This window comes from Segniliparus sp. (assembly GCF_051660745.1).
Lineage (GTDB): Bacteria > Actinomycetota > Actinomycetes > Mycobacteriales > Mycobacteriaceae > Segniliparus.
Genome location: NZ_JBOFQF010000003.1, coordinates 166641 through 275270 on the forward strand (window position 1 = coordinate 166641; position 108630 = coordinate 275270).

At 69.7% G+C, this 108630-nt stretch carries 119 protein-coding genes and 1 tRNA gene (2 of these 120 running past the window's edge); 80 read left to right on the forward strand and 40 right to left on the reverse strand.

Annotation, left to right across the window (positions count from 1 at the left end; genetic code table 11):
- The 3 genes from ACRC20_RS01165 to ACRC20_RS01175 all read left to right on the forward strand — a co-directional run.
- Positions 1-529, forward strand: the end of a protein-coding gene (locus ACRC20_RS01165; protein ID WP_438684483.1) for a hemolysin family protein. Its footprint begins 860 nt before the window's first position; only the last 529 of its 1389 coding nucleotides appear in the window; its start codon lies off the left edge, out of view; the stop codon is at positions 527-529.
- The gene (era, locus tag ACRC20_RS01170; protein ID WP_438684484.1) at positions 526-1464 is read left to right on the forward strand and encodes a GTPase Era; all 939 of its coding nucleotides are present in this window, start codon (positions 526-528) and stop codon (positions 1462-1464) included. The genes ACRC20_RS01165 and era overlap by 4 nt, the downstream gene beginning before the upstream one ends.
- A gap of 236 nt (positions 1465-1700) precedes the next feature.
- Positions 1701-2486: an RDD family protein gene (locus ACRC20_RS01175; protein ID WP_438684485.1), complete on the forward strand. Its 786-nt coding sequence runs from the start codon at positions 1701-1703 to the stop codon at positions 2484-2486.
- A 42-nt stretch (positions 2487-2528) separates the two neighbouring features.
- Here ACRC20_RS01175 and ACRC20_RS01180 read toward each other — a convergent pair whose 3' ends face one another.
- Positions 2529-3872 (reverse strand): nicotinate phosphoribosyltransferase, encoded by a 1344-nt coding sequence (locus ACRC20_RS01180; protein WP_438684486.1) that lies wholly within the window; start codon positions 3870-3872, stop codon positions 2529-2531.
- Between the two features lie 19 nt (positions 3873-3891).
- On the opposite strand from ACRC20_RS01180, the gene clpS reads away from it, so the two are divergent.
- The 7 genes from clpS (at position 3892) to rdgB (ending at position 9182) form a co-directional block, all read left to right on the forward strand.
- Positions 3892-4215, forward strand: coding sequence for an ATP-dependent Clp protease adapter ClpS (gene clpS, locus ACRC20_RS01185; protein WP_438684487.1), 324 nt, complete (start codon positions 3892-3894; stop codon positions 4213-4215).
- Between the two features lie 145 nt (positions 4216-4360).
- Positions 4361-4951: a DUF2017 domain-containing protein gene (locus tag ACRC20_RS01190; RefSeq protein ID WP_438684488.1), complete on the forward strand. Its 591-nt coding sequence runs from the start codon at positions 4361-4363 to the stop codon at positions 4949-4951.
- Positions 4952-4971: 20 nt separating this feature from the next.
- Positions 4972-6021 (forward strand): P1 family peptidase, encoded by a 1050-nt coding sequence (locus tag ACRC20_RS01195; protein ID WP_438684489.1) that lies wholly within the window; start codon positions 4972-4974, stop codon positions 6019-6021.
- Between the two features lie 49 nt (positions 6022-6070).
- Entirely contained in the window at positions 6071-6958 is an 888-nt protein-coding gene (gene murI / locus ACRC20_RS01200; RefSeq protein WP_438684490.1) for a glutamate racemase, read from the forward strand.
- 18 nt (positions 6959-6976) lie between these two features.
- Positions 6977-7774 carry a cyclic nucleotide-degrading phosphodiesterase gene (locus tag ACRC20_RS01205; protein ID WP_438684491.1) on the forward strand — a complete coding sequence of 266 codons (798 nt, stop codon included), beginning with the start codon at positions 6977-6979 and terminating at the stop codon, positions 7772-7774.
- A gap of 24 nt (positions 7775-7798) precedes the next feature.
- A complete protein-coding gene (gene rph / locus ACRC20_RS01210; protein ID WP_438684492.1) occupies positions 7799-8584 on the forward strand; it encodes a ribonuclease PH in 786 nt (261 codons plus the stop codon).
- The gene (gene rdgB, locus ACRC20_RS01215) at positions 8577-9182 is read left to right on the forward strand and encodes an RdgB/HAM1 family non-canonical purine NTP pyrophosphatase (protein ID WP_438684493.1); all 606 of its coding nucleotides are present in this window, start codon (positions 8577-8579) and stop codon (positions 9180-9182) included. The genes rph and rdgB overlap by 8 nt, the downstream gene beginning before the upstream one ends.
- A gap of 9 nt (positions 9183-9191) precedes the next feature.
- Here the strand turns inward: rdgB and ACRC20_RS01220 are convergent, their stop codons facing one another.
- The 5 genes from ACRC20_RS01220 to ACRC20_RS01240 all read right to left on the reverse strand — a co-directional run bounded on the left by ACRC20_RS01220 (position 9192) and on the right by ACRC20_RS01240 (position 11259).
- Positions 9192-9860 carry an LpqN/LpqT family lipoprotein gene (locus ACRC20_RS01220; protein ID WP_438684494.1) on the reverse strand — a complete coding sequence of 223 codons (669 nt, stop codon included), beginning with the start codon at positions 9858-9860 and terminating at the stop codon, positions 9192-9194.
- Between the two features lie 99 nt (positions 9861-9959).
- On the reverse strand, positions 9960-10331 hold the full coding sequence (locus tag ACRC20_RS01225; RefSeq protein WP_438684495.1) for a DUF3817 domain-containing protein: 372 nt from the start codon (positions 10329-10331) through the stop codon (positions 9960-9962).
- Positions 10328-10738, reverse strand: coding sequence for an acetolactate synthase (locus ACRC20_RS01230; RefSeq protein ID WP_438684496.1), 411 nt, complete (start codon positions 10736-10738; stop codon positions 10328-10330). The genes ACRC20_RS01225 and ACRC20_RS01230 overlap by 4 nt, the downstream gene beginning before the upstream one ends.
- Before the next feature lie 42 nt (positions 10739-10780).
- Positions 10781-10861 (reverse strand) — tRNA-Leu (locus tag ACRC20_RS01235).
- A gap of 35 nt (positions 10862-10896) precedes the next feature.
- Positions 10897-11259 carry an STAS/SEC14 domain-containing protein gene (locus ACRC20_RS01240; protein WP_438684497.1) on the reverse strand — a complete coding sequence of 121 codons (363 nt, stop codon included), beginning with the start codon at positions 11257-11259 and terminating at the stop codon, positions 10897-10899.
- 114 nt (positions 11260-11373) lie between these two features.
- On the opposite strand from ACRC20_RS01240, the gene ACRC20_RS01245 reads away from it, so the two are divergent.
- Positions 11374-12111, forward strand: coding sequence for an aspartate/glutamate racemase family protein (locus tag ACRC20_RS01245; RefSeq protein WP_438684498.1), 738 nt, complete (start codon positions 11374-11376; stop codon positions 12109-12111).
- On the opposite strand, the gene ACRC20_RS01250 is transcribed toward ACRC20_RS01245, so the two are convergent.
- Genes ACRC20_RS01250 through ACRC20_RS01265 form a run of 4 tightly spaced genes read right to left on the reverse strand, consistent with a single transcriptional unit; the run spans position 12077 to position 18038 of the window.
- On the reverse strand, positions 12077-13285 hold the full coding sequence (locus ACRC20_RS01250) for a cytochrome P450 family protein (RefSeq protein WP_438684499.1): 1209 nt from the start codon (positions 13283-13285) through the stop codon (positions 12077-12079). The two genes, ACRC20_RS01245 and ACRC20_RS01250, sit on opposite strands and share 35 nt — an antisense overlap.
- 31 nt (positions 13286-13316) lie before the next feature.
- Complete coding sequence (gene xdhC, locus ACRC20_RS01255; protein WP_438684500.1) at positions 13317-14195, reverse strand: xanthine dehydrogenase accessory protein XdhC; 879 nt, start codon at positions 14193-14195, stop codon at positions 13317-13319.
- Complete coding sequence (xdhB, locus tag ACRC20_RS01260) at positions 14188-16563, reverse strand: xanthine dehydrogenase molybdopterin binding subunit (RefSeq protein ID WP_438684501.1); 2376 nt, start codon at positions 16561-16563, stop codon at positions 14188-14190. The genes xdhC and xdhB overlap by 8 nt, the downstream gene beginning before the upstream one ends.
- Entirely contained in the window at positions 16560-18038 is a 1479-nt protein-coding gene (locus tag ACRC20_RS01265; RefSeq protein ID WP_438684502.1) for a xanthine dehydrogenase small subunit, read from the reverse strand. The genes xdhB and ACRC20_RS01265 overlap by 4 nt, the downstream gene beginning before the upstream one ends.
- Positions 18039-18286: 248 nt before the next feature.
- Between ACRC20_RS01265 and ACRC20_RS01270 the strand changes: the two genes are divergently transcribed.
- Positions 18287-18997, forward strand: a complete 711-nt coding sequence (locus tag ACRC20_RS01270) for a hypothetical protein (protein WP_438684503.1) — start codon at positions 18287-18289, stop codon at positions 18995-18997.
- 57 nt (positions 18998-19054) lie between these two features.
- Here ACRC20_RS01270 and ACRC20_RS01275 read toward each other — a convergent pair whose 3' ends face one another.
- Complete coding sequence (locus ACRC20_RS01275; RefSeq protein WP_438684504.1) at positions 19055-19771, reverse strand: haloacid dehalogenase type II; 717 nt, start codon at positions 19769-19771, stop codon at positions 19055-19057.
- 68 nt (positions 19772-19839) lie between these two features.
- Here ACRC20_RS01275 and ACRC20_RS01280 point away from each other — a divergent pair, with 68 nt between their 5' ends.
- From ACRC20_RS01280 to ACRC20_RS01295, 4 genes are all read left to right on the forward strand, one after another.
- The gene (locus ACRC20_RS01280) at positions 19840-20367 is read left to right on the forward strand and encodes a mycothiol transferase (protein ID WP_438684505.1); all 528 of its coding nucleotides are present in this window, start codon (positions 19840-19842) and stop codon (positions 20365-20367) included.
- 77 nt (positions 20368-20444) lie between these two features.
- Entirely contained in the window at positions 20445-22412 is a 1968-nt protein-coding gene (locus ACRC20_RS01285; protein WP_438684506.1) for an ArnT family glycosyltransferase, read from the forward strand.
- A gap of 9 nt (positions 22413-22421) precedes the next feature.
- Entirely contained in the window at positions 22422-23093 is a 672-nt protein-coding gene (locus ACRC20_RS01290; protein ID WP_438684507.1) for a nitroreductase family protein, read from the forward strand.
- A 64-nt stretch (positions 23094-23157) separates the two neighbouring features.
- The gene (locus tag ACRC20_RS01295; RefSeq protein ID WP_438684508.1) at positions 23158-23853 is read left to right on the forward strand and encodes an acetoacetate decarboxylase family protein; all 696 of its coding nucleotides are present in this window, start codon (positions 23158-23160) and stop codon (positions 23851-23853) included.
- Positions 23854-23869: 16 nt separating this feature from the next.
- On the opposite strand, the gene ACRC20_RS01300 is transcribed toward ACRC20_RS01295, so the two are convergent.
- Positions 23870-24109, reverse strand: coding sequence for a hypothetical protein (locus tag ACRC20_RS01300; RefSeq protein WP_438684509.1), 240 nt, complete (start codon positions 24107-24109; stop codon positions 23870-23872).
- A gap of 365 nt (positions 24110-24474) precedes the next feature.
- On the opposite strand from ACRC20_RS01300, the gene ACRC20_RS01305 reads away from it, so the two are divergent.
- Genes ACRC20_RS01305 through truB form a run of 4 tightly spaced genes read left to right on the forward strand, consistent with a single transcriptional unit; the run spans position 24475 to position 27879 of the window.
- On the forward strand, positions 24475-25317 hold the full coding sequence (locus ACRC20_RS01305; RefSeq protein WP_438684510.1) for an isocitrate lyase/PEP mutase family protein: 843 nt from the start codon (positions 24475-24477) through the stop codon (positions 25315-25317).
- 19 nt (positions 25318-25336) lie between these two features.
- On the forward strand, positions 25337-26263 hold the full coding sequence (locus ACRC20_RS01310; RefSeq protein ID WP_438684656.1) for a metallophosphoesterase family protein: 927 nt from the start codon (positions 25337-25339) through the stop codon (positions 26261-26263).
- A 34-nt stretch (positions 26264-26297) separates the two neighbouring features.
- Complete coding sequence (locus ACRC20_RS01315) at positions 26298-26975, forward strand: 4'-phosphopantetheinyl transferase family protein (protein WP_438684511.1); 678 nt, start codon at positions 26298-26300, stop codon at positions 26973-26975.
- Entirely contained in the window at positions 26965-27879 is a 915-nt protein-coding gene (truB, locus tag ACRC20_RS01320) for a tRNA pseudouridine(55) synthase TruB (protein ID WP_438684512.1), read from the forward strand. Before ACRC20_RS01315 ends, truB begins: the two co-directional genes overlap by 11 nt.
- A 10-nt stretch (positions 27880-27889) precedes the next feature.
- On the opposite strand, the gene ACRC20_RS01325 is transcribed toward truB, so the two are convergent.
- The gene (locus ACRC20_RS01325; protein WP_438684513.1) at positions 27890-28597 is read right to left on the reverse strand and encodes a metal-dependent transcriptional regulator; all 708 of its coding nucleotides are present in this window, start codon (positions 28595-28597) and stop codon (positions 27890-27892) included.
- Positions 28598-29152: 555 nt separating this feature from the next.
- Between ACRC20_RS01325 and ACRC20_RS01330 the strand changes: the two genes are divergently transcribed.
- From ACRC20_RS01330 to ACRC20_RS01395, 14 genes are all read left to right on the forward strand, one after another.
- On the forward strand, positions 29153-30040 hold the full coding sequence (locus tag ACRC20_RS01330) for an MspA family porin (protein ID WP_438684514.1): 888 nt from the start codon (positions 29153-29155) through the stop codon (positions 30038-30040).
- A gap of 54 nt (positions 30041-30094) precedes the next feature.
- Positions 30095-30694 (forward strand): hypothetical protein, encoded by a 600-nt coding sequence (locus ACRC20_RS01335; protein WP_438684515.1) that lies wholly within the window; start codon positions 30095-30097, stop codon positions 30692-30694.
- Positions 30691-31290: a hypothetical protein gene (locus ACRC20_RS01340; protein WP_438684516.1), complete on the forward strand. Its 600-nt coding sequence runs from the start codon at positions 30691-30693 to the stop codon at positions 31288-31290. Before ACRC20_RS01335 ends, ACRC20_RS01340 begins: the two co-directional genes overlap by 4 nt.
- 141 nt (positions 31291-31431) lie before the next feature.
- Complete coding sequence (locus ACRC20_RS01345) at positions 31432-31800, forward strand: transposase (RefSeq protein ID WP_438684517.1); 369 nt, start codon at positions 31432-31434, stop codon at positions 31798-31800.
- A 66-nt stretch (positions 31801-31866) separates the two neighbouring features.
- Positions 31867-32841 (forward strand): ornithine carbamoyltransferase, encoded by a 975-nt coding sequence (gene argF / locus ACRC20_RS01350; protein WP_438684518.1) that lies wholly within the window; start codon positions 31867-31869, stop codon positions 32839-32841.
- A complete protein-coding gene (gene argR, locus ACRC20_RS01355; protein ID WP_438684519.1) occupies positions 32834-33346 on the forward strand; it encodes an arginine repressor in 513 nt (170 codons plus the stop codon). The genes argF and argR overlap by 8 nt, the downstream gene beginning before the upstream one ends.
- Positions 33346-34551, forward strand: a complete 1206-nt coding sequence (locus ACRC20_RS01360; protein ID WP_438684520.1) for an argininosuccinate synthase — start codon at positions 33346-33348, stop codon at positions 34549-34551. Before argR ends, ACRC20_RS01360 begins: the two co-directional genes overlap by 1 nt.
- Complete coding sequence (gene argH / locus ACRC20_RS01365; protein ID WP_438684521.1) at positions 34548-35957, forward strand: argininosuccinate lyase; 1410 nt, start codon at positions 34548-34550, stop codon at positions 35955-35957. The genes ACRC20_RS01360 and argH overlap by 4 nt, the downstream gene beginning before the upstream one ends.
- A gap of 13 nt (positions 35958-35970) precedes the next feature.
- Positions 35971-36522: a hypothetical protein gene (locus tag ACRC20_RS01370; protein ID WP_438684522.1), complete on the forward strand. Its 552-nt coding sequence runs from the start codon at positions 35971-35973 to the stop codon at positions 36520-36522.
- 150 nt (positions 36523-36672) lie between these two features.
- Positions 36673-37155, forward strand: a complete 483-nt coding sequence (locus ACRC20_RS01375) for a hypothetical protein (protein ID WP_438684523.1) — start codon at positions 36673-36675, stop codon at positions 37153-37155.
- A 1-nt stretch (position 37156) separates the two neighbouring features.
- A complete protein-coding gene (locus ACRC20_RS01380) occupies positions 37157-37648 on the forward strand; it encodes a hypothetical protein (RefSeq protein WP_438684524.1) in 492 nt (163 codons plus the stop codon).
- 115 nt (positions 37649-37763) lie between these two features.
- Positions 37764-40742, forward strand: a complete 2979-nt coding sequence (locus ACRC20_RS01385; protein ID WP_438684525.1) for an AMP-binding protein — start codon at positions 37764-37766, stop codon at positions 40740-40742.
- A gap of 11 nt (positions 40743-40753) precedes the next feature.
- Positions 40754-40960 (forward strand): Trm112 family protein, encoded by a 207-nt coding sequence (locus tag ACRC20_RS01390; RefSeq protein ID WP_438684526.1) that lies wholly within the window; start codon positions 40754-40756, stop codon positions 40958-40960.
- A gap of 44 nt (positions 40961-41004) precedes the next feature.
- Entirely contained in the window at positions 41005-41895 is an 891-nt protein-coding gene (locus tag ACRC20_RS01395) for a DMT family transporter (protein WP_438684527.1), read from the forward strand.
- Between the two features lie 27 nt (positions 41896-41922).
- Here ACRC20_RS01395 and prpF read toward each other — a convergent pair whose 3' ends face one another.
- Entirely contained in the window at positions 41923-43092 is a 1170-nt protein-coding gene (gene prpF / locus ACRC20_RS01400; RefSeq protein WP_438684528.1) for a 2-methylaconitate cis-trans isomerase PrpF, read from the reverse strand.
- Between the two features lie 135 nt (positions 43093-43227).
- Here prpF and ACRC20_RS01405 point away from each other — a divergent pair, with 135 nt between their 5' ends.
- The 11 genes from ACRC20_RS01405 to ACRC20_RS01455 all read left to right on the forward strand — a co-directional run bounded on the left by ACRC20_RS01405 (position 43228) and on the right by ACRC20_RS01455 (position 52004).
- A complete protein-coding gene (locus tag ACRC20_RS01405) occupies positions 43228-43425 on the forward strand; it encodes a hypothetical protein (protein WP_438684529.1) in 198 nt (65 codons plus the stop codon).
- Positions 43426-43457: 32 nt separating this feature from the next.
- On the forward strand, positions 43458-44108 hold the full coding sequence (locus ACRC20_RS01410; RefSeq protein WP_438684530.1) for a DNA-3-methyladenine glycosylase: 651 nt from the start codon (positions 43458-43460) through the stop codon (positions 44106-44108).
- Positions 44105-45391, forward strand: a complete 1287-nt coding sequence (tyrS, locus tag ACRC20_RS01415; protein WP_438684531.1) for a tyrosine--tRNA ligase — start codon at positions 44105-44107, stop codon at positions 45389-45391. The genes ACRC20_RS01410 and tyrS overlap by 4 nt, the downstream gene beginning before the upstream one ends.
- A gap of 67 nt (positions 45392-45458) precedes the next feature.
- A complete protein-coding gene (locus ACRC20_RS01420) occupies positions 45459-46451 on the forward strand; it encodes a hypothetical protein (protein WP_438684532.1) in 993 nt (330 codons plus the stop codon).
- A gap of 8 nt (positions 46452-46459) precedes the next feature.
- Positions 46460-47059 (forward strand): hypothetical protein, encoded by a 600-nt coding sequence (locus tag ACRC20_RS01425; protein ID WP_438684533.1) that lies wholly within the window; start codon positions 46460-46462, stop codon positions 47057-47059.
- On the forward strand, positions 47056-47931 hold the full coding sequence (locus ACRC20_RS01430) for an HAD-IIA family hydrolase (RefSeq protein ID WP_438684534.1): 876 nt from the start codon (positions 47056-47058) through the stop codon (positions 47929-47931). Before ACRC20_RS01425 ends, ACRC20_RS01430 begins: the two co-directional genes overlap by 4 nt.
- A gap of 10 nt (positions 47932-47941) precedes the next feature.
- Complete coding sequence (locus ACRC20_RS01435; RefSeq protein WP_438684535.1) at positions 47942-48106, forward strand: phosphoketolase; 165 nt, start codon at positions 47942-47944, stop codon at positions 48104-48106.
- Positions 48099-48908 (forward strand): TlyA family RNA methyltransferase, encoded by an 810-nt coding sequence (locus ACRC20_RS01440; RefSeq protein ID WP_438684536.1) that lies wholly within the window; start codon positions 48099-48101, stop codon positions 48906-48908. Before ACRC20_RS01435 ends, ACRC20_RS01440 begins: the two co-directional genes overlap by 8 nt.
- Entirely contained in the window at positions 48898-49863 is a 966-nt protein-coding gene (locus ACRC20_RS01445) for an NAD kinase (RefSeq protein ID WP_438684537.1), read from the forward strand. The genes ACRC20_RS01440 and ACRC20_RS01445 overlap by 11 nt, the downstream gene beginning before the upstream one ends.
- On the forward strand, positions 49853-51595 hold the full coding sequence (recN, locus tag ACRC20_RS01450) for a DNA repair protein RecN (protein ID WP_438684538.1): 1743 nt from the start codon (positions 49853-49855) through the stop codon (positions 51593-51595). Before ACRC20_RS01445 ends, recN begins: the two co-directional genes overlap by 11 nt.
- A 28-nt stretch (positions 51596-51623) precedes the next feature.
- The gene (locus tag ACRC20_RS01455; protein WP_438684539.1) at positions 51624-52004 is read left to right on the forward strand and encodes a hypothetical protein; all 381 of its coding nucleotides are present in this window, start codon (positions 51624-51626) and stop codon (positions 52002-52004) included.
- Positions 52005-52086: 82 nt separating this feature from the next.
- On the opposite strand, the gene ACRC20_RS01460 is transcribed toward ACRC20_RS01455, so the two are convergent.
- Entirely contained in the window at positions 52087-52293 is a 207-nt protein-coding gene (locus ACRC20_RS01460; RefSeq protein WP_438684540.1) for a hypothetical protein, read from the reverse strand.
- Positions 52294-52408: 115 nt separating this feature from the next.
- A complete protein-coding gene (locus tag ACRC20_RS01465; RefSeq protein ID WP_438684541.1) occupies positions 52409-52702 on the reverse strand; it encodes a DUF1330 domain-containing protein in 294 nt (97 codons plus the stop codon).
- 121 nt (positions 52703-52823) lie between these two features.
- Here ACRC20_RS01465 and ACRC20_RS01470 point away from each other — a divergent pair, with 121 nt between their 5' ends.
- From ACRC20_RS01470 to ACRC20_RS01500, 7 genes are all read left to right on the forward strand, one after another.
- Positions 52824-53753, forward strand: a complete 930-nt coding sequence (locus tag ACRC20_RS01470) for a GNAT family N-acetyltransferase (RefSeq protein WP_438684542.1) — start codon at positions 52824-52826, stop codon at positions 53751-53753.
- On the forward strand, positions 53750-54679 hold the full coding sequence (locus tag ACRC20_RS01475; protein WP_438684543.1) for a lysophospholipid acyltransferase family protein: 930 nt from the start codon (positions 53750-53752) through the stop codon (positions 54677-54679). Before ACRC20_RS01470 ends, ACRC20_RS01475 begins: the two co-directional genes overlap by 4 nt.
- On the forward strand, positions 54663-55919 hold the full coding sequence (locus ACRC20_RS01480; RefSeq protein ID WP_438684544.1) for a cysteine desulfurase family protein: 1257 nt from the start codon (positions 54663-54665) through the stop codon (positions 55917-55919). Before ACRC20_RS01475 ends, ACRC20_RS01480 begins: the two co-directional genes overlap by 17 nt.
- 36 nt (positions 55920-55955) lie before the next feature.
- The gene (gene mnmA / locus ACRC20_RS01485; protein ID WP_438684545.1) at positions 55956-57089 is read left to right on the forward strand and encodes a tRNA 2-thiouridine(34) synthase MnmA; all 1134 of its coding nucleotides are present in this window, start codon (positions 55956-55958) and stop codon (positions 57087-57089) included.
- The gene (locus ACRC20_RS01490; protein WP_438684546.1) at positions 57086-58102 is read left to right on the forward strand and encodes a methionine synthase; all 1017 of its coding nucleotides are present in this window, start codon (positions 57086-57088) and stop codon (positions 58100-58102) included. Before mnmA ends, ACRC20_RS01490 begins: the two co-directional genes overlap by 4 nt.
- A 158-nt stretch (positions 58103-58260) precedes the next feature.
- Positions 58261-58854, forward strand: a complete 594-nt coding sequence (locus tag ACRC20_RS01495) for a peroxiredoxin (protein ID WP_438684547.1) — start codon at positions 58261-58263, stop codon at positions 58852-58854.
- Complete coding sequence (locus tag ACRC20_RS01500; RefSeq protein WP_438684548.1) at positions 58851-59375, forward strand: carboxymuconolactone decarboxylase family protein; 525 nt, start codon at positions 58851-58853, stop codon at positions 59373-59375. The genes ACRC20_RS01495 and ACRC20_RS01500 overlap by 4 nt, the downstream gene beginning before the upstream one ends.
- Positions 59376-59457: 82 nt before the next feature.
- Here the strand turns inward: ACRC20_RS01500 and ACRC20_RS01505 are convergent, their stop codons facing one another.
- Entirely contained in the window at positions 59458-60234 is a 777-nt protein-coding gene (locus ACRC20_RS01505) for an SDR family oxidoreductase (protein ID WP_438684549.1), read from the reverse strand.
- A gap of 96 nt (positions 60235-60330) precedes the next feature.
- Here ACRC20_RS01505 and ligA point away from each other — a divergent pair, with 96 nt between their 5' ends.
- From ligA to ACRC20_RS01525, 4 genes are read left to right on the forward strand one after another with little or no spacing between them, the layout of a single operon-like run.
- Positions 60331-62469 carry an NAD-dependent DNA ligase LigA gene (gene ligA, locus ACRC20_RS01510; RefSeq protein WP_438684550.1) on the forward strand — a complete coding sequence of 713 codons (2139 nt, stop codon included), beginning with the start codon at positions 60331-60333 and terminating at the stop codon, positions 62467-62469.
- Positions 62466-63884 (forward strand): dihydropyrimidinase, encoded by a 1419-nt coding sequence (gene hydA, locus ACRC20_RS01515; RefSeq protein ID WP_438684551.1) that lies wholly within the window; start codon positions 62466-62468, stop codon positions 63882-63884. Before ligA ends, hydA begins: the two co-directional genes overlap by 4 nt.
- A 21-nt stretch (positions 63885-63905) precedes the next feature.
- Positions 63906-64934: a TIGR03842 family LLM class F420-dependent oxidoreductase gene (locus ACRC20_RS01520; RefSeq protein WP_438684552.1), complete on the forward strand. Its 1029-nt coding sequence runs from the start codon at positions 63906-63908 to the stop codon at positions 64932-64934.
- On the forward strand, positions 64931-65389 hold the full coding sequence (locus ACRC20_RS01525; RefSeq protein WP_438684553.1) for a DoxX family protein: 459 nt from the start codon (positions 64931-64933) through the stop codon (positions 65387-65389). The genes ACRC20_RS01520 and ACRC20_RS01525 overlap by 4 nt, the downstream gene beginning before the upstream one ends.
- Here the strand turns inward: ACRC20_RS01525 and ACRC20_RS01530 are convergent.
- The gene (locus ACRC20_RS01530) at positions 65349-66758 is read right to left on the reverse strand and encodes an alpha/beta hydrolase family protein (protein ID WP_438684554.1); all 1410 of its coding nucleotides are present in this window, start codon (positions 66756-66758) and stop codon (positions 65349-65351) included. The genes ACRC20_RS01525 and ACRC20_RS01530 overlap by 41 nt on opposite strands.
- A gap of 62 nt (positions 66759-66820) precedes the next feature.
- On the reverse strand, positions 66821-67789 hold the full coding sequence (locus tag ACRC20_RS01535; protein ID WP_438684555.1) for a zinc-binding dehydrogenase: 969 nt from the start codon (positions 67787-67789) through the stop codon (positions 66821-66823).
- A 142-nt stretch (positions 67790-67931) separates the two neighbouring features.
- Here ACRC20_RS01535 and ACRC20_RS01540 point away from each other — a divergent pair, with 142 nt between their 5' ends.
- Positions 67932-68567: a TetR/AcrR family transcriptional regulator C-terminal domain-containing protein gene (locus tag ACRC20_RS01540; protein WP_438684556.1), complete on the forward strand. Its 636-nt coding sequence runs from the start codon at positions 67932-67934 to the stop codon at positions 68565-68567.
- A gap of 21 nt (positions 68568-68588) precedes the next feature.
- Here ACRC20_RS01540 and ACRC20_RS01545 read toward each other — a convergent pair whose 3' ends face one another.
- The 3 genes from ACRC20_RS01545 to ACRC20_RS01555 all read right to left on the reverse strand — a co-directional run bounded on the left by ACRC20_RS01545 (position 68589) and on the right by ACRC20_RS01555 (position 70785).
- A complete protein-coding gene (locus ACRC20_RS01545) occupies positions 68589-69305 on the reverse strand; it encodes a YoaK family protein (RefSeq protein ID WP_438684557.1) in 717 nt (238 codons plus the stop codon).
- Positions 69306-69441: 136 nt separating this feature from the next.
- Entirely contained in the window at positions 69442-70284 is an 843-nt protein-coding gene (locus ACRC20_RS01550; protein ID WP_438684558.1) for an LLM class F420-dependent oxidoreductase, read from the reverse strand.
- 42 nt (positions 70285-70326) lie between these two features.
- Positions 70327-70785 carry a carboxymuconolactone decarboxylase family protein gene (locus tag ACRC20_RS01555; RefSeq protein WP_438684559.1) on the reverse strand — a complete coding sequence of 153 codons (459 nt, stop codon included), beginning with the start codon at positions 70783-70785 and terminating at the stop codon, positions 70327-70329.
- 146 nt (positions 70786-70931) lie between these two features.
- Between ACRC20_RS01555 and ACRC20_RS01560 the strand changes: the two genes are divergently transcribed.
- Together ACRC20_RS01560 and ACRC20_RS01565 are read left to right on the forward strand one after the other, a co-directional pair.
- Entirely contained in the window at positions 70932-72041 is a 1110-nt protein-coding gene (locus tag ACRC20_RS01560) for a hypothetical protein (protein WP_438684560.1), read from the forward strand.
- A gap of 53 nt (positions 72042-72094) precedes the next feature.
- Positions 72095-73429, forward strand: a complete 1335-nt coding sequence (locus ACRC20_RS01565) for an aspartate aminotransferase family protein (RefSeq protein WP_438684561.1) — start codon at positions 72095-72097, stop codon at positions 73427-73429.
- On the opposite strand, the gene ACRC20_RS01570 is transcribed toward ACRC20_RS01565, so the two are convergent.
- The 3 genes from ACRC20_RS01570 to dapD all read right to left on the reverse strand — a co-directional run bounded on the left by ACRC20_RS01570 (position 73426) and on the right by dapD (position 75432).
- Positions 73426-73854 carry a DUF5313 family protein gene (locus ACRC20_RS01570; RefSeq protein WP_438684562.1) on the reverse strand — a complete coding sequence of 143 codons (429 nt, stop codon included), beginning with the start codon at positions 73852-73854 and terminating at the stop codon, positions 73426-73428. The two genes, ACRC20_RS01565 and ACRC20_RS01570, sit on opposite strands and share 4 nt — an antisense overlap.
- A complete protein-coding gene (locus tag ACRC20_RS01575) occupies positions 73851-74312 on the reverse strand; it encodes a MarR family winged helix-turn-helix transcriptional regulator (RefSeq protein ID WP_438684563.1) in 462 nt (153 codons plus the stop codon). The genes ACRC20_RS01570 and ACRC20_RS01575 overlap by 4 nt, the downstream gene beginning before the upstream one ends.
- A gap of 142 nt (positions 74313-74454) precedes the next feature.
- Positions 74455-75432: a 2,3,4,5-tetrahydropyridine-2,6-dicarboxylate N-succinyltransferase gene (gene dapD, locus ACRC20_RS01580; RefSeq protein WP_438684564.1), complete on the reverse strand. Its 978-nt coding sequence runs from the start codon at positions 75430-75432 to the stop codon at positions 74455-74457.
- Positions 75433-75515: 83 nt separating this feature from the next.
- Between dapD and dapE the strand changes: the two genes are divergently transcribed.
- From dapE to ACRC20_RS01605, 5 genes are all read left to right on the forward strand, one after another.
- Positions 75516-76610: a succinyl-diaminopimelate desuccinylase gene (dapE, locus tag ACRC20_RS01585; RefSeq protein WP_438684565.1), complete on the forward strand. Its 1095-nt coding sequence runs from the start codon at positions 75516-75518 to the stop codon at positions 76608-76610.
- 33 nt (positions 76611-76643) lie between these two features.
- Positions 76644-77561 (forward strand): glucosyl-3-phosphoglycerate synthase, encoded by a 918-nt coding sequence (locus tag ACRC20_RS01590; protein WP_438684566.1) that lies wholly within the window; start codon positions 76644-76646, stop codon positions 77559-77561.
- Positions 77562-77595: 34 nt separating this feature from the next.
- Positions 77596-77913, forward strand: a complete 318-nt coding sequence (locus tag ACRC20_RS01595; protein ID WP_438684567.1) for a DivIVA domain-containing protein — start codon at positions 77596-77598, stop codon at positions 77911-77913.
- Positions 77914-77986: 73 nt separating this feature from the next.
- Positions 77987-78589, forward strand: coding sequence for a DNA-3-methyladenine glycosylase I (locus ACRC20_RS01600; protein WP_438684568.1), 603 nt, complete (start codon positions 77987-77989; stop codon positions 78587-78589).
- Positions 78590-78674: 85 nt separating this feature from the next.
- Entirely contained in the window at positions 78675-78857 is a 183-nt protein-coding gene (locus ACRC20_RS01605; RefSeq protein ID WP_438684569.1) for a DUF3117 domain-containing protein, read from the forward strand.
- 22 nt (positions 78858-78879) lie between these two features.
- Here the strand turns inward: ACRC20_RS01605 and glgA are convergent, their stop codons facing one another.
- Positions 78880-80037 (reverse strand): glycogen synthase, encoded by a 1158-nt coding sequence (gene glgA / locus ACRC20_RS01610; RefSeq protein WP_438684570.1) that lies wholly within the window; start codon positions 80035-80037, stop codon positions 78880-78882.
- Between the two features lie 283 nt (positions 80038-80320).
- On the opposite strand from glgA, the gene glgC reads away from it, so the two are divergent.
- Positions 80321-81535: a glucose-1-phosphate adenylyltransferase gene (gene glgC / locus ACRC20_RS01615; protein WP_438684571.1), complete on the forward strand. Its 1215-nt coding sequence runs from the start codon at positions 80321-80323 to the stop codon at positions 81533-81535.
- A 21-nt stretch (positions 81536-81556) separates the two neighbouring features.
- Here glgC and ACRC20_RS01620 read toward each other — a convergent pair whose 3' ends face one another.
- Positions 81557-82387, reverse strand: coding sequence for a PhzF family phenazine biosynthesis protein (locus ACRC20_RS01620; protein WP_438684572.1), 831 nt, complete (start codon positions 82385-82387; stop codon positions 81557-81559).
- 97 nt (positions 82388-82484) lie between these two features.
- On the opposite strand from ACRC20_RS01620, the gene ACRC20_RS01625 reads away from it, so the two are divergent.
- Positions 82485-83528 (forward strand): zinc-binding metallopeptidase family protein, encoded by a 1044-nt coding sequence (locus tag ACRC20_RS01625; RefSeq protein ID WP_438684573.1) that lies wholly within the window; start codon positions 82485-82487, stop codon positions 83526-83528.
- 10 nt (positions 83529-83538) lie between these two features.
- Here the strand turns inward: ACRC20_RS01625 and ACRC20_RS01630 are convergent, their stop codons facing one another.
- A complete protein-coding gene (locus ACRC20_RS01630; protein WP_438684574.1) occupies positions 83539-83973 on the reverse strand; it encodes a hypothetical protein in 435 nt (144 codons plus the stop codon).
- A 154-nt stretch (positions 83974-84127) separates the two neighbouring features.
- On the opposite strand from ACRC20_RS01630, the gene ACRC20_RS01635 reads away from it, so the two are divergent.
- A complete protein-coding gene (locus ACRC20_RS01635; protein WP_438684575.1) occupies positions 84128-84631 on the forward strand; it encodes a hypothetical protein in 504 nt (167 codons plus the stop codon).
- A gap of 25 nt (positions 84632-84656) precedes the next feature.
- The gene (dop, locus tag ACRC20_RS01640; RefSeq protein WP_438684576.1) at positions 84657-86153 is read left to right on the forward strand and encodes a depupylase/deamidase Dop; all 1497 of its coding nucleotides are present in this window, start codon (positions 84657-84659) and stop codon (positions 86151-86153) included.
- Here dop and ACRC20_RS01645 read toward each other — a convergent pair.
- Positions 86143-86379, reverse strand: coding sequence for a hypothetical protein (locus ACRC20_RS01645; protein WP_438684577.1), 237 nt, complete (start codon positions 86377-86379; stop codon positions 86143-86145). The two genes, dop and ACRC20_RS01645, sit on opposite strands and share 11 nt — an antisense overlap.
- A gap of 108 nt (positions 86380-86487) precedes the next feature.
- On the opposite strand from ACRC20_RS01645, the gene ACRC20_RS01650 reads away from it, so the two are divergent.
- The 4 genes from ACRC20_RS01650 to pafA all read left to right on the forward strand — a co-directional run bounded on the left by ACRC20_RS01650 (position 86488) and on the right by pafA (position 90098).
- Positions 86488-86685, forward strand: a complete 198-nt coding sequence (locus tag ACRC20_RS01650; RefSeq protein ID WP_438684578.1) for a ubiquitin-like protein Pup — start codon at positions 86488-86490, stop codon at positions 86683-86685.
- Positions 86682-87521: a proteasome subunit beta gene (prcB, locus tag ACRC20_RS01655; RefSeq protein ID WP_438684579.1), complete on the forward strand. Its 840-nt coding sequence runs from the start codon at positions 86682-86684 to the stop codon at positions 87519-87521. The genes ACRC20_RS01650 and prcB overlap by 4 nt, the downstream gene beginning before the upstream one ends.
- 156 nt (positions 87522-87677) lie before the next feature.
- Complete coding sequence (gene prcA / locus ACRC20_RS01660) at positions 87678-88481, forward strand: proteasome subunit alpha (RefSeq protein WP_438684580.1); 804 nt, start codon at positions 87678-87680, stop codon at positions 88479-88481.
- Positions 88482-88694: 213 nt separating this feature from the next.
- Positions 88695-90098 (forward strand): Pup--protein ligase, encoded by a 1404-nt coding sequence (gene pafA, locus ACRC20_RS01665; RefSeq protein WP_438684581.1) that lies wholly within the window; start codon positions 88695-88697, stop codon positions 90096-90098.
- Between the two features lie 18 nt (positions 90099-90116).
- On the opposite strand, the gene ACRC20_RS01670 is transcribed toward pafA, so the two are convergent.
- The 5 genes from ACRC20_RS01670 to ACRC20_RS01690 all read right to left on the reverse strand — a co-directional run bounded on the left by ACRC20_RS01670 (position 90117) and on the right by ACRC20_RS01690 (position 94182).
- The gene (locus ACRC20_RS01670; protein ID WP_438684582.1) at positions 90117-90554 is read right to left on the reverse strand and encodes a MarR family winged helix-turn-helix transcriptional regulator; all 438 of its coding nucleotides are present in this window, start codon (positions 90552-90554) and stop codon (positions 90117-90119) included.
- A gap of 68 nt (positions 90555-90622) precedes the next feature.
- A complete protein-coding gene (locus ACRC20_RS01675; protein WP_438684583.1) occupies positions 90623-91189 on the reverse strand; it encodes a hypothetical protein in 567 nt (188 codons plus the stop codon).
- Positions 91190-91205: 16 nt separating this feature from the next.
- Positions 91206-91868, reverse strand: coding sequence for an MspA family porin (locus tag ACRC20_RS01680; RefSeq protein WP_438684584.1), 663 nt, complete (start codon positions 91866-91868; stop codon positions 91206-91208).
- Positions 91869-92028: 160 nt separating this feature from the next.
- A complete protein-coding gene (locus tag ACRC20_RS01685) occupies positions 92029-92532 on the reverse strand; it encodes a hypothetical protein (RefSeq protein WP_438684585.1) in 504 nt (167 codons plus the stop codon).
- Between the two features lie 528 nt (positions 92533-93060).
- The gene (locus ACRC20_RS01690) at positions 93061-94182 is read right to left on the reverse strand and encodes an FAD-binding oxidoreductase (protein WP_438684586.1); all 1122 of its coding nucleotides are present in this window, start codon (positions 94180-94182) and stop codon (positions 93061-93063) included.
- 166 nt (positions 94183-94348) lie between these two features.
- Here ACRC20_RS01690 and clpB point away from each other — a divergent pair, with 166 nt between their 5' ends.
- The 4 genes from clpB to ACRC20_RS01710 all read left to right on the forward strand — a co-directional run bounded on the left by clpB (position 94349) and on the right by ACRC20_RS01710 (position 99473).
- Complete coding sequence (gene clpB, locus ACRC20_RS01695) at positions 94349-96898, forward strand: ATP-dependent chaperone ClpB (protein WP_438684587.1); 2550 nt, start codon at positions 94349-94351, stop codon at positions 96896-96898.
- Between the two features lie 116 nt (positions 96899-97014).
- Positions 97015-98151, forward strand: coding sequence for a hypothetical protein (locus ACRC20_RS01700; protein ID WP_438684588.1), 1137 nt, complete (start codon positions 97015-97017; stop codon positions 98149-98151).
- Positions 98152-98265: 114 nt separating this feature from the next.
- A complete protein-coding gene (gene pyrE, locus ACRC20_RS01705; RefSeq protein ID WP_438684589.1) occupies positions 98266-98811 on the forward strand; it encodes an orotate phosphoribosyltransferase in 546 nt (181 codons plus the stop codon).
- A complete protein-coding gene (locus ACRC20_RS01710) occupies positions 98808-99473 on the forward strand; it encodes a TrmH family RNA methyltransferase (RefSeq protein ID WP_438684590.1) in 666 nt (221 codons plus the stop codon). The genes pyrE and ACRC20_RS01710 overlap by 4 nt, the downstream gene beginning before the upstream one ends.
- A gap of 12 nt (positions 99474-99485) precedes the next feature.
- Here the strand turns inward: ACRC20_RS01710 and ACRC20_RS01715 are convergent, their stop codons facing one another.
- The gene (locus ACRC20_RS01715) at positions 99486-101363 is read right to left on the reverse strand and encodes an ArnT family glycosyltransferase (RefSeq protein WP_438684591.1); all 1878 of its coding nucleotides are present in this window, start codon (positions 101361-101363) and stop codon (positions 99486-99488) included.
- A gap of 87 nt (positions 101364-101450) precedes the next feature.
- Complete coding sequence (locus ACRC20_RS01720) at positions 101451-102233, reverse strand: DedA family protein (protein WP_438684592.1); 783 nt, start codon at positions 102231-102233, stop codon at positions 101451-101453.
- Positions 102234-102446: 213 nt separating this feature from the next.
- Between ACRC20_RS01720 and fbaA the strand changes: the two genes are divergently transcribed.
- A complete protein-coding gene (gene fbaA, locus ACRC20_RS01725) occupies positions 102447-103481 on the forward strand; it encodes a class II fructose-bisphosphate aldolase (RefSeq protein WP_438684593.1) in 1035 nt (344 codons plus the stop codon).
- Here fbaA and ACRC20_RS01730 read toward each other — a convergent pair.
- Positions 103468-103977: an Rv0361 family membrane protein gene (locus ACRC20_RS01730; protein ID WP_438684594.1), complete on the reverse strand. Its 510-nt coding sequence runs from the start codon at positions 103975-103977 to the stop codon at positions 103468-103470. The genes fbaA and ACRC20_RS01730 overlap by 14 nt on opposite strands.
- A gap of 60 nt (positions 103978-104037) precedes the next feature.
- Here ACRC20_RS01730 and ACRC20_RS01735 point away from each other — a divergent pair, with 60 nt between their 5' ends.
- The gene (locus tag ACRC20_RS01735; protein ID WP_438684595.1) at positions 104038-104454 is read left to right on the forward strand and encodes a DUF3151 domain-containing protein; all 417 of its coding nucleotides are present in this window, start codon (positions 104038-104040) and stop codon (positions 104452-104454) included.
- A 33-nt stretch (positions 104455-104487) separates the two neighbouring features.
- On the opposite strand, the gene ACRC20_RS01740 is transcribed toward ACRC20_RS01735, so the two are convergent.
- The 3 genes from ACRC20_RS01740 to ACRC20_RS01750 all read right to left on the reverse strand — a co-directional run bounded on the left by ACRC20_RS01740 (position 104488) and on the right by ACRC20_RS01750 (position 106524).
- The gene (locus ACRC20_RS01740; protein ID WP_438684596.1) at positions 104488-105063 is read right to left on the reverse strand and encodes a hypothetical protein; all 576 of its coding nucleotides are present in this window, start codon (positions 105061-105063) and stop codon (positions 104488-104490) included.
- Positions 105064-105099: 36 nt separating this feature from the next.
- A complete protein-coding gene (locus ACRC20_RS01745) occupies positions 105100-105696 on the reverse strand; it encodes a hypothetical protein (RefSeq protein ID WP_438684597.1) in 597 nt (198 codons plus the stop codon).
- A gap of 141 nt (positions 105697-105837) precedes the next feature.
- Complete coding sequence (locus ACRC20_RS01750; protein WP_438684598.1) at positions 105838-106524, reverse strand: hypothetical protein; 687 nt, start codon at positions 106522-106524, stop codon at positions 105838-105840.
- A gap of 87 nt (positions 106525-106611) precedes the next feature.
- On the opposite strand from ACRC20_RS01750, the gene ACRC20_RS01755 reads away from it, so the two are divergent.
- Both ACRC20_RS01755 and ACRC20_RS01760 read left to right on the forward strand, forming a co-directional pair.
- Positions 106612-107901, forward strand: coding sequence for an adenylosuccinate synthase (locus ACRC20_RS01755; RefSeq protein ID WP_438684599.1), 1290 nt, complete (start codon positions 106612-106614; stop codon positions 107899-107901).
- On the forward strand, positions 107885-108630 hold the 5' portion of the coding sequence (locus ACRC20_RS01760) for an ADP-ribosylglycohydrolase family protein (protein ID WP_438684600.1). The gene runs 367 nt beyond the window's last position; only the first 746 of its 1113 coding nucleotides appear in the window; it begins with the start codon at positions 107885-107887; the stop codon falls past the right edge of the window. Before ACRC20_RS01755 ends, ACRC20_RS01760 begins: the two co-directional genes overlap by 17 nt.

The following is a 108630-nucleotide window of genomic DNA, read 5'->3' on the forward strand; positions in this document are numbered from 1 at the left end:
TCCCGCAGCCTTCGTCCCGGACTCCAAGCCGCTCGACAAGCTTTTGGAGGAGATGCAGCGCACCCGCAACCACATGGCGCTCTTGGTGGACGAGTACGGCGGCATCGCCGGGCTCGTCACGATCGAGGACGTGCTCGAAGAGATCGTGGGCGAGATCGTGGACGAGTACGACGAGAACGAGGTCGCGCCGGTCGACCAGATCGGCGACGACGAGTACCGGGTGTCCGCGCGGGTGCACCTGGAGGACCTCGGGGAGCTCGTCGGCGTGGAGCTGGACGAGGAAGAGGTGGACACCGTCGGCGGGCTGCTCGCGCTGCGGCTCGGCCGGGTGCCGCTGCCGGGCGCGACAGTGCGGACGGACGGCCTGGAGCTGGTCGCCGAAGGCGGCCCCGACGCCCGGGGCAGGCTGCGGATCACCACAATCTTGGTGCGCAAGCTCGACGTCGCGGCTCCTGACCAGGAGCACAAGGACAGCGAACACAAGGACAGCGAACACAAGGAAAGAGCGCAGAAGGAGGCCATCGCGTGACGGCTGGACCTGTCAGTTTCGACGGCGCGGCGAGACGGGGAGGCCCGGACGGGTTCCGCTCGGGCTTCGTCTGCTTCGCGGGAAGGCCCAACGTCGGCAAGTCCTCGCTCATCAACGCGCTCGTCGGCGAGGAGGTGATGATCACCTCCGCCCATCCGCAGACCACCCGTCGCGCCGTGCGGGCGATCTTGAACGCCCCCGAGCACCAGCTCGTCATTGTCGACACCCCCGGCGTGCACCGGCCGCGCACCGCGTTGTCCGAGCGTCTCAACGACACGGCGGCGGCGGCGTTCGCGGAGGTGGACGTGGTCGGGTTCTGCGTCCCAGCGGACGAGGACATCGGGCCGGGGGACCGGTTCATCCTCGACCAGGTGCGCCGCGAGGCCCCGAAGGCGAAGGTCGTCGGGATCGTCACCAAGATCGACAAACGCGGCAGGGAGCGGACGGCGGAGCAGCTTTTGCAGCTCTCGGAGCTGCTGGGCCCAGGCCACGAGGTTGTGCCGGTCTCCCGGCAGTCGCCCGAGCAACTGGCGGCGCTCGCGGAGCTGCTCGTCGGCCTCGTGCCCGAGGGGCCGCCGTGGTATCCGACGGACCAGGTGGTCGACGACTCGGACGAGGCAAGGGTGGCGGAGCTGATCCGGGAGGCGGCGCTGGGCAGGCTGCGCGAGGAGCTGCCGCACTCGGTCATGGTGGTCGTCGAGGAGACCGAGCGCAAGAAAGACCTCTGGGTCGTGTACGCGTCCGTGTTCGTGGAGCGCTCCAGCCAGAAAGCGATCGTGATCGGCGCGAGGGGCTCTGTGCTCCGGGAGATCGGCATCGCGGCGCGCTCGCGCGTCGAAGCAGCTTTCGGGACGCGCGTCCATTTGGACTTGCGGGTGAAGGTGGCCAAAGACTGGCAGCGCGACCCCAAACAGCTCGACCGCTTCGGTTTTTGATTCCCGGGGTCGGCGCAGTGATCCGCTGCGTTGTCGGCTCCTCGTGTACGCGCTCGTTCCTCGCTATCTCGGCACTCCCCCGCAAGCGGGAGGTACCCCCAGTCGTCGCCTGCCGCCTTGCGCCTCATCTACGCCGGACTCCCCGGGAACTGCCGACCTCGTTCTGGTGCGACCGGTTTGATACAGTTCTGGTGATATCGGGCGGACAGGCCCAGGAGGCGTAGGAGGTCAAGCGCGTGAGCGACCCGTTCGAGCAGATGCGGATCCCGCGAGAGCAGGGCGCGACTCCCTCGACGGCCCCTGCCAGGCCTCCCGCGCCGCCGCAGCAGGCCCCGGTCCAGCCCGCGCCGCCGCAAGGCCGCAGGCTCGCCGAGTCCGCCCCGCCCGCCCCGTTGCCCGGTCCTTCGGACGACCCGTTCGAGCAGATGCGGATCCGCCCCGAGGCCATGCAGCCGCAGCAACCAGTGCGGCGGGCCGCCGAGTCCGCGCCGCACGGCGGGGCGCCTGCGGGAGCCCCGCCGCAGGAGAAATCGAAGACCCTCCTTGCCGACGTGCCGCATCTGCGCACCTACTCCGGCTCCGCCACGCTCGGAGTCCGGCTCCTCGCGCGCGCCATCGACGTCGTTTTCGTGGCGGCGATCGCGGTCGGGATCTGGTTCCTGGCCGCGTATCTCCTCGAAGGAAAGCTCGTCCTGGATTTCAGCGTGCCGGGCTATCTCGCGTTCGCGCTCGTCTTCGTCGCGTTGAACCTGTTGTACGAGGCCGCGTGCTCGCAGTTCGGCGGCAGCACGATCGGCCGCGCGATCTTCAAGCTCCATGTGGTGCAGTACAACACCGGCGAGCTGATGGACACGAACACCTCCCTCGTCCGGCAGGTGCTGCCGTCGTTGGCGCTGCTGGTCCCGTACGCGGGAGCGCTGCTCGCCCCGCTCACCTATCTCTCCGCGCTCTGGGACCCCACCCGCCTCAAGCGCGACTGGACCGACCGGCTCACCGAGACCACCTGGGTCCGCCGGGTCTAGCGTCCGAAGCCGCCGGGACAGGGATGCTGTTTCGGCGCAGGCTCACCGCACGTGGCGCACGGTGAGCGCAGGGTCGCCGGGGGAGAGCGAGAGGCCTTCCCACGGGAGCCGCACGAGCCCCTCCGCGACGCGGGCGCGGGCTTGGCCGAGCTCTTCGAGCGAGACCACTTCGCCATCGCGCACGAGGGGGACCTGCAACGGCTCGACGGTCAGCCCGGCCTCGTCCGCCTGCGGAGCATCGCGGGACGCGCTGGTGAGCTCTTCGACGTAGACGCCGGAGGGCCGGGAGACCCGCCAGGCGGTCTTGGCGCCGCCGACGGTCTGCTTGCTGGCCGAGCGTTTCGCCACGGGCACGTCCTCGACTTCGACCAGCTTGTACACCATCCCCGCCGTTGGCGCGCCGGACCCTGCGACGAGGGAGGTGCCGACCCCGAAGACGTCGATGGGCTCGGCCCGCAGGGCGGCGATGAGGTATTCGTCGAGATCGCCGGAGACGACGATCTTCGCCCCGGGCGCGCCGAGCGAGTCCAGCTGCGCGCGGACTTTTCGAGCCATGACGCCGAGGTCTCCGGAGTCGATCCGCACCGCGCCTAGCGCCGGGCCTGCGGCGGCGACGGCGTTCTCCACCCCGGTCGCGATGTCGTAGGTGTCCACGAGGAGCGTCGTGCCCGGGCCGAGGGCGGCGACTTGTGCTTTGAAGGCTCCCAGCTCGTCCGGCCCCGCGCCCGTGGTGTGCAGGAGGGTGAAGGCGTGCGCGGAGGTGCCGGTCGTCGGGATGCCGTACCGGCGGGCGGCGGAGAGGTTCGACGTCGCGGCGAAACCGGCGATCCAGGCCGCTCGGGCGCTCGCAACGGCAGCCTGCTCGTGCGTGCGCCGCGAGCCCATCTCCACGAGGGTCCGGTCTCCGCTCGCGCCCGCCATCCTCGCGGCCGCGGCGGCGATGGCGCTGTCGTGGTTGAACACGGAGAGGACCAGTGTCTCCAGGATGACGCATTCGGCGAAACTGCCCCGGACCGTGAGGACCGGCGAATTCGGGAAGTACAGCTCGCCTTCGGGGTATCCGTCGACGTCGCCCCCGAACCGGAAGCCTTGCAGCCACGCGAGCGTCTGCGCGTTGAGGAACGGCTCCACCACGGCCAGCTCCGCCTCGCCGAACCGGAATTCCGCCAGCGCTTCGAGGAACCGCCCGGTTCCGGCCACGACGCCGTAGCGCCTGCCCTCGGGGAGCCTGCGGGCGAAGACCTCGAAGACACAGGCCCGCTCCGCCGAGCCGTCGGCCAGCGCGGCCTGCAGCATCGTCAACTCGTAGTGGTCGGTGAACAGGGCGGTGCTGGGTGCTGCGCCTCCCGCGAGCGCGGTGGGCGGGGCATCGACGGGCTTCGTCATAGTCGATTACCCTAGAAGAGTGAGAAACGCGGCGACGCAGACCCCCGTGCGGGAGGCTCCTGTCCGGCCCCCGGCCGAGGAGCACGTGTCCGGGGGCGCTGTCGCGCCGGACCTGCCGTGGATGACGATCGTCTGGGACGACCCCGTGAACCTCATGCGCTACGTGACGTACGTGTTCCAGACGGTGTTCGGCTACAGCGAGGCCAAAGCGACCGAGCTCATGCTGCAAGTGCACAACGACGGCAAGGCGGTCGTCTCCTCCGGCTCGCGGGAAAAAGTCGAGACCGATGTCGTGAAGCTGCATCAGGCAGGTCTCTGGGCAACTATGCAGCAAGGCAAATAGATTATGGCCCCCAGACAGCGATCTGCTTCGTTGCTCCGCTCCTCGCGTACCGTCGCTCGTTCCTCGCTTCTTTCGTACGCCACGTCGCGGTGCGCCTGGCATCTCGTCTGCCTGGATGACCATAAGCGTCGGCAAGGGAGCGTGTATGGCGAGAGGTGAGATCCGGGTCGGCCCGTGGCGGCGGACCGGCTCGGGCGACGGGCAGCGGATCAGCGTCCGGTTCGCCGAGCACGAGCTGCAGGTGCTCCGGACCCTGTCCCGGTCGGTCCTCGGCTGGTTCGCCGAGCGCAGGCAGAGCGAGCCGTCCGACGAGCTGAGCGAGCTCACGGGCATCCGAACCGGCCACACCGAACCGCCGACGGGGATCGCGATGCGACGGCTGCTGCCGGATATGCACCGCCCGGACGAGACGGACGGCACGGCCGAGTCGCACGAGCTCAACTCGGCGATGCGCGGCCTCCACGAGCCCGACGTGCTGGAGGCGAAGGAAGGCGCGGGACGGGTCTTCCTGCACAGCTTGCCCGAGCACGCGGGGGAGCTGGTCCTCACGCTGGACGACGCGAAGTCCTGGGTCGCGGCGTTGAACGACCTGCGGTTGACGCTCGGCTCGATCCTCGACATCGCCCCGGACACGCCGGACCAGCTCCCAGCTGGGCATCCCCACGCGGCGCAGCTCGGGGTCTACCACTGGCTCACTGTCCTCCAAGAGTCTTTGCTCATCGCATTGACCCGCTGACGGCGGCGTAGGCTCGTCCTATGGCAGAGAGCGTTGCGGGCGACCGGATCACCGACGTCTCCGGTGTCCTGGTCGGCCACCACCAGCGCATCGATTTGGACTCCGGCTGGGCCACCGGGACCACGGCGGTGCTCGTCCCCGAGGGCGCGGTCGCCGCGGTCGACGTGCGGGGCGGGGCTCCGGGCACACGCGAGACGGACGCGCTGTCGCCCGGCAAGTCCGTGACGAAGGCCCACGCCGTCGTCCTCTCCGGCGGGAGCGCCTACGGGCTCGCCACGGCGGACGGCGCGATGCGGTGGCTCGAAGAGCGCGGCCACGGGGTCACCGGGCCGAGTTGGGGCGGGGTGGTGCCGATCGTGCCTGCCGCCGTGCTCTTCGACCTGCCGTTCGGAGCGTGGTCGGCCCGCCCGGACTCGCAGTTCGGCTACCTCGCGGCCGAGGCCGCGGGCGCGGAGTTCGCCACGGGTGTGGCAGGCGCGGGGACCGGGGCGACGGCAGGACAGCTCAAAGGCGGGATCGGCACAGCGAGCACGGTGGTGCGCAAAGGCCTCGCGCGGGGCGCGCGGGTTGGCGCGATCATGGCGGTGAACTCGTCGGGCTCGGTGTACGACCCGGAGACCGGCAGGCTGTGGGGCGAATCGGCGTTCCCGGTGGCGAAGCGGACGTTCCCCGCGTTGCCGGAGGAGGCGTTGGTCATGCTCGCGGAACGGGAACGGGCCAAAGCGGAGCAGCTGCCGATCGGGTTCAACACGACCATCGGGGTGGTCGCGACCGACGCGGCGCTCACCCGTGAGGCTTGTTTGCGCCTCGCGGGGGCGGCGCAGGACGGGTTGGCCCGCGCCGTGCGCCCGGCGCACGGGCCGTTCGACGGCGACGTGGTCTTCGCGCTGTCGACGAAGGACGAGCCACGGCCGTTCGACCCGCTCTTGGAGCTGTCCGCGCTCAGCGAGCTGTGCGAAGCCGCCGCGATATGCGTGGAACGGGCGATCGTCGACGCGGTCGTCTCGGCGGCCTCGCTCGGCGGATACCCCTCCCACAGCAGTCTGGCTCTTCCAAAAAACCTCGGATGAACAGCGAGTTCCCGCGTTCTGCCCGCAGTTTCTGCTAAGCTTGCCACCTATGCGCCGCCCTCCGTCCCGCCAGCAGGCGGTGGAGGCGCAGCAGCGTGCCGAAGCTCCGATCGGGGTTTTCGACTCCGGAGTCGGCGGCCTCACCGTCGCGCGGGCTGTCGCGGATCTGCTGCCGAACGAGGAAATGCTCTACGTCGCGGACTCGGCGCACCAGCCGTACGGGCCCCAGTCGATCGCCCAAGTCCGCAGGCACGCGTTGGCCGTTTTGGACTCCCTGGTCGACGAGGGGGTGAAGATGCTCGTCATCGCGTGCAACTCGGCTTCGGTCGCCTGCCTCGCCGACGCGCGCGAGCGCTACTCGGTCCCGGTGGTGGAAGTGGTGCTCCCCGCCGTCCGCAGCGCCCTCGCCGCGACGCGCACCGGGCGGATCGGCGTGATCGGCACGAGGATCACCATCGCCTCCCGCGCCTACGAGGACTCGTTCGCCGCAGTCGCCCCGAACACGAGCATCGCCTCCGCGCCGTGCCCGGAGTTCGTGGACTTCATCGAGCGCGGCGTGGTCTCGGGGCCTCGGCTTGAGGCGTTGGCGCGCGAATACCTCGCCCCGCTCAAAGCCGCCGATGTGGACGTGCTCGTGCTCGGCTGCACCCATTACCCGTTGCTCGCCGACTTGATCGGCGAAGTCATGGGCCCGCAAGTGCGGCTGGTGTCTCCGTCGGAGGAGACCGCGAAAGACGTCGCGCGGATCCTCGCCGCCGAGCGGACGGCCCAATCCGGGTCGGGGGAGCCTGCCGCGGTGCGCGTGGCGCAGACCGGGAAGTCGGAGCAATTGTTCCAGTGGGCCGACAAGCTCCTCGGCGACAGGCTCCTGCTGCCCGAGCAGTCCGGCGCGGACGGCGCGCGGTCGGACTGGACCCGCCGCGCGGCGGTTGGATGACCGTGGGAAGATAGTCAGGTGCGTCTCACTGTTCTCGGGTGCTCCGGCAGTGTCACGGGTCCGGATTCGCCGGCCTCTGGCTATTTGGTGACGGCTCCGGACGCCCCTCCGCTGGTTGTGGATTTCGGCGGCGGCGTGCTCGGCGCTTTGCAGCGCCACGCCAATCCGAACGATGTGACCGTCCTTTTGTCGCACCTGCACGCCGACCACTGCTTGGACGTGCCGGGGCTTTTGGTGTGGCGGCGCTACGGGCCCGAGCCCGCGGCCGAGCGCGCCTTGCTCTACGGGCCAGAGGACGCGGCGTTGCGGCTCGGCACAGCCTCCGCCGAAGTCGGCGGGGAGTGCGACGACGTCTCCGACACATTGGAGGTGCGCGGATGGGTCGATCGCGAGCCGGTGAAGTTCGGGGAGCTTTCGGTGACTCCGTTCAAAGTCTTCCACCCGCCGCAGTCGTACGGGCTGCGCGTCGTGGACTCCGCCGGAGCGGTGCTGGCCTACAGCGGCGACACCGGGGCGTGCTCGGCGGTCGAGGAGCTGGCGCAGGGGGCGGACGTGTTCCTCTGCGAGGCTTCGTGGACCCATGACCCGGGGAACAGGCCGGTGGGGGTGCACCTTTCCGGCACGGAGGCAGGAGAGGTCGCCCGGCGCGCAGGCGTGGGCCAGCTCCTGCTCACCCACATCCCGCCGTGGACTTCGCGGGAGGACGTGCTGGCCGAAGCGCGCGCGGCGTTCGACGGCCCAGTGCGCGCGGTGAACGCCTCGGAGAGCTTCGACGTGGTCAAGAGCGGCAGCGCCGTGCGCCGTCAGACCAGCTGAGCGCGACCCGATAGGGTGGTAGGCATGACCACACGCCTCGACGGACGTCTCGACGACGACATGCGCCCAGTGAAGATCACCCGCGGATTCACCAGCAACCCTCCGGGCTCTGTGCTGGTGGAGTTCGGGCAGACCAGGGTGTTCTGCGCGGCCAGTGTCGCCGAAGGCGTGCCCCGGTGGCGCAAAGGCACGGGGGAGGGCTGGCTCACCGCGGAATACGCGATGCTGCCTGCGGCCACGGGCACCCGGAACGACCGCGAGTCCGTGAAAGGCAAGCTGGGCGGGCGCACGCAAGAGATCAGCAGGCTCATCGGCCGGTCGCTGCGGGCCTGTATCGACCTCTCCGCGCTCGGCGAGAACACCATCGCGGTGGACTGCGACGTCCTGCAGGCGGACGGAGGAACCCGGACCGCCGCGATCACGGGGGCTTTCGTGGCGCTCTCGGACGCCGTGACCTGGCTCGCGGCGACCGGGCGGCTGGCCGACCCGCAGCCGATCTCCTGCGCCATCGCCGCGGTGTCGGTGGGGATCGTGGACGGACGCGTGCGCTTGGACCTGCCCTACGAGGAGGACTCTCGGGCAGAGGTCGACATGAACGTCGTCGCGACCGACACAGGCACTTTGGTGGAGGTGCAGGGCACTGCGGAAGGCGCGACCTTCCACCGCAAGACGCTCGACAAATTGCTCGACCTCGCGTTCGCGGGCATCGAGCAGCTCGTGGTGGCGCAGCGCGAGGCGCTCGCCCTGCCGTACCCGGGGACGTTGCCCGAGCGGCCCTCGGGCAACAAGAAGAAAGCCTTCGGTGGCTGATCTGCTGGTTGCGTCGGGGAACGCGAAAAAGCTCGCCGAGCTGCGCCGGATTTTGGCGAGGGCAGGCGTCGACGGGCTTGCGGTGCTCGGCCTGGACGATGTCGCCCCCTACGAGCTGCCCGCCGAGACGGGGACGAGTTTCGAAGAGAACGCCCTGATCAAGGCTCGTGCGGGAGCGCTCGCGAGCGGTTTGCCGACGCTCGCCGACGACTCCGGTTTCGCGGTCGACGTGCTTTCCGGCATGCCGGGGGTGCTTTCCGCGCGGTGGGCGGGATCGAGGGCGAGCGACGAGGCGAACCGGGAGCTCGTGCTCGAGCAGATACGGGACTTCGCGCCGGAAAAGCGCAGGGCGAGGTTCGTCTCCGTCTGCGCGCTGGTCGTTCCGGACGGCGAGGAAATCCTCACGCGAGGGGAGTGGGCGGGCATTGTCGCGCTGGAGGCTTCGGGCTCCGGCGGATTCGGCTACGACCCGGTCTTCCTGCCGGACGACGCGCCAGGGCGAACCGCCGCGCAGCTCGCCCCCGAGGAGAAGGACGCGCTGAGCCATCGTGGCGCGGCGCTCGCCCGCATGCTGCCGCATTTCGCGGCGCTGGCCTGACCGAGGCGGTCAGCTGCCGAAGCTCATGCCGCTGTCGAGGCCGAGCAGGTCGTCGCGCATGTTCTGCCAGTTGTCGGTGCCGCACACGATGGCGCTCTTCGTCATGTACGTCGTGGACGAGGACGGGTCCTGCACAAAGGTGAAGCGCAGGATCTCGACGACCCGGCTGCCTTGTTTCGTCGTGACGGTCACGATGCCGACCGTCGAAGGATTGCCCTGATAGGGGGTGTCGTTCGACGTCTGGATGTTGCCCGCTTCGGCGATGGAGTTCTTCGCGGAGGCGAGCAGGCCCTCGGGAGGGGGGGTCTTCGACAGCTGGTAGACGTCCACGGTCATGAACGCGTAGACGGCGTCGCTCCCCTCGGCGGGCAGTTCGAAAGCCACCTGCTGGGAGACTCCCTCTGGCTTGCTCGGCTTCCAGCCGTTCGGCATCGGCACAGTGACGGTCAGGCCCTGTCCCGCCGGGACGGGGGCGATGGCGACTCCGTTCTGCCGCAGGTAGTCGCCGAGCGTGCCGCCAGACGCGCCCGAGCCGCCCGCCGATTGCTCCTTCGGCGTGGAGGCCGGGGCGTCCACGCCGATGTTCGTGATCTGCGGGTCATGCACGAAATCTGTGTTGTTCTGCGGCAACGACGCTCTGCCCCGGATTGTTTGGGCGCACGCCACAGTTGTGATCATGCCGAGGCTGAGCAGCACAACGGCAGACCCAAGCCGAAACCTGCTGCCCGGAAGAGAAGAACGTCGCGCCCTCATGGCAGCCATGATCGCATACCCGCCTCAGGCCCCGGCATGGGCGAGGGATGCGCGGATCTCGCGGGTGCGCTGGCGCTCGACGACGAAGGAGAGGAACGGCACGGTGCCCGCGATGAGCGTGATGAGCGTGCGTTTGATGTCGAGCCGGGCCTTGAGGGAGAGGTCGAGCGCGGTGATGAGGTAGATGAAGTAGAACCAGCCGTGCGCGGTTCCGATGTACTTCGTCCAATTCGGCCGCTCGCCGCCGATATAGAAAACGACGAGGAGGTGGTAGACGACCTCGGCGGTGAGCAGGAGCAGCCACGCGCCGGTCGTCCAGGCCATGATCTGGTACCGGCGCAAGGCGCTCAGGATCTGGGCCGGGGTGTGTCGACTCGGGGTGCGGGGCTCGGTCATCTGCTGTTCCTCTCGACGGGTTTGGCTTGCTCGGCGAGCTCGGCGAGCATGGCGTTGTACGCGACCCGCCCACGATACTGCGCTCCGTCGAGCTGGTCGGACCGCGCGGGCTCGGGCAGGGGCGGCATGGCGGCGGACTCGTGCGGGGCGGCGGACATGTCGCGCCCGCTCTGGGATTCGCGCAGCAAGCCGAAGAAACGCAGATAGCCGTAGACGAAGAAGACCGCGAAGAGCGGCCATTGGAGGGCGTAGCCGAGGTTCTGGAAGCTCCCGCCAGACTCGTGGAACCGGTTCCACTGCCACCAGCCGAGCAGCAGGCAGGCCGTGCTCGCGAGAAGGGAGAGCAGGAGCATCGCCGGGCTATGGGCGGAGCGCTCGTGCTCAGGCTTCTCGTCGGACTCGGGCATAGCACCACTGTACTGGCAGCCAGCGCGAACGAGGCGAAAGAGTGCGTGAGGCGGGACTCGAACCCGCACGTCCAGGACACCAGAACCTAAATCTGGCGCGTATACCAATTTCGCCACTCACGCGTGCTTCTCAAGGCTAACGCACGCGCGCAAGTCGTTCAGCCCGCGATCCACTGCTCGGCAGCCTCGACTTGGCCTGCCGGGAAACGCTTGAACTCGGGCGACACCACGTGCGGCATGACTCGCTCGGCGATCTTCCCGAACGCGGAATCGGTCACGACGGCGATCTTCCGCACCTGCTTGTGGTGGCTTCGGACGAAACGGAAATGGGCGACCAGCGCGCCGAAGCTGTCCCAGCCGGGGAACGAGGCGACTTCGACGACGACGCCCGCGAGACGCCCTGCCGCCTCGATCTTCGGGTCGACGGCCTGTGCGAGCTCGGCGAAGTCGTCCTTGCTGAACCGGGACCGGGGCCGAACGACAACGATCGAGCGGGCCTCGTCGAATGCATGCTCAATCATGCTGCGCTCCTTTCGCGCATCGCCCCTCCGTCCAACCTCTAGATTACTCTTCCGCGCGGCGCGACGGGGCGCGACCAGAGCGCCCCGTGCCGCGCGGACCCCTAGAATCGCCCCATGCGCGTCGTCGTGATGAACTGCAACACTTCCGAGTCGATGACCGAGGCCATCGGCGCACAGGCCCGCGCCGCCGCGCGCCCGGACGTCGAGGTCCTCGCCCTCCAACCGCTCTGGGGGCCCGAGTCCGCAGAGGGGTACTACGACAGTTTCGTGACCGCTGCCGCAGTGCTCGACCGGCTGCACACCCTCGATTTCCCGTTCGACGCCCTGGTCATGGCGGGCTTCGGCGAGCATGGCAGGGAAGGGGCGCGCGAGCTGCTCGACGTGCCGGTCGTGGATATCACCGAAGCCGCCGCCCAGTTCGCGATGCTCCTCGGGCGCTCGTACGGCGTGGTGACCACGTTGGCCAGGGCGACAGGGCAGATCGAGGACAGCTTGCGCCTCGCGGGCCTGTTCGACCGGTGCTCTGGGGTTGTCGCGGCCGATCTCGGCGTGCTCGAGCTCGAAGGGGAGTCCGCGGTCGAGACGGTGGTGGCCGCCGCGCGCCGGGCGGTCGGCCAAGGCGCGGAGGCGCTTGTGCTGGGCTGCGCGGGCATGGCCGCGTTGGCCGAAGCGGTGTCGAGCCGGGTGGACGTGCCGGTCGTGGACGGAGTCGCCGCTGCGGTGAAACTCGCCGAATCCCTCGTCGACCTCGGTCTCACGACGAGCAAACGGGGCAGCTACGCCCCGCCGCGCGAGAAACGCAGGACGGGCTGGCCGGTCAGCGGGCAGGCGACAGCCGGACGGGCAGGCTGAGCCTGCCTCGGATGAAGCTGGGCCGCCATTGCGGCTTCTCCTCGGCGACCGAGAGCTCCGGGAAGGCGCGGAACAGCTCCCGGACGGCGACCTCGCCCTCGATGCGGGCGAGGGCCGCCCCGACGCAGAAGTGGATCCCGTGGCCGAACGCGAGATGCCCCGCGGTCGCCCGGTCCGGGTCGAACCGGTCCGGGTCGGGGAATTTCGCCGGGTCGCGGTTCGCGGCCGAGAGCCCGACGAAGACGAGCTCGCCTGCGGGGATCTCCACATCGCCGAGAACTGTGGCGGTCTTGGTGTGCCGCAGCGTCGCCACGCTCGCGGGCCCGTCGAACCGCAGGGTCTCCTCGACGACGGCGGAGGCGACATCCGGATCCGCGATGACGCGGGCGCGCAAGGCGGGGTCTGCGGCGACGATGGCCGTCGCGGTCGAGATGAGGTTCACGGTGGTCTCGTGTCCGGCGATGAGCAGAATGATGATCAGCGAGAACAGCTCTTCGTCGCTCAGCTTGTCGCTGTCGTCGCGGGCGGCGATGAGCTCGTCGAGCAGGTCGCCCGGCCCTGGCTCGGCTCGTTTCGCCGCGACGAGCTCTCCGACGAAATCGCGGAAGTCCGTGCTGGCCGCCGCGACCGCGTCAGATTGGTCCGGGCTCTGGTGGTCCATGATCTGCCTGCTCCACGAGCTGAACCTGTCCCGGTCCTTTTCCGGCACCCCGAGAAGCTCCGAGATCATGGCGATGGGCAGCGGATAGGCGTATCGGGGCACGAGGTCGACGGCCCCGGCCTCGGCGCGGAGCCCGTCGATAAGGCCCGCGACGATCTCCTCCACCCGGGGGCGCAGTTTCGCGCTGGCCTGCGCGGTGAACGCTTTGGTGGCGAGTTTGCGCAGCCTGGTGTGGTCGGGCGGATCGAGGCCCAAGAGCGCGGGGCGGATCGGCTCGGGCGAGTGCGGCCTGCCCAGTTGGTCGTCGATGAGCTCGATCCGCTCGGCGAGGTCTTTGCTGAAAGCGGGGTCGGACAGCGCGTGCCTGGCGGCCGCGTAGTCGATGATGAGCCACGCGGTGATCCCCGCAGGCGTTCTGATCTTGTGCACGGGCCCGTCGGCCCGCAGGCTTTCGTACGTCGGCCACGGGTCGGCGACGAAGTCGGGGGTGACGGCGATCGTTTTGTAAGGCATGCGCCTTACTTTACCTGATGCTTGCTGAGGGCTAACTGATGAGCGCCTGAGAGCTCTCTGAGATGTGCTCGGCCCGTTGGAAGGCTCGCAGCAGGTCCGCCGCCACGCTCACCGCGATGGTCGCGGGCTCTTTGCCGGTGATGTCGGCGAGCCCGATCGGCGTGGTGATCCTGCCGATGCTCGCCGAGTCGTGTCCGCCCTCCTCGGCGAGGATTTTGCGGAACCTCGCCCATTTCGCCGCAGAGCCGATCAACCCGATCGTGGCGAACCCGTCTCGACGCAGTGCGGCGTCGCACAGCGCGGCGTCCTCGGCGTGGTCGTGGGTCATGATGAGGACATGGCAGCCCGGCGGCAGCTCGTCGAGCGCCGCCTCCGGCAGCACCGGCGCGTGATGCGCGTGGACGCGGGCGACCGAGTCGGCGAGGACGCTCAGCCGTTCCTCGGCGAGCTGCTCGGCCCTGGTGTCGACCAAATAGAGGTCAAGGTCGTGGCGCGCGAGGATCCGGGCGAGCTCCAGCCCCACGTGCCCGAGGCCGAAGATCGCGACGGCTGGCGGCACGGGCAGCGGTTCGAGGAGGACGGTCGCCGTGCCGCCGCAGCACTGCACGCCGTGCTCGTGCGAGGCCCGGTCGCTGAGCGCGAACTCGACGAGCTCGGGCTGCCCGCATGGCCCGTCGAGCATCGCGCGCGCCCGGTCGGCCATGGCCGCTTCGAGGCTGCCGCCGCCGATCGACCCCCAGGTCTCGCGGGCGCCGACCACCATCTTGGCCCCGGCGGCCCGAGGGGCGTGGCCCCGCACCTTGGCCAGGGTGACGAGCACGCCGGGCTGGCGGCGCTCCCGCAGTCGCGCCGCCGCGCCGAGCCAGCCGTTCTCGGGCGAGCCCGGCTCGGGCCGCGCCGCGTCAGACATGGCTGAGCCCCGTGTCCAGGTCTGCGGTCCTGGCTCGGGGCGCTCGCGCGTCGCACAGCGCCCAGTACACGGCCTCGGGGGTCGCGGGGGAGGGCAGGCACACCGAGACGGGCCCGTCCGCGAAGGCCGCGGCCGCCTGGCGCAGCGCCTCGCGGACCGAGAAGGCCAGCATGAGGGGCGGCTCGCCGACGGCTTTCGACCCGTAGACGACGCCTTCCTCTGTCGCGTTCTCCAACAGCGCGACGTTGAACACTTCGGGCATTTCGGAGAAGCTCGGCAGTTTGTACGTGCTCGCGGCTTGGGTCGCCAGCCTTCCCCTCGTCGGTCCCTCCCCGCAGTCCCAGCGAAGGTCTTCCAAGGTCAACCAGCCCGCGCCCTGGACGAAGCCGCCTTCGATCTGCCCGAGGTCGATGAGCGGCGAGAGGCTGTCGCCCACGTCGTGCGCGATGTCGACCCGGAGCAGGCGGTAGGCCCCGGTGAAGCCGTCCACCTCGACCTCGGCGGCAGCGGCGCCGTAGGCGAAGTACTTGAACGGCGAGCCCTGCATTGCCGCGGCGTCCCAATGCAGCCCCTCGGTCCGGTAGAAACCGGAGGCGGAGAGCTGGACGCGCTGCAGGTACGCCGCCCGCGCGAGCTCGGGCCAGGAGATCCCCGCGTCCTTGGAGCCGAGCACGCGGGCGAAGCCGTCCGCGATCCTGACGTCGGCCGCGTTCGCGCCGAGCTGCGTCGCCGCGACGGCGAGCAGGCGCGCCCGCAGCTGCTCGCAGGCGTCCTTGACGGCGGCTCCGTTGAGGTCCGCGCCGGAGCTCGCCGCCGTGGCCGAGGTGTTGGGCACCTTGTCGGTGCGGGTCGGCGCGAGCCGGATCCACCGCAGCGGCACGCCCAGCGTCGTCGCGGCGACCTGCAGCATCTTGGTGTGCAGGCCCTGGCCCATCTCGGTGCCGCCGTGGTTGACCAGGACCGAGCCGTCCTTGTAGACCAGGACCAGCGCCCCCGCCTGGTTGAACGCGGTCAGGTTGAACGAGATCCCGAACTTCACCGGGGTCACCGCGAGGGCGCGTTTCACGTGCTGGCTGGACGCGTTGAACACGGCGATCTCGCGTTGGCGCTCGGCCACCTGCCCGCTTTGGAGCACCTGGTCCCAGGCGCGCGCGATCCGTTCCGGATGGCGGACGGGCTGCCCGTACGGGGTGCTGTGGCCTTCCGCGTAGAAGTTGCGTCTGCGCAGCTCGGCGGGGTCGACGCCCAAGAGCGGCGCGCACCTGCCGAGGACGTCCTCGATCACGAGCATGCCCTGCGGCCCGCCGAAGCCCCGGAAGGCCGTGCTGGAAGCCTTGTTCGTCTTCGCGATCCGCCCGCGCACGTGGACGTTCGGGATCCAGTAGGCGTTGTCGATGTGGCAGAGCGCCCTGGCCAGCACCGGCTCGGAGAGGTCGAGGCTCCAGCCGCCGTCGGCGGTGAGGTCCGCCTCGAGCGCCTGCAAGCGGCCATGCGCGTCGAACCCGACCCGCCAGGCGGCGTGGAAGCCGTGGCGCTTGCCGGTCATCGTCATGTCCTGGGCCCGGTCGAGCCGGACCCGCACCGGCCTGCCGGTGAGCGTCGCGCCGAGCGCGGCGACGGCGGCGTACCCGTGCGGCTGCATCTCTTTGCCGCCGAAGCCGCCGCCCATCCGAAGGCATTGGACGGTGACCTCGTGGTTTTTCAGGCCAAGCACGTGGGCGACGATTTCCTGCGTCTCGGAAGGGTGCTGCGTGCTCGACTGGACGAAGATTTGGCCGTACTCGTCGACCTGGGCGAGCGCCGCGTTCGTCTCGAGGTAGAAGTGCTCCTGGCCCGCGAATTCGAATTCGCCATCGAAGACGTGCGCGGACGACGCGAAGCCCGACTCGACGTCGCCCCGGCGCAGCGTCGGCCGCGCGCCTTGGAAGCTGTCCGCCGCGACGGCCTCGGCGATGGTGACCAGCGCGGGCAGCGGCCGCGCGTCGACTTCGACGGCGAGCGCGCCGAGGCGGGCCGCTTCGAGCGTCTCGCCGAGCACCCAGCAGACCGCGTGCCCGTGGAACATGATCTCGTCCTGCGGGAAGAGCGGCTCGTCGTGTTTCACGCCCGCGTCGTTCACCCCTGGCACGTCTGCGGCGGAGAGCACCCGGACCACGCCGGGAACCCGCAGCGCGGGCTCGGTCCGGACCGCGACGATCCGCGCCCGCGCGTGCGCGGTCTGCACCGGGTAGGCATGCAGCACGTCTTTGGTCCGGCACACCAGGTCGTCCGTGTAGAGGGCTGCTCCGGTGACATGCAGGGCCGCGCTCTCGTGCGCCGTCGCGACACCGACGGCGGCATGCTCGGGACGCTTCGACAACGCGCTCACCGGACCGCCTCCTGCGCGCTCTCGGCGTATTGCTTGAGCAGGGTCTGCTCCAGCATGGCCGCCCGGTAGCGGGCGCTGGCCCGGTGGTCGTCCATCGGCGTGCCCTCCTCGCGCAAGAGCCGCGCGGCCTCCTGGACGGCGGCGAGCGACCAAGGCCCGCCTTCGAGGGCCGACTCCGCCCGGAACGCCCGGATCGGCGTCGCCGCGACGCCGCCGAGGCCGATCCGCGCTTTGCGCACCGTCCCGTCCGCGATGTCGAGCGCGAACGCCGCCGCGACTGAGGAGATGTCGTCGAAACGCCGTTTGGCGATTTTGTGGAAGCCGGTGGCGGGGGAGAGCGGCAACGGCAGGCGCACAGCGCGGATCAGCTCGTCGGGCCGCCGCACGCTCTGCCGGTAGCCGGTGAAGTAGTCGGCGAGCGCCACCTCGCGCTCCTGCTCCGGCCCGTCCCCGTCGCCGGCCCGCACGAGGACGAGCGCCGCGTCGAGCGCGAGCAGGGCGGGGGCGCCGTCTCCGATGGGCGAGCCGGTGCCGAGGTTGCCGCCGAGCGTCGCGCTGTTGCGGATCAGGCGCGAGGCGAACTGCGGGAGCATCTGCGCGAGGAGCGGCACAGTCCCGCCGAGCCGGCGTTCGATCTCGGTGAGGGTCGCCGCCGCGCCGATCTCCACGCGATCAGCCCCGACGGCGACCGAGCGGAGCTCGGGCAGTCGGTCGACGGCGATCGCGTAGCCGGGGCGCTTGCCTCGGAGGTTGACCTCCACGCCGATATCGGTCGAGCCCGCGACCACGGTCGCCGACGGATGCTCGCGCATGAGGCGCAGCGCCTCGCGAAGGCTCTCCGGCCGGACGAAAACGCTGCCGTCGTGCTCGACATGGGTCGCCCTGGCCTGCGGCGGCGGCGTCGAGCGGCGTTTCGCCATCGGGTCGTCGGGGCCGGGCTCCCCGACGGCGAACGCGGCGTCGCGGATCGGGCGGTACCCGGTGCAGCGGCAGAGGTTCCCGCTGAGCGCGTGCAGGTCGAAACCGTTCGGCCCGACGGTCCCGCCGTGGTCGCCGCAGGTCTGCGGCGCGCAGCCGGTGCTCCGGTCGGTCCGATAGAACTCGGCGGCCATGCTGCAGACGAAGCCGGGCGTGCAGTAGCCGCATTGCGAGCCGCCTCGGGCCGCCAGCTCGTGCTGCACGGGGTGCAGGGCGGCGGGGGAGCCGAGCCCCTCGGCGGTGACGACCTCCTGGCCGTCGAGCGCGAGCGCGGGGACCAGGCAGGCGTTCACCGCCGTCCACTCGGCGCCCTCGCGAGCGCCGGGCCTGGCCACCAGGATCGCGCAGGCCCCGCATTCCCCCTCCGCGCAGCCCTCCTTGGCTCCGGTGAGCCCGCGCTCCCGGATGAAGTCCAAGGCCGTGATGTGCGGCGCGTCGACGGGGATCGGCGTGATCTTCCCGTTGACGGTGATGCTTGGCCCGGTCAGATCGGTCATGGTGCTATCGAGGGTACGCCGTTGCTGTTTCGGAGAAGTTTCCGCAGTCCAGCAGTCTCGCGAGCATGGCGGCACGGGCGGTGCGCGGTTTTGCGAGGTGCTTGCGCAGCCGCGATCCCTGCCGCATACTGTTGCGTAGAGCACATTGAGATGATTTCTATCTTCTGTTTCACATAGGAAAGGTTGTGGTGTCAGTGATCAGGCTTTTCGCCCTGAGTTCCGCATGTTTGACCACTTTTGTGGCGCCTGTGCCCATTGCGGCTGCCGATGTTCTGGCCCCGGCGACCGAGTCGAGCCCGCCGGGCGCGACGAGGCCGGTGACGGCGGGAACGGAGACAACAGGGCCGGCGCAGAGGAGGTTCGACGACGCCATCGCGCAGGTCATGTTCTCCGGCCCGCTCGCGGACGTGGCAGAGACGGGCGACGACCGGACGGACGCGCCGCTGAGCTCTGCGGAACTGCTGCAGGACTGGGCGGATTCGGTGGAGCAGGGCGCGCGCCGGGCCCAGGACGGGGTCGAGGGCGCCGTCCGAGGGGCGGGGGCTGTTGGCGGCATGCTCGTCGGCCTGACGATCGGCGGTTCGATCGGCGCGATCTTCGGCCCGCTGGGCTGGCTCATCGGCGCGCCGATCGGCTTGGGCATCGGAGCCGCAGGCGGAGCTGTCGCGGCCCAGAACGCGATGGACGGCGCGAAGCACGACGCCCAGACGCTCGCGGACGATATGGCCGACGCCGTGAACGACGGCCTTGAGCGGCTGGCCGCCGTCCGGTCGGCGGAGCAGCGCGAGACGGGGAAGAAACCGCAGCCGCTCCCCGCGCTTCCTCGGGTTCCGGGCCTGCCGGAGCTTCCCGTGCTGCCGCAGGCCCAAGAGCTGGCGGGCCTCGCGGTCCCGCCGGTCCGGGTGTTGCCCGCGCTGCCGCCGCTCGGGAAGCTCCCCGTCCTTCCCGTCCAGCGCTGAATCAGGCCGAGGCTGCTTGGGCGGCCGTTGTCCTGCCAATGGCGCAACAGCGATGGTTCAGCAGCCCAGTACGGCCGCGAGTTCGGCGAAGTCCTCTGCGACGACCGTGAACGCCGGATCGGGGACGAGGTCCGGGTTCCCGTCCGGCCCGAACTCCAAGGGCCGGGGGACGAAGGCCGTCTGGAAGCCGAGCGCTCCCGCCGCGCGCAGGTCGTACTGGTGGCAGGCGACGAGCATGATCTCCTCGGGCGCGAGGGAGAGCCAGGTCGCCGCGGTTCGGTAGACGACCGGGTCGGGTTTGAACGCCTGGCACATCTGCGCGGAGAAGAGCACGTCGAAGGGCATGCCCCCCGCCTTCGCGGTGCGCACGACGGCGGGGGTGTCCGCGTTGGACAACGTGCCGAGGACATGGCGCCCCTTCAGCCGCGCCAGTCCGGGAACGACGTCCGGCCACGGCGGCTGCTCCTCCCAGGCGAGGACCAGCGCGCGGCGGTCCGCCTCGCCGAAGCCTTCGATCCCGCGCTCGGCGAGCAGCGTTTCCAGGGCTTGGGCGTACACCCCGCGCACACTGGTCCAGGCGGGCGCGGACATGCCCGAGCTGTCGTTGCCGAGCGCCCGCATATACCCCCGCCGCCAGTCCGCGACGAACGAGCCCCAGTCCACGCGGGGATGGCGACCGGCGTCGACCCGGCGCACCGCCGAGGCCATGGCGGTGAAGAAATCTGTGCAGGTGCCCTGCAAATCGAAGAGGAGGGCCTGTGGAGTCGCAGCCATGGCCCGATCATACGAGGCGGCGGGCCTTGGCCGGGGTTGTTGTCGCCCGATTTCATGAGAATCAGGGCATGAGCGAGAGCGCCAAGACCCTGCTGCAAGACGCCTACCACAGGATCCGCGAGCACGTTCGGAGCGTGACGGAGGGCCTGCGCGACGAGGTGCTGCTGTGGCGGCCCACCCCGGCCTCGAACTCCATCGGCTGGCTCCTCTGGCACGCGGCCAGGGTGCAGGACGACCATGTCGCGCAGATCGCGGGCGTCGAGCAGGTGTGGACGAGGGAAGGCTTCTACGGGCGGTTCGAGCTTCCGTACCCGCCCGCTGCGCACGGCTACGGGCAGACCTCCGAGGAAGTGGGCCAGTTCCGGGGCGCTGCGGCCCTGTTGGACGAGTACCAGAACCGAGTGCACGTCATGGTGCTCGAATACCTCGACACGATCACCGACGCGGAGCTCTCCCGGATCGTGGACACCAGCTGGGACCCGCCGGTGACCGCGAGCGTCCGATTGGTGAGCGTCTTCGACGACTGCGCCCAGCATCTCGGCCAAGCCGCCTATCTGCGCGGGATCGTCGGGGACTGGTCCTCGCCCGAGGGATGACGCGGGTTCGAGCGGATTCCCCGGATCGTCGGCGGTTTCGAAGCTTTTTCTCAGCTTGTTCGCGTTGACTGATCTCTATGACAACAAGGTTGACTCGCGATGCGTCTGCGAGCAGGTCGGAGGCGCTCCGTGCCTGGGCGCACGAGCATCGCGAGGGAGTGCAGCTCGCGGCGGCGCTCGTCGTGTTCGCGGCGATCCAGCTCTGGGACATCACGATCAACGGCATGTCCAACGACTTCTACGCCTCGGCGGTGCTGTCGGGGAGCCAGAGCTGGGAGGCGTGGTTCTTCGGCAGCTTCGACCCGCAGAACTTCATCACCGTCGACAAGCCTGCGGGCGGCATGTGGCTCATGGGCCTGTCGGCGCGGGTCTTCGGGTTCTCCAGCGCGAGCATGCTCGTCCCGCAAGCGCTCCTCGGCGTGGCGAGCGCCTGGCTCCTCTACGCCTCGGTCCGCAGGCTGACGAGCCACGCCGCGGGCCTGGTCGCGATCGCGGTCTTCGCGGCGACCCCGATCGCGACGGTGATGTTCCGCGACAACAACCCGGACGCGGCGATGGTGTTCGGCATGATGGTCGGCGCGTACGGCACGACCCGCGCGCTCGGCGCCCAGCGGCAGCAGGCGGCGGTCGCCTGGTTGGCGCTCGCCGGGGCCGGGGTGGGCTTCGCCTTCCTCGCGAAGACGTTCCAGGGACTGATGACGCTGCCTGCGCTCGGCCTGGTGTACCTGCTCGCCGAGAAGTTCGACCTCAAGCGCCGGATCGCGCATCTGGCCGTCGGCGCGGCGGCGGCTGTGGCCAGCTCTGGCTGGTGGTTTCTCGCAGTGGCGCTCACGCCTGCGGCGAGCAGGCCCTTCGTCGGCGGCTCCACGTCGAATAGCGAGCTGGAGCTCGCGCTGGGCAGCAACGGCTTCAACCGCCTCCTCGGCGGGGGACGGTACGGCGAGGGCGGCGGGCCGGGCTTCGCGGGGCCGCCGAGCCTGTGGCGGGTGTTCGAGGACTCCCAGGGCCTGCACGTCGCTTGGCTGATCCCCACGGCGCTGCTCGCGCTGGCCTTGGGGTTCCTCGCGTGCCGGGGCAATGGCTCCAGGTCCAACCCGGTCTGGCTGGCGTTGGTCCTGTGGGGCGGCTGGCTGGTCTCGAACTATCTGGTTTTGACCTACATGCAGGCCGCGTTCCACCCGTACTACGTCTTCGTGCTCGCACCGCCGATCGCCGCAGTCGTCGGGATCGGCTCGTGGCTCTTGTGGCAGCGCCGCTCGGAGCGGCTCGGCCGATGGGGGGCCGCTGCGCTTGTCGTGGTCTCGGGTGTGACGGCGTGGTCGCTTTTGGGCAGGCACGCGGACTGGTTGCCGCCGCTGCGCTGGGCGCTGCTCGGCGGCGCGGTCCTCGTGGCCGCCGTGCTCGCGTCCGGCCGGGCCGTGCGCGACAGGCGGGCGCAGGCCGCAGTCGCGGTCGCGGCGCTCGTGTTCGGCCTCGGCGGGTCCGCCGCCGTCGCCTTGGAGAACGTCGTGGTGCCGAAAGTCCCCGGCGGGATGCCGCTGCCCGGCCCGAACTGGGCGGACGGACCGCTCGCGCATTTTGGGAATAAGCCCGGTGGGAATAAGCCCGGCGGCAGGCATGACGCTCCGGCTCCCGCGCGGCTGCACGACATGCTGCGCTCCGCGAACACGCGTTGGGCAGCCGCGGTCTCGGCCTCGTTCGGCGCGGACTCCTTCATCCTGGAGGACAAGGTCGCGGTGATGGCGATCGGCGGATTCGGCGGCAGGGACGAGCCGATCACGCTCGACCAATTCGTCTCGTTGGCGCAGGGCGGCAAGGTGCGCTACTACCTGGCGCAGCCCGACGATGAGGCTCAGCCTGATGAGAAAGGCCCGCCTGCGCAGCCGGGGCAGCCGGGAACCGCGCCGCCGCGCCCGCAAGCCGCTCCTGACGACAAGAAAGACTCGCTTGTCGACAAGGTCGAGGCATGGGTCAAAGCGCACTACTCGCCCGAGCAGGTCGGCGACTTCGTCGTTTACGACCTTGCCGCCCCGAGACGTGGCTAGAGTGGGGGCATGACCCAAAACGACCCGTCCGCGCTCCCCGACACCGGCCCTATCGACTGGGCGCTGTCCACGACCCGGTCGGTGCGCAAACGCCTCGATTTCGACCGTCCGGTGCCCAAAGAGGTCGTGGTCGAGGCGCTGCGGCTCGCCGTGCAGGCCCCGACCGGCTCCAACGCCCAAGGCTGGCAGTGGATCGTGGTCGAGGACCAGGCGAAGAAGGACGCGATCGCCGAGCTGTACCGGAAGTCGTGGGCCGAATACGCGGGCGGGCGCAACCCCGAGGAGATCCCCGGCCAACAGGGCAGGGTCGTCAGCAGCGCCCAGTATTTGGCAGACAATCTGCAGCGGGCCCCGCTCTTCGTGATTCCGACGATCAAGGCCGACGTGCCGGTGCGCGACCTGCCCGACGGGTCGCTCGCCGCCTTCTACGGGTCCATCATCCCTGCCGCGTGGAGCTTCCTGCTCGCGCTGCGCTCGCGCGGCCTCGGCAGCGTTTGGACCACCTTGCACCTGTTCCACGAGGCCGAGACGCGGCAGATCCTCGGAATACCGGAGAACGTCGTGCAGGTCGCGCTGCTGCCGGTGGCGTACACCGTCGGGACGGACTTCAAACCAGCGAAGCGAGCCGTTCCGGTGGAGGCCATCACCCACTGGGACAGCTGGGGCAGCACCTTGGCGTGATAGCAGAGCCGCCGCCTCCTGGTATGGTGCATGACACAGTCATCGGCGCAGAGAGGCAGGGGTCATGGGAGTTGCAGTTTCGAAGGGCGCGGCAGAAGGCGCGTTGACGGGCTTTCCGCCCGCGCCGTGGCATCTGGGCGCCTCGGGCTTGGTCTCGGTGTTCTTGGTCGACGAGGACCGCCTGCCGGGCTCGTTCGCCGAATTGCGGCCTGCGGGCTGGCGCCCGTTCCGCGTCGGCGGGCGTGTCGTCGTGACGGTCAGTTCCATCTCGTACTCCGAGGGCGGCGTGCTCGCCTATGACGAGATCGTGGTCGCCACGCCCGTCCGCCGGGGCGCGTCCGTTGGCGCGTCGGTCCCGCAGATCTGGGTGGACAGCGAGGCTTCGCGCAACGGGGCGCGCGCGTTGTGGGGCATCCCGAAGGAGCTGGCCCAGTTCCACCGGACCACGACCGCGAAATCGGTCGGGGCGGGCATGGACCTTGACGGCACGGCGGCGGTCCGGCTGAGCGCGAAGATCGGATTGCCGCTGACTCCTCGCAGGCTCAAACTGCCCGACTTCTCGCTGATCCAGCGCTTCGCGGGCTCGGAGTTCGTCTCGCGGCATTTTGTGGTCACAGGCGTCCGGCTGGCCCGAGTCTCATGGGCCTTCGGGGAGGGCGGCCCGCTCGGCTATCTGCGAGGGCTCAAGCCGCTGGTCTCGGTCGCGATGCCGGACGTCGCGCTCGTCTTCGGCTTCGAGACCGCCGCTCGCCCCGTCTGACGGGGCGCCCCTCGCGTCAGGGGCGCAGTCCGGGCACGCGGATGTGCAGGACGGAATCGCCTCGGTGCTGTTGCTGCAGCTCGCGTCCCTGCTCCTGCTCGTACGGGTTCGGGTTGTTGTGCCCGTGGCTGTCGCCGCTGCCCGCGTCGGCGAGGACGAAGCCGGTCGACTCGTGGGCGGGCGCAGCGCTGGCGAGCGCGAGTCCGAGGATGGCAAGCGGCGCGATGGCGGCGATGGTCTTGAAGGTTGTGCTCATGGTGTTCTCCTGACGTGTTCGCGTCGGGCTTGCGCCCGCGCGGTGGTCTTATCTGTCCCTCGTCGGAGCGGCTTGGTGTCGCCGCCCGGTCCGGACGTTGCCTGCTATAGCTATAATCATCCAACGATTTCCTGTTTGATTCATTCCCGGTTTCGCACATTTTTTGAATAACGGTTCAATAACGTGGGGTTCCCCTTGTTTCGGTAGTGTGATACGTCACTTCCAATGTCGGAAATGGTGGGGTTTTTCGCATGATCGAGGACTCCGCCGGGTGTGACCGGCGCCTGGCAAGAGGGTGCCGTGTGACGGGCAAGGGCGGCGTGCTTGAGTGTCCTCAGAGACCTGAGCACTAGGAGGACGAGCCGATGTCGGTGACAAGCAAGCTGCGCGCGATGATCAACGGCGACGACATTCATGTCGCCCCAGGGGCCTTCGACGGGCTGACCGCGCGATTGGTGGAAGAAGCGGGGTTCGACCTCATCTACGGCTCGGGCGGGGCGATCTCGCGCAGCGCGGGCTTCCCGGACCTCGGCATCTTGAGCTTCAGCGAGGTCGTGACCCGGTACGAGCACATGGCCATGGTGACGAGCGTGCCGATCATCGCAGACGGGGACACCGGCTTCGGCAACCAGATCAACGCGACCCGCATGATCCAGACCTATGAGCGGATCGGCGTCGCGGGCCTGCACATCGAGGACCAGACCTTCCCGAAGCGCTGCGGACACCTCGACGACAAGACCCTGGTGTCGGTGGACGAGATGACGCACAAGATCCGCGCGGCGAAGGCGGCGCAGACCGACCCCGACTTCGTGCTCATCGCGCGAACCGACGCGATCGCCTCGGAGAGCTTCAACGCCGCGATCGACCGGGCGCACGCCTATCTCGACGCGGGCGCGGACTGCATCTTTGTCGAGGCTCCCGAGACCGTGGAGCAGATCGAGGAGATCGCGAGGCTGATCCCGCAGCCCAAGCTGATCAACATGTTCTTCAGCGGCAAGACCCCGATCGTGCCGCGCGACCGGCTCCGCGAGCTGGGCTACCGGCTCATCATCATCCCGTCCGACCTGCAGCGCGCGACGATCACCGCGTGCCGCAAGACGCTCGAGGCCATCAAACGCGACGGCGACAGCTCTGCTTTGAAGGACGAGATGGTGTCCTTCAAGGAGCGCGAGGAGATCATCGGCACCAAGGACTATCTCGCCCTCTGACCGGTTTCGCTATCATGGCCTGATGCCAAAACTCTGGGCCGTGAGCGATCTGCACGTCGGACACCGGGGGAACAAGCCGGTCGTCGAATCGATCCACCCCGAAGATCCGGGGGACTGGCTCATCGTCGCGGGCGACGTGGCCGAGAAGGTGCACGACGTGCGGTGGGCCTTGGAGCTCTTGCGCAAGCGGTTCGCGAAGGTGATCTGGGTCCCCGGCAACCACGAGCTGTACACCACGTCGAGCGACCCTGTGCAGATGTTCGGCCAGCCCCGGTACGAGTACTACGTCTCGCAGTGCCGGGAGATCGACGTCGTCACCCCGGAGGACGTCTACCCGCTCTGGGAGGGGGAAGGCGGGCCGGTGCGCGTCGTGCCGCTGTTCCTGCTCTACGACTACACCTTCCTGCCGAAGGGGACCACGGACAAGGCGCAGGGGCTCGCCTACGCGCGCTCGAAGAACGTGGTGGCGAGCGACGAGTACCTGCTCTCCGCCGAGCCGTACCCGACGAGGGACTCCTGGTGCCGGGCCTTGGTGGAGAAAGCGGCCAAGCGTCTCGACGCGCTCGACCCCGCCGAGCCGAAGATCCTGATCAACCACTGGCCGCTCTTGCGCGAGCCGACCCGCGTGCTGCACCCGCGAGAGTTCAGTCTGTGGTGCGGCACGACGGCGACCGCCGACTGGCATGTGCGGTACAACGCGGCCGCCGTTGTCTACGGCCATCTGCACATCCCGCGCACCACCTGGTACGACGGGGTGCGGTTCGAGGAGGTGTCGGTCGGCTATCCGCGCGAGTGGCAGCGAAGGGGCCTGCCGGAGCCGCTCCTGCGCCAGATCTGGCCGGACCCCGAGCTCACCGAGGAGACTGTCGGCGTGGGCGGGGCGCGGTTCCCGATGACCCCGGAGATGGTCGCGGCAGCCAAGGCCCATCTCCTCAAAGACCAATGACAAGACGGGAACCGACGACAGGACGGGCGCGCTGATGGGATTGCTCGACAAGGTGCTCGCGCCGCAGGTCGCGACTGCGGAGGCGCGGGAGGACGAGCCGCAGCTGGTCCCGTACCCGGGCGAGGAGGCGTTGATCGCGCAGGCCTCGCCGAAACGGCGGGCCGAGTTCATCACGGCCCGGCAATGCGCGCGCGCGGCGCTCGCGAAGCTGCGGATCCCGGCGCAGCCGATCCTGCGCGGCCCCACGCGTGAGCCGCTGTGGCCGAAGGGGATCGTCGGGACGCTGACCCACACGGCGGGCTTCCGGGGCGCCGCCGTCGCGCACTCGCTCGTGATGCGCAGCGTCGGGGTGGACGCGGAGCCGCACCTGCCCCTGCCGGACGGCGTGCTCGGCCAGGTCGCGCTGCCGGAGGAGAAGGCCTGGCTCGACTCGCGGCCCGACGAGGAGCTGCACTGGGACCGCCTGCTCTTCTGCGCGAAAGAGGCGACCTACAAGGCGTGGTTCCCCCTCACCGGGCGCTGGCTCGGCTTTGAGGACGCGCGGATCTCGTTCGAAGAGGCCCCCGCCGACGGGGCAGACCGGCGGGGCACGTTCCACGTGCAGCTGCTCGTGCCGGGACAGGCGCTGAAAGGCCCGCCGCTCGCCGCGTTCGACGGCCAGTGGGCGGTCTCGGAGGGCTTCATCGTCACGGGGATCGCCCATGGCTGGTGACAACGCGGGCGGCGGCCCGCACGGCCTCGTCCTTGTGGACAAGCCCCAGGGCATGACGAGCCACGACGTCGTGGCGAAGGCTCGGCGTTTTTTCCGGACCCGCAAAGTCGGCCACGCGGGGACGCTCGACCCGATGGCGACGGGGGTGCTCGTGCTCGGGCTCGGCAAGGCGACCCGGCTGCTCGGCAGGCTCACCGCCGATGAGAAGCGGTACGTCGGGACGATCCGACTGGGCGAGCGGACTTCCAGCGACGACGCGGACGGCGAGGTCCTGGGCCGGGCCTCGGCGGCCGCGCTCGTCCTCGACCAGGTGCTCGCGGGGATCGAAGAGCTGACCGGCCAGATCTCCCAAGTGCCGCCTTCGGTCTCGGCGATCAAAGTCGGCGGGGTCCGCGCGCACGCGGCGGCCAGGGCGGGGGAGGCGCTGGAGCTGAAAGCCCGCGAGGTCGTCGTGCGCCGCTTCGAGTTGACGGGCGAGCGGCGGGCGGTCGCGGCAGACGGGACCGCGCTGTGGGACCTCGACGTCGAGGTCGACTGCACGGCGGGCACGTATATCCGCTCGCTGGCGCGCGACCTCGGCGCGGGCCTCGGCGTCGGCGGCCATCTGACCAGGTTGCGGCGGGTCGCCTCGGGACGTTTCGGCATCGCCGGGGCGCGGACCCTCGACGAGCTGGAGTCGGACCCGGCCCTTTCGCTCGGGCTGGACGACGCGGCCCGTGCGGCGTTCGTCTCGCGGGAGCTGTCCGAGGACGAGACCAGAGACTTGGGGTACGGGAAAAAGATCCCGGCAGGGGGCTTCGTCGGCGAGCACGCGGGTTTCGGCCCGGACGGCTCCCTTGTGGCCCTCCTCGAGGGCCAGGACGGCATTGCGCGGCCCACAGTGGTCTTCCAGCCCGCGGGGTGAGGCGAGCGGATCAGCCCTCGGGGACGATCCACACCGCTTCGGCGGCCGGTTTGCCGAGCTCGATGGGGTCGCCGTCCGGATTCTCCAGTGCGATCGTGATGGTCCCCGCGAAATCTCGCCTGCGCAGCACGGCGATTTTGGCGTCGAGCGCGAGCCCGACCGAGTCGAAGTAGCGGAGCATCTCCGGGTCGTGGTCGCTGATCCTGGCGATCGAGCCATTCGTGCCCTCGGGAGCGTCGGAGAGCTTGCTCGCGTCCGGCGCGGGCACGGAGCCGTCCGGGCGCGGGATGGGGTCGCCATGCGGGTCGCGGTCAGGGTGGCCGAGTTTCATATCGAGACGCTCGACGAAACGGTCGGAGATCGCGTGCTCGAGCACCTCTGCCTCGTCGTGGACCTCGTCCCAGCCGTAATGCAGCTCCTCGACGAGGAATGTCTCGATGAGCCGGTGTCTGCGGACGACCGCGACTGCGGCCTCTCTGCCCTCCGGGGTGAGGGACACCGCGCCGTAGCGCTCATGTTCCACAAGGCCTTGGTCCACGAGCTTGCGCACGCCTTCGGAGGCAGTTGAGGCGGACACGCCGAGTTTCTCCGCGAGGAGTTTCGTGGTGATCGGGTCGTCTGACCACTCTTGCAGGTTCCAGAGCACCTTGAGGTAGTCCTGGGTGACGGGGGAGAGCTGGCTGTCTTTGTGCGTCGGACCAGAGTTTGCTTGTGGCACGGCTTGATTCTATGCCCTCGCCCGCGCGGCGTGCGGGCTCTCTCGCGATCTGCGGTTTCCGCGCCTAGAACGCGAGGCTCCGGATGGTTCGGCGCAGCGGGTCGGGACACTCGCGGACTGTCGCTCTTTTGTCATTAAATTAATAGCGGATAAGCGTCAAGTGGGGGCTTTTATTTAAATAAAAAAGGGGAAATTAAATTAATCGATAATAGCGCTGTGATGTAGATTACAAAAGCTTATTTCAACTTGACGGTGATGAAACCGTGACTTACGGTGATGACACCGATGCAAAGGCGCAATTGTCCACGGATGTTGTTCGCGACGACATTAGTTCGACAAAGAATTCATGAATTCTTGAATTCTCTGGAATTAGCCGCGCCTTTCCGCGATGATGCGGACATCGGGTCACAACGATGTGATCGGGTCACAACGATGTGATTGGCCTTTCTGGCCAATAGTCCTGGATCGAGGACATTCTTTAGAGAATCCTTCTGCTGATTGCGCGGAGCTCTCTGTCAATCAGAAATTCTATGCAAAGGAATAAGGAATAATATAATGGACGATGTCATGACCCCTGCCCGCGAAGACGGCGCGAAGGGCGAAGCTCTCGGCCGGACGAGGAAAGCCGCCGCTCGGCGGGGCCTCCGGAGGCCCGTGCGTCTCTTGGCATGGCCCGCAGTGTTCGCCGCCGCTTTGACCGGCGCTTCCCACGCGTTCGCGCAAGGCCTGCCGGACACGGTGCTGAGCGATGTCACCGAGGACGGCTGGGAAATGGTCGTGGAAACCCTCGACGAGGAGGTGAACCCCGTGGCGAACTTGGCGGACACCGCGTTCACCCGCGAGGGCTTCGCGCAGCTGACCGGAGTCGGGAAGATCCTCGGCAAAGGGAAGTACCCGGTCACCGCGGCAGAGCTGGTCATCGGCTACCAGATCGGCTGCCAGATCGATGTCAGCCAAGGAGTCACGCTCGGCGGGCATATCGACGGCAACGCGGGCATTGACCTGTACCAGGGCGCTGGTGTCGGCGCTGGTGTCGGCGCTGGTGTCGGCGCGGGTGGCGTCGGCGGCCTCGGCGGCGGCGTCGGCGGCATTATCCCGCTTCCCGGAGTCGGCCTCGGCGGTGTCGGCGGTGTCGGCGGCGGCGTGGGCGGAGTGACTGGCGGAGCGGTTGGCGGGGCCGCTGGCGTCGGCGCGCACGAGGGCATCGGCGGCTCTATCGGCGGCAGCATTCAGTTCACGCTCCGTCCGGGCGGCATCGTCGCGATTCCGATGGACCGCATCCCCCTCAAGGGGAGCGAGGCACGGCTGCGGGTGCGCAATGTGAACCTGAAGATCGACGCCTGCGGCGGCCCGGTCAACGTGCGCTCGTTCGCGTTGCTGAGCGTGACCACGGACTACTCGCACTCCACGTTGGCGACGTACGGCACGGAGTATCCGATCTAGCGGCTGCTTGTCGCAGTTCCCCGTTCGTAGGATTTTCAGAAAGGTCGTCATCACATGGAAGAATGGAAAGCGAAATCCACGCTCGTCGGGATGGCGTTCGCCGCAGGCCTGCTCTTCGGGGCGCCTGTGGCGGGCGCGGACCCGGACCCCGGCCCGGTGAGCCCGGTCGGGGCGGGCGGGATCTACGGAGAGACCAGCCCGTTCTCGGGCGGGCCGGACCCGAGGGCCAGTTCGCCGGTGCCCGGCTTGGTGTCGGGGACGGTGCCTGGCTCGAACGCTCCGCTCGCGACGGAGCTGAGCACGGGCACCAGCGGCATACGCCCTGGGACCAACGCGCTGCAGCCGGGCTCGTTGCGCGGACTGCCCGCGCCAGATTTCCCGGACAACTATTTCCAGGGCCCTGCGGCAAGCCTGCCTGGGCAGCCTGCGCCGCCGCCGCAGCCCGAGCTGCCGCCGGTGAAGCCGGACCACCAGTGGGGCCCGCTGGCGCAGGGCGGCGACTCGAACCCGGACGACCCCGACAACACCGAGTCGGCCCCGGACCAGTCGATGGCCCGGCAGCTCTTGCCGGAGACCGACGAGGACTACGACTGGAACGACAACGAAGCCCCGGACCAGTCCATGGCCAGCCAGCTCAATGCTGAGGGCGCATGAGGCCGCGCGGCCGAACTGGTCTGACTGTGGCGGGCGCGCTCGTGCTGAGCGCGCTCGCCACGGCGGGCCTGCCGGGGCGGTCCGCCGCCGACCCGGACTTCCCGACCATCCCGAGCCGTTCCCCGGCCGACGCGTCCGCGCCAGAGCTGGAGGCAAAAGCCACCGAGCCGGACGCCGCGCCGCAGCCGTCGGACGGCGAAGAGGCCGCCTCGAGCGGGTTGGCCTCGGGGCGCGACTGCGCGGTCATCAAATACCTTGTTTCGCATGTGGATGTGATCCTCGGGAAGCAAGTCCAGATCACGCAGGCGTTCCCGGCGGCGGACCAGGGCGCGAAGGCGGTGGCGCAGGACCTCGACGTTTTGAACGCGGTCCTGCCTTTCCTGGTCTCCGCAGAGGCGAACCTGCAGGACTCGGCGCAGCGAGCCAAGGTCGTCGCGTACAAGAACGACCTCGGCCAGCTCAGCCTCGTCATCGCGGATCGGCAAAAGCAGAACTTGACAGCGCCTGCTCCTTATGAGTGGGCCGAGAGGCTTGTCCGGGCGAATGGTCGGGCTGGCGCCGATTACGCGAGAATAGGAGATAGTTGTTTGGTCTGATACTTCTCGATGGAACCCAGAATTTCTGATATGCCGCCAGCGATAGGTGGATCTCTGTCCATGAGGGGGAGCGCTCTTGGGATATCGCTTTGCTGGGTTCGGTTATTTGCATCGTGGGAAATTGCTATGCGGAGGAGCGATATGGGCAGACGTGGTTATCCGCCGGAATTTCGGCACAATGTGCTGGAGCAGGTCAAAACTGGCCGAAAAGTGAGCGACGTGGCGCGAGAGGCCGGCATCAGCGATCAAACAATTTATTCCTGGCTGCGGCAGGAGCGGGTGGCGAATCGATTGGCTTCGTCGCTGACGGATGAGGAGCGCCAAGAGTTGGCTTTGGCGAAGTGGCGCATCGCGCAATTGGAGGCCGAGCTGGAGGCGCAACGGCTAGCTGTGGCGCAACGCTCGGAGGCGATGCGCCCAAAAGCTTTTGTCTCGAGGGTCTGGAAACCCCTTGAGTCCGGTCTCGCCGACCGTCACAGTATGCGCTCGGCCGGAGGGGCTGCCCGGTAGGGCGCGCAGGGCTGCCCGCACGAAGAGTTTTTGCATAAGAATGCACGACGTTGTATTATTACTCGCATGACTTCCTCGGGCGCCATCCGGCACTTCCTGCGCGACGACGACCTCTCTCCCGCCGAGCAGGCGGAAGTGCTGGTGCTGGCGGCCCGGTTGAAGCGCGAGCCGTTCGCGAAGCGGACGCTCGAGGGCCCCAGGTCGGTGGGCGTCGTCTTCGAGAAGCCGTCCATCCGCACCCGGTTCTCGTTCGAGGTCGCGATCACCCAGCTCGGCGGGCACCCTATCGTGGTGGACGGCAACTCCGTCCAGCTCGGCGTGCGCGAGTCTGTCCCTGACTCGGCGCGGGTCATGTCCCGCTACACCTCGGCCGTGGTGTGGCGCACGCACGGGCACGACCGGCTCGACGAGCTCGCGGCCTACGCGACGGTGCCCGTCGTCAACGCCCTGGACGACGTGTTCCACCCCTGCCAGGTGCTCGCAGACCTCCTCACCATCGCGGAGCGCAAGGGCGATCTGAAGGGCCTCAAGCTCGTCTTCCTCGGCGACGGGGCGAACAACATGGCGCACTCCTTCCTGCTGGCCGGGGCGACCGCGGGGATCGACGTGGTCATCGGCGCCCCCGAAGGCTTCCATCCGGAGCCGGACATCTTCGCGGACGCTATCGCGCGGGGCGAGCTGACCGGGGCCCGTGCGCAGATCGTCGCCGACCCGGCGAAGGCGGTCGAAAACGCCGACGTGGTCGTCACCGACGCCTGGGTCTCGATGGGGCAGGAGTCCGACCCCCGCGACCGCGCCTCGGCGATGCTCCCGTACCAGGTGAACAAAGAGCTGCTGTCGCATGCGAAACCGGACGCGATCGTGCTGCACTGCCTGCCGGCGCACCGCGAGGAGGAGATCACCTCCGAAGTCCTCGACGGCCCCCAGTCCGCTGTCTGGGACGAGGCGGAGAACCGCCTGCACGCGCAAAAAGCGCTGCTGGTGTGGCTTTTGGAGCACACAGAAGTCGGCTTGCCGCACACCGGGAGGGCCCGTGGCTGACCAGCCCTCGCGCGTCCTGCCGACCCGCTCGGCGCGCCAGGCGCGGATCTTCGAGGCCATCACCACGCGGGTCGTGCGCAGCCAGAGCGAGCTGCAGGCGCTCCTCGCGGTCGAGGGCGTGAGCGCCACCCAGGCGACGCTGTCGCGCGACCTCGAAGAGCTCGGCGCCGTGAAGGCGAAGTCCGTGGACGGCACGAGCCGGTACGTCATCTTGGACGAGACCGGCTCCACCGGCGTGGTCTCGGCAGGCATCGAGCCGCTGACGAGGCTGCTCGCGCAGCTGCTCGTCGCCGCCGACCGCTCCGGCTCGCTCGCGGTCCTCCGGGTGCCCGCCGGAGCGGCCCAATACTTGGCGAGCGCCATCGACCGCGCCGCCTTGCCCCAGGTCGCAGGCACGATCGCGGGCGACGACACGATATTCGTCGCAGCCCGGGGATCGATCACCGGCGAGGAACTGGTAGAAGTCTTCCAGCAGCTAGCGCATGACAAAAAGGAGAAGCCCTGATGACCGACCGCGTGATCCTCGCCTATTCCGGCGGCCTCGACACCTCGGTGGCGATCAGCTGGATCGGCCAAGAGACCGGACTTGAGGTCGTGGCCGTGGCAGTGGACGTCGGCCAAGGCGGGGAAGACCTCGGCGTCATCCGCCAGCGGGCCCTCGACTGCGGCGCGGTGGAGGCGGTCGTCGTCGACGCCCGCGACGAGTTCGCCGAAGAGTACTGCCAGCCGGTCGTCGCGGCCAACGCGCTCTACATGGACCGCTACCCGCTGGTCTCCGCGATCTCCCGCCCGCTCATCGCCAAGCACCTTGTGAAGGTGGCCCGCGAGCACGGCGGCACGATTGTGTCGCACGGCTGCACCGGCAAGGGCAACGACCAGGTCCGCTTCGAATGCGGCATCACCGCGCTCGCGCCGGAGCTCACCGTGCTCGCCCCGGTCCGCGACTACGCCTGGACCCGCGAGAAGGCCATCGCCTTCGCGGAGGAGCGCAAGCTCCCCATCGCCGCGTCGAAGAAGTCGCCGTTCTCCATCGACCAGAACCTGTGGGGCCGTGCGGTGGAGACCGGGTTCCTCGAGGACCCGTGGAACGCGCCGACCAAGGACGTCTACGACTACACCCAGGACCCGCAGGTCGGCTGGAACACCCCGGACGAGCTGGTCGTCGGCTTCACCGCGGGCGTGCCGACCTCGATCGACGGCCGCAAGCTCTCGGTCTACGAGGTGATCCAGGAGCTCAACCGCCGCGCGGGCGCCCAGGGCGTCGGGCGGATCGACATCGTCGAGGACCGTTTGGTCGGCATCAAGAGCCGCGAGGTCTACGAGGCGCCCGGCGCGCTCGTCCTCATCGCCGCGCACCTCGAGCTCGAAGGCATGACCCTGGAGCGCGAGCTGGCCCGGCACAAGAAGCGGATCTGCGACACCTGGACCGAGCTGGTCTACGACGGCCTGTGGTTCTCGCCGCTCAAGCGCGCGCTGGACGCCTACATCGCCGAGACGCAGCGCCACGTCACCGGCGAGATCCGGCTGTCGCTGCACGGCGGCGCGATCACTCTCTCGGGCAGGCGCTCGGAGTCCTCGCTCTACGACTTCAACCTCGCGACCTACGACGAGGGCGACACCTTCGACCAGTCCCTGGCCAAGGGCTTCGTCACCCTGCACGGCCTTTCGGCGAAGATCGACGCGGCCCGCGAGCAGCGGCTGTCGAAGTGAGCGGCAAGGCGGAAGGCACCAACGAGGGATCGCTCTGGGGCGGCAGGTTCGCCTCTGGTCCCTCTGCGGCGCTGACCCGGCTGTCCAAGTCCACGGACTGGGACTGGGCGCTCGCGCCGTACGACCTGCGAGGCTCCAAGGCCCATGCCGCAGTGCTCCATGAGGCGGGCCTGCTCACGGCGGACGAGCTCGCCTCGATGCACGCCGCGCTGGACGCGCTGGCCGCCGACGTCGCCTCGGGCGCGTTCGCGCCCGCCGAGTCCGACGAGGACGTGCACTCCGCGTTGGAGCGCGGCCTCATCGAACGCGCGGGGGCCGAGCTCGGTGGGAAACTGCGCGCGGGGCGCTCGCGCAACGACCAGGTCGTGACGCTCTTCCGGTTGTGGCTGCGCGACGGGCTGGCGCAAGTCAAGCGGCACACGGCCGATCTGGTGGACGCGCTCATCGGCCAGGCCGAGCGCCACCCCGACGCGATCCTGCCGGGCAAAACCCACTTGCAGGCCGCGCAGCCGGTGCTCCTCGCGCACCATCTGCTCGCGCACGCGCATCCGCTCGTTCGCGACGTGGAGCGGCTGCGCGACCTCGGGCCGAGGCTGGAGGTCTCGGGCTACGGCTCCGGGGCGCTCGCTGGCTCGTCGCTCGGCCTGCCGCCGGAACGGATGGCGGAGCTGCTGGGCCTCGCGCCGCCGGAGAACTCCATCGACGCCACGAGCGCGCGGGACTTCGCGGCCGAGGCGGCGTTCGTCTGCGCGCAGATCGCCGTCGACCTCTCCCGCCTCGCCGAGGACCTGATCCTGTGGTCCACCACCGAGTTCGGCTACGCCAAGCTGCACGACTCCTGGTCCACCGGCAGCTCGATCATGCCGCAGAAGAAGAACCCGGACATCGCGGAGCTCGCGCGGGGCAAGGCGGGCCGCCTGATCGGCAACCTCACGGGCCTGCTGGCGACGCTCAAGGCGCAGCCGCTCGCGTACAACCGGGATCTGCAAGAGGACAAAGAGCCGCTCTTCGACTCGGTGTCGCAGCTGGAGCTGGTGCTGCCCGCGATGGCGGGCCTGGTCGCCACGTTGGAGTTCGACACGGCGCGGATGGCCGAGCTCGCTCCCGCCGGGCACACGCTCGCCACCGACATCGCCGAGTGGCTGGTGCGGGGCGGCGTGCCGTTCCGCGTCGCCCACGAGGCGGCGGGCGCGGCCGTGCGCGCGGCGGACGAGCGCGGCGTGAGCCTCGCCGAGCTGACGGACGAGGAGCTTGTCGCCGCCAACCCGGCGCTTGTCCCGCAGGTGCGGGAGGTCCTCGACGTGCGCGGCTCGGTCGCCTCCCGCGACGTTCGGGGCGGCACCGCCCCGAACGCGGTCGCGGCGCAGCTGGCGAGGCTCAAGGCGCGGGTCGGGGCGCTGGGGTAGAGCGGATGAGGCTGTGCTGAACGAGACGGCGCAGGCCGTGGAGGAGACCGGGCGGAAGAAGGGCGGCCGCAAGCAGAGCCGCCGCAAGCAGAGCCGCCGCAAAACATGGCGGGCCAAGGCGCTCTTGTGGGCGGTGGCGGGCATGGCCGGGTATTTCGCCGCCGTGGACTTCTGCTGGCTTTTGTTCGGGTCCGGCTCGTTCGTCCTCGCGCTGGAGTCGGGGCTGGTCTCGATCGCGCTGATCCTGCTCTTCGGCTGGCCCGCGTGGCTCGTGGTGTGGGCGGTGGCGCTGCTGTGCGGCGCGGCGGTGCTCGTCCTCGTCCCGAAGCAGAAATACCAGCTCCGGCGCGCCTGCTTCATGGCGGCGATCGCGTCAGGGTGCGGGGCTGTCGTGTACGCGCCGCTGGCGTGGATCTACGGGACCGAGATCCGCTGGTCCCCGTTCAGCCCGTTCGTCCTCGCGTTCGTCACGTTCCTCGTGGCATTGCTCGCAGCCTGGTCGTACTATCCGGGCCGCCGTCCCCGGCAAGCCGTGGTTGATCTCCAGACCGCCACAGAGATCTGAGACCAGCGGTCTATAATAGCGGCGTGGGCGATCACGAGGGCAATGGCTTGATGGGGCGGGCGAGGTATGGCGCTTTGTAAACCAAGGGACCGGCAGTGGATGGGTGTCGCGTTCTGCTGGGTTCTTTTTGGCAATCTCGGAGCCGTCATCGTGCTCGGACTGTTCATCTCGGCGGTGGAGGGGGCGGAGGCGACTGCGATCGGCCTCATGTGCGGCGGGATGTTCGCCGCGGTGGTGGTGACGTTGTTCTATTGGGCGCTGATCCTGTTCTCCACCGTCGTCGCGGCTCGCGTGGTGGAGGAAGGTGCGGAGCTCGGAGAAACGAGGAGGTCCTTCGTCCGAGCCGTCATGCTGATCGCGGTGGGATTCGTTTTCCTGCTGTCTGTTCTCGGCCTGCTGGGCAGCCTCGTTGGCCACAACCCCAACGGACTTGTCGTCGGTGTGGCGTTCCGGCTTCTCGGGTCCGTGCTCTATCTGGCGCTGACCGCGTATGCCGCGCGCGCCTCCGCCAAGGCGTACTTCGAATCGGCGTACCCTGCCGACCCGGAGCAGCCCTCTCGGGAACGTCGTGTGCGCTCCTACTTCGAGGAAACGCCGCTGCCTCCGTCGCCGCTCGAACCACCGGAGGGCTGACATGGTTTTTCCGGCGCGCTGGCGTCAGTCCTCTCGGTGGTGGTCGTACGGCTTCCCTGTCGTCGGGATGCTCGCGTGGGGCTGTGGGACATTGCTCGCCCATGTCGGGTGGTCCTTCTTGCGGGACGCGGGCGCGTCGAGCTCCTGGCGGCATTTCCCGGAGGCGCTGCTCGCCGTGTCCGTGATGTCCGCCTTCCTCGGGTGTTTCTTCGCGCTCGCCGCCAGCGCCGGGGCCGGGCTCGCGGCCGAGTTCGCGAAAAACGCGACAAGCGGCAGGAAGGCGGCGCTCGCCGCGCTCTGCGCGCTCGCGCTCCTCGCGCCGTGGGAGCTCGCCGTCCGCTTCTTCGGGCTGCCGATGGGCGATGGGCCCGTGAACAATTTCGGCCTTGGCTTCAACTTTCGGCTGCCCTGGGCAAGTCCCTATGCGCACGCAGTGCTCGTCGGCGTCGGAGCGCGGTTCGCCATCCATGCCCGAGAGCGTTCCGAGGCTTGATCGTTACCAAGCCGAGATCTACTCTGATCAGCTTGAATAGCCCCCTAGACACCTTCTGGCGCCACGCGGTACCCTCGGTCAGAATCGCGCTGGCTGGCCTACGAAAGGGGCAGGTATGCACTTCGCTCAGGACTTCGGCAATGTTGCCGCTCGGCTGATCAACACTGCTCAGAACGGGCTGGAAGTGCTGCGGTTCGGCGGGTTCGACATCGGCCACTACGAGTCCGACCACCAGATCGTGGACACCAAGCCGATGTCCCAGCTGCGCCGCTACTTCCCGCCCGGCCAGCGCGACGCGCCCCGGACCGCCCCGGTCCTCCTGGTGCCGCCGCTCGGCGTCTCGGCCGACGTGTACGACATCTCCGAGCACGGGGCGGTGACCCAGCTGCACGAGGCGGGCCTCGACCCGTGGGTGCTCGACTTCGGTTCCCCGAGCAGATCCGAGCAGGAGATGGAGCGCAGCCTCTCCGACCACGTGCTCGCCGTCGCCCAGGCGGTGGACCTCATCAACAAGCACACCAAACAGGCCCCGCACCTCGCGGGCTATTCGCAGGGCGGGATGTTCTGCTACCAGGCGGCCGCGTACCGCCGCTCGGCGGGCATCGCGAGCGTCATCACGTTCGGCAGCCCGGTGGACGTGCAGGCCGGGCTGCCGTTGGGCCTCAGCGGGGACTCGACGAGCGAAGTCGTCGAGTTCATCGCCGACAACGTGCTCCGCAGGCTCGCCGTGCCGAAGTGGATGGTCCGCACCGGCTTCCAGATGATGGACCCGGTGAAGAGCGTGCGCGCCCGCGTCGACTTCTTGCGCCACCTGCACGACCGCGAGGTGCTGCTCCCGAGGGAGCGCCAACGCCGCTTCCTCATGTCGGACGGCTGGCTGGCGACCTCCGGGCCCGCCATCGCCGACTTCGTCAAGGCGTTCGTCGTCCACAACCGGATGATGACCGGCGGCCTGGTGGTCAACGGGACGCCGGTCACCCTCGCCGAGATCACCTGCCCGGTGCTCGCCTTCGTCGGCGGCTACGACGCGATCGCCCGACCGCCGACCATTCGCGCGCTGCCGAAGGTGGCTTCCCGCGCGGCGATCTGGGAGAAGGAGATCCCCGCAGGCCACTTCGGGCTGGTCGTCGGATCGCTCTCCGAGAGGGAAGTGTGGCCGACCGTCGCGGCGTGGGCCCGGTGGCAGGCAGGCGAGAGCGCCGAGCGCCCGAAAGACATCCAGAAGATGGCGGCAGTGGCGAAAAAGGCCGCCAAGCAGACGAGACAGGCGAACCCCGGCCTCTTGGGCCTGGTGCAGCAGGGCGCGAGCATCCTGGTCGAGGCGGGCGTTCGCGCCGGGCAGGACGCGCTCGACCTCGGCGTCCAGGCGGGGCGGACCGCGACGGCGTTCGCAGGCGAGGGGACTCGGGCGATACCGCTGCTGATCAGGCTCGGCCAGTTGCGCCCGCAGACCCGCGTCTCGCTCGGCCTCATCATGGCCGAGCAGGCGAGACGGGCGCCGCGCGAGGAATGCTTCCTGTTCGCCGATCGGGTGCACACCCACGAGGCCGTCGGCAAGCGCGTCGACAACGTGGTGCGCGGCCTCATCTCGGTCGGAGTCCGCCACGGCGACCGGGTCGGCGTGCTCATGCGCACCCGCCCGAGCGCGCTGGTCGCCATCGCCGCGCTCAACCGGCTCGGAGCCGTCGCGGTGCTCATCCCGCCGTGGGCCGACCTGCGCCAGGCGGTCGAGGCGACCAACGCGGAGGCCGTCATCAGCGACATCACGAACCTGGAGGCGGCGCGGGGGTCGGGCGTCGCCGTCCTCGTCCTCGGTGTCGCGGAGAGCCGGGACACCTCGGACCTCGGCCAAGGGGTCGTGGACCTGGAGAAGGTCGACCCCGACAAGGTGTCGCTGCCCGGGTGGTACACGCCGAACCCCGGCCTCGCGAAAGACCTCGCGTTCATCCTGGTCACCAGCGCAGGGGGGCATCTTGTGCCGACCCCGATGACGAACCAGCGGTGGGCGGTCTCCGCCTTCGGCACCGCGACCTCTGCCTCGCTCTCGGCGAGCGACACGGTGTACTGCACGTCGCCGCTGCACCATTCCGCGGGGCTCGTCGTCGGCTGGGGCGGCGCGGTGGCGAGCGGGGCGCGGATCGCGCTCTCCGAGTACAACGACATGAGCCAGAACGACCCGGAGCGCTTCTTCGAGGAGGTGTACCGGTACGGGGTGACCGTGGTCAGCTACACGTGGACGCAGCTGCGCCCGGTGCTCGACCTGGTGGAGAAGGACCGCTCGCCGGAGCGGCGGTGGCCGATCCGGCTCTTCATCGGCTCGGGGATCCCCGCCGGGCAGTGGGAGCGGGTGCAGGCGCTCTTCGCCCCGGCGCGCGTCGTCGAGTTCTTCGCCTCGGTGCAGGGCGGCGCGGTGATCGCGAACGTCCGGGGCGTCAAACCTGGCTCGAAAGGCAGGCCGCTGCCCGGCGCGGCCAGAGTGGAGCTCGGCGCGTACGACGCGGCCGAGGACGAGCTGGTCCTCGGCAAGCGGGGCTTCGTCCGGCGGGCGAAATCGGGGGAGCCCGGCGTGCTGATCGTGAAGCCCACCCTGGAGCAGGAGTCGTTCCTCTCCCGGCGGGGCATCTTCGTGCAGGGCGACGAGTGGGTGATCACCGACCATGTCTTCCGGCGCGACGAGGACGGCGATTTCTGGCTGCTGGACAACCGCAGCTCGGTGATCCGCGACAAGGACGGCCCGATCTGGGCGCAGCCGGTCCTCGACGCCCTCGACCGGATCCCCGCCGTGGACCTCGCAGTGCTGTACCGGGTGAAGTCGGGAGTCCGAGAGCTCGCCGTCGCCGCGGTCACCCTGCATCCCTCCGCCCGGCTGCGCATGGCGGACCTGCAGCTCGGGCTCGGCCCGCTGCCTCCCGCCCAGCGCCCGCACCTTGTGCGGGTGGTCCCGGAGATCCCGCTCAGCCCCACGTACCGCCCGCTCGGGCACAAGCTCCAGGCGGAGGGCTCGCCCCGTCCAGGGCGCGGGATATGGTGCCGCGACGAGGACGGGGTCTACGCGCCGTTCACAGCCGCGAGGGCCAGGGCTTTGGGCTGGTAGGCTCGCGGCTCATGGCGATCGACGCGAAACTGCTGGAAATTCTGGCCTGTCCCCAAGACCACGGCCCGCTGCTCTACGTGCCCGACGAGCTCCTCTACAACCCGAGGCTCCATGTGGCGTACCCGGTCGAGGACGGCCTGCCGGTGCTTCTCGCGGACCACGCGCGCGCGGTGGACGGGGCCGAGCACGAGAAGATCCTCGCCGCCGCCCAGAAATGACTGAGCAGAAGTGACCGCGTCGGAGTGACTTCAGCGGTGCTGTGTTGACCGGAGCAGGGAAGTGGTCGTTGGCGCTCGTCGCCGTGACCGCAGTCTGGGGTTGGTCGTTCGCCGCCATCCACGACGCGCTCGCGCGGATCGCCCCGTCCACCTTCGTCGCGTACCGGTTCGCGATAGCGGCCCTGCTCCTCGCGTTGTTCAGCCGAATGCGGGGGTTGACCCGCAAAGAGGCGCTCGCCGGGCTCGTCGCGGGCGCCTTCCTCGGCGCCGGGTTCGCGATGCAGACCTTCGGCCTGCTCACCGCCTCGCCGTCCAACAGCGGGTTCATCACCGGGATGACCGTGGTGTTCATCCCGGTCGTGGCGTTCTTCGCCCTCCGCGCGCGCCTCGGACGCGCCCAGCTTCTCGCCATCGTGCTCGCGGTGACGGGATTGGGGCTTCTGACGCTGCGCGGTCTCTCGGTGTCGTCGGGCGATCTCTGGACGCTGGGCTGCGCGGTGGCCTTCTCCTGCCACGTCGTCGCTTTGGGCGTGGTGAACCGGTGGGGGAACATCCTGAGGATCACCGTGGTGCAGTTGGTCGTCGCGGCTGTCCTCGGGCTCGTCTGGGCCGCTGTCTCGGGCGATGCGATCGTCCTGAGCGGCGACCCAGGCGTGTGGGCCGCGCTTGCGGTCACCGCGACGGCGGGCACGGCGGTCGCCTACCTCGTGCAGGCCAGGGCGCAGACGATGATCTCGGCGAGCCGGGTCGCGCTGATCTTCGCGGCCGAGCCAGTCTTTGCGGCGGGATTCGGCTATTGGCTCGCGGGAGACCGGTTCACCGCGCTCAACATGCTTGGCGGGGTGCTGGTGCTCGCCGCGATGCTCGTCTCGGAGTTCGGCGGCAGGGACTCGGGCTCCGACCAGGCCGACCAATACGTGGGACCGGTGGGCTGAGCTGAGAACGAGCCTGGCGGACTGGGCTTAGAACGAGCCTGGCGGCAGATGCACGTGCCCGTCCATGAGCACCCGTGCCGAGCGGGACATGACGGCTTTGGCGACCGCCCAGCCGCCCGGACCCTCGTTGGCCTGGACCCCGACCTCCATCGTGCCGGAGGGATGCCCGATCCGGGTCGTCGAGCGCACGCCTGCCGCGTCGCTGGCGACGGTGCCCGGCACGGCTGCTGCGGCTGCGAGCGCGACGGCGGCGGTGCCGGGGACGGCGTGGTGCAGCTTGCCCATCGCGACCACGCGGACGAGGAGGTCGACGGCGTCCGCCGCGACGGCCTTCCCGCTGGAGGCCGTGTAGTCCTTCGGCGGCGCGAGGAAGGCGATCTTCGGGGTGTGCTGGCGCGCGGCGGCCTCTTCGGGCCGCGAGATCAGGCCCATCCGGACCGCGCCGTGCGCGCGGATCGACTCGAAGGCGCGGAGCGCGCCAGCGTCGCCGTCGACCTCGTCCTGCAGCTCTGTGCCGGTCAGGCCGACCGTGCCCGCGTCGACCAGGACCAACGGGATGCCCGCGTCGACCAGTGTGGCACGCAGCCTGCCGACTCCGGGCACGTCCAGCTCGTCCACGAGCCGTCCGCTGGGGAAGAGGGCGCCGCTGTCGGCGGGGTCGAGGAATTCCAGCCGGGTCTCGGCGGCGGGGAAGGCGACTCCGTCCAGCTCGAAGTCCCCGGCCTCGCGCGCCGCGCCGCCCGCGACGGGAACGTGCGCCACGATGGTCTTGCCGGTGTTGGCCTGCCAGATCCGCACGGCGCACACCCCGTCCTGCGGCACGCGCTCGGGGGCGACCAGGCCGTTCGCGACGGCGAAGGGGCCGACCGCCGAGGTCAGGTTGCCGCAGTTGCCGCTCCAGTCGACGAAGGGCCGGTCGATGGCGACCTGCCCGAACAGGTAGTCTACGTCGTGGCCGGGCCGCTCGCTGCGCGAGACGATGACGGCTTTGCTCGTGCTGGAGGTGGCCCCGCCCATGCCGTCGGTCTGCTTGCCGTAGGGGTCGGGGCTGCCGAGCGCGCGCAAGAGGAGCCGGTCGCGCGCCTCGCCGGGCCGTCTGGCCGCCTCCGGCAGGTCGTCCAGCCGGAAGAACACGCCCTTGCTGGTCCCGCCGCGCATGTAGGTCGCGGGGATTCTGATCTGGGACGGGTCGCTCATCCGGGTGAGGCTACCGGACGCGGTCTCGGCGCTCGGCCCGTCGCGCGGACGCGCGCCGTCCAACCCTCGAAGGGGATCGGAATTAAAGTTTTCGGGTCGCCGAACTTTAACGCGGGGTCGTGCTAACATGAACGTATGACCACGCCGAATCTGTCGCAGCCGGTGCTCATCGCGAGCGTCCCCTGGCCCGCGCACAAGGCGCTCGCGGTCCTTGTCGCCCTGGTCGTCCTGCTGGCGGTTTTCGCGGTCACCGCGTCGGCTCCGCTCGCCTCCGTGTTCGCGTTGGCGAGTGGCGTGCTCGTGTCGTGGATCAGCAAGCCCGCCGGCGATTGAGGCATGATGCTGCGCCCGCCGGCGTTTGAGGCATGACGCTGTGCGCCTCGCTCTCCCTTGACCCGGTCTCGGTAGCCCGCAGGCTCCTCGGCGCGCGGCTCGTCGCAGGCGACGGCGATGGCGGGGAAGTCGCGGCGCGCATCGTGGAGGTCGAGGCGTACGGCTCGGACCCCGCTGGCTTGTGGCCAGACCCGGCGGCGCACGCCTATCCCGGCCCGACTCCTCGGGCGAAGATCATGTTCGGCCCGGCAGGGCGGCTCTATGTCTATCGGAGCATGGGCCTGCACTTTTGCGCGAACGTCGTGTGCGGGCCGGACGGGGCGGCCGGGGCCGTGCTACTCCGAGCGGGGGAGATCACAGCTGGCCGCAATGTTGTGGCGGCCCGCCGGGCAGGCGTGCTGGACGAGGACCGTTGGGCGAAGGGCCCCGGCAATCTCTGCAAAGCGCTCGGCCTCGCCCTTGAGGACAATGGACGAGACCTGGCCGACCCGGAGTCTTCGGTGCGGATAGCGCTCGGCGAGCCTGCGCCGGACGAGCAGATCGCGAGCGGGCCTCGGGTGGGGATCAGCAAAGCGGTCGACCGGCCGTGGCGGTTCTGGCTGCGAGAGTCTCAGGCGGTTTCCGCTTATCGGCCTGGTGCTCGGCGCAAACAATTTGTCCGGTCTGAGAAGATCGAGAGATGACTGTTGAGCAATTGGCGCCGTTGGAGGAATTGAGGTGGCGTGGACTCATCGCCCAGTCCACGGACGAGCAGGCGCTCGCTGAGGCGTTCGCGAAAGGGCCGGTGACCTTTTACGCGGGCTTCGACCCCACCGCCGACAGCCTCCACGCCGGGCACCTCATGCTCCTGCTCACCGCGCGTCGGCTCCAACACCTCGGCCATCGCCCGGTCATGCTCGCGGGCGGGGCCACCGGCCTCATCGGCGACCCCCGGGATGTGGGGGAGCGCCAGCTCGCGGATACGAGCCTCGTGCGTGAGCGCGTCGAACGGCTCAAGCCGCAGCTGACCAAGTTCGTCGAGTTCGACGACTCGCCGACCGGAGCCGTCCTGGCGAACAACCTGGACTGGACCGGCGAGCTCACCGCCTTGGACTTCCTGCGCGACATCGGCAAGCATTTCTCGGTGAACGTCATGCTCTCCCGCGAGACGATCAAAAAGCGGCTCGACGGCGACGGGCTCTCGTTCACGGAGTTCAGCTACCTGCTGCTGCAATCCAACGACTATCTGCAGCTGCGCCGCAAGTTCGGGGCGACGCTCCAGCTCGGCGGGTCGGACCAGTGGGGCAACATCGTCGGCGGCGTTGAGCTCATCCGCAGAATCGACGGTGAGCACGTGCACGCGCTCACCACGCCGTTGGTGACGTCGTCGGACGGCGTGAAACTCGGCAAGTCCACGGGCGGCGGCAGCATTTGGCTCGACCCCGAGAAGACCAGCCCCTACGCCTGGTACCAGTACTTCCTCGCGGTGCAGGACGCCGATGTCGGCAAGTACCTCCGCTGGTTCACCGACCTCGCCCAGGCGGAGGTCGAAGAGCTGGACCAGGCCACTGCCGAGCGCCCGCACCAGCGGCTCGCCCAGCGCAGGCTCGCCCAGGAGCTCACCACGCTCGTGCACAGCGCGGAGGAGCTGCGCCGGGTGGAGGCCGCGAGCCAAGCGCTCTTCGGCTCCGGCGAGCTCAAAGACCTCGACCCGACGGCGCTCGGGCATGCCTTGGCCGAAACCCCGCTCGCCGAGCTGGAGCCCGGCGGGTCCACCGCCATCGTGGATCTGCTGGTTGCCTCTGGCCTCTGCGAGTCGCGCAATGCCGCCCGCCGAGTCGTGCAGGACGGCGGCGCGTGGGTGAACAACCAACGGGTGGCGGACGCCGAATGGCAGCCCGCCGAGGACGACTGGTTGCACGGGCGGTGGCTGGTGCTGCGAAGGGGCAAGCGGAATCTGGCTGGAGTTTCGCGTCAGGCCCGGTGAGCGCGTACACTTGACCGACTCGTTCGAGCAATATCGCCAGCAAGCCGGGAAGGACTAACAGTGGGCTTTGACCGTCCTCAACATCATTCGGGGGATCGTCGTCCGCGTGGGCCTCGGCAAGAAGGCGATCGCGATGATCGGCAGCCCCGTGGCCCGCGTCAGGATGGCGGCGGTTCGGAGTGGAAGCCGCGTGGCCCCCGGCAAGACGGCGGTTCTGGTTGGAAGCCTCGTGGCGAGGGTGATCGCGGCGGTTCGGAGTGGAAGCCGCGTGGCCCCCGGCAAGACGGCGGTTCTGGTTGGAAGCCTCGTGGCGAGGGCGATCGCGGTGGCGAGTGGAAGCCGCGTGGTCCGCGTCGTGAAGACGGTGGCGGGCAGCGGGACTGGCAGCCGCGTGGGCCGCGCCAAGACGGCGGTTCTGGTTGGAAGCCTCGTGGCGAGGGTGATCGCGGTGGTTCGGAGTGGAAGCCGCGTGGTCCTCGGCAGGATGGCGGCGGTTCGGAGTGGAAGCCGCGTGGTCCGCGTCGTGAGGGCGAGGGTTCTGGTTGGAAGCCTCGTGGCGAGGGTGATCGCGGTGGTTCGGAGTGGAAGCCGCGCGGTCCTCGTCAGGATGGCGGTGGGCAGCGCGACTGGCAGCCGCGTGGCCCCCGGCAAGACGGCGGCGGTTCGGAGTGGAAGCCGCGTGGTCCGCGTCGTGAAGACGGCAGCGGGCAGCGCGACTGGCAGCCCCGTGGCCCCCGGCAAGACGGTGGCTCTGGTTGGAAGCCTCGTGGCGAGGGTGATCGCGGTGGTTCGGAGTGGAAGCCGCGCGGCCCCCGTCAGGACGGCGGCGGTTCGGAGTGGAAGCCGCGTGGTCCGCGTCGTGAAGACGGCGGCGGGCAGCGCGACTGGAAGCCTCGCGGCGAAGGCGAGTGGAAACCCCGTGGCCCTCGGCGCGATGGCGAACAGCGGGACTGGCAGTCGCGCGGCCCGCGACGAGACCGGGATGAGGACGCCGTTCCGCAGCACCCCGAGCCCGAGCTGTCGGAAGACTTCCAATCGTCCGATCTCGACCATGACCTGAGGCAGGACTTGCGCAGCCTCGACAAGGACAACGCGGAGGTCGTCGCGCGCCACCTCGTCGCAGCCGAACAGCTCGCGCTCGAAGATCCGGAGAAAGCGCTCGAACACGCTCGGGCGGCACGTGCCCGCGCGTCCCGCATCGCCATTGTGCGAGAGGCCGCCGGCGTGCTCGCCTACCGCAACGCCGAGTGGGCCGAGGCCCTTTCGGAGCTGCGCGCCGCGCACCGGATGTCCGGGGACTCGAGCCTGCTCCCGCTCATGGCGGACTGCGAGAGGGCATTGGGCAGGCCGGAGCGGGCGATCGAGCTCGCACGCGGCGACCGGGCGAAAGACCTGGAGCCGGAGGTCGCCGCCGAGCTTCGGATCGTCGAAGCCGGGGCGCGTCTGGACCTCGGCGAGGTCGAAGCCGCGCTCGCCACGCTGCGCGCCGGAGAGCTCGACCCCGAGCGGCGCGGCAGCGAAGCGGTCCGGCTCTTCTACGCGTACGCGGAGACCCTCTTGGCCTCCGGCGACTCCGCCGAGGCGCTGACCTGGTTCAAACACGCAGCAGAGGCCGACGAGAACGAGGAGACCGACGCGGAGGAGCGGATCGCGGAGCTCTCGTCGTGACGACGCTGGGTGGGACGACGCTGGGCGAGCTGCACGACCATCTGCTGCTCGACCTCGACGGCACCCTGTACCACGGCCCGAGGCCGATCGAGAGCGCTGTGCGGGCTCTGCGGGATCTGTCGAGCCCGGTCACCTATGTCACCAACAACGCGAGCCGGTCCCCGGCGGATGTCGCCGCGACGCTGGCGGGCATGGGGTACGAGGCCGTCGAGGAAGATGTCGCGACCAGCGCGCAAGCCGCTGCCGAGCTCTTGGCCGCACAGCTGGACGCAGGATCGCGGGTGCTGGTCGTCGGGGCTGAGGCCCTGGAGGACGAGCTCCGGCTGCGCGGGCTGGCGCCGGTGCGGAAATTCGCCGACCTGCCGGTCGGCGGCGACGGCTCCAAGCCGCTGTACGGCGTGGCGCAAGGGCATTCGCCGCTGACCGATTGGGCGCAGCTCGCCGAGGCGGCGCTCGCCATCCGGGCGGGCGGGCTGTGGGTGGCCTGCAACGTCGACCCGACGCTGCCGACCGAACGCGGCCTGCTTCCGGGCAACGGCTCGATGGTCGCGGCGCTGCGGACCGCGACGGACCAGGAGCCGCAGGTCGCGGGCAAGCCTGCCGCCCCGCTCATGCGTGCGGCGATGCGCAGGCTCCCGGCGAAAGCCCCCCTCGTCGTCGGCGACCGGCTCGACACCGACATCGCGGGCGCGAACGCAGTCGGCCTGCCGAGCCTGTTGGTGCTGACCGGGGTCAGCACCGTTGCCGACGTGCTCGCCGCCGAGGCGGACCTGCGCCCGACGTACGTCGCGGCGGACCTCGCCGCGCTGCACCAGTCGCCCGAGCCGCTGTTGTTCGACGCGTGGCGCGCTGCCGCCACCGCCATCGACTAGCCTGGCACGTATGACCGAGCCGCAGTTCCAGGACCTCGACGGGGTCGAGACAGCGGTGTCGCAGCTCGCCCAGAGCCCGATCCCCGTGGACGAGTCGGCGTTCGAACACGAGACGAGGCTGCTCGAACAGGCGCATGAGCGGCTCTTGGACGTGATGCGGGACGAAGATGCCTGAGACCACGGCGCGGCTGGACCGCGAGCTCGTGCGCAGGGGCCTCGCCCGCTCTCGGGAGCAGGCGGGCGCGCTCATCGCCCAAGGCCGGGTGTTCGCGGGCGGCAAGCTCGCCAAGAAGCCCGCGTTCGCGATCTCGGAGGAGACCGAGGTGAGCGTGGCGGCCGACCCCGCCGAGCCGGACTGGGCCTCGCGGGCGGGCGGCAAGATCGCGGGGGCGCTCGAACGCCTCGGCGTCGCGGTTGCGGGCCGCAGGTGCCTCGACGCTGGAGCGGCCCACGGCGGGTTCACCGACGTGCTGCTGAGCCTTGGCGCGTCCTGGGTGGCGGCCGTGGACGTCGGGCACGACCAGCTGCTGCCGCGTCTGCGGGAGGACCCGAGGGTCGCGGTGTTCGACGGCGTCAACGTGCGGCATATGGCCCCCGAGACGATCGGCGGCCAGGTCGACCTCGCGGTGGCGGACCTCTCGTTCATCTCGCTGCGCCTGGTGCTTCCTGCCCTGGCCTCGTGCGTCCGGGACGAGGGAGAGCTCGTCCTCATGGTGAAACCGCAGTTCGAGGCGGCGAAGCACGAGATAGGGCGGGGCGGGATCGTCCGGGACCCGAAGGCCCGGCTGCGCGCCGTGCTGGCGGTGTCGGAAGCGGCTGCCGAGGCGGGCCTCGCGGTCGCGGGAGCCGTCCCGAGCCCGGTGGCGGGCCGGGGCGGGAACGTCGAGGCGTTCCTCTGGTTGACGAAGGCGCAGAGCGGCGCGGACTGGGCCGAGCGGATCCAGGCCGGGCTCGCGGATTGGGGGAATGATGGCTGAGACCCAGAAGGCGCGCGAAGTGCTCGTCGTCGCCCACCTCGCCCCGCAACAGATCGCCGAGGTCGCCCCGGTCGTCGCGCGGGTCTTCGGCGGAGCGGGCGTCGGGGTGCGCGTCCTCGCCCCGGACATCGCCAGGACCGGCAAGCCGCTGGCCCCGGCCATCGCCCCGAAACTGTTCCTCGAAGAGCTGGCCAAGTACGTCGAGACGCAGGCGGTGGAGGACGAGGGCGCCGCAGAGGGCTGCGAGCTGGTGCTCGTGCTCGGCGGGGACGGCACCTTCCTCCGGGCGGCCGAAGTCGCGCGCCCCGCAGAGGTCCCGATCCTCGGCATCAATCTCGGGCATGTCGGCTTCCTCGCCGAGGCAGAGGCGGAGCAGATCGACCAGACCCTGGAGCAGGTCGTGGCGGGCGCCTACAGCATCGAGCAGCGGATGACCCTCGACGTCACCGTCGTGCACGAGGGCCGGGTGCTGGACAGGGGATGGGCGTTCAACGAGGTGAGCGTGCAGAACGTCTCCCGGCTCGGGGTCTTGGAGCTGGTCGTCGAGGTGGACGGGCGCCCGGTCTGCGCGTTCATGGCCGACGGGATGCTGGTCTCCACCCCCACCGGCTCCACCGCATACGCCTATTCTGCGGGCGGCCCTATCGTCTGGCCGGATTTGGAGGCGATCCTCCTGGTCCCGAGCAACGCGCACGCCCTGTTCACCAGGCCTATGGTGACGAGCCCGAAGGCACGCATCGCGATCGAGCCGACCAACGGCGGCCGCGACGGGGTCGTGATCTGCGACGGTCGGCGCGAGATCCTGCTGCCGCCCAACGGCAGGGTCGAAATCCTGCAAGGCGCCACGCCGGTCTATTGGGCGCGGATCGACACGGTGCCGTTCGCGGACCGGCTCGTCAGAAAATTCGAGCTCCCGGTGACGGGTTGGCGGGGACGGGGCAGAAATGCTCACTGAGCTGCGCATCGAGAACCTCGGTGCGATCGCGGCGGCGGAAGTGCCGCTGCACAGCGGGTTCACCGTGCTCACCGGCGAGACCGGCGTCGGCAAGACGATGCTCGCGGTGGGCCTGCGGCTGGTCGGCGGCGGCAGGGGCGACGCGGCGCGCGTGCGCGGCGGCGCGGAGCGGGCAGTGGTCGAGGGACGGTTCGAGCTGCCCTCGGCGGACGTGCTCGACGAGGAGCTGCGAGAGTTCCTCGACAGCGCCGGGGTGGACATGGCGGACGACGATGTGCTCGTGCTGCGCACCCTCGGCAAGGACGGCCGCTCCAAGGCGTTCATCGGCGGACGGGCCGTGCCGCTCGGGACGCTGGCCTCGTTCGCGGACCCGCTCTTGAACGTCCACGGCCAGCACGACCAGCTCCGGCTGTTGAAGGCGGGGGAGCAGCTCGCCGCGCTCGACCGTTTCGCGGGCGAGAAGATCGCCGGGACGCTCGCGAAATGGCGCGCCGTGCACACGAGGTTCGGCCAGCTCGGCGCAGAGCTCGCCGAGCTGCAGTCGGACGAGCGAGGCCGGGCCGCCGAGGCAGAGCGGCTGGCCGAGGGCATCAAGCGGATCGCCGAGGCGGACCCGCAGCCCGGGGAGGACGAGGCGCTCGCGGCGGAGATCCACCGGCTCTCGGACCTCGACGACTTGCGCGAGCGCGCGCAGTCCGCGCATCTGCTGCTCACCGGGGCTGACCCGGAGAGCCCGACGGGCACGACCGTGGGAGCGGCGACCGCGCTCGGGCAGGTCGGCGCGCTGCTCGCGGGCGCCGACGACCCTCGGCTGCGCGAGCTCGCCGACCGCGCCGCAGAGGCGGGGACCTTGGTCGCCGAACTGGGCCTCGACCTTGGCGGGTATCTCGGCGACTTGCCCTCCGACAGCTCCGCGCTCGAAGCGAAGCTGGACCGGCAGGCCCAGTTGAAGTCCTTGGTCCGCGCGTACGCCGCCGATGTGGACGGCGTGCTGCGCTGGGCCGCCGACGCGAAGGCCCGTGTGGCGCGGATCGGCGGGGGAGCCGAGGCTGTCGAGAAGGTCGAGAAGGAGCTCGAAGCGGCCAAGGCGGAGCTGGACCAGCTCGCGGGCAAGCTCACGGCGATCCGCCGCACGGCGGCGGCGGGGCTGCAGAAAGCCGTGAACCACGAGCTCTCCGGCCTGTCGATGGGCGGAAGCACGCTGGTGGTCGGCGTGGAGGCCGCCGCGAAGTTCGGGCCGAACGGCGCGGACGAGGTAGGTTTCGCGCTCAAGACGGCGGGCTCGGGGGAGCCGATATCGCTGGCGAAAGGCGCGTCTGGCGGCGAGCTGTCGCGCATCATGCTCGCTGTCGAGCTCGTGCTCGCCCATGGCCGCGAGCAGGTGACGATGGTCTTCGACGAAGTGGACAGCGGGGTCGGCGGCAGGGCGGCGGTCGGGATCGGGCAGCGCCTCGCGCGGCTGGGCAAGCATTGCCAAGTGCTCGCCGTGACCCACTTGCCGCAAGTCGCGGCCTACGCGGACGCGCACGTCAGGATCGAGGCGGCCGGGGAAATGGCCCCGCCGGCAAGCGGCGCCGGCGCCGGGCAGGCGAGCCAAGTGCGGTCGTTGACCAGGGACGAGCGGGTCGTGGAGCTTGCGAGGATGCTCGCGGGCATGGCGGAGACCGAGACCGGCCGCGCCCACGCGGAAGAGCTCCTGGCCAAAGCGGAGCAGGACAAAGCATCGGAGTGACGCCCTGCGGGGTTGGTACACTGGGGGGATGAGTCGGAAAGCGTTTTCCATGCTGCTCGTGGCGTTCGCCGGGGTCGCAGGACCAGCGGCGGCCACATTGCCTGCCCCGCCCGCCTTGGCGGACTCCGACTCGGACTCCACGGGCGATGAGCTGGAAGCGGCCGGGGCAGGCGACGACGCGGGCCCCGACGAAGCCCCTGGTTTCGACCCAGGGCCGCCGCAGCCGTTCGGGCCGCAGCCGGGCGGCATCCCGTTCGGCGCCGGGCTCGGCGGGATGCCGCCGTTGCCGCTGATGCCGGGCTACCCCGGCGGCTCGCCCTTCGACGGAGGACAGGGTATGCCGCCGCTGCCGTTCACACCGGGCTACCCCGGCGGCTCGCCGTTCGGCGGCCCGCCCCCGCAGCAGTAGCGGGCAGCACGACGAGAACAGTTCGGCCCCCGGCGAACGCCGGGGGCCGAACTGCTTGTGGCCGGAGTGTCTCCGGCAGGAATTAGCTGCCGAGGACGACAGCGGCCTGGGCCCAGAGGAAGAACTTGTTCGTGCCAAGGTCTTTGACGGTCTTGATGTTGAAGGCGGCCTTGAGCTTCTCGGCGTCGCCCTCGCTCACACCCTTGATCGCGTCGACCGGGGCGGCCAAGAGCTCGGCGAGCGACTTGTCGGCGTACGCCTTGTCGAACTTCTCGTGGAAATCGGCCATGAAAATACTCCTTGATCGGGAACAATTCAGCGACGCGTGGCCGCTGGCGGCCAGTCTAGGGGGTGTCCCGCCGATCTTGCCGTCATGGGCTGCTCTCGGCGCGTGTCGCGCGCCGTCAGACCGAGTCGACGAACAACAGCTGCCGGTCGAGCGCCTCGATGGCGATGCGCTTGGCAGGGGCGTATTCGGGGGAGTCGTACCAGGCTTTCGCGGCGGCCCGGTCTGCGAATTCGATCACGACGATCCGGGCGGGCACGGGTCCACGAGCCTCCTCCACGTCGAACTCCGTGGCGCGCGCCAGGTATGTGCCGCCGTGGGCGAGCGCGGCGGGGCGGGCGAGCTCGCTGTAGCGCTGCGCCGCTTCGGCGTCGAGGATCTTGCTGGTCACAGAAATCACGTATGCGGGCATAGCCGCAATACTAGCCGGGGGCTGCGCAAAGAGCTGCTGAAAGATTCGTTCATCAAATCGTCGTGAACCGTACACCGTGGCGATTCCGCCGCGAAGTAACGACTCTGTAACCGTATGAGGCATGGGCAGTTCAGCAGTCCTCATTCCACCCGCACCCGTCGGCAGCGCCTCTGTGGGCCTGCCCCGCTACAGCCTCAAGCTCTCCACTGATCCGGACGAGATCGAAGCCGTCCAACGCCTGCGGGCCGAGGTGTTCGCCAACGAGCCCGGATTCGCCGGCGCGGCGGACTCCTTCGTGGACGGGAAGGACGCGGACGCCTACGACGAGCATTGCGAGCACCTCCTGGTCTGGGAGGAGAACGCGCAGGAGGTCGTCGGCTGCTACCGGCTGCTGCCGCCCCCCGCGGCCATCGTCATGGGCGGGCTGTACACGGCGAGCGAGTTTGAGCTCTCCAGCCTCGACCCGCTGCGCCCGCAGATGGTGGAGGTGGGCCGGGCCTGCGTCCGCGCGGAGCACCGCTGCGGCTCGGTCCTCGCGCTCATGTGGGCGGGCATCCTCGCCTACCTCGACCGCACCGGCTACGAGTACCTGGTCGGCTGCGTCTCCGTGCCGATCCAGGAGGACCCGGCGGACCTGCCCGGCTCCCATGTGCGGGGCATCCGCGACGAGGTGCTGAGAAAGAACGCGTCGGAATACCGGGTCTACCCGCACCGCCCGGTGGTGCTCGGCGGGACGGGCCTTGACGACATCCCCGCCCCGGCGAAGGTGAAGTCGCCGCCGCTCATCCGCGGCTACCAGCGGATCGGGGCGAAGTTCTGCGGGGAGCCCGCGCACGACCCGGTCTTCGGGGTCGCCGACTTCGCGGTCCTGCTCGCGCTCAAAGACGCCAACCGCCGGTACCTGGACCGGTTGCGCTCTGCGGCGCAGGTGGCAGAGTCGAGGAGCGCCGCGATCTCGCCAGTGGAGCAGTCGAGGAGCGCCGCGATCTCGCCAGTGGAGCAGTCGAGGAGCGCCGCGGCCTCGCCTTCGGCGGAGTCGGTGCAGCGTTGAAGCTCCCCCTGCCGAAGATCGGGTTCCGCCACCGCCGTTTCGCCTCCACGCCGCCGCCGTCCGTCTTCGAGCGCAAACCGGTGCGCGAGCCCGGCCAGGGCTGGATCCCGGAATGCGTCTGCGGGCGGGACTGCCTCCCGCCCCGTGCCGAAGGCGCCTCCCGCTGGGTGCAGGCCGCCCGGTGGGCCGCGTTCGTGCTGGTGATGCTCACCTCCCCGGTGCTGCTGTGCGTGCGGGTCCTGCCGGAGCGGCTGCGGCCGGTGCCGGTCCAGTGGTACGCCTGGCTCGCGGTCTCGGCCCTCGGCGTGCGGGTGAAGGTGCGCCGCGCCGAAGACCTGCCGAGCATCTCCGCCCCCAACGGGGCGGGCGAGGTGTGGGCGCCGCAGCACACCTCCTGGCTCGACGCGATCCTCTTGCACGCGATCACCCGGTCGACCTACGTGGCGCGGGGCGACCTCATGGGCGTGCCGGTGGTGCGTGCCCTGGCAGGCGCGCTGCGGATGATCCCTATCGACCGCACCAAGCTCCACGAGCTGCCCGGCCTGGTCGCCGAGGCGGGCCGCAGGGTGGCGGCGGGGGAGCGCGTCGTGGTCTTCCCCGAGGCGACGACCTGGTGCGGGAAGCACCGGGGTCGTTTCCACCCCGCGTTCTTCGAGGCCGCCGCGTCGACCGGCGGGCGAGTGCGCCCGGTCAGCATCTGGTACGGCGACGACGCGGGCGAGCCGGACGTGAGCCCCTGCTTCGTGCTGGAGGACAACGGGCTCGACTCGATCCGGCGGATCGTCCGCCACCGAGGCGTCTGGGCGAACATCTGGATCGGGCCGGGTCTGGCGGGCACGGATCGGCGCGAGCTGGCCGAGCTGGCCGAGCGCCTGGTGTTCGGGCGGACTCCCGAGTACGCTGAACAGGATGTCCAAGCAGCCTGATTCGCGCGTCGCAGCCCCGTCTGCCAGCGGCAGAGGCGCGTCGCAGCGCCCGCTGGACGGCGCGTATCTGGACCACGCGGCGAGTTCTCCGTTGCGTCCAGAGGCTGTTCGAGCCATGACCGAGGCGTTCGGCTTGGCAGGCAACGCCTCGTCGGTGCACGCGCCGGGCCGGGCCGCCCGGCGCGCGCTCGAAGAGGCGCGGGAGTCGGTGGCCGAGCGGCTGGGCGCGCTCCCATCCGAAGTCGTCTTCACCGGCGGCGGGACCGAGAGCGACAACCTCGGGCTCAAAGGGCTGTACTGGGCCCGCCGGGCGCAGCGCCAGTGCCGGGACGTGGTGATCACGAGCGAGGCCGAGCACCACGCTGTGCTCGACGTGGTGGAGTGGCTGGCGAAGAGCCAAGGGGCGCAGGCCGTGCGCTTGCCGGTGGACGCGGTGGGCGCGGTGTCGCCCGACGCGCTCGCGGAGGCGCTCGCGCAGTGGGGCGAGCGCGTCGCCCTCGTGAGCGTGATGTGGGCGAACAACGAGGTCGGAACGATCAACCCGGTGCGCGAGCTGGCAGCGCTGGCGGACGAGGCCGGGGTTCCGCTGCACGTGGACGCCTGCCAGGCGGCGGGGCAGATCCCGGTGGGCCTCGCCGAGTCCGGCGCGGCGGCGCTGTCGGTGGCGGCGCACAAGTTCGGCGGCCCGGTCGGCGCAGGCGCGTTGATCCTCTCCCGCAAGCACGACGTGACAGCGCTGCTGCACGGCGGCGGCCACGAGCGGGGCCTGCGCTCCGGCACGTCCGACCTCGTGGCGATCCGGGGCATGGCGGCCGCGCTCGAAGCCGCGACCGAGGACCTCGCAACGGCGGCAGCACAGCTCGCGCGGCTGCGCGACGGGCTGGTCGAGGACGTGCTCGGGCTGGGCCTGGGCGCGACGCTCAACGGTGCTGCGCCCGGCGCCGCCAGGCTGCCCGGCAACGCGCATTTCAGCTTCCCCGGCTGCGAGGGGGACTCGCTGCTGATGCTGCTCGACGCGGCGGGCGTGGCCTGCTCGACGGGCTCGGCCTGCACCGCGGGCGTCGCGTCGGCGAGCCATGTGCTGCTCGCCATGGGCGTCGATCAGGACGTGGCCCGCGCGTCGCTGCGCTTCTCCCTCGGCTGGAATTCGGCCAAGGCCGAGACGGACCTCGCGGTGCGGGCGCTCCCGGACGCGGTCGAGCGGGCCAGAGCCGCCCGGCCCACGGCTGCCGCTGTGTGACCTCCTCGTTTTGACCAGCTCGGTAGAATGGCTGCTATGCGCGTCCTAGCAGCCATGAGCGGTGGAGTCGACTCTGCGGTGGCCGCTGCCCGCGCGGTGGCGGCTGGCCACGACGTCACCGGCGTGCACCTCGCCCTCTCCCGCAATCCGGACAACACCAGGGGCGGCAGCCGGGGCTGCTGCTCGGTGGAGGACTCGCGGGACGCGCGCCGGGCGGCGGACACGCTCGGCATCCCGTTCTATGTCTGGGACTTCTCCGAGGCCTTCGAGCGCGAGGTCATCGACCAGTTCGTCGCCACCTACGCCGAGGGGCGCACCCCGAACCCGTGCGTCACCTGCAACGAGAAGATCAAATTCGCGGCCCTCTTGGACCGCGCCGTCGCGCTCGGCTTCGACAAAGTCGCCACCGGGCACTACGCCCGCCTGGACGGCACGACGCTGCGCCGGTCGGCGGACCCGGACAAAGACCAGTCCTACGTGCTGGCCGTGCTCACGGCCGAGCAGCTCTCCCGCGCGATGTTCCCGGTCGGAGACACCCCGAAGCCGCAGATCCGCGAGGAGGCCGACCGCCGTGGCCTCGCGGTGGCGCAAAAACCGGACAGCCACGACATCTGCTTCATCCCCTCGGGGGACACGAAGGCGTTCCTCGGCGCGAAGATCGCAGTTCGGGCGGGCTCGGGGGCCGGGCCGGGAGGGACAAGGCCGGGGGAGTTCCGCGACCACCGCACCGGCGAGGTGCTCGGCCACCACGACGGCGCCGTCGGCTACACCATCGGGCAACGCCGGGGACTGCGCCTCGGGAACCCGACCGGGGACGGCGTCCCCCGCTACGTCACCGGCGTGGACGTGGAGACAGGCGTGGTCAGGGTCGGGACGGCCGACGACTTGCGGGTGGGCTCGCTCGCGGCCCGCAAAGCGGTCTGGAGCGGGGGAGCCGCCCCGGCGGGGCCCTTCTCGTGCGTGGTCCAGATCCGAGCCCATGGCGGCCTCGCCCCGGCGCGCGCGCAGGCCGTGGGGGCGGGCTTCGAGGTCGAGCTCGACGAGCCGTTGAGCGGCGTCGCCTCGGGCCAGACCGTCGTCCTCTACGAGCCGGACCCCGTCCTCGGCGACCGGGTGATCGGCTCTGGCGTGATCAGCGCGGCGGCGGAGCCGCACGGCAGCGTCCGGTGACCGGCGCGAACATCCCGCTGCTCGCCGGGGCTTCGAGCGGTTTCGGCGACTTTCCCGGCACAGACGCGTGGGAGGCGGCGCGGGTCGTCGTCGGCGAGCTGAGCGTGCCGTACCTGCCGCTGCTCCCGGAGCGCGGGGTCGGGGCTTCGGACGTCGGGCGCACGGCTGTCCTGCTGACCGATTTCGCGGTGGAGGTCGGCCCGCACGGCCACCGGGTCGCGGCTCGTCCGGGGGCGGACCACAAACGAGCGGCGGGTTTCCTCGCCCAGGATGTGGACGCGCTCGAGGAAGTGCTCGAACGAGACGGCCGCTCTGGCGGCGCGGTGAGCGTGGAGGCGCTCGGCCCGTTGTCGCTGGCGGTCTCCCTCGAATTGGCGAACGGCCATCAGATACTGAGCGACCGGGGAGCGTTGCGCGACCTCGCGGCCTCCCTCGCGGACGGGCTGCGCTCGCATGTGGCGGAGCTGCGCCGCAGGCTGCGCTCCGATGTCGTCCTGCGTCTTCGGGAACCGCTCTTGGAGGACGTCCTCGGCGGCGCGGTCTCGACTGTGAGCGGCGTCGGGACGCTGATCGCGCTGCCCGCGAACGCCGCTGTCGAATTGCTGCGGCCGTTCGCCGACATCGGCGCGTCGGGCCTGGTCGTCGCCTGCCCGCTCTCGGCCCCGACGCTGGCGGTGCTGCGCGAGCTGCCCGGCGCGGGCGTGTGGGCCGCCGCGTCCCAGCTCGACCCCGAGCACTACGACGAGCTCGGCTGGTTCTTCGAGGCGGGCCGCGCCGTCGGCCTCGGCCTGGTCCCGGAGCAGCCGCAGCTGAAACCGCCGAGCGTCAAAGCGCTGCTCCAACCCGCGCTCACGCTGGTGGACCAGCTCGGCTTCCCGCGTTCGACGTTGGCGGCGCAGACGCATGTGACCTGTGCCAGGGGCTTCGCCGCCAAGAGCGACGCATGGGCTTCGAGAGCACTCGGGCTCGTGGCGAAGGTGGCGGCCGCGTTGGCCGAGGAGAGCGCGGGCTAAGGGCCGGGCAGGCTCGCATGCTCCTGTCACTCGGGGCGTGTAGCATTGCGAAATAGGCATTTGTTGGAATAAATCCAATACTTGACCCTTTCCAAAATTGACGGTACGCTGGACAGCGCAACCAAACTGCACATCCACAACAAGCTCAGGAGAAAAGCATGGCCCTGTTGACCATCGGCGACCAGTTCCCCGCGTACAAGCTCCAGGCCGTCGTTCCCGGCGACCTGTCGCAGGTGAACGCGCAGAAGCCGGACGACTACTTCACCACCGTCGACTCCACCGCGAACGCAGGCAAGTGGCGGATCGTCTTCTTCTGGCCGAAAGACTTCACCTTCGTCTGCCCGACCGAGATCGCGACCTTCGGCAAGTTCAACGGCGACTTCGAGGACCGCGACGCGATCGTCCACGGCGTCTCTGTCGACAACGAGTTCGTCCACTTCCAGTGGCGCGCGCAGCACGAGGACCTCAAGAAGCTCCCCTTCCCGATCCTCGCCGACCTCAACCGCCAGCTCGTGACCGCGAGCGGCGTCCTCAACGCCGACGGCGTCGCCGACCGCGCCACCTTCATCGTCGACCCGAACAACGAGGTCCAGTTCGTCTCCGTGACGGCGGGCTCGGTCGGCCGCAACGTCGAAGAGGTGCTCCGTGTCCTCGACGCGCTGCAGTCCGACGAGCTGTGCGCCTGCAACTGGAAGAAGGGCGACCCGACGATCCACGTCACCGAAGCCCTCGTCGCAGCGGCGCACTCGTGAGCGTCGAAGCTCTGAAAGAAGCGCTTCCCGAGCACGCGAAAGACCTCAAGCTCAACCTTGGGTCCATCGTGCGCTCGACCGTCCTGTCCGAGCAGCGGCTGTGGGGCACGATCCTCGCAACCGCCGCCGCGACCAGGTCGCAGAAGGTCCTGAAGGAGATCTCCGAGGACGCGCTGGACGTGCTGTCCGCAGAGGCGGCCCAGGCGGCGCTCGGCGCGGCCTCGATCATGGCCATGAACAACGTGTTCTACCGGACGCGCGGTTTCCTCGAAGGGAAGTACGACGACCTGCGGGCGGGTTTGCGGATGAACATCATCGCGAACCCGGGCGTGCCCAAGGCCGACTTCGAGCTGTGGGCGCTCGCTGTGTCCGCGGTGAACGGCTGCGGCCACTGCGTCACCGCGCACGAGGCGACGCTCCGCGAGGAGGGAGTCTCCCGCGAGGAGGTCCTGGAGGCGGTCAAGGTGGGAGCCATCCTGGCGGGCGTGGGGCAAGCCCTCACGACTGCCGAGGCCCTCTAGGCGGCTTCAGCTTCAGCCCGAAATGTCGAATGCCCCGGCCAATTGGCCGGGGCATTCGACATTTGTCCGGGAAGGGCTCCGGTTAGGAGGCCTGCTCTGCCTCTTGGACCCAGTCCGAGCCGCCGACGTAGCGGGTGTGCCCGTTGGGCACGGCAGCCTCGGCCTCGGCGACGATCTCGGCGGCGAACTCCTCGACGTTCGGCAGCCCGCCCGCCGCGTCCTTGCGGGCCTGCACCTCTTCGGGCTTGCGCCGGGCGAGCAGCATGACCATCGTGGTGCCCTCGATCATGTCGCCGGTGACGACGGCGAGGCTCACGCCCCGCTGCGCCAACGCCGGGATCCGGGCCCGGATCTCGTCCTCGCCCGCCCGCTTGCTGGCCGCGATGGGCGTGTACTCCTCGGGCACGGGCTTGTCCGGGTAGAAATGCGCCTGGTGGCTGGTGACGAACACGACTCGCGACCCGGGCGGCATGATCTCCAGCGCCTGTTCGAGCAGGCGCACCTGGGAGTCGCGGTTGATGAGCATCGGGTAGTCCGGCGACGCGCCCGGCTCCAGCCCGCCGGAGGCGTTGAGGACCAACAGGTCCAGCTTGCCGTACTGCTCCCGGATCTCGGCGACGAGCAGGTCGCGCGAGGCCTCGTCGGTCACGTCCGCGCCCAATGCCAGCGCGGACCCGCCTGCGGCCTGGATCTCGGCGACGATCTGGTCGGCGCGTTTGCGCTTCTCCCGGTAGTTGACGACGACGGTGGCGCCCTTCGCGCCCAGCTGGCGCGCGGTCTCGGCGCCGATGCCACGGGAGGCTCCGGTGACGAGCGCGACGGCTCCGTCGAGCCGGGGCGGCTGTTGCGGTTCGCTCATGTGGTTCTCCTTCGCTCCAAAGCCGTCAATTCTATCGGAAATTCCTGCTCCCCCCGACGCCGTCGGGGCGTCGGAGCCTTCCATTACGCTTGCTCTATGTCTAAGAGCGAGGTCCGCGAAGCGACAGAGGCCGCCGCGCGTTGGCGCATGCTCGCCGAAGAGGTCCGCGAGCACCAATTCCGGTACTACGTGCTCGATTCGCCGACGGTCGCCGACGCGGAGTTCGACGCGCTCCTGCGCGAGCTCGAAGCGATCGAGGCCGCCCATCCCGAGCTGGCGGCCCCGGACTCGCCGACCAAGCTGATCGGCGGGGCGGGCTTCACCACAGACTTCGCCGAGATCCGGCATGTCGACCGGATGCTGTCGCTCGACAACGTCTTCAGCGAGGAGGAGTTCCTCGCCTGGGCGCACCGCACGGCCGCCGCGGCGGAGCGCCCGATCACCTTCGACTGCGAGCTGAAGATCGACGGGCTCGGGGTGAGCCTGGTCTACGAGCGCGGCCAGCTCGTGCGGGCCGCCACTCGGGGCGACGGCCAGACCGGCGAGGACGTGACCCTCAACGTCCGCACCATCGCCGACGTCCCGCACGAGCTGAGCCTGCGGCCCGGCGAAGAGGCTCCCGAGCTGTTGGAGGTCCGGGGCGAGGTCTTCTTCCGCCTGGCGGACTTCGAGGCGCTCAACGCCTCTCTTGTCGCCGAGGGCAAGCCGCCCTTCGCGAACCCCCGCAACAGCGCGGCAGGCTCGCTGCGGCAGAAGAACCCCGCCGTCACCGCGAAGCGCAAGCTCGCGATGATCTGCCACAGCTTCGGCGCGACCAGCAACTGGCGGCCCGAGACCAGGCGGGAGGCGTACGCCGCGCTTGAGGCGTGGGGGCTGCCGCTCTCCGCGTACAACACGTGGAAGTCGAAGCCGGAAGAAGTCGCGGAGCTCATCCGGGAATGGGACAGCAAGCGGGGGGAGGTCGCGTACGACGTGGACGGGCTGGTGGTGAAGGTCGAGCAGATGGCCCTCTACGGCCTGCTCGGCAACACCTCGCGCGCGCCGCGCTGGGCGATCGCCTACAAGTACCCGCCCCAAGAGGTGCAGACGAAACTATTGGACATCCGGGTGAACGTGGGCCGCACCGGCAGGGTCACGCCGTTCGCGTTCATGGAGCCGGTGCTCGTCTCCGGCTCGACGGTCTCCCTCGCCACGCTGCACAACGGGTCAGAGGTCGTGCGCAAGGGCGTGCTGATCGGCGATGTGGTGACCCTGCGCAAAGCGGGCGAGGTGATCCCCGAGGTCCTCGGGCCGGTGGTCGCCTTGCGCGACGGCTCCGAGCGGGAGTTCGTCATGCCGACGGCGTGCCCGGAATGCGGCGCGGCGCTCGCCCCGGCGAAGGAGTCGGACGTCGACATCCGATGTCCGAACTCGCGGACCTGCCCCGCGCAATTGCGCGAGCGCGTCTTCCACGTCGCGGGCCGGGGCGCGTTCGACATCGAGGCGCTCGGCTACGAAGCGGCGGTCGACCTCCTCAAGCACCACGCCATCGAGGACGAGGGGGACCTCTTCGACTTGGACGAGGCCCGGCTGCTCAAGACCGAGCTGTTCGTCACCAAAGACGGGGCGCTCTCGGCCAACGGGGCGAAACTGCTCAAGAACCTGGACCAGGCCAAGGGCCGCGACCTGTGGCGGGTGCTCGTCGCGCTGTCCATCCGCCATGTCGGCCCGACGGCGGCCCGCGCCCTCGCGACCAGGTTCGGCTCGGTGGACGCGGTCTTCGGCGCGGACCAGGAGGCCCTCGCCGAAGTGGACGGCGTCGGCCCGACCATCGCAGCCTCCGTCGTCGAGTGGTTCGAGGTGGACTGGCACCGCTCCATCGTTGAGCGCTGGCGCGCGTCGGGGGTCAAGATGGCGGAGGAGCGCGAGGAGTCGCCGCAGACACTGACGGGCTTGACCATCGTGGTGACCGGCTCGCTGGCGGGCTTCACGCGGGAGAGCGTCCAAGAGGCGATCATCGCGCACGGCGGCAAAGCCTCCGGCTCGGTCTCGAAGAAGACCTCGTACGTGGTCGCGGGCGACGGCGGCGGCTCGAAGCGTGACAAAGCGGAGCAGCTGGGGGTGGCGATCATCGACGAGGCGGCGTTCGTCAAACTGCTTGAGGACGGGCCAGAACAAAGCGAGCCAGCGCAGGACGAACTAGCGCAGGACGAACCAGCGCAGACCGAGCCAGAGCAGAATGGGGCGCAATCATGACCACAACATTCGTCCACGGCGGCCTCGTGGTCACACCTGACGGCAAGCTCCACGCGGACGTGCTGGTCGACGGCGAGCGGATCGTCGCGCTCCTCGAACCCGGCTCGCAGGCCCTGGGCTCCGACCTCAAGCGCACGGCGGACCAGGTCGTGGACGCCACGGGCAAATACCTCATCCCTGGCGGGATCGACGCGCACACCCACATGCAGATGCCGTTCGGCGGCACCGAGGCCTCGGACACGTTCGCGACCGGCACACAGGCCGCGGCCTGGGGCGGCACGACGACCATCGTCGACTTCGCCATTCAGAAGCCCGGCGAGCGGGTGCTCGACGCGCTCGAATCCTGGCACGCGAAGGCAGACGGCCAATGCGCCGTCGACTACGGCTTCCACCAGATCGTGGGCGGCGTGGACGAAGACGCGCTCAAGTCGCTCGAGACGCTCGTCGCCGAGGGCGTGACCAGCGTGAAGCTCTTTATGGCGTATCCGGGCGTGTTCTACAGCGACGACGCGCAGATCCTCAAGACGATGCAGCGCAACAGCGAGCTCGGCGTCCTCACGATGATGCACGCCGAGAACGGCATCGCCATCGACGAGCTGGTCCGCCAAGCCCTCGCGAAAGGCCGCACCGAGCCGGTCCACCACGGGCTCACCCGCCCGTGGCAGTTCGAGGAGGAGGCGACCCACCGCGCGATCCGGCTCGCCGAAGTGGCGGGCGCGCCCCTGTACGTCGTCCACGTCTCGGCCCGCCAGGCGATGGCCCGCATCGCCGAGGCCCGCTCGGCCGGGCAGAACGTCTTCGGCGAGACGTGCCCGCACTACTTGTGGCTCTCGTTGGAGGAACAGCTCGGCGCCCCCGGCTTCGAGGGAGCGAAATGGGTCTGCTCGACCCCGCTCCGCCCGAGGGCCGAAGGGCATCAGGACGGGCTGTGGCAGCATCTGCGCGCCGGGGAGGTGACCGCCGTGGCCACCGACCACTGCCCGTTCTGCCTGAACCAGAAAGAGCTCGGGGCGGGGGACTTCTCGAAGATCCCCAACGGGATCGGCTCGGTCGAGCACCGGATCGACCTGATCTACCAGGGCGTCGCCTCGGGCAAGATCACCGCAGAGCAATGGGTGCGGGTCTGCTCGACCGAGCCCGCCCGGATGTTCGGCCTCTATCCGCGCAAGGGCGTGATCGCGCCGGGCTCCGACGCGGACATCGTGGTCTACGACCCCAACGGGCGCACAAGCATCGGCGTGGGCAAAGCCCACCACATGAACATGGACTACTCCGCCTACGAGGGCTGGGAGATCGAGGGCAAGGTGGACACGGTCATCTCCCGAGGATCGATCGTCGTCGCGGACGGGAAGTTCCACGGGCGCGCGGGCCATGGGAAGTACTTGAAACGAGGCCTTGCCCAAAACCTGGTCTGACCTTCTGTGAGAGGATCAGCTATGGATTTCGGACTCGTGGTGCAGCTGCACCGTCCCGCCGCCCGCGCCGTCGAGCTCGCCAAGACGGCGGAGAGCTACGGCTTCAGCCATTTCTGGGCCTTCGACTCGCATGTTCTGTGGGAGGAGTCCAACGTCGTGTTCGCCGCCGTCCTCGAGAACACCCGCAAGATCGTCGTCGGCCCGTTCGTGACGAACCCGGTGACCCGCCACCCCACGGTCACCGCGTCGACGTTCGCAACGCTCAACGACCTCTACGGCAACCGCACGATTTGCGGGATCGGGCGGGGCGACTCCGCGCTGCGCACGCTCGGGCGCAAGCCCGCCAGCGTGACGGAGCTGCGCGACTCGGTGCAGGTCATCAAGGCCCTCGGCAACGGGGGAGCTGTCCCCGGCGAGGACGGCGGCACGATCCGGCTGCCGTGGGCGGCGGAGTCGCGCCTGCCGGTGTGGGTGGCGGCCTACGGACCGAAGGTGCTGGCGCTGACCGGCGAGGAGGCGGACGGGCTCATCGTGCAGCTCGGCGACCCGGACATCGCGGTGTGGATGATCGAGCAGGTGCGCACGGCGGCGGACAACGCGGGCCGCGACCCCGCGTCGATCAAGTTCTGCGTCGCCGCGCCCGCGTACGTCACGGGCGCGCACGGGGACTTGGCGCACGCAAGGGAGCAGTGCCGGTGGTTCGGCGCGATGGTCGGCAACCATGTCGCGGACATCGTCGAGCGCTACGGCGCGAGCGGCGGGGCGGTGCCACAGGCGTTGTCGGACTACGTCGCGTCCCGCCGGGGCTACGACTACAACCAGCACGGGCAGGCGGGCAATACCCACGCCGGGTACGTCCCCGACTCGATCGTGGACCGGTTCTGCCTGCTCGGCGGGCCGGAGGAGCACATCGAGCGGCTGCGCGAGTACCAGGAGCTCGGCGTCGACCAGTTCGCGCTCTACTTGCAGCACGACGCGCCGAGCGAGACGCTGCGGGCGTACGGAGAGAAGGTCCTCCCCGCCCTGCGGGCCGGGAAGGCGCTCGGTTGAGCGCGGGCGGCCTCGGGAGGTCCGCGCTCGACCTCGTGGCGCGCCTGTCCGTCGGCTACATGTTCGTCAGCGGCGCAGTGCGCAAGACGTCGGACTCCGCGTGGTTCGAGTCGAGGATGCGGGCCTACGGGATCCCGCTCCCGCACCAGAGCGCGCTCCTGGTCGCGTGGGTCGAGCTGATCGGCGGAGCCTTGCTGATGCTGGGGCTGGCCACTCGGCTCGTGTCGGCGCTGCTCGCGGGCGTCATAGCGGTCGCCCTCGTGACGGCTATCGCGCCGCCGCTGCGCCAGCAGCATCCCGGCGCGGCCGAGTTCTTCAGCTATTTCTTCTACGCGTCAGAATGGCCGCTGCTCCTGGTCCTGGTCGCGCTCGCGCTGCACGGAGCCGGCCGGTGGAGCGCGGACCGGTGGCTGGCTAAGGCTTTGGCGGGAAACGCCGGACCAGCCACGAGGTGACGTAGTCGAGCACCACGGGGTCGATCGTGGTCTCGATCCGCGCGTACTCGTCCACGCGCCCGGTGTCGGCCTGCTGCATCAGGTGGTTGTGGTCGGGGAAGACGTGCACCGTCGCGTCCGGGTCGTCGGCCAGCAGCCGCCGGGCCACGGGTTCGCTCTGGTCTGCGGGGACCTGGAGGTCCTTGCCGCCGTAGAAGGCCAGCACGGGCATGCGCAGCGCGGACAGCGCAGCCGCAGGGTCGACGCTGACCAGCGCGCGGAAATACGGGGACGCGTACGACTCGATCTCCGCGTCGGGCAGCGTGCGGTTCTCCGGCAAGGTCTGGTTGCGCTTGTGCAGGAAATCCACGACGGCCTGTCGGTTGCCCGCCTTGACCAGCGGCAAGAGCTCGTCAAGGAAGGCAAGCTCGGCGCCGTCCTTGCCGCCCGAGGCTCCTCCCGATTGCACGCTCAGCCGATCCTGCGCCTTGAGCACCTCGGCTCCGGGCACCGCTGGTCCGGCCATCATGACGACGAAGGCGACCCGGTTCTGCGGACGTGCCGCGACGATCGGCGCGAGGTACCCGCCTTCGCTATGGCCGAGCAGGCCGACGCGGTCTTTGTCGATCTCCCCCCGGCCTCGGAGATAGGCCAGCCCCGCCCCGACGTCGTCGACCAAGTCGTCGTAGTCAGAGTCGGCGAGCTTCCCGCCGGTGCCGCCGACCCCGCGTTTGTCGACGCGCAGGACCGCGTAGCCCGAGCGGGTGAGGGCGTCGGCGAGCACCAGGAACGGCTTATGCCCGAACACGTCCTCGTTGCGGTCGTTGCGCCCGCTGCCGTTGACCAGGATCACGGCGGGGAAGGGGCCGCCGCTGTCCGGCTCGGTCAGCGTGCCCGCGATCGTGATGGGGCCGCTGGGGTACGCGACCTCCTCGGCTCGATACGGGTACGGCGGCTCGGGCTCCTGCGGCCTGTTCGCTCCTGCGGCCTTGCCCGGGCGCAGGACGAGCGGGAACGCCGAGCCGAACTGGACGAACTGGCCGGCGATCGCGCCGGTGGCGGGGTCGTAGGTCCCGTGGAAGTTCGGCGCGCCAGGCAGGCCGGGGATGGCGAACCGCACATCGCCGGGCTCGGCGGCGACAGCGCCGAGGGGTTTGGCGAAGAGCCCTTGGGAGGGGACGTCGACAAAGCCGCCGTCCTTGTTCAAGGCGACCCCGATGGCGAGCGGCCCGGAGGGGGTCTGGATCTCGCCGTTCCAGTCGCCGAGCAGCGGCCCGCCTGCCTCGCCCGAGGGTTTCGCCTGCTCGGGCCTCGGCTGGGCCTTCGAGCAGCCGATCATCGCGGCAACGCACGCCAAGACGAGGAGAACAACTCCACAAACACGTCCCATGCCGATCAGTTTATCGGCCCGGGCCGAGCGCGGCTCCGGGCCTTGGCCGCCGCCACGAGGTTCTAGCGGGGCACGACCACCACTCGGTCGCCGCCGCCCTTGGCGGCCTCCCACGCCTCGCCGATCTCAGCGAGGGGGAAGAGCCGGTACGGCACTCGCACCGCGCCGGTGGCGATGCGCTCGATGTAGCGGGGGATCTGGCGGGCGAACTCCTCGAAGGAGAACGACCCGAACCCGCTGCCGCGCAACCGGATGTTCGTGCTGCGCAGCACCTGCGCGGGCACCGCTGCCGTCGCGCCGGCGAGCGAGCCGATCTGGACGAAGGAGATGTCCGCCCCGTGCGAGGCGAGCCCGTGGCCTTGGAAGACGGCCAGGGCGGCCTCGGCGGGCGGGCCCCAGACGAAGTCGAGCACCGTGGACGGGCTCGTTCCGCCGAGCGCGTCGGCGATGGCCCGGGAGTCCGTCTCGGCCTCGCCCGACAGGCGGACAGTCGAAGCCGCGCCCAGCTCTGCCGCGTGGGCGAGCTGCGCCTCGTTGCGCCCGACCGCGACCACCCGGTTCGCGCCGAGCGCCAATGCGTTCTGCACCGCGAGCAGGCCCGCCATGCCGGTGGCCCCGAGGATCAGGACGGTGCCGAGCTCCGGCGTCTCGTCGACGCGCGCGATGAGCGGCATCCACGAGGCGATGCCGGGGTTGATCCCGGCTGCGACTTGGACCGGGTCGGCGCCCTGCGGCAGCTCGACGGCGTTCTCCGGCGCTGCGATCAGTTCGGCGAGGGTGCCGTAGGGCGCGGCGGAGAAGCCCGTGTACACAAGCGTGCCGTCCTCGGCGCGCCCGACGGCGTCGACTCCGGGGACCAGTGGATAGACGCCTTCGCTGCTGTAGTGTTTCCCGGCGGCTCTGGCCAGCACCAGTTGGTGGACTCCGGCGGCGACCAGCTCGACGACCCGCTGCCCTTGGCGGGGCGCCGGATCGGGGAAGTCGGTGTACTCGGGGGCGCTGTCCGGGGTCTGGACGACTGCTGCTTTCATACTGGCCTCCTCGCAGGGCGCCGGTTCCCCGACGGCCCGATGTCGTCTTGTGCCATCTCGGGCGCCACTCGTGCGCCGCGTTCCGAGATGGAATCTAACATGTGTAGATTAGATAGTAATCTACACATGTTAGATTTTCAAGGTGGCCCGAGACCTCAACATGGAGAAGATCGTCCAGGCGGCCTTCGGCGTGCTCGACGAAGACGGGCTGGACGGTTTGACGGTTCGGGCGGTCGCGGCCAAGCTCGACGTCAAGGCGCCCTCGCTGTACTGGCATGTGCGCGACAAACAGCAGCTGCTCGACGAGATGGCCACCGAGCTCTGGCGGCGGCTCTGGGCCCGGCTCGGCGCGCTCGACCCCGACACGCTCGTGCGGGACGGCTTCCGGATCTACGCGGAGGCCTTGCGGCGGACCATGCTGTCGCACCGCGACGGCGCGCGGGTCTTCGCGGGCACCTATCTCACCGACGCCGAGGTGCTGCGGGCGCAAGAGGCCCCGCTGGCGAGTTTCGTGGACCGGGGCCACGACGTCGCCGCCGTCGCGCGGGCGCTCTGGCTGGTGTACTGCTTCACCGTCGGTTTTTGCGTCGAGGAGCAGGCGGTCAGCCAGGCGCCCGACGACCGCTACTCGCTGCGGCGGCGCGACGAGCGGATCGGCGACGGAGCCGAGCTGGTCCGGCGCGCGGGCGCGGAATTCCTCGGCGATCCCGAGCGGCGGTTCGCGGAGCTGGTCGACATCTTGGCCGACACCGCCGACCGCATGTTGGGGAGGGCGTAGACGGCCCGGTCCCACAGGCCGTCAGGCGGCCGCGGCCTCCGCCGCGTCGGGGGGATTGGACCGCTCGTGCAGGAAGGTGTACACGCTCGCGATCAGGCAGACCGCCGCCGCTGTCGTGAGCATGCTCCATCCGGTCTCGATGGTGCTGAGCAGCCCGCCTGCGAGGGCTCCGGTCGCGAAGGACACGAGCAAGAGGAAGTAGCCAAGCCAGTCGGCGTAGTCGCCGCCGCTGATGTGGCGCTCGATGCCCTGGCCCATCTTCACCCAGGTGCCCGTGACGTAGCTCAGCGGCACGGACACCTCGCCGTTCTTGGTGAACGAGGTGTTCAGCGAGCCGATGCCGAAGGCGACGAAGAGGATGGTGAGCAAGTCGATGTCGTTCGCGTCCGGGTCGACGGTCGCGTCGAAGATCGCCGCCGAGATGAGCGCGAAGGTGGTGAGCATCGTGGGGCCGTGCGGGTGCCCGGACCAGAAATGCCTGCGGCACAGCGAGGCGATGACCACGCCGCTGAGGAACGACAGGATGATGAGGAACGCCGCGAGCCCGAACATGCCTTGGCCTCGGAAGTAGCTCAGCACGGCGCGCTCGGTGTTGCCGGTCATGAAGGTGACGAAGTAGCCCTCGGTGTGGATGAACGCCGCCGCGCCGAGCAGCCCGGCCAAGGCGGCGAGCACCCAAGAGAGCCGGGCCTCGACGTCGAACAGCGCTTTTCTGCGCTCGTCGCTTGGTCGCTTCACACTCGGTCTCCTCTTCGGCCGGGTCGGGCGCTCCTCCTGGTCATCCACACAGCATAGCCAGGAACGGGAGGCAGAAGAATGTGATCATTCACCCATTCGCCGCTGCGCATGGGGCACGGGTCTGCCTGAGGGCTGGTCAGCCGTTGACTCGCGCCAGCGCCGCCGCGAGCGGTTCGAGCACGGCCGGAGTGTGCGGCGGCGGGAGGTAGACGATCGCCAGGTCCAGCCCCGCCGCTTTGAACTCGGCGGCCTCGGCGGCGGCTTTCGCGTAGTCGTGGTCCTCGCTGAGCCGGATATGGGTGGAGGTGACGATCTCGGAGGGGTCGCGCCCCACATCCGCGCAGTGCTCGCGCAGGATGCCGAGCTTGCGGGTGAAGTCTTCGGGAGTCCCGGTCGGCACGTTCCAGTGCTGGGCGTATTGGGCGACGAAGCGCAGGGTCTTCTTCTCGCCGCCCCCGCCGATGACGATCGGCGGATGCGGGCGCTGCACGCCCTTCGGCTCGTTGCGGGCCTCGTTGAGCTGGTAGTGCTTGCCGTCGAAGGTGGTCGTCTCCTTCGTGAGGAGGCTGATGAGGATCTGCGTGGCCTCCTCGAAGCGCTCGAAGCGCTCCTTGATCGTGCCGAGCTCGATGCCGTAGGCCCCGGACTCCTCCTCGTTCCAGCCCGCGCCGATGCCGAGCTCCAGGCGCCCGTTCGAGATGATGTCGAGGGCGACGGCCATGTTCGCGAGCACGGCGGGGTGGCGGTAGTGGATCCCGGTCACCAGCACCCCGACGCGCAGGCGCTTTGTCGCCTGCGCGAGCGCGGCGAGGGTCGTCCAGCCCTCCAGGCAGGGCCCGGTGGAGTCGGAGAAGATGGGGTAGAAGTGGTCGAAGTTCCAGGCGGACTCGAAGAGCTCGATGTCGTCGGCCGCTTGCCAGACGGCGAGCATGTCCGACCAGGCGGTGTTCTGCGGGGACGTTTTGATGGCGAAGCGCATACGGCCACTCTAGAGCCTGGAGCGCCCTCCAGGTCAAGGGTTTTAGTCCGCTTTCGCCGCCGACTCCGGAACGGCGCGGAAGCTGATCGCCAGGCGGTTCCAGGCGTTGATCAAACCGATGGCGACGGTGAGGTCGGCGATCTCCTTCTCAGTGAAATGCGCCGAGACTTCTGCGAACGCCGCGTCGGGCACATGGGTCTCGGCGACACGGGTCACCGTTTCGGCCCAGGCGAGCGCCGCGCGCTCGCGCTCGGAGAAGAACGCGTCCACCTCGTCCCAGACGGGGACGAGCGTGATCTTCTCTTCGGCGACACCGAGCTTGCGCAGCTCCCTGGTGTGCATGTCGAGGCAGTAGGCGCAGCCGTTGATCAGCGAGACCCGCAGGTTCACCAGCTCGACCAGCTCGGCGGGCAGTCCCGACTGCGCCACGTACGCGTGCACGCCCATCAGCGCTTTCACGCCGCTCGGGGCAGATCGGTAGTAGTCGAGCCGTGCGGGCATGGGGTGCTCCGTTCGTCGCCGTGTCGGTGTGTCGTGTCCAGGGCCCGCCTCGCCGGGCACGCGCGCAAGTCTCAGGAGTATCTTCTACCTCAGGGTACTTTCCACGTCGTCTGGCAGGGCTGACGCCTGCCTGAAAGGATAGCGGCATGAGATATTCCGGATGGGCGGCGGCGGTGTGCTGCGCCGCCGCGCTCCTCGGGTCCTGTGCCAGGCCGGTCGTCTCGGGCCCTGGCGGAACGAGCGGGCAGCCCGCTGCCGCCGGGCCGGAGATTCCGCCTGTGGCCGCGCCGTACGCCGCGCCTGAGCGGGCGCCGCAGGACGTCGCGCCGTTGGATGTGCGGGCGAGCGCCGACGCGGCGGACCGGTTGGGCAGGGTGGCGCAGGGCGTGCTGGTGGACTCCGGCGGCTACCACAGCTACCGGACGGCTCCGGAGGGCTCCGGCGAGACGCAGGACACGCAGTCCATCACGTTCTCCAGCGCGGACGGGAACATCTCGTGCACGGGCGACATCCGGGTTGTGGCGTGCGCGCTGAAAGAGTCGGACATCCCCAGGCCGCCGAGGCCCGCGAACGCGCCGCGCGCGACGGGCTGGCTCCCCGAGATCGAGCTGGCCCCCGGCGCGCTGTCCTATGGGGCGGCGCACGGCGACGTCCATGTCCTCACCGGCGGCGCAGTGCTCCCGACCGGCTCGACCATCCGGTTCGGCGAGGTGGAGTGCTTGGGCGAGGCGGGCGGGCTCACCTGCGCGAGCTATCGGGGCAGCCTCGGCTTCCATGTCGCCCGCGACGAGCTCGTCCCGCTCAAGTCCGCCGCCCCGCTGGCCCCCGACGCGCGGGCCGAGCCGCGCACGCCCGGGGCAAAGCACTGCGGCGCGCTCGTGACCGAGCGCGCGATCGAACAGGCCGCGGAGCAGAGCTGGCCGACCACGGGGAAGCTCGGCCGCTGGCAGATCGACATCGCGGACCCGTACTCCTGCTCCGACGTCCAGGCGGTGATGACGCGCCGAGAGCAGCACGAAGGGCAGACGCTGTGGGGCGTCGGCGTGCTGCTCTTCGACAAAGGCAGGTTCGTCGGCCCGGCCACCGACCGGCCCTACGACAACCTGTACGCCGAGGCCGACCCGGACGACCCCGCCGTCGTTCGGCTGCGTTTCGCCCTCAAGCCCTCCGGCACGGGCTACGCGCGGGCGCGGTGCCAGGGCGGCGAAGTCGTGCTGCTCGACCCCGTCCCGGACGGAGCCCAGCAGACTCCGTGACACGAGCGCATAGAATCGACGGCAGACCGCACCAATTCGAGAAGCAGGACCCGATGACGCAGACCCAAGCACCGACCGCCGACACCCAGACCGGGGAGCGCGTCCGCGCCGACGACCGGGCGCACGTCTTCCACTCCTGGAGCGCGCAGGCGAAGATCAACCCGTTGCCGATCGCGGGCGGGGAGGGCTCGTGGTTCTGGGACTTCGAGGGAAACCGCTACCTCGACTACAGCTCCCAGCTGATCAACTTGAACATCGGCCACGCGCATCCGAAGGTGGTCGACGCGATCATCGCGCAGGCGCAGAAGCTGCCGACGATCCAGCCCGCGTTCGCGAACGAGGCCACGGCGACGCTCGCCCGGCTCATCGCCGAGCGCGCCCCGGACCCGGCGAGCAAAGTCTTCTTCACCACCGGCGGCCAGGAGGCCAACGAGCACGCGATCCGGATCGCGCGCCGGTTCACCGGGCGGGACAAGATCCTCGCGGCGTACCGCTCCTACCACGGCGCGGGCGGGCAGACTATCGGCCTGACCGGCGAGCCTCGGCGTTGGGCGAACGAGCCGACCGGCGTCAATGTCAGCCGCTTCTTCGGCCCCTACCTGTACCGCTCGGCCTTCAACGCGACGACCGAGGCGGAGGAGTCCGAGCGCGCCCTGGCGCATTTGGCGCAGGTGATCGAGCTTGAGGGCCCGCAGACGATCGCCGCTGTGCTCCTGGAGCCGGTGACGGGCTCGCCCGGCGTCCTCGTCCCGCCGCCCGGCTACCTCGCGGGCGTCGCTGAGCTGTGCCGCAAGCACGGGATCGTCTTCATCGCGGACGAGGTCATGGTCGGCTTCGGCCGGGTCGGGGAGTGGTTCGCCTCCCACGGCGCCTTCGGCGCGGAGCCCGACCTCATCACGTTCGCGAAGGGCGTGAACTCCGGCTACGTCCCGCTCGGCGGCGTGGTCATCTCCGACCGGGTGGCCTCGCACTTCGACGACGTCGCGTACCCCGGCGGGCTCACCTACGCCGGGCACCCGCTCGCCTGCGCGGCGGGCGTCGCGTCCATCGAGGTGTTCGAGGAGGAGCAGCTCCTGCTGAAGGCGCGCGAGGTGGGCGAGAACCTGCTCGGCGCGGGCCTTCGCGCGCTGGCCGACAAGCACCAGGTCGTCGGCGAGGTGCGCGGGCGCGGATTCTTCTGGGCCGTGGAGCTCGTCTCGGACCGGGCGACCCGCCAGCCGCTCCCCGTCGACAAGGTCGCGGGCGTGGTCGCGGGCCTCAAGTCCCGTGGCGTGTGGGCGTTCGCGCCCGCCAACCGGATCCACGTCGCCCCGCCGCTCACCGCGAGCGAGGCGGAGCTGCAGCTCGGGATCACGGCCCTGGACGAGGCGCTCGGCGAGATCGCCTAAGGCTGCTCGGCTTCGGGGTGGACCCCGTAGATCTCCAGGTAGCGGGCGCGGGACTCCTCGCGGGCGAGGACCTTCTTCGGGTTCTCCAAGTCGGCGGGCAAGCTGTGCTTGACGAGCCGGGACACTCGGTTCTGCTTCATGTACGCGCCGGAGTAGACCAGCGCGAGGATAGCCATGAGCAGCACCATCGCGCCGCGCAGCCAGAGCTGCCCCGGCACGAGCCAGAGGATCAGGGCGAAGATCGGGAAGAACGGGACCATGTTGCGCCACAGGTGCCTCGGCGCGGCCCAATCGCCGGTGAGGTCGTTCTCGACCCAGGCGCGCATCGAGTCGGGAAGCTTTCGCCCGTAGGCGTAGCCGATCCATTGGAAGAGGTTGGGCCGGTTCTTCTCCGTGCTTCCCGTGCCGTTGTGCTCCGTGCTCATGCCTGCAGCGCTCCTGCCTTGATCGCTTTCTGATTGATTTTCGTGAGGACGTGGTGGAGCTCGCCGAGCTCTTCCCAGTCCGAGTCCAGCCGTTCCACCACTTGCCCGGGGACGCCGAGCGCCTGCTCGCGCAGCGCGATGCCCTCGGCGGTGAGCTCGATGTCGAGCTGGCGCTCGTCGTCCGCGTTGCGGGTGCGGGTGACGAGCCCCGCCGCCTCGAGGCGCTTGAGCAGGGGGGAGATCGTCGCGGAGTCGAGTTGCAGCGCTTCGCCGAGCTCTTTCACCGACTGCGGAGACTCGCCCCACAGCGCGAGCATGACGAGGTACTGGGGGTGGGTGAGGCCCAGCGGGGCCAGGATGGGCCGGTAGACGGAGAGGATCGCCCGGTTCGCAATGGCGAGCGCGAAGCAGACCTGCCGCTCCAGGGCCAGGGGATCTTCGACAGCTGATGTGCTCATGCGATAGATCGTACCATAATAGTTAGTGTCCTATTAAATAGGGCACTAACTGAATGTCGGGAACGGTCATGTCGGGAGCGGTCGAGCCGAAGTGGACCAGGCAAGACATCTGGCCGATGAGAGGAGGGCGGCCTGGCGGGGCCTACGGGTTGTTCGAGTGCAGCACCGCGTTGAGCGTGATGCCGCTGCCCGAGCGGGGCAGGACCTCGATGGCTCCGGTGATGGAGTTGCGCCGCCACAGGAGGTTCGAGACGCCGGAGAGCGCGCGGGCCGCGACGACCTCGCCCTCGGGGGTGGTCACCTTCGTGCCCGCCGTGATGTAGAGGCCTGCCTCGACGACCGAGTCGTCCCCGAGGCTGATCCCGATGCCCGCGTTCGCGCCGATGAGGCTGCGCTTGCCGACGGAGATGGTCTCTTTCCCGCCGCCGGAGAGGGTGCCCATGATCGAGGCGCCGCCGCCGACGTCGGAGCCGTCGTCGATCACAACGCCCGCGGAGATCCGGCCCTCCACCATGCTCGCGCCGAGCGTGCCCGCGTTGAAGTTCACAAAACCCTCGTGCATGACCGTGGTGCCCTCGGCCAGGTGCGCGCCGAGCCGCACCCGGTCGGCGTCGGCGATCCGGACCCCGGTCGGCACGACGTAGTCGACCATCCGGGGGAACTTGTCCACGCCGAGCACCTGCACCGGCCCGCGCCCGCGCAGCCGGACCCGCGTCGCCTCGAAATCAGTGGGGGAGCAGGGGCCGTGGTTCGTCCACACCACGTTTGAGAGGAGGCCGAACACCCCGGCGAGGTTCGCCTCGTGCGGGCGGACGAGGCGGTGGCTGAGCAAATGCAGCCGCAGGTACACGTCGTAGGCGTCGGCGGGCGGCTCCGCGAGGCTCGCGATCCGGGTCCGGACGACGGACGTCACGACGTCGCGCTCGGGGTCGGGGCCGGCGAGGGCGAGGAGCGCGTCGGACGCGGGCGGACCTTCGATGGCAAAGGTCTCGCCCTCTTGGAACTCGCCGAGCTGCGGCTCCGGGAACCAGACGTCCAACACCGTGCCGGACGAGGTGAGCGTGGCGAGGCCCACGCCGCTTGCTCCGATCTGGCGGTATGTGCTCGGGGTATCGCTCATGGGCCAGGAGTCTACCCGCCGCCGGGCACGGGGCATGGCCCGCACACGTCGCGGGCGGCGACGGGTGCGGCTAGTCTGTGACGATGGCGTTGCGGCTGCATTCGGACCCGGTGGAACTCGCTCAGGCGTTGATCGACGTGCCGAGCGAGTCGGGCCAGGAGGCCGTTCTCGCCGACGCCGTCGAAGCGGCGCTGCGCGAGCAGACGACGGGCTTCGAGGTCGTCCGGCGGGGCAACTGCGTGCTGGCGAGGACCAACGCGGGCCGTGCGCGGCGGGTGCTGCTCGCGGGCCATCTGGACACCGTGCCGGCGGCTGGGAACCTGCCCGCCAGGCGGTTCGTCGACCCGGAGCACGGGCCTTCGCTCGCGGGCCTCGGCTCGGTGGACATGAAGTCGGGCTGCGCCGTCTTCCTCCACCTCGCGGCCACAGTCTCGGACCTCGGCCCCGACCTCACCCTGATCTTCTACGACAACGAGGAGGTCGCCTCCGACCTCAACGGCCTCGGCCATCTGGCCAGGGACGTGCCGGACTGGCTGGAAGCCGACGTCGCGATCTTGGGCGAGCCGACCGCCGGGCTCATCGAGGCGGGCTGCCAGGGCACATTGCGGGCGCGGCTGACCACCTCGGGCAGGCGGGCGCACTCCGCGCGGTCCTGGCTGGGCGACGACGCGATCCACCGGCTTTCCCCGATCCTCGCGGTCCTCTCCGAGCATCGGGCGCGCGAGGTGGACATCGACGGCTGCCGCTACCGGGAGGGTTTGTCCGCGACCCGGATCGGCGGCGGGGTGGCGGGCAACGTCATCCCCGACGAGGCCTGGGTCGAGGTGAACTTCCGCTTCGCCCCCGACCGTGGGGCCGACGAGGCCGTCGCGTATGTGCGGGGGCTCTTCGAGCATCTGCCGCAGACCCGGTTCGAGGTGGTCGACTCGGCGCCCGGGGCGCTCCCCGGCCTCGCGCAACCTGCGGCGGCGGAGCTCGTCGCGGCAGCCTCGGGCAAATTCCGCGCCAAATACGGCTGGACGGACGTGTCGCGGTTCGCCGCGCTCGGGATCCCCGCGGTGAACTTCGGGCCTGGCGATCCGAATCTCGCCCACACCAGGGAGGAATGGGCGCCGGAGAGCCAGATCCGCGAGGTGGCCGATGTGCTGGCCCGGTATTTGGCGGCCCCCGCTCTTTGACAGTGCCGATATTCCACGAAGGAAGGTGCCAGCATGGCCGATGAGACCGAACAGCGCGAAACCGTGCCGACCTACGCCGACCCGGACTGGAGCCTCGACGAGCTGGTCGCCGCGAAAGGCGGACGGCGCGTGGCGGCCGTGCTGCCCGCCCTCAACGAGGAAGAGACTGTCGGCCATGTGATCGCGAGCCTCGACTGGCTGCGCGGGAAGCTCTTGGACGACGTGCTCGTGGTCGACGGCGGCTCCGAGGACGAGACGGTCGCGGCGGCAAGGGCGGCGGGCACCCGAGTGGTCAGCACTGTCGAGGCGTTGCCGGGCGTGCCCTTGGCAGGAGGGAAGGGCGAGGCACTATGGCGCTCGCTCGGCGTGGTGGACAGCGATTTCGTGGTCTTCATCGACACCGACCTCATCGATCCGGACCCGACGTTCGCCTCGAAGCTCCTGGGGCCGCTGCTGACCGAGAGCTCCGTCCACCTGGTCAAGGGCTACTACCGCAGGCCGCTCGGCAGCGTCGACCCCTCCGGCGGCGGCAGGGTCACCGAGCTGGTGGCCCGTCCGATGCTCGCGGCGCTGCGCCCCGGCCTGCGCACGCTCCTCCAACCGCTGGCTGGGGAGTACGCGGCGCGGACCGCGACGCTGCGCTCCTTGGAGTTCGCCCCCGGCTACGGCGTGGAGATCGGCATGGTCCTCGACGTGTACGACCGGTTCGGCGCGCAGGGGCTGGCGCAGGTGAACCTCGGCTCTCGCGCGCACCGCAACCAGCCGCTGACCGAGCTCGCGGCGATGAGCAGGCAGATCATCCACACCATGCTGACCCGAAGCGGGATGGCCGATTCGCAGGAGCCGCTCTTGGTGGCGCAGCCCGGCCCGTCGGGCCTGGAGCTCGTGTCGCGCCAGCTGCGGCTCGAGGGGCATCCGCCGATGGACGAGGTGCTCCCGGCGAAGTCCTGACGCTTTTGTCAGGGCGTCGTGACATCATTGCTGTGTGGTACTAGTCCTCGAATACATGCTGGTCGCGGTTCTCGTGGGAGCCGGGCTGTTCGGGCTCTCGATCTTCGTCTTCGGCCGGGGCGAGGAGCTCGGGCCGCTGCCGAAGCAGGCGAGCCCGACCAAACTCCCGGAATACGGAGCGAGCGGCGCGGACGTCCGCGCGCTCAAGTTCCAAGTGCGGCTGCGCGGGTACGACATGCGCGAGGTGGACTGGGCCCTCGCGAGGCTGGCCGAGGAGCTGGACTCGCTTCGGGCCAAGGCAGGCGAGTTCGAGCCTGCTCGGCAAGAGGAACTGGAAACCGCAGATGAGTGATGCGGTGGATATTTCCCAGGATGCCAGACGGAGGAGATCCAAGGCGGAAGGATCCGACGTGTACGGAGGCGGTGTGGGTACACGAGGGTCCGACAACGCAGGAGATCCCCGTCTGGCGCCTGGGAAACGATGCGCGTGGGCGGAGTCGCCAAAGGACCTGGCCGTCCGCGAGCTCTACGTGCGGTACCACGACGAGGAGTGGGGCAAAGCGGTCAGGAGCGGCAACGGCCTGTACGAGCGGTTTTGCCTTGAGGCCTTCCAGGCCGGGCTCTCCTGGATCACCGTCTTGCGCAAGCGAGAGGCGTTCCGCGCCGCGTTCGCAGGCTTCGACCCGTCTGCCGTCGCCGCTTTCGACGACCAGGACGTGGAGCGCCTCATGGCCGACGCTGGCATCATCCGCAGCCGCCCCAAGATCCTCGCCGCGATCAAAGCCGCCAATTTGGTGCAGGACATCGGCGAGGACGAGTTCGCGAGCTTGCTCTGGTCCTTCGCCCCCGGGCCGAGGCCGCGCCCGGTTCGGCTCGAAGACGTCCCAGCGCAGACCCCGGAGTCCACAGCTATGGCAAAAGAGCTGCGTAGACGCGGTTTTTCTTTCTGCGGGCCGACGACGTGCTACGCGATGATGCAGGCCACTGGCATGGTGGACGACCACCTGGTTTCCTGCTGGGTGGCTTAGCGTGGGAGAATAGTGAAGCATTTGTTCACGAGTTAATAGCCTTGTCGACAGCGCTAGGCGGCGCTGGCGTGATTTGGAGGAACCGATGGCGGCACTCAAGCCACGTACCGGTGACGGCCCGCTCGAAGTAGCGAAAGAGGGACGCGGGATCATTTTGCGGATGCCGGTGGACGGTGGGGGTCGTCTTGTGGTGGAGCTTTCCGTGGAAGAAGCGACCGCGCTTTCCGAAGCCCTGGCGGGCGTCCCGCTTGGAGCGGTCAAAAAGTAGTCCCAGGCGGCGAGCGACTGGACTAGCGAGCCACGTGCTCGTAGATCTTCAGGGTGTCCGCCGCCACCTTGGTCCAGGAGAACTCGCGCACCGCTCTGGCCCGTCCTGCGAGGCCCATCCGCGTGGCGAGGCCCGCGTCGGTGACCAAAGCGTTCACCGCGTCGGCGAGCCCGTGCTCGAAGCCTTTCGGGTCGGCCGCCTCGTACGGGACGAGCAAGCCTGTCTCGCCGTGCTCGACGACCTCGGGAATGCCGCCGACCGCCGAGGCGACCACGGCGGTCGAGGTCGCCATCGCCTCAAGGTTGACGATGCCGAGCGGCTCGTAGATGGAGGGGCAGACGAACACGGCAGCAGCCGAGACGAGCTGGCGGATCTTCTCGGCAGAGAGCATGTCTTGCACCCAGCGGACGCCGTGCCGCGCGGCTTCGAGCTCGGCGACGGCGGCGCGGGTCTGGGCGGCGATCTCCGGGGTGTCCGGCGCGCCCGCGCACAAGAGGAGCTGGGCTTCGGGCACAAAACGATGGGCTGCCGCGATGAGGTGGTTCAACCCTTTCTGATGGGTGATCCGCCCGACGAAGGCGACAATCGGACGCTCGGGGTCCAGCCCCAGCTCCTCGACTGCGGCCTCGGCGTTCGGGTCGCTGTACCAGGCGCTCACATCGATCCCGTTGCGCACAACGTGCACGCGGGCCGGGTCGATGAGCGGGTAGGTCGCGAGCACGTCGGTGGCCATCGCCTGGCTCACGGCGATGACGGCGGCAGCCGAGGGCAGCGCCGTCGCCTCTGCCCAGCTGGAGACGCGGTAGCCGCCGCCGAGCTGCTCGGCCTTCCACGGGCGCAAGGGCTCAAGCGAGTGCGAGGTCACCACGTGGGGCACGTCGTGCAGAAGGCTTGCCAGATGGCCTGCGATATTGGCGTACCAGGTGTGCGAGTGGACCACGTCGACCCCGACCGCAGCAGCGGTGATCCGCAGGTCGGCGGAGAGGGTCCGCAGCGCGGCGTTGGCGCCCGCGAGGGCTTCGTCCGGCTGGTGCGCGATCGCGCCGGGCCGCGCCGCGCCGATACAATGCACGTCGACTTCGCAGAGTTCGCGCAGGTTGGCCACCAATTCTGTGACGTGCACGCCAGCTCCGCCGTACACCTCTGGTGGGTACTCTCGCGTCAGCATCGCCACGTGCATACCGGCCACGTTAGCACCGCGTTTTCGTCGGGACGCGAGCCGATCTGGGGGAGTTGCCGCGAGAGCGCCAGGGCAGTGCTGGTCTGGTCGCTCCGGCCTCGTTCCTCGCCCTGCGCTCCGGGCCTCGCGTCAGCGTCGCCACGTGCATGCCGGCCACGTTTTCAGCCGCGTTTTTCGCGGGATGCGAGCCGATCTGGGGGGAGTCTGCGCGGCACAGGAATCCCACAACGAGTCTTCTGGCACTCGTCTCCCCAAAAAAGGTTCGAGGAGGTAGGTTGAACTTGTGAGGACTCAACCCCATGTGCTCGGCATTGTGCTCGCAGGCGGCGAAGGCAAGCGCCTCTACCCGCTCACGGCGGACAGGGCGAAACCCGCTGTTCCGTTCGGCGGAGCGTACCGGCTGATCGATTTCGTCCTGTCGAACCTGGTCAACGCGGGATTTTTGAAGATCTGCGTGCTCACACAGTACAAATCGCACTCGTTGGACCGGCACATCTCGCAGAACTGGCGGCTCTCCGGCATCTCCGGCGAGTACATCACCCCGGTGCCCGCGCAGCAACGTGTCGGCAAGCGCTGGTACACCGGCAGCGCGGACGCGATCTTCCAGTCGCTGAACCTCGTCTACGACGAAGACCCGGAGTACATCGTGGTCTTCGGCGCCGACCACGTGTACCGGATGGACCCGGAGCAGATGGTCGCCCGGCATATCGAGTCCAAGGCCGGGGTCACCGTCGCGGGCATCCGCGTGCCGCGTTTGGAGGCGAAGGCCTTCGGCGTGATCGAAGCCGACAGCGAGGGCAAGATCACGAGCTTCCTGGAGAAGCCCTCGGACCCGCCGGGCATCCCCGGCGCGCCGGAATACGCCTACGCGTCCATGGGCAACTACGTGTTCACGACCAAGACGCTTGTCGAGGCGCTGCGGGCAGACGCCGAAGACCCCAGCTCCGACCACGACATGGGCGGCAACATCATTCCCGCGCTCGTGTCGCAGGGCGAGGCCCAGGTGTACGACTTCACCGAGAACCACGTCCCCGGGGCCTCCGAGCGCGACCACGGGTACTGGCGGGACGTGGGGACGCTCGACTCCTACTACCAAGCCCACATGGACCTGGTGTCGGTGCACCCCGTCTTCAACCTGTACAACCGGCGTTGGCCGATCAACGGCGGCAACGACGCGCTGCCGCCCGCGAAGTTCATCAACGGCGGCATGGCGCTGGAGTCGATGGTCGGCGCGGGCAGCATCATCTCGTCCGCCGTCGTGAGCGGCTCTGTGGTGAGCAGCAACGTCATGGTGAGCGACGGCGCCTCGGTCGAGGGCAGCGTCCTGATGCCCGGCGTCCGGATCGGCGAAGGCGCGGTGGTCCGCAACGCGATCCTCGACAAGAACGTCGTCGTCGGCCCGGGGGAGCAGATCGGGGTCGACTTGGAGCGCGAGCGCGAACGTTTCACCGTGAGCGCCGAAGGGATTGTCGCTGTCGGCAAGGGCGTCTGGATCTAGCCACCGGGTCCAGACGGGGCCTTAGACCTCGATGAACCCGTCGAGATAGCGCCGGTAGTTCCCGGCGAGCACCGCATGGTCCCCGTCGACGGCGGCGGTCAACGCGCCGCCGCGCTCGGAGAGCTGACGGACTTCGAGCTGGTCTCTGCCGAGCCGTTTCGCCCAATACGGGACCAGGGCCGAGGTGACGGAGCCGGTGACAGGGTCTTCCGGGATGCCCCCGATCGGGTGGAAGAAACGCAGCACGAACCCCGCGCCGTCCTCTGCGGGCGCGGAGACGGACGCCCCGAACAGGCCGGTCGCGAGGAGCCCGGCGAAATCTGGGCGCACCTCGGCCACCTGGGCTGGGCTTTCGAGCACGAGGTGCACGCGGCGGAGCTCGTCGCCATAGGTCTCGAGCGCGGCGAAGCCGAGCGCGCGCTCCACATCGGCGTTCCTGGGCGCGGGAGCGAGCGGGGCGGAGGGGAAGCGCAGCGCGACGCGTCCCTCTTCGGCACGGGACACGGACAGCCATCCGGCTTTCGTCCGGAACTCGACCTGGTCCACGCCTGCGTGGCGCTCTTCGAGAAGGAGCGCTCCCGCCCCGAACGTGGCGTGGCCGCATCCGGGAGCCTCTGTCCCGCCGGGGTTGAACCAGCGCAGGTGGTAGGCGGGGGCCCCGGCCGGTCGCGCGTCGGCTCTGTCCTGGTCCGGTATCGCTGTGAAATAGCCGGTCATCGGCTGGGCGTTGGCGGCGGCGATCTTTCCGAGCAGCTCGTCCGGGAGCCATTCGGACAGCTCGACGACAGCGGCCGGATTGCCGCCGAACGGGCGGTCGGCGAACGCTTCGACGATGGTGAGGGGGAGTCGCATACGTCCAGTTCTAGCCCGGCGCGGCAGCCTCGTCTATAGCCAGTTCCCCGGAACTGGTGGTTTGTCCTCACGTTTGCGATGTGGCTAGTCTGGTCGTGTGCGCGACTTTGCATGTTCGAAATGCGGCCAACGTCTCTCTTTCGAGAACTCCCTCTGTTTGGGGTGCGAGAGCCAGCTCGGCTTCCTGTTCCCCCGGCGAGACCTCGTGGTCCTCACCCAGGGCGACAACAACGACGGCATCACCGTCGACGCGCGTGATTACAAGCTCTGCGCCAACCTGCACCTCGCCAGGTGCAACTGGCTCGTCGCGGTGGACGACGAGGACGGCCTGTGCGAGTCGTGCGCGTTGACGCGCACCCGCCCGAGCGACGACGACACCGAGGCGTTGGAGGCCTTCGCCGAGGCTGAGGACTCCAAGCGCAGGCTGATCGTGGAGCTCTCCGCGCTGGGGCTGCCGATTGTGAGCCGGGAGGTGGACACAGAGTCCGGCCTGGCCTTCGACCTCCTGTCCAGCCGGACGCAGAAGGTGCTCACCGGCCACGCGAACGGAGTGATCACCCTCGATCTCGCCGAGGGCGACGACGTGCACCGCGAGCAGATGCGCGTCGAGCTCGCGGAGCCGTACCGGACCCTCCTCGGCCACTTCCGCCACGAGATCGGCCACTACTACTTCTCGGTCCTCGTGGGGGCGGGGGAGCACCGGCTCGATTTCGAGAAGCTGTTCGGCGACCCCGACCTGGACTACCAGGCGGCGCTCGACCGGCATTACAACGAGGGCGCCCCGTCGGGCTGGGAGGACGAGTTCGTCTCCTCCTACGCGACGATGCACCCGGCCGAGGACTGGGCCGAGACGTTCGCGCACTACCTGCACATCCGCGACACCCTGGACACCGCGGCGGCGTTCGGGTTCGCCCCGGCCGGGGTCACGCTCGACAAGGCGCGGCCGGGCCGGGTCGGCTTCGACCAGCTCGTCGACGAGTGGCTGCCCCTGGTCTGGTCGCTCAACATGATCAACCGCTCGATGGGGCACACGGACTTGTACCCGTTCGTCCTCGCGCCGAAGGTGCTCGACAAGCTGGCCTTCGTGCACCAGTTGGTGACCTCCCAGCAGCAGGCCGAGGCGGGAGTCGCGGCGGGCTGATCCGAGCCGGTCAGCCGCCGATGCCGAGGCCGCAGGCCCCGTTCGCGGTGTGCACCGCCGCGTTGTAGGCGTCGACAGTCGCGATCAACTCGGCGAAGGCGGCCTTGCGCGAGATTTTCAGGCCGAGGTCCTTGGCCGTGGTGCTGTAGTGGCGGAGCGCGTTCTGCGCGGGCCCCGGCTCGGCGTCGGCGAGTTTGTTCTCCACGTCCCGGCCCGCCTGGGAGAGGCCGGACGACGCCTTTTGGATCGCGTCGGACATGCCGGAGTCCTCGTAGCTCCACCCCTCTTTGCGGGCGAAGCCGAGGAAGGGGACGAGGTCGGTGTTGACCAGAGCGGTCGCTTGTGAGAACGCGGCGCAGGCGGCCTCGGTGTCCGCGGAAGCAGGCGCGGCAGGCACGGCGCAAGCAAGCGGGAGCGCGAGGAGGAGCCTCCATTGCTTCCACATTGCCGTGTCTCTCTTCCGTCGCTCGACTGCTTCGATGTCCTCCTCAGACAAACATCAAGAATACGGACTCACCGGGGTGTCCGCCGTCGAAATGGAGGTTTTTGGACGATACTCACAGCAACTCCCCAGTTGTGCGAGTGAACGGAGATACCTGGTGGCTGGACACGGTGCTGCATGGCGGACTGCCTTGGTCGCGGCCGCCGGTTTCGCGATGGCCTGCGCGGTCCCCGCGGCGGCGGAGCCCGCCCCGGATGACCCGCCCGCCCCGCCCGCGCCGCAGGCTCCCGCCGAGCCGTGGGCGGATTCCTGCAGCCTGTTCCAAGAGGCCGTCGGCGCCGTCGGGGGCACGCTCGGCCCGCTGCGGGCTTTGCCGCCGGGCGCCGCGTGGAACTACGACGACTCAGCCGTCGCGCACGCCGTGGACATCGCGGAGGGCGGCCTCTCGTTGGCGAGGGGGAAGGCGACGGCAGCGGCAGGCGCGGCGAGCGCGACGCCGCAGCTGCGCACGCTGCTCGACAACTACGGCTACGGCGTCGATTACCTGCTGAAGTCTCTCTCGACGCGCAAGGACTCCGCCGTCGTCCAGGTCTACCTCGGCGGATACGACAAGGCAGTCCAGGAAGCCTCGACTTTTTGCGCGCCGCCCCCGCCCGCCTGACGCCGAGCAGGTAGAGTGGGGCCTCGTGCGTCGCATCATGGGTACCGAGATCGAATACGGAATTTCGGCGCCGAACGACCCCAATACCAACCCCATCGCGACCTCGACGCAGGCGGTCCTCGCCTACGCGGCCGCTGAGGGGCTGCCCTCGCGCCGTCCCCGCTGGGACTACGAGGTCGAATCTCCGTTGCGCGACGCCAGAGGCTTCGACCTCGGCAGGCCCACGTCCGTGCTGCCGATCTTCGACGAAGAAGAAGTCGGGGCCGCGAACATGATCCTCACCAACGGCGCGCGGCTCTACGTCGACCACGCCCACCCCGAGTACTCCACGCCGGAAGTGACCGACCCGCTCGACATCGTGCTGTGGGACAAGGCCGGGGAGCGCGTCATGGAGACCGCCGCCCGGCATGTCGCGAGCGTGCCCGGCGCGCCGGTCCTGCGGCTGTACAAGAACAACGTCGACGGCAAGGGCGCCTCCTACGGCAGCCACGAGAACTACCTCATGAGCCGCAGCACCCCCTTCGCCGCCATCGTGGACGGGCTCACCCCGTTCTTCGTCTCGCGCCAAGTGATCTGCGGGCTGGGCCGGGTGGGGCTCGGCCAGAACGGCGACGAGGCCGGTTTCCAGCTCGCCCAGCGCTCGGACTACATCGAGGTCGAGGTGGGCCTTGAGACCACGCTCAAGCGCGGGATCATCAACACCCGCGACGAGCCGCACGCGGACGCGGACAAGTACCGCCGCCTGCACGTCATCATCGGCGACGCGAACCTCGCCGAGACCGCCACGTACCTCAAGGTCGGCACGACCGCGCTCGTGCTGGACCTGATCGAGGCGGGCGTCGACTTCTCCGACCTCAAACTGCACCGGCCGGTGCAAGCGGTGCGGACGATCAGCCGCGACCCGTCCCTCCGTGCCGTCGTGGCGCTGGCAGACGGGCGCGAGCTCACCGGCCTCGCGCTGCAGCGGGCGTACCTCGACCGGATCGTCGCCTTCCGCGAGCGGCACGGGGAGCCGGACGAGCGCGCCGACGACGTGGTCAAAGTCTGGGCCGAAGTCTTGGACCTCCTCGAACGCGACCCCATGCTGTGCGCCGACCGGCTGGACTGGCCCGCGAAGCTGCGGCTGCTCGAAGGGTTCAAAGAGCGCGAGGGGCTCGCGTGGGCTTCGCCCCGGCTCCAGCTCGTCGACCTGCAGTACTCCGACGTCCGCCTGGACAAAGGCCTGTACAACCGGCTCGTCTCTCGCGGCTCGATGCGCCGTCTGGTGAGCGAGGCGGATGTGTTGGCCGCGATGCGCAACCCGCCGACGAACACGAGGGCGTACTTCCGCGGCGAATGCCTGCGCAAATTCGGCCCGCAGGTCGCGGCGGCGAGCTGGGACTCGGTGATCTTCGACATCGGAGCCGAGTCGCTGGTCCGCATCCCGACCTTGGAGCCGCTGCGCGGCAGCAAGGCCCATGTCGGCGAGCTGTTGGACTCGGTGCAGTCCGCCGCCGAGCTGGTGGACAAGCTCACCAGCTGACGGGGTCGTTCAGGCGGCTTTGTCCGGACTGCGGCCGCTTCGTCCATTCGGCGGGGGGGACGCGATCGCTTGCCACAAGCTCGGGCCGGTGCGCGCCGGACATGTCGACCGGCGGGCAGCAGGGCAGGGGATCGGCTTGGGCAATGCTTGCCGCCAGGCCGTTCGCCAGAATCGCGACGACTGCTGCGGCGGCCATGCGACGCAGCGCTCCCCCTTCCTGCGACACGATAACAGAGGCCTTATCTGGCACGGATCCGGCGAGGCCATGGCGCGACGCACAGGAATCTTCGCTAGTGTTGAGGTCAGCACAACACAAAACACCTAGGAGGCGGCAATGGCCCAGGAGCATGTGACTCGCACCGGTGGCGGCGACGAGGACGACGAGCTCGCCCAGTCGGGCTCGGGCGGCGGCCAGGAGCGCCTGGAGAAGGCGATCGAGGACACCGACGACCTCCTTGACGACATCGACGGCGTGCTTGAGGAAAATGCCGAAGACTTCGTCCGCGCCTACGTGCAAAAGGGCGGGCAGTGAGCAGGCGACTTCCTGAGCCCGGAGCCTTCCCCGTGTTCTCCCAGCCGCAGCTCTCCTCGTCGTTCACCGAGCATTTGCGGGCCAACGCCCCGCATTTGCTCCCGTTCCGCGAGGACCGGGGCATGGAGTTGCCGGTGGCCGGAACGGGCAGCCTGCCGCACGGGACGACCATCGTCGCGCTCACTTATGCGGACGGCGTGCTGATCGCAGGCGACCGCAGGGCCACGTCGGGCAATTTGATCTCGCACGACGAGATGCAGAAGGTGTACCTCACCGACGACTACAGCGCGACGGGCATCGCGGGGACGGTCGCCATCGCTTTCGAGCTGGTGCGGCTGTTCGCGGTGGAGTTGGAGCACTACGAGAAGGTCGAGGGCATTGCCCTCACGTTCTCCGGCAAGGCGAACCGGCTGGCCTCGATGGTGCGGGGGAATCTGGAGGCGGCGATGCAGGGCCTCGCCGCAGTGCCGTTGCTGGTCGGCCTCGACCCGGACGACCCAGAGGCGAAGGGCCGGATCGTGTCCTACGACGCCGCTGGCGGGCGTTTCGAGGAGAAGTCCGGCTACCACGCCATCGGCTCCGGCGGGCTTTTCGCCCGCTCCACGCTCAAACGGCTGCACAACCCGCAGGCCGATCGCGCCACGGCGCTGCGCGCCGCCGTGGAGGCACTGGCCGACGCGGGCGAGTCGGACTCGGCGACTGCCGGGCCGAACTTCGTGACACGGATATGGCCGACTGCGATCCGGGTCGAGGCTTCGGGCGGCGAAGAGGTGCCGGAGGCCGAGATCGAGGAGATCGCAGAAGCGGTGCTCGAGGCGAGGAGGGGCCAGGCGTGACGTTTCCTTTTTATGCTCCCGCGCCCGCCGGCATGGAGGCACAACACAGCTTTCGGAACTGCGGGAGGATTGAGCAGTGACGTTTCCTTTTTATGCTCCCGCGCCCGCCGGCATGGAGGCACAACACAGCTTTCGGAACTGCGGGAGGATTGAGCAGTGACGTTTCCTTTTTATGCTCCCGCAGAACAGATCATGCGGGACCGGGCGGAGCTCGCCCGCAAAGGCATCGGGCGGGGCCGCTCCGTCATCGTGCTCGCATACGCGGGCGGCGTGCTGCTGGTCGCGGAGAACCCGTCTTCGACGCTGCGCAAGATCTCCGAGCTCTACGACCGGATCGGCTTCGCGGCGGTCGGGAAGTACAGCGAGTTCGAGCAGCTGCGCCGGGCGGGCATCCGCCTGGCCGACACGCAGGGCTACCAGTTCGACCGCCGCGATGTGACCGGGCGTTCCCTGGCGAACGCCTACGCCCAGGCGCTCGCGGGCGCGTTCACCGACCAGCCCAAGCCGTTCGAGGTGGAGCTGGCGGTCGCGGAGGTCGGTTTCCCTGGCTCAACGGGGCGCTCGCAGCTGTACCGGATCAGCTACGACGGGTCGATCAACGACGAGCGCGAGTTCATCGTGATGGGCGGCACCGCGGACGCGATCTCCGCAGCCTTGAAGGAGAGCTACGTGCCGGACTCCGAGCTGCGCGAGGCCTTGCGCGTCGCGGTGGACGCGCTGCGCCAGCCCCCTCCGAGCACGGGAGCGGGGAGCGGCAAGACTCCCGAGCCGCGCGAGCTGGGGCCTGCGGACTTCGAGGTCGCGGTCTTGGAGCGGGCTCGTCCGCGACGCGCGTTCCGGCGGTTGGGCCAGGCGGCGTTGGCGGAGTTGCTCCCGCCTGCGGCAGAGCCTCGGGCGGAAGCATCGGAGCAGCCCGAGCAGCAGGAACCTGAGCAGCAGGAACCAGAGCAGCAAGGGTGAACTGGCCTTATGCGTCGCCGACGGTGCTTCTTGGGACACTCCGGGTCTCGTGCCTCGGCCCTGCGCGTCCGGGTGATCCGGCTTTCTGCCAAAGGTAGGTAAACTAACCATATGCGTCGCCGACGGTGCTTCTCGGGACACTCCGGGTCTCGTGCCTCGGCCCTGCGCGTCCGGGTGATCCGGCTTTCTGCCAAAGGTAGGTAAACTAACCATATGCGTCGCCGGATCATGGGCATTGAAACCGAATACGGGGTCACCTGTATGTTCAAGGGCCATCGGCGCCTCAGCCCGGACGAGGTGGCCCGCTACCTGTTCCGCAAAGTGGTCTGCTGGGGCCGCAGCTCGAACGTGTTCCTGCCGAACGGCTCCCGGCTGTACCTCGACGTCGGGTCGCACCCCGAGTACGCGACCGCCGAATGCGACAGCCTGCGCCAGCTCGTCGCCCACGACCGGGCCGGGGAGCGGATCCTCGAGGGCCTGCTGCTCGAAGCGGAGGCCTCCCTCGCGGAAGAGGGCATCGGCGGCGACGTGTACCTGTTCAAGAACAACACCGACTCGACCGGCAACTCCTACGGCTGCCACGAGAACTACCTCGTGGTGCGGGCGGGCGAGTTCTCCCGCGTCTCCGACGTGCTCCTGCCGTTCCTGGTGACCCGGCAGCTGATCTGCGGCGCGGGCAAGGTGCTCTCCACGCCGAAAGAGGCGAGGTACTGCCTCTCGCAGCGGGCCGAGCACATCTGGGAGGGCGTCTCCTCGGCGACGACTCGGTCGCGTCCGATCATCAACACCCGCGACGAGCCGCACGCCGACGCGGAGCTCTACCGGCGCCTGCACGTCATCGTCGGCGACTCGAACATGGCCGAGCCGACGACCTTGCTCAAGGTCGGCTCCACCGCGCTGATCTTGGAGATGATCGAGGCGGGGGTCGCGTTCCGGGACTACGCGCTCGACAACCCGATCCGCGCGATCCGGGAAGTCAGCCACGACACGACCGGCAGCCGCCAGGTGCGCCTGGTCGGCGGCAGGCACGCGTCCGCGTTGGAGATCCAGCGCGAGTACCACGGCAAGGCGGTGGAGTACCTGGCCTCGACCGAGCCGTCCACCGAGCTCTCGTCCGTGGTGGACCTCTGGGGCCGGGTGCTCGACGCGGTGGAGTCCCAGGACTTCGCCAAGGTGGACACCGAGATCGACTGGATCATCAAGCGCAAGCTGTTCCAGCGCTACGAGGAGAAGTACGGCTTCGACCTCACCCACCCGAAGATCGCGCAGCTCGACCTCGCCTACCACGACATCAAGCGCGGGCGCGGGGTGTTCGACATCCTGCGCAAGCGCGGGCTGGTGTCCACGATCGTGGACGAGGACGAGATCGAGTCGGCCAAAGACGTCGCGCCGCAGACCACGCGGGCGCGGTTGCGCGGCGATTTCATCACCGCCGCGACCGAGGCCGGTCGGGATTTCACCGTGGACTGGGTGCATCTGAAGCTCAACGACCAGGCGCAGCGCACGGTGCTGTGCAAGGACCCGTTCAAAGCTGTGGACGAGCGGGTGGACCGGCTCATCGCCTCCTTGGGCAACAGCGGCACCAGTGGCAACGGCGGAGCCGTCGGGCTCAAGTAGCGGCCGCTCCGGCCTCGCTCACACGTCCGTTTGGGGGCAGGGGTCGATGGCGGCGGAGAGCAGCCGCTTGAGCTCGTGGCGCTCCTCCTTGCTCAACGCGCCGAGGATTTCGTCCTCGGCGGCCCAGACCTCAGGCAACGCCTCTTCGAGGAGCGCTTCGCCGCGCTTGGTCAGTCGGGCGGGGAGGGTCCGCCCCGCTGCGGCGGTCGCGGGGCGCGCCACGAGGTCTGCCTTCTCGAGGTCGTGCAGCACGGTGTTCATCGCCTGCCTGGTCACGAATGATTCCCTGGCGAGCTCCGCGTTGGACATCCCCGGATTCTGGCGCAGCATCTGCATACAGATGTATTGCGGCAGGGTGAGGCCGAGCGGACGGAGCTTGGCGCTCACATGGGTCCGGGTCGTCAGCATGGCCCGAGTCAGGAAATAGCCGATCGGGGCGTCTGCGGGTCGCGTCATCCTGACATCATGGTCGATGTCAGTTGTTCTGACAAATGGGTGAGGCGGCGCGGCGGCTTCGGCCTGGATCAGTTTCCCGAGGACGCGTCGTCGTCGGAGGCCGAGGGCGGGGAGTCCGGCCCCGAGTTCGCGGTGTTCGGCAGCGCGGTGGTCGAGGTGCTCCCCGGCTGGGCCGCCTCGGGGGTGATCGGTTTCTTCGGCGCTTTGCCGCTGGGGTCTTCCAAGCCGTTGGACACGGAGGTCCCCGGCAGGATGCCGCCCGCGGCGGGGGAGGTCGAGGCCGACTGCTGCGGCGCCGAGGGCCGCATGCCGGACACCGCGCCGCTCGGCCCGTACCGCTGCGGCTCGACGCCGAGATGGCTGCCGGGCAGGCCCGCTCCGGAGCCCGCCGGGTCCGCGTTCGTCATGGCCGCGATGCCCGCCGAGTCGACTGACCGGCGGGGGCGCACCCATTCGAACGTGCCTTGGAACGTGTAGTTGCCGGGGAGCGAGCCGATGTACCCAGGCGGGGAGTAGTACGGATCGGAGGGGACGGTGGGCGTGACGATGTTGTTCGCGGAGGCCGAGGGGGCGGCGATCATGGCGAGCGCCGCGAGCGCGGGCCCGGCGGCGAGCTGTGCGAGCTTCGAGGGCATGGTCGTGGTTCCTTCCTCAGATCTTGATGGGATCGCCGTAGATGGCGTACGAGGAGTGCGCGGCGTCTGTCGAGATGCGCAGGTACGCGTAGGAGCGGATCGTCACGTCGCCGCCGCAGGCGTCGGCCTTGATGTGCAGGTTCGTGATGTCCAGCATGGCTTTGCCCTTGTCGGACAGCGCCATGTTCGACATCGGCAGGTCGACGATCGCGCCGGGGGCGACGTCGGTCTGGATGTAGCCGGTCAGCCCGCCGCCGATGCTGCCGCTGCCCGAGACGCCGGGGGACGAGTTGATGTCCACCTCGCCGCCGAGCGAGCCGCCGCCGGTGGCCGCGCCGCCGATCTGCAGGCCGCTGGAGACGTCGGACTGGCAGCCGAGCTGGTAGCCCATGATGAAGAGGCTGTCGCTGATCGAGCTGGAGCCCGCGCTCACCGTCGCGGTCGCGGAGAGCGTGACGAAGGCCTCGCGGGAATTGGCGGCGGCGGCGAGGTTGGGAATGGCGTTGACCACCTCGTTGTCGGTGTCGATGTGGATATGCCATCCGTCGCGGGTGGTCTCGTCCATATTTTTGGAGGCCATCTTCACCGGGTCCGCGCTGGCGCTGGCCGCAGTGGCCGCGCCCAACGCCAACACGAGGCCGAGGGCCGAGAGGATCCGCTTGCGTGATGTCGCCATCAATCCGCCTTTCCAAGGACGCTCGGCCGTTCGCCGTTGATCGGCCGGAGCGTTGCCGTTTTGCGACCTCTAAGAGTAGAGCAAGCGGCTGAGGATTTCGAGATCTCTGCCAGAGAATTCATGCCGTTCGTGAAAACTGTTGCTGAGATTTGTGAACAGGGCGTTATTTCTTCCGAGGAGGCCGGTAGATCTCTTGGAAGGCGGCGAACCGGGCCGGGAAGTCCGCGCGCTTGGAGACCGCCTCCGCGTAGCGCCGCGCCCGTCCGTCCCGTTCCGCCTCGCGGACCTGGTCTCGGGCCGCCTGCTCGGCGGCCGCCCGTGCGCCGCGTTCCTCGTTCCGCCTGATGTCGTCCTCCATCTGCACCGCGAGGACGTCGGCCCGCAAAGGCATGGGCAGCTCGTCGATCATCTGCGTGGCTTTGCGCTCCGCGAGCAGCGCCACCGCGAAGCGGCTGGCATGTCCTTCGTCGGAGTTGAAAGCGAGGTCGACCATGCCCTCGAAATCCCATGGGGGAGTCGGGGCGATGTTCGACGGCAGTTCTGCGATGACGGCATGCGTCGCGATGTCGAGCATCGCGCGCAACGTGTTGCGGGCGACGTCCCGCCTGCGATCGCCCGCCGGGCCTTCTGGGATGAGGCCCGGCTCCCCGGAAGAGTGCTCGTGCATAGAGCGATGTTACGCGCTGGCTCGGGCCGCGCGTGAAGTTTGCCCTCCGCCCCGTTCCCCGTCTTCCTTTTTCAAAGTCGTATGCCCCGGATGTTCGGGCGGTGGACATGGCATCGGCCGTGGCTGCAGGACTTCTGTCTCTGCGGTCCACCGGGCTGCGTGTCCACCGCCCGTGGCGTAAAGCGATCAGTGACCAAGCGTGCTCATATCGGTCGTGGGGTTAAGCCTCGGCGGTTGACTCGTTCGACCTGGCCAATCCCGGCAGCGTCCCTCCGGGTTGCCGCTCGCCCCTAACCCGGAGGTCGCAGCTGGTCCTATCCTCGAGTTCCGCAGGCCCACGGCGCTTCTTGCCCTTGTCGCGGCGTGCTCCGCGTGGGTGCTGACTCTTCACGCAGGACGCTCGTTCCGGGGGTCGGTTCCTTCTCTTCCGGATCCGACTTTGCCTTTCGAGCTCCTACTTCCGTTGTAGTGCATGACCTAGATCACATCAAGTGGTTCCAGATGGTCGTTACCGATATGTGACACACCTCACGAAACGGGGTCGCGGCGGATTTTGCCGGGGGCCACCCCGCTCGACAGCAGGGCTTCGACGCAGGTCGCGGCCATCTCGGGCGGGCCGCTCACGAGGACGGCCTCGGAGCGGGCCGCGAACTCGACAGCCGTGCGCGCGAGCGTGGACCACGGCCCGGTTTCCAGCACGGGCAGCACGTTGAACCAGGAGTTCGCGCGGGCCAGGTCTCGCAAGCCGGACAAGTCGTACAGCTCGGCGCGCCCCCGGGCTCCGACGAGCATGGTGGTCCGGGGGTTCTCGCCGCGCAGGGCGAGGGCGAGGGCGATCGAGCGCAGCGGGGCGAGCCCGGTGTCGCCCGCCACCAGCAGCACGGCCTGGTCGGGCGGCACGTCTGCCACCCCGGCCCCGAGGCTGCCGTAGCCCGCGCCGAAGAGCCAGCGGTCTCCCGGCCGGGTGTGTTTGAGGACGGCGCCGCTGACCGTGCCGCCGGGGACCGCCCTGATGTGGAGTTCGAGCTCGCCGTTCTCGTTCGGCGGAACAGCCGGGGAGAAGTACCGCCAGTGTCCGGGGCATTGCGGGACGAGCGTCGCGAGGTACTGGCCGACGCGGAAGGGGGTCGGGCGCGCCTCGGGGTCGGCGAGCAGGCGGACGACGACCGTGGGGCCGGGATGGTCGATCCGCTCCACAACCTCCGCCGACCAGCTCTCGGGCGATTCGTCGCGGCCCGCCTCCTGCGCCATCACCTGGCAGACCAGGGCCGCCGCCCGCTCGGCGAACGCGTGGTCGCGGGGATCCGGGGCGGACGCGGCCAGCGCTTTGGCGAGCGCGGTCTGGGCGAGCAGGTAGTCCCGCTCGGCCAAGCGGTGCTTGCGGTGGTCGCGTCCGAGCTGTCCGAGCAGGTCGATGAGCGCGGGCGGGTCCGACCCTTCCGCGAAGGCCCCGAGGACGTGCTCGGCCATCTGGACGAACGCGGTCCGGTGCTCGCCGAGGCCGGACGGGAACTGCTCGACCAGCTCCGGCGCGGACCCGAACAGCTCCAGGTGGAACGATCGGACGAACACGGCGGGATCTCGCCGAACCGCTGCGAGCAGTCGGGCGGCCGCGCCCCGGGAGGAGCCGCCTTCGTCATTGCTCGACACGGAGCCTGTTCCTTTCCTCGATGGATCGGGACCAGTTTAGACTTGAGTGGAATAGACTCAACTATTGTGGTGTTGACCAATGCGACGGCGCGCAGACCCCGCGCGCCGCGATCTCGATCTGGCGCCCGTACGGCGGGCTGCCAGCCCAAGGAGGACGATAGGACACATGGACTTCCAACCGACCACCAAGGCGCAAGCGGCGATCTCTTCCGCAGTGCAGGCGGCGACCGCCGCGGGCAGGCCGGAAGTGCGCCCGGAGGATCTGCTCCTCGCGCTGCTGGAGCAGGCCGACGGCATCGCCGCGCCGCTTTTGCAGGCGAGCGGGGCCGACCCGAAAGCGGTGACCGCCGCCGTGCGGGCCTCGGTCGCCGCTCTGCCGACAGTGCAGGGCGGGGCCTCGGCCCCACGGCTCTCCCAAGGCCTCGCGCTGGCGTTGGAGACCGCTTCGAAGCTCGCTGCCGAGCTGCGCGACGAGTATGTCTCCACCGAGCATCTGATCGTCGGGCTCGCGACGGGGGACTCGCAGGCGGCGAGACTGCTCGCCGAGCACGGCGCGACCCCTGCCGCGTTGCGGGAGGCCTTCACCGAGGTGCGGGGCAGCGCCAGGGTCACTACGCCGGACCCGGAAGGCTCGTACAAGTCGCTGGAGAAATACTCGACCGACCTCACCGCCCTCGCCAGGGCGGGCAAGCTCGACCCGGTCATCGGCCGCGACTCGGAGATCCGGCGGGTCGTGCAGGTGCTTTCCCGGCGGACGAAGAACAACCCGGTGCTCATCGGCGAGCCGGGGGTCGGCAAGACCGCGATCGTGGAGGGCTTGGCCCAGCGCATCGTGGCGGGCGACGTGCCGGAGAGCCTTCGCGGCAAGACGCTGGTCTCCCTCGACCTCGGCTCGATGGTGGCGGGCGCGAAGTACCGGGGCGAGTTCGAGGAGCGGTTGAAAGCGGTCCTCGAGGAGATCAAGGACTCCGCCGGACAGGTGATCACCTTCGTGGACGAGCTGCACACCATTGTCGGCGCGGGCGCGACCGGCGAGTCCGCGATGGACGCGGGCAACATGATCAAGCCGCTCCTCGCCAGGGGCGAGCTGCGGCTGGTCGGGGCCACGACCCTCGACGAGTACCGCAAGTACATCGAGAAGGATGCCGCGCTGGAGCGCCGGTTCCAGCAAGTGCTGGTCGGCGAGCCGTCGGTGGAGGACACCATCGGCATCTTGCGCGGCCTCAAGGAGCGCTACGAGGTGCACCACGGCGTGCGGATCACCGACTCCGCGCTGGTCGCCGCCGCGACGCTCTCCGACCGCTACATCACCTCGCGCTTCCTGCCCGACAAGGCGATCGACCTCGTGGACGAGGCCGCTTCGCGCCTGCGGATGGAGATCGACTCGCGTCCGGTCGAGGTGGACGAGGTCGAGCGCGTCGTGCGCCGGTTGGAGGTGGAAGAGGTCGCCCTCGCCAAGGAGGCGGACGAAGCCTCTGTCGCCCGGCTGGCCAAGCTGCGCGGCGAGCTCGCCGACCAGCGCGAGCGCCTCGCCGAGCTGACCGCGCGCTGGCAGCGCGAGAAGCAGGCCATCGACTCGGTCCGCGACGTGAAAGAGCAATTGGAGACGCTGCGCGCCGAAGCCGACCGGGTGGAGCGCGACGGCGACCTCGGCAGGGCGGCGGAGCTGCGCTACGGGCGGATCCCGGAGGCCGAGCGCGAGCTCGCGCGCCTCACGGACGCCTCGGGCGGCGGCGAGCAGGTCATGCTGAAAGAGGAGGTCGGCCCCGACGACATCGCCGACGTGGTCTCCGCGTGGACCGGCGTCCCGGCGGGACGGATGATGGAAGGCGAGACCGCGAAGCTCTTGCGGATGGAGGAAGAGCTCGGCAAACGCGTGGTGAGCCAGAAGAACGCCATCCGGGCCGTGTCCGACGCGGTGCGCCGCGCGCGGGCAGGCGTCGCCGACCCGAACCGCCCTACCGGCAGTTTCCTCTTCCTCGGCCCGACCGGGGTCGGGAAGACCGAGCTGGCGAAGGCGCTCGCGGAGTTCTTGTTCGACGACGAGCGGGCCATCATCCGCATCGACATGAGCGAGTACGCCGAGAAGCACTCCGTCGCGCGGCTCATGGGCGCGCCGCCCGGCTACGTCGGGTACGACCAGGGCGGGCAGCTCACCGAGGCGGTGCGCAGGCGGCCGTACTCGGTGGTGCTTTTCGACGAGGTCGAGAAGGCGCACCCGGACGTGTTCGACGTGCTCCTGCAAGTGCTCGACGAAGGGCGGCTCACCGACGGCCAGGGCCGCACGGTGGACTTCCGCAACACGATCCTGATCCTCACCTCCAACCTCGGCGCGGGCGGCACCGAGGAGGAGACGATGCTCGCGGTGCGGATGGCGTTCAAGCCGGAGTTCATCAACCGGCTCGACGACATCGTCCTCTTCGACGGGCTCAACCCGGAGGAGCTCGTCGGGATCGTGGACATCCAGCTGGGCCAGCTCCAGCGCAGGCTCGCCCAGCGCAGGCTGTCCCTCCAGGTCACCGATGCGGCGAAGCACTGGCTCGCGAGCCGGGGTTTCGACCCCGTCTACGGCGCCCGGCCGCTGCGCAGGCTCATCCAGCACGCGATCGGCGACGAGCTCGCGAAGCTGCTCCTCGCGGGAGAGGTGCGCGACGGCGACGAGGTCGTCGTCGGCCTTGGCGAGGACCAGGACAAGTTGGAGATCGGGACCCCGTAGGAATTTTTCGCCCCGCCCCTCGTGGGCGGGGTGAAAAATTCCATTGGCCCCGAGATCGCTCCCGCGCGGGCTGAACGCGCACGTCCGCGCCGGATGTTCTGCTACGCTCGCACAGCGTGACAGTGTTGTGGTTCAGCCTGGCCGCGGTGACGGCGCTTATCGGCTTCGGCTTGGTCCTTCTGGACAAGCGGCTCTCTCCGAGCTCGGCGAACGCCGTGCCGAGCACCGGGAAGATCCATGTGGCGCCGCCTCGGGCCGCCGCGTGGGACGATCCCGAGCCCGCCGAGCCCCAGCAGGCGGCGCAGCCGCCAGCCGTCGAGCCCGCCTTGCGGGCGGTTGCGCCCGCGGCCGAGCTGGAGGGGCAAGGCCCGCAGCTCGAGCCCGTCTCGGCCCAGGCGGCAGTTCCGGCGATTGCGCCTGCTCTTGTGCCGGCCCCGCTGCCGGTCGACCTTCCGGTCCCGCCGGGGAGCACGGTCCACTACGAGTCGCATGTGCACAACGAGTCCCACGTGCACAACTACAACGCGCCCGTGTACAACGGCCCGGTCTACAACGGCCCCGTGTACATCGAGAACGCGCACGTCGAGGACGTCCCCGCGGAGACCTCGGCGCGGCGCAAGGGCTTCTTCGACCGGTTGGTCAAGTCCGAGCGCCAGAAGCGCCAGCAGTGGGCCAACGAGCGCAACTTCCAGTACGAGTCGAGCGACACCGCGCTCGTGCACCGGTGGCGGCGCGGGGTCTTCGCCGCGCGGCAGGCGAAAGCGGCCCGCGCGATCGTCCGGGCCGAGACCGACATCGGGATTCTCGAATTCTTCGACGTGGACGACCTCGTCGCGATCGCAGCGCTGCACACCGAGCACCCCTCCTCGGTGCTGGTCGAGCTGCGCGCGGGCTGGGCGGGGGCGCCGGTGCTGGCGGACGTGTCGCGGGTCGGCGAGCTCGGCGGCTACGAGGTGCACGCGAGCGATGTCGGCGCAGGCCAGCGGTTCCTGTGGGATCCGAGGCTGGAGGGCTTCATCGCGCGCCTGCCGCAATTCATCCGAGTCCTGTGGAACGAGGGGCCGTGGGTGTTGGCCGAGCTGCCCCTCGACATTCCCGAGTCCGACCTCGACACCGCCGCCATCGTCGTCCGCGAGCTCGCGGACCTGCTCCGCGTTCTGCCGCCGGAGCTCGACCCCGAGCCGGTGGACCGGGAAGGCTTCGACCCGGGCGCCCCGCAAGGCCAACTGCCGCGTCGGGCTGGCCAGGGATGACCGGTCCGGCGACACGGGGAACGAGCGTGGCGAGCGCGCGGTATAAAGCGGTGGTGGCTTTCGCGACCTTCCTCCCGAGGCCATTGGTGCGCCGGGCGGCTCCGAGGGCTGGCCGTGGCAGAACCTAACCCCGCCGAGCTGGCGGAACTCGCGGACTTGGTGCGCGACCTCGCGGTCGTGCGCGGCGAAGTCGTCTTGTCCTCCGGCGTGACGGCGCAATACTACGTGGACCTGCGCAGGGTCACGCTGCACCACCAAGGGGCAGGGCTGATCGGGCGGCTCCTTCGGGAGCGCACCGAGGACTGGGACTTCGCCGCCGTCGGCGGCCTGACCCTTGGCGCCGACCCGGTGGCCTCGGCGATGCTGCACGCCCCCGGCCGCCCGCTCGACGCGTTCGTCGTCCGCAAGGAGCAGAAGTCCCACGGGATGCGCCGCAGGGTCGAAGGCCCTTCGGTCGAGGGCAGACGGGTCCTCGTGGTCGAGGACACCACCACCACCGGCAACTCGCCGCTCACCGCGATCCGCGCGCTGCGCGAGGTGGGGGCGGAAGTGGTCGGCGTCGCGACGGTGGTGGACCGGGCGACGGGCGCGGACAAGATCATCGAGGCGGAAGGCGTGCCCTACCGCTCGCTCCTCGGCCTCGCCGACCTCGGACTGTGAGCGACGACGACGCAGGCACGGACGCCCACGGCCCCACGGAGTGGGGAGCGGGCGAAGTCGGCGTCGGCCCCTGGGAGGGGACATGGCCCCAGGACCCGAGATACGATCCAGAGCTGCTCGCCAACGGCGATCGGCGCAATGTGGTGGACGCGTACCGGTATTGGCGGCGGGACGCGGTCGTCGCGGACCTCGACCGCAAGCGGCACCCGTTCCATGTGGTGATCGAGAACCTCGCCCACGACGCGAACATCGGCACCATCGTGCGCACCGCCAACGCCTTTCTCGCGGAGGCGGTGCACATCGTGGGCAAGCGGCGGTGGAACCGGCGCGGCGCGATGGTCACCGACCGCTACCAACACGTCCACCATCACGCGACCGCGCAGGAGTTCGCGGGCTACGCGGCGGAGCACGGGCTTGCGGTGGTGGCCGTCGACAACACCCATGGCGCGGAGCCGATCGAAGCCTTCGCCCTGCCGCGCCGCTGCGCGCTGCTCTTCGGCCAGGAGGGCAGCGGGCTCTCGCCGGAGCTGCGCGCGACGGCCCAGAGCGCCGTCGCCATCGCGCAGTTCGGCTCCACCCGCAGCATCAACGTCGGCGTGGCGGCGGGGATCGTCATGCACACGTGGGTCGCCCAGCACGCGGACCTGGCCGCCCGCTGGTGAGCGCGGGCTCGCTCAGGAGCTCTTGCTGAGGTCGTAGACCTCCACGCCGCCCAGCACCGAAGGAGCGGGCGTGTGCGCCTTCGCCCAGGCTTCGATCTGCGCGCTCGGCTGGTTCCGGTCGTTCTGCCTGCCCGGTTTCCCGGCCTGGTCGTTCTTGGCCGGGACTTGGTCGAGGAAGTAGTGGACTTTGCCGCCTTTGACAAGGCCGACGAACTCGTCGAGCGTGGGGGCGGGATCGCTCCCGCCGAATCCGCCGACCGCTATCACGGGGACGTCGGCGGCCAGCTCCACGCTCGCCGCGGGCGAGGAGCGCACCACGGCGGCCGCCCATTGCGTCCCCGCTCCGCGCAGCATCGCGGCGAGCTCGGGGGAGACGTCGAACGATTTGTTCCAGCCCCCGCCCTGGTCGGCCGGGCCGAGGTTCGGCCCCGCGCTCGGGCTGCCGCCGGTTTTCGGGCTGTCGACCGTGGCCAGCACATACGAGGCGGCCCCGGCGAGCGAGACCAGGAGGGCGAGGGCTGCGGCCGCAAGCGACAGGCGCGTCGACCGGGCGGCGCGCGGAAGGAGCAGCAACACGACGGCGGCAGCGGTTCCCGCGAGGATCGCCCAGCGCAGCGCGGGGAGCCAGTCGGGGGCGCGTCCCAGCAGGAACCAGGCGGTCAGGCCGGAGGACAGGGCGAGCGTCGCGAGGCCTGCGCGGCCCAGCTGCTCGTCCCGCCGCTGCCAGAGCTGGCGGAGCGTGGTGGCGATGACGGCTGCGACAGCAGGGGCGAGCGCCACCACGTAGTAGGTGTGCATGCCGTGGTTCATGAAGGAGAACAGGAAGAACCCGGTGAGCAGCCAGCCGCCCCAGAGCAGGTGCGCGGCGCGCACGAGATCGGTGCGGGCGGCGCGGCCGCAGAGGAGGAGGCCGATCACGAGGGCGAGGAGCGCGGTCGGCAGCAGCCAGTCGATCTGCGAGGCGAGGTCGCCTTGGAAGAGCCGGGCGATCCCCGGCCCCTGGCTCATCGCGTGCATGCCCCCATGGCCGCCTTGGCCGCCGGGCATGAAGTCGTGCCCGCCCCCGCCGCCATGCTGTTTGCCGCCGCCGATCACGCGCTGCAGCCCGTTGTAGCCGAGGATCAGGTCGATCTCGGTGTCGTCGGTCGATCCGCCGACATACGGGCGGACCTGGTCGGGGGTGAGCGCCACTGCGAGCACCCACCAGCCGGACGCGGCGACCAGCGCCCCGGCTCCCGCCATGAGCCTGCCGAGGCGCGCTGTCCACGAGCCGTGGGCGGCGACGAGGTAGGCGAGGGCGAATGCGGGCAGGACGATGAGCCCTTCGAGCATTTTGGCGAGGAACGCGAAGCCGAGCGCGGTCCCGCAGCCGACGAGCCACCAGGCGGAAGCCCGTCCGCCGACAGCTTCGACAGCCCGGAGCAGGAAGTAGCCGCCTAGGACCATGAGGAAGACCATGAGCGCGTCGGGGTTGTTGTACCGGAAGATCACCGCTGCGGCGGGGGTCAACGCGAACACGGCCCCGGCGATCAGGCCCGCGCCGTGCCCGGAGACCCGGCGAACGGCGAAGTAGAGCAGCGCGGCGGTCCCGACGGCGAGCAGGGCCTCCGGGGCGAGCATGCTCGCGCTGGAGAAGCCGAAGATCCGACCGGACAGGCCCATGAGCCAGAGCGAGGCGGGCGGCTTGTCCACGGTGATGAAGTTCTGCGGGTCGAGACTGCCGAAGAACCACGCCGACCAGCTCTGGGAGCCTGCTTGCACCGCTGCCGCGTAGAACTGGTTCGCCCAGCCGTTGATCGAGATGTTCCAGAGGTAGACGAGCGCCGTGCCTGCGAGCAGGCCTGCGAGCGCGAGCCGCTCATGAAGCCGAGGGAGCTGAACCGTGTCCATGCGCAGTAGCTTGGCAACTAAACCCAAGACAGGGCTGAGAGAGAACAGGTGCGGCTTCTGGGCGCTTGCTGTGAGTCAGCCGGCAGCTCAGTCGCGGTGGTAGACCTCTTCGATGTGGTGCAACGCCTCTTCCGGCGCGACATGCTCGGCCTGCGCCGCGCTCTTGGCGGAGCGGCGGGCGCGCAGGGCGCCGACGACGACCGGGGCGAGGGTGATCACGATGACGGCGACGACGATCAAGTCGACATGGTTCTTGATGAAGTCGAACTGGCCGAGCAGGGAGCCGAGCCAGGTCAGGCCGACCGTCCAGAGCACGACACCCACCACGTCGAAGGGCAGGAAGACCCGGTAGGGCATCCCGCTCGCGCCTGCCGACGGCGGGATGAAGGTGCGCACCGCAGGTGCGAAATGGCCGATGAGCAGCGTCTTTTTGCCGTGCTTCTCGAAGAACGCGCTCGTCGCCTCCAAGTACTTGGGCTTGAGGAGCAGCGATTTCGGGTTCTTGAAGAGCGCGGGACCGGTGCGTCTGCCGATCCAGTACGAGAGGTTGTCGCCGATGATCGCGGCGACCGTGGCGACCAGCATCACCTGCCAGAGCTTCGGGAAGTGCCCGTGCTCGGCCTGCGATGCGGCGAGCAGGCCCGCCGTGAAGAGCAGGGAGTCGCCGGGCAGGAAGGGGAAGAACAGGCCGGTCTCGATGAGGAGGATGATGGCGATGAGCGGGAGCACGGCCTTCGCGAACTGCGACTCGGTGAGCAACCACTGCGGGTCGAAGTAGTGGGGAAGGGCGAGGGTCGCCGTGTGCGGCAGCGCCATGGTCTGCATGTGCGGCAGAGCCGCAGCGGCGTCGGCGAGAGTCTGTGCGATCACGTCCGTGAGGCTAGCCGATTTTTCTGAACAACGTGTGTCCTGAACCGGCGCGTCTGCGGGGGAGAGGGCCAGGAGGCCTGCTCGCGGCCAGCGCCGATCTGTTTCGCGGGGCCTGCGCGCCTGCCCCGGGGAGAGGCCCCGGAGCGGAAGGAACACGGGGCGGGTAGCCTGTTCGGGTCAGGACTGCAACCGACGACGAGAGGACCGCGCTCCATGCCCATCGCCACTCCTGAGGCTTACGCCGAGATGCTCCGCAAGGCGAAAGAGGGCAGCTACGCCTTCCCCGCCATCAACTGCACCTCTTCGGAGACGATCAACGCGGCGATCAAGGGCTTCGCGGACGCGGGCAGCGACGGCATCATCCAGTTCTCCACCGGCGGCGCGGAGTTCGGCTCGGGCCTCGGTGTGAAGGACATGGTCGTCGGAGCCGTCGCGCTCGCCGAGTTCGCCCACGTGGTGGCCGCCAAGTACCCGGTCTCCGTGGCGCTGCACACCGACCACTGCCCCAAGGACAAGCTCGACACGTATGTGCGCCCGCTCCTGGCGATCTCGCAGGAACGGGTGAACGCGGGCAAGGCCCCGCTGTTCCAGTCTCACATGTGGGACGGCTCGGCGGTGCCCATCGACGAGAACCTGGCCATCGCCGAGGAGCTGCTCGCGGCCGCGGTCAAGGCCAAGATCATCCTTGAGATCGAGATCGGCGTCGTCGGCGGCGAGGAGGACGGCGTCGAGGCCGAGATCAACGAGAAGCTGTACACGAGCACCGAGGACTTCGAGAAGACCATCGCCGCGCTCGGCGCGGGCGAGAAGGGCCAGTACCTGCTGGCCGCGACGTTCGGCAACGTGCACGGCGTCTACAAGCCGGGCAACGTCAAGCTCCGCCCGGAGGTGCTCGCCGAGGGACAGCGGGTCGCCGCCGCGAAGCTCGGCCTGGCGGAAGGCGCCAAGCCGTTCGACTTCGTGTTCCACGGCGGCTCGGGCTCGCTGAAGTCCGAGATCGAGGACTCGCTCAAGTACGGGGTCGTCAAGATGAACGTCGACACCGACACCCAGTACGCTTTCACCCGCCCGATCGCGGGGCACATGTTCGCCAACTACGACGGCGTGCTCAAGATCGACGGCGAGGTCGGGAACAAGAAGTTCTACGACCCGCGCGGCTACCTCAAGAAGGCCGAGGCCTCGATGACCGAGCGCGTGATCCAGGCCGTGGCGGACCTCGGAGCCACCGGAAAATCTATTTCCCTGTAGCGGGAGCCCGCGTGGCGGTGGCGCTGCCGGGGGCTTTCGGCTCCTCGGGATCGCAGACCTGCCACTGCTCGCCGGTCTGGCGCAGCGAGAACGCCAACCGCGTGGACTGCGGCGCCGACTGCGAGTGGGCGACGGCCTCTGCTTGCGCGGTCGGCGGGCTGAGCACGACCGGGCCGAAGCCGTCGAGCACAAGGATGTTGCCCGCCGCCGCCTCGTTGTCGTGGACGGCTTTGTACTGCGCGGGGTCGACCGTGCGGAAGAAGCCGTTGTGGTAGCCGTCGCAGGTCGACTCACGAAGTTTCTCAAGGTCGCCGTCGGCGAGGGCCGCGAGATAGGCGGCGACCGCCTGGCGGACGTCGCCCTCGGCGGTGTGCTGCAGGGCGACGCGGCGGTGCTGCGACCTGATGTGCAGCGCGTATCCGCCCGCCACGAGGACGATCACGACCGCGAGCACGGCGTTGATCCGCCACCACGCCCGATTGAAACGCGAGTTCATCCTGCGCAATGTCCCCCCACCCGCTGTCCGGCTCCGGTCATAGATGACAGAATAAGGGATATGACCCACGGACGTGATCTCCTCGGCCCCGCGCCGACCCTGCTGCCCCCGAACGAGGCCGCCGACGCGCTGCTCGCGCAAGGCCACGACGCCGCCCACGTGGCGGCAGGCCACCCGGAGTACTCCTTGGCCTGGGCGATCCTCGCGGAGGACGCCCTCGTCGAGGAGGCTCCGGTGACGGCCTACGCCTACGCGCGCACCGGCTACCACCGGGGTCTCGACCAATTGCGGCGCAACGGCTGGCGCGGCTTCGGCGCGGTCCCGTGGGAGCACGAGCCGAACCAGGGCTTCCTCCGCGCGGTGGCGGCCCTCGCGAAAGCGGCGAAAGCGATCGGCGAGGAGCCCGAGTACCAGCGCTGCCTGGAGCTGCTCTTGGACAGCGACCCGCAGTCGGCTGTCGAGCTTGGCCTCGCCTAGCTCCGCCGAGGCCGCCAAGGGCCTGAGCCGGGGCTAGTCCTCGTCGTCCGAGGAGGTCTCGTCGGACGACGAGGACGCGGGGGAGTCGTCAGATCGGCGCTGGCGCGCCGCGGCGCGCTCGCAGCCCTGCCGCACCGCGTTCCTCGCCGTGTCGAGCATCCCCTGGTCGACGAGGGGCTTGCCCTGCGCGGGCTCCGCCGTGCTCTTGGCCTCGTCCGCTCGGTCCTCGCCCGCGTTCCCCTCTCCGGTGATCTGGGGGCGAAGGACGTTCGCGAGGTCGCTGCCCGCGGCGGCTGCGGCCCCGATGTCTCCGGATTGCGCGGCTCGGATCACCGCGTTGATGTCGTCGCCCGAGGCGCCGCCGGTCAACCCGCCGTTCTGCTGGATCCGGCCGAGGATCCCCTGGATCTGCTGCGCCTTGGCGAGGCTCTGTGTCGGATCTGCGGTGCCGGAGCTGCCGTCTTGGTCCTGCGGCGTGCCCGCGACGACCGGCGCGACCGCGTCGCAGATCGCGCCAGCCGGAACCTCCGGGTCGGCGTGGGCCGCAGAGAGCGCGAGCGCGGGGCTCGCGCACACGGCGAGCGGGATCAGGAAACGGAGAGGCGCCATGGCGAGATTTTACGGGCCCGAGGCGATGGCGTCGAGCTACACCGCCGTGCAGCCCGCTTGCGACGAGTAGTCGGTGAAGGTGTCGATCCCGCCGCTGAAGCCGCTCAGCACGGGCCCCATCTCGTCGAGGAGGGCTTGTTTGTCGACGGCTCCGCCCGTCTCTTCGCCGTCCTGGCCTTGTTGCTTGCTGTCGCTCTCGTCCATGAGCTTGTCGAAGAAGCCGAGGTACCCGTCGAGCCCGTCGGCGAGCTTTTGCACAACGCCCGCGCCCTCGGGGTCCTCGAATTTGCCGTCCGCGTCGTGGGCGAGCGCGTCGAGGTCGCGGATGTGCTCGATGAACAGCTCCATGCGCCGCCTCCCGGTGACCGGGTCGGTCTCGAAGAGCCGCTTGACCATGCCCTCGCCGAAGGCTTCTTTCTCCGACTTGGAGCCTTTCGCGAGCTTTTCCAGGTCCTTGGGGTCGATCACGTCCTGCACCGCCGTCGAGAAACCGGAGTTCAGCGTGTTCAGCTGCGTGCAATCCGACTGGGACGGCGCGGCGTGCGCGGTCGCGGCGGAAGCGAGCGCCCCGGCGGAGACAAGGGCGGCGAAGCACAGCGCGGCGCTTTTGCGGACAGTGGCAGAGGTCCTCATAGGGACGGTCCTTTCGTTCGGAATTCGAGTCAAGCTCAGCGCGGCGATCCCCCTGAGCGCACATCGACGTGGCTGATCTGCGCCGACATTAGCATACTGGCAGTCTCGGTCTGTCCAGCCGCTCGACGGGCTGATCGACGCTCACGGGACGAGCAGCCAGTCCTCGGTGTGCCGGAAGAAAGTGATCCGGGTCCGGGCGCGCGGGGCCGCGACGCCGTCTCGGACGAGCGCCAGAGACTCCGCCCCGGTCTGCGCTGCCCGCCCCGCGACCCATTTCGGCGGGAAGAGGCTCGGGAAGCGTCCCGGCCAGCCGTCGCGCCGGGCACAGGCCGACAGGCCAGGGGCCGAGCCGGTGGCGCGGACCACGACCGAGACGATGGAGCCGAGCCGCAGCCGTGTGTCGTCCACGATGCTCTCGCCGACGAGCGGGCCGCCATCTGGCCCCGTGATCACCGCTTCGCCGACCAGGGCGAAGCCGTCGTCGTCGCGGACCAGCGGACGGGGCAGCGCCGCCTCGGCGAGCGCCCGCGCCGGGTCAAGCGAGAGCCGGTGGGCGCGCGAGCACGGCGTCGGCTCGGCGGGCAGGTACGCGACCGGCAGGCCGAGCTGCTCGCGGCGCATCAGCCGCGTGAGCACGGCGGCCAAATCTCCGTCGGCCCCATGGCCTCCAGCGGGCAGAACGACAAGGCGATCTGCGGTTTTCGCGCCGCGCAGTGCCTGGTCGAGGGCTTTTCGATCGGAGAAGGACCCGAGCAGGCAGATATTCGGCAGAGCCGCCAATGCTTCGGGGAGCTGGCGGCCAGCATGGGCGAGCACGAGCGCGGACATCGTGTCAACAGTAGCGTCCGACGTGGTGAGCGGTACACTGTGACCTCGGCGCCGAATGCTCTGGCGCCGTGAGATGAGGAGTGTTTCATGCCGGCGATTGTGCTGATCGGGGCGCAGTGGGGTGACGAAGGCAAGGGGAAGGCCACCGACCTTCTCGGCGGCCGGATCGATTGGGTGGTGCGCTACCAGGGGGGCAGCAACGCGGGCCACACCGTGATCCTGCCGAACGGCGAGAAGTTCGCGCTGCGGCTTTTGCCGTCGGGGATCTTGAGCCCCGGGGTGCGCAACGTGATCGGCAACGGGGTCGTGGTCGAGCCCGGCGTGCTGCTCGCGGAGCTGGCGGGCCTCGAAGAGCGCGGCATCGACACCTCGCGGCTCGTGGTCTCCGCCGACGCGCACCTGGTCATGCCCTACCACGTGGCGATCGACAAAGTCACCGAGCGCTACCTCGGCGCCCGCAAGATCGGCACCACCGGCAAGGGCATCGGCCCCGCCTACCAGGACAAAGTCGCCCGGATCGGGGTCCGGGTCGCCGACCTGCTGGACGAGAAGCTGCTGTACGAGAAGGTCGAGGCCGCGCTCGCGTTCAAGAACCAGGTGCTGACCAAGATCTACAACCGCAAGGGCCTGGACCCGAAGCAGGTGGTGGACGAGCTCTTGGGCCAGGCCGAGCGGTTCGGGCATCGGATCGCCAACACGAAGCTGCTCTTGAACGAGGCGCTGGAGCGGGGCGAGTGGCTGCTGCTCGAGGGCTCCCAGGGAACGCTGCTCGACGTCGACCACGGCACGTACCCGTACGTCACCTCCTCGAACCCGACGGCGGGCTACGCCGCGACCGGCGCGGGCATCGGCCCGACGAAGATCCGCACCGTGCTCGGCATCCTCAAGGCCTACACGACGCGGGTCGGCTCGGGGCCGTTCCCGACGGAGCTGAACGACGAGATGGGCGATTTCCTGCGCGAGACCGGCGGCGAGCGCGGCACGGTGACCGGCCGCGAGCGGCGCTGCGGCTGGTTCGACGCGCCAGTCGCCCGGTACGCGACCCGGGTCAACGGCGTGACCGACTTCTTCCTCACCAAGCTCGACGTGCTCACGGGCCTGAAGACCATCCCGGTCGCGGTCGGCTACACCGTGGACGGCAAACGCGTGGACGAGCTGCCGACGACGCAGAGCGAGTTCTCCGTCGCCGAGCCGGTGTACGAGGAGCTGCCCGGCTGGTCCGAGGACATCTCCGAGGTGAAGGAGTTCGCGGACCTGCCCGCGACGGCCCGCGCGTATGTGGAGCGGCTCGAAGAGCTCGCGGGCGCGCAGATCTCCTGCGTCGGGGTCGGGCCGAGGCAGGACCAGACCATCGTGAGGCATGACGTCCTACGCTGACCGGGTTCGCGGCTGCCTCGTCTTCGGGGCGGTCGGCGACGCGCTCGGAGCGCAGGTCGAGCTGCTGCGCTGGCCGCAGATCCAAGAGCGGTTCGGCCCGCGCGGCGTGGCCGACCTCGCCCCGGACTCGCCCTTCACGGACGACACCCAGATGGCGCTCTTCACGGTCGAAGGGCTGATCCGCTCCCATGTGCGCGGGCGCTCTCGAGGCGTTTCGAGCCCGGTGGGCACGACACAACGGGCGTATTGGCGCTGGTGGTGGACGCAGCAGGAGCATGGCGGCGAGCCGCCCGGGCATGTGGACCTCACCGGATGGCTGGTGCACGACCGGCGGCTCCATGCGCGGCGCGGCCCCGGCAAGACCTGCCTGGCAGCCCTCTCGACCGGGAAGCACGGCGCCGTCGCGAAACCGATCAACGACTCGAAGGGCAGCGGCGCGGCCATGCGCGCGGCCCCTGTCGGGCTGGTGTTCCACCCGCTGTTCCATAGCGACGAGGCGGCCGCCTACGAGACAGGCTGCGAGATCGGGGCGCTCACGCACGGGCATCCGGACGGCTGGGGGCCCGCAGGGGCGCTCGCGCACCTCGTCTCGCTCCTGGTCCAAGAGGTCCCGCTCGCCGAAGCGGCGGCTCGCACGGCCGAGATCAGCAAAGGGAACACAAGCCGTCTGCTGCGCACGGCGGTCGGCCTCGCCGCCCGCCGCCAGATCGGCGCCGAGACGATCGAGCG

Excerpts from the sequence above, each read along its gene's own strand:
- ACRC20_RS01555 (WP_438684559.1), bottom strand. The coding sequence starts at position 70,785 with ATGCCCGCACGGCTCGACTACTACCGATCTGCCCCGAGCGGCGTGAAA.
- ACRC20_RS01225 (WP_438684495.1), bottom strand. The coding sequence starts at position 10,331 with ATGACCGAGCCCCGCACCCCGAGTCGACACACCCCGGCCCAGATCCTG.
- clpB (WP_438684587.1), top strand. The coding sequence starts at position 94,349 with ATGGACTTCCAACCGACCACCAAGGCGCAAGCGGCGATCTCTTCCGCA.
- ACRC20_RS01675 (WP_438684583.1), bottom strand. The coding sequence starts at position 91,189 with ATGCCCTCGAAGCTCGCACAGCTCGCCGCCGGGCCCGCGCTCGCGGCG.
- ACRC20_RS01390 (WP_438684526.1), top strand. The coding sequence starts at position 40,754 with ATGGCGATCGACGCGAAACTGCTGGAAATTCTGGCCTGTCCCCAAGAC.
- ACRC20_RS01305 (WP_438684510.1), top strand. The coding sequence starts at position 24,475 with ATGTCGGTGACAAGCAAGCTGCGCGCGATGATCAACGGCGACGACATT.
- ACRC20_RS01455 (WP_438684539.1), top strand. The coding sequence starts at position 51,624 with ATGAGTCGGAAAGCGTTTTCCATGCTGCTCGTGGCGTTCGCCGGGGTC.
- ACRC20_RS01230 (WP_438684496.1), bottom strand. The coding sequence starts at position 10,738 with ATGCCCGAGTCCGACGAGAAGCCTGAGCACGAGCGCTCCGCCCATAGC.
- ACRC20_RS01240 (WP_438684497.1), bottom strand. The coding sequence starts at position 11,259 with ATGATTGAGCATGCATTCGACGAGGCCCGCTCGATCGTTGTCGTTCGG.
- ACRC20_RS01380 (WP_438684524.1), top strand. The coding sequence starts at position 37,157 with ATGGTTTTTCCGGCGCGCTGGCGTCAGTCCTCTCGGTGGTGGTCGTAC.
- ACRC20_RS01335 (WP_438684515.1), top strand. The coding sequence starts at position 30,095 with ATGGAAGAATGGAAAGCGAAATCCACGCTCGTCGGGATGGCGTTCGCC.
- glgA (WP_438684570.1), bottom strand. The coding sequence starts at position 80,037 with ATGCACGTGGCGATGCTGACGCGAGAGTACCCACCAGAGGTGTACGGC.
- hydA (WP_438684551.1), top strand. The coding sequence starts at position 62,466 with ATGACCACAACATTCGTCCACGGCGGCCTCGTGGTCACACCTGACGGC.
- ACRC20_RS01755 (WP_438684599.1), top strand. The coding sequence starts at position 106,612 with ATGCCGGCGATTGTGCTGATCGGGGCGCAGTGGGGTGACGAAGGCAAG.
- ACRC20_RS01330 (WP_438684514.1), top strand. The coding sequence starts at position 29,153 with ATGGACGATGTCATGACCCCTGCCCGCGAAGACGGCGCGAAGGGCGAA.
- ACRC20_RS01650 (WP_438684578.1), top strand. The coding sequence starts at position 86,488 with ATGGCCCAGGAGCATGTGACTCGCACCGGTGGCGGCGACGAGGACGAC.
- ACRC20_RS01570 (WP_438684562.1), bottom strand. The coding sequence starts at position 73,854 with ATGAGCACGGAGCACAACGGCACGGGAAGCACGGAGAAGAACCGGCCC.
- ACRC20_RS01180 (WP_438684486.1), bottom strand. The coding sequence starts at position 3,872 with ATGACGAAGCCCGTCGATGCCCCGCCCACCGCGCTCGCGGGAGGCGCA.
- ACRC20_RS01360 (WP_438684520.1), top strand. The coding sequence starts at position 33,346 with ATGACCGACCGCGTGATCCTCGCCTATTCCGGCGGCCTCGACACCTCG.
- ACRC20_RS01220 (WP_438684494.1), bottom strand. The coding sequence starts at position 9,860 with ATGATCACAACTGTGGCGTGCGCCCAAACAATCCGGGGCAGAGCGTCG.
- ACRC20_RS01445 (WP_438684537.1), top strand. The coding sequence starts at position 48,898 with ATGATGGCTGAGACCCAGAAGGCGCGCGAAGTGCTCGTCGTCGCCCAC.
- ACRC20_RS01410 (WP_438684530.1), top strand. The coding sequence starts at position 43,458 with ATGACGCTGTGCGCCTCGCTCTCCCTTGACCCGGTCTCGGTAGCCCGC.
- ACRC20_RS01740 (WP_438684596.1), bottom strand. The coding sequence starts at position 105,063 with ATGGCGCCTCTCCGTTTCCTGATCCCGCTCGCCGTGTGCGCGAGCCCC.
- ACRC20_RS01565 (WP_438684561.1), top strand. The coding sequence starts at position 72,095 with ATGACGCAGACCCAAGCACCGACCGCCGACACCCAGACCGGGGAGCGC.
- truB (WP_438684512.1), top strand. The coding sequence starts at position 26,965 with ATGGCTGGTGACAACGCGGGCGGCGGCCCGCACGGCCTCGTCCTTGTG.
- ACRC20_RS01630 (WP_438684574.1), bottom strand. The coding sequence starts at position 83,973 with ATGTGGAAGCAATGGAGGCTCCTCCTCGCGCTCCCGCTTGCTTGCGCC.
- ACRC20_RS01265 (WP_438684502.1), bottom strand. The coding sequence starts at position 18,038 with ATGACCGATCTGACCGGGCCAAGCATCACCGTCAACGGGAAGATCACG.
- ACRC20_RS01300 (WP_438684509.1), bottom strand. The coding sequence starts at position 24,109 with ATGAGCACAACCTTCAAGACCATCGCCGCCATCGCGCCGCTTGCCATC.
- pafA (WP_438684581.1), top strand. The coding sequence starts at position 88,695 with ATGCGTCGCCGGATCATGGGCATTGAAACCGAATACGGGGTCACCTGT.
- fbaA (WP_438684593.1), top strand. The coding sequence starts at position 102,447 with ATGCCCATCGCCACTCCTGAGGCTTACGCCGAGATGCTCCGCAAGGCG.
- ACRC20_RS01245 (WP_438684498.1), top strand. The coding sequence starts at position 11,374 with ATGCGCGTCGTCGTGATGAACTGCAACACTTCCGAGTCGATGACCGAG.
- ACRC20_RS01730 (WP_438684594.1), bottom strand. The coding sequence starts at position 103,977 with ATGAACTCGCGTTTCAATCGGGCGTGGTGGCGGATCAACGCCGTGCTC.
- ACRC20_RS01620 (WP_438684572.1), bottom strand. The coding sequence starts at position 82,387 with ATGCGACTCCCCCTCACCATCGTCGAAGCGTTCGCCGACCGCCCGTTC.
- ACRC20_RS01685 (WP_438684585.1), bottom strand. The coding sequence starts at position 92,532 with ATGCACGAGCACTCTTCCGGGGAGCCGGGCCTCATCCCAGAAGGCCCG.
- ACRC20_RS01465 (WP_438684541.1), bottom strand. The coding sequence starts at position 52,702 with ATGCCCGCATACGTGATTTCTGTGACCAGCAAGATCCTCGACGCCGAA.
- ACRC20_RS01190 (WP_438684488.1), top strand. The coding sequence starts at position 4,361 with ATGGCGAGAGGTGAGATCCGGGTCGGCCCGTGGCGGCGGACCGGCTCG.
- ACRC20_RS01285 (WP_438684506.1), top strand. The coding sequence starts at position 20,445 with ATGACAACAAGGTTGACTCGCGATGCGTCTGCGAGCAGGTCGGAGGCG.
- ACRC20_RS01590 (WP_438684566.1), top strand. The coding sequence starts at position 76,644 with ATGGCCGATGAGACCGAACAGCGCGAAACCGTGCCGACCTACGCCGAC.
- ACRC20_RS01195 (WP_438684489.1), top strand. The coding sequence starts at position 4,972 with ATGGCAGAGAGCGTTGCGGGCGACCGGATCACCGACGTCTCCGGTGTC.
- xdhC (WP_438684500.1), bottom strand. The coding sequence starts at position 14,195 with ATGTCTGACGCGGCGCGGCCCGAGCCGGGCTCGCCCGAGAACGGCTGG.
- ACRC20_RS01550 (WP_438684558.1), bottom strand. The coding sequence starts at position 70,284 with ATGCGCTTCGCCATCAAAACGTCCCCGCAGAACACCGCCTGGTCGGAC.
- ACRC20_RS01440 (WP_438684536.1), top strand. The coding sequence starts at position 48,099 with ATGCCTGAGACCACGGCGCGGCTGGACCGCGAGCTCGTGCGCAGGGGC.
- rph (WP_438684492.1), top strand. The coding sequence starts at position 7,799 with ATGACCACACGCCTCGACGGACGTCTCGACGACGACATGCGCCCAGTG.
- ACRC20_RS01470 (WP_438684542.1), top strand. The coding sequence starts at position 52,824 with ATGGGCAGTTCAGCAGTCCTCATTCCACCCGCACCCGTCGGCAGCGCC.
- ACRC20_RS01435 (WP_438684535.1), top strand. The coding sequence starts at position 47,942 with ATGACCGAGCCGCAGTTCCAGGACCTCGACGGGGTCGAGACAGCGGTG.
- ACRC20_RS01275 (WP_438684504.1), bottom strand. The coding sequence starts at position 19,771 with ATGGCTGCGACTCCACAGGCCCTCCTCTTCGATTTGCAGGGCACCTGC.
- ACRC20_RS01560 (WP_438684560.1), top strand. The coding sequence starts at position 70,932 with ATGAGATATTCCGGATGGGCGGCGGCGGTGTGCTGCGCCGCCGCGCTC.
- murI (WP_438684490.1), top strand. The coding sequence starts at position 6,071 with ATGCGCCGCCCTCCGTCCCGCCAGCAGGCGGTGGAGGCGCAGCAGCGT.
- ACRC20_RS01405 (WP_438684529.1), top strand. The coding sequence starts at position 43,228 with ATGACCACGCCGAATCTGTCGCAGCCGGTGCTCATCGCGAGCGTCCCC.
- dapE (WP_438684565.1), top strand. The coding sequence starts at position 75,516 with ATGGCGTTGCGGCTGCATTCGGACCCGGTGGAACTCGCTCAGGCGTTG.
- ACRC20_RS01315 (WP_438684511.1), top strand. The coding sequence starts at position 26,298 with ATGGGATTGCTCGACAAGGTGCTCGCGCCGCAGGTCGCGACTGCGGAG.
- ACRC20_RS01460 (WP_438684540.1), bottom strand. The coding sequence starts at position 52,293 with ATGGCCGATTTCCACGAGAAGTTCGACAAGGCGTACGCCGACAAGTCG.
- ACRC20_RS01250 (WP_438684499.1), bottom strand. The coding sequence starts at position 13,285 with ATGCCTTACAAAACGATCGCCGTCACCCCCGACTTCGTCGCCGACCCG.
- argF (WP_438684518.1), top strand. The coding sequence starts at position 31,867 with ATGACTTCCTCGGGCGCCATCCGGCACTTCCTGCGCGACGACGACCTC.
- ACRC20_RS01535 (WP_438684555.1), bottom strand. The coding sequence starts at position 67,789 with ATGAAAGCAGCAGTCGTCCAGACCCCGGACAGCGCCCCCGAGTACACC.
- ACRC20_RS01605 (WP_438684569.1), top strand. The coding sequence starts at position 78,675 with ATGGCGGCACTCAAGCCACGTACCGGTGACGGCCCGCTCGAAGTAGCG.
- recN (WP_438684538.1), top strand. The coding sequence starts at position 49,853 with ATGCTCACTGAGCTGCGCATCGAGAACCTCGGTGCGATCGCGGCGGCG.
- tyrS (WP_438684531.1), top strand. The coding sequence starts at position 44,105 with ATGACTGTTGAGCAATTGGCGCCGTTGGAGGAATTGAGGTGGCGTGGA.
- ACRC20_RS01290 (WP_438684507.1), top strand. The coding sequence starts at position 22,422 with ATGACCCAAAACGACCCGTCCGCGCTCCCCGACACCGGCCCTATCGAC.
- ACRC20_RS01575 (WP_438684563.1), bottom strand. The coding sequence starts at position 74,312 with ATGAGCACATCAGCTGTCGAAGATCCCCTGGCCCTGGAGCGGCAGGTC.
- ACRC20_RS01495 (WP_438684547.1), top strand. The coding sequence starts at position 58,261 with ATGGCCCTGTTGACCATCGGCGACCAGTTCCCCGCGTACAAGCTCCAG.
- ligA (WP_438684550.1), top strand. The coding sequence starts at position 60,331 with ATGTCTAAGAGCGAGGTCCGCGAAGCGACAGAGGCCGCCGCGCGTTGG.
- ACRC20_RS01745 (WP_438684597.1), bottom strand. The coding sequence starts at position 105,696 with ATGAGGACCTCTGCCACTGTCCGCAAAAGCGCCGCGCTGTGCTTCGCC.
- ACRC20_RS01340 (WP_438684516.1), top strand. The coding sequence starts at position 30,691 with ATGAGGCCGCGCGGCCGAACTGGTCTGACTGTGGCGGGCGCGCTCGTG.
- ACRC20_RS01530 (WP_438684554.1), bottom strand. The coding sequence starts at position 66,758 with ATGGGACGTGTTTGTGGAGTTGTTCTCCTCGTCTTGGCGTGCGTTGCC.
- ACRC20_RS01750 (WP_438684598.1), bottom strand. The coding sequence starts at position 106,524 with ATGTCCGCGCTCGTGCTCGCCCATGCTGGCCGCCAGCTCCCCGAAGCA.
- ACRC20_RS01295 (WP_438684508.1), top strand. The coding sequence starts at position 23,158 with ATGGGAGTTGCAGTTTCGAAGGGCGCGGCAGAAGGCGCGTTGACGGGC.
- ACRC20_RS01385 (WP_438684525.1), top strand. The coding sequence starts at position 37,764 with ATGCACTTCGCTCAGGACTTCGGCAATGTTGCCGCTCGGCTGATCAAC.
- ACRC20_RS01480 (WP_438684544.1), top strand. The coding sequence starts at position 54,663 with ATGTCCAAGCAGCCTGATTCGCGCGTCGCAGCCCCGTCTGCCAGCGGC.
- ACRC20_RS01280 (WP_438684505.1), top strand. The coding sequence starts at position 19,840 with ATGAGCGAGAGCGCCAAGACCCTGCTGCAAGACGCCTACCACAGGATC.
- ACRC20_RS01715 (WP_438684591.1), bottom strand. The coding sequence starts at position 101,363 with ATGGACACGGTTCAGCTCCCTCGGCTTCATGAGCGGCTCGCGCTCGCA.
- ACRC20_RS01520 (WP_438684552.1), top strand. The coding sequence starts at position 63,906 with ATGGATTTCGGACTCGTGGTGCAGCTGCACCGTCCCGCCGCCCGCGCC.
- ACRC20_RS01505 (WP_438684549.1), bottom strand. The coding sequence starts at position 60,234 with ATGAGCGAACCGCAACAGCCGCCCCGGCTCGACGGAGCCGTCGCGCTC.
- ACRC20_RS01670 (WP_438684582.1), bottom strand. The coding sequence starts at position 90,554 with ATGACGCGACCCGCAGACGCCCCGATCGGCTATTTCCTGACTCGGGCC.
- ACRC20_RS01345 (WP_438684517.1), top strand. The coding sequence starts at position 31,432 with ATGGGCAGACGTGGTTATCCGCCGGAATTTCGGCACAATGTGCTGGAG.
- ACRC20_RS01735 (WP_438684595.1), top strand. The coding sequence starts at position 104,038 with ATGACCCACGGACGTGATCTCCTCGGCCCCGCGCCGACCCTGCTGCCC.
- prpF (WP_438684528.1), bottom strand. The coding sequence starts at position 43,092 with ATGAGCGACCCGTCCCAGATCAGAATCCCCGCGACCTACATGCGCGGC.
- dapD (WP_438684564.1), bottom strand. The coding sequence starts at position 75,432 with ATGAGCGATACCCCGAGCACATACCGCCAGATCGGAGCAAGCGGCGTG.
- mnmA (WP_438684545.1), top strand. The coding sequence starts at position 55,956 with ATGCGCGTCCTAGCAGCCATGAGCGGTGGAGTCGACTCTGCGGTGGCC.